A 114,888-nucleotide genomic window follows, 5' to 3' on the forward strand; every position below is an offset into this window, starting at 1 on the left:
GCCAAGCAATTTCCCAAGGTGACCTTCGAACACGCCACCGGCTACAAACAGGACAAGAACCTCGGCACCTACCTGGCCCGCACGTATGAAGGTCGCTACGTCGGCGGTTTCCTCGCGGCGAAGATGACCAAGACCAAGAAGATCGGCTACGTTGCCTCATTCCCGATCCCGGAAGTGATCCGCGACATCAACGCCATTCAACTGGCTCTGAACAAGTACAACCCGGGCACCGAGATCAAAGTGGTGTGGGTCAACTCCTGGTTCGATCCGGGCAAAGAGGCCGATGCCGCCAATGCGTTGATCGATCAGGGCGTGGACGTGGTGTTCCAGCACACCGACAGCCCGGCGCCGATCCAGGCAGCTGAACGACGCGGCGTGTATGCCGTGGGCTACGCTTCGGACATGGCGCACTTCGGGCCGAAAGCGGTGCTGACGTCCATCGTCAACGACTGGGCGCCGCACTACATTCAGGCGACCCAAAGCGTGCTCGATCACCTGTGGAAATCGCAGGATTACTGGGGCGGATTGAAGGAAGGCACGGTTGAGTTACCGATGAGCGATCTGGTGCCGGCGCCCGTGAAAGCCGAGGCGGAGCAGATCATTGCCGACATCAAGAGCGGTGCTTTCCACCCGTTCACCGGACCGATCAAGGATCAGGCCGGCGTCGAGAAGATTGCGGTGGGCGCGACGGCGAGCAATGCGGAGCTGGCATCGATGAACTACTACGTTGAAGGCATGAAGGCCGACATTCCTAAGTAGCTCCCCGCCCTGATCGTTCCCACGCTCTGCGTGGGAATGCCTCAATGGACGCTCTGCGTCCGCTTTTGGGACGCGGAGCGTCCCGGGCTGCATTCCCACGCAGAGCGTGGGAACGATCGTTATAGAGACTGCAAAATGAACCCGCTCCCGATCATCGACATCGCCCCGCTCTACAGCGATGCCCCCTCCGCCTGGCAATCAATCGCCACGCAAATCGACCACGCCTGCCGCGAGTGGGGCTTCTTCTACATCAAGGGTCACCCGATCAGCGCCGCGCGCATTAATGCCGTGCTCGACAGCGCCCAACGTTTCTTCGCCCTGCCCGCCGCCGAAAAACTCAGGATCGACATCACCCAAACCCGTCACCACCGCGGTTACGGCGCCATCGCCACCGAACAACTCGACCCGAGCAAACCCAGCGACCTGAAAGAAACCTTCGACATGGGCCTGCACTTGCCGGTCGATCACCCCGACGTGCTGGCGGAAAAACCGCTGCGCGGCCCCAACCGTCATCCGTCGATGCCCGGCTGGGAGTCGTTGATGGAGCAGCACTACGTCGACATGCAAGCCTTGGCACAAACCCTGTTACGGGCCATGACTGTGGCACTGGGTATCGAGCGCGATTTTTTCGACAGCCGCTTCGTTGAACCGGTCAGCGTGTTGCGGATGATTCATTACCCACCGCGCCACACCGCCAGCTCCGAAGCGCAACAAGGCGCTGGCGCCCACACCGATTACGGTTGTATCACCCTGCTGTATCAAGATGCCGCCGGCGGCCTGCAAGTGCGCAACGTTAACGGCGAATGGATCGATGCACCGCCGATCGACGGCACGTTTGTGGTCAACCTCGGCGACATGATGGCGCGCTGGAGCAACGACCGTTACCGGTCGACGCCGCACCGGGTGATCAGCCCGCTGGGGGTGGACCGTTACTCGATGCCATTTTTTGCCGAACCGCACCCCGACACGGTCATCGAATGCCTGCCCGGCTGTCAGGATGAACGGCACCCGACAAAGTATCCGGCCACCACCTGCGCTGAATTCCTGCTCTCGCGCTTCGCCGATACCTACGCCTATCGACGGCAACAGGAAGCGCTGTGATGAACCGGCTGGTCAGGTTTTGCTAATTGTTTCCACGAGCATCTGTAGAATGCTCGCCATCTGCACCTGATGAGAAAAGACTATGTACGACTGGCTGAACGCCCTGCCCAAGGCAGAACTGCACCTGCACCTTGAGGGTTCGCTGGAGCCTGAGTTGCTGTTCGCCCTGGCCGAACGCAACAAGATCGCCCTGCCGTGGAGCGACGTCGAAACCCTGCGCAAGGCCTATGCCTTCAACAACCTGCAAGAGTTTCTCGACCTGTATTACCAGGGTGCCGACGTGTTGCGCACGTCTCAGGATTTCTACGACCTGACCTGGGCTTACCTGTTGCGCTGCAAGGCGCAGAACGTGATTCACACCGAACCGTTCTTCGACCCGCAGACCCACACCGACCGTGGTGTGCCGTTCGAAGTGGTGCTCAATGGCATCGCCGCCGCGTTGAAGGATGGCGAACAGCAACTGGGCATCACCAGCGGTTTGATCCTGAGTTTCCTGCGCCACTTGAGCGAAGAAGAAGCCGAGAAAACCCTCGACCAGGCGCTGCCGTTCCGTGATGCGTTTGTGGCGGTCGGTCTGGACAGTTCGGAAATGGGTCACCCACCGAGCAAGTTCCAGCGCGTGTTCGATCGCGCCCGTCACGAAGGCTTCCTGACCGTTGCTCACGCCGGTGAAGAAGGTCCGCCCGAGTACATCTGGGAAGCCCTTGATCTGCTGAAAGTGCAGCGCATCGACCATGGCGTGCGCGCCATCGAAGACGAGCGTTTGATGCAGCGGATCATCGACGAGCAAATCCCGCTGACCGTGTGCCCGTTGTCGAACACCAAGCTCTGCGTGTTCGATCACATGTCACAGCACAACATTCTCGACATGCTCGAACGTGGCGTGAAAGTGACCGTGAACTCGGATGACCCGGCGTACTTCGGCGGTTATGTCACCGAGAACTTCCACGCGCTGTATACCGATCTGGGCATGACCCAGGATCAGGCCAAGCGTTTGGCGCAGAACAGCCTGGATGCCCGGTTGGTGAAACCGTAGTAATTGATCGTTCCCACGCTCTGCGTGGGAATGCCTCACCGGACGCTCTGCGTCCGCTCTTGGGACGCAGAGCGTCCCGGGCAGCATTCCCCCACGCGGAGCGTGGGAACGATCATCAAGCAACCGCCTCACTTAATTCTTCCAGTGTCTTGCCCCGGGTCTCCATCCCGAACACCCACACCACCCCTGCCGCAATCGCAAAACACATCGCCCCCAGCGCAAACACCCCGCCCTGCCCGGTCATCGGGAACACCAGCCCGGTCACCATTGGTCCGAGCAACGAACCCACGCGACCAATTGCCGACGCAAACCCCGAGCCCGTGGCCCGCGCCGATGTCGGGTACAACTCCGGTGTGTAGGTGTAAAGCACCGCCCACATGCCGAACAGGAAAAACTGCATCAGTAGCCCGGATGTGATCAACAGGCTGACGTTGCCGCCAAACACCGCGCTCTGACCATACAGAAACGCCATCACCCCGCCGCCGAGTAACGTCACCACGCACACCGGTTTACGTCCCCAACGCTCCACCAGCCAGGCGGCCATCAGGAAACCGGGAATCCCGCCAAGGGAAATCAGCACCGTGTAATACACCGACTGGGTCACGGCAAAACCTGACTGCTGCAGCAAGGCACTGAGCCAGGACGTCAGGCCATAGAACCCCAGCAAAGCGAAGAACCAGACGCTCCAGATCATCATCGTGCGCTGGCGGTACAGCGGCGACCAGATCTGCCGCAACGCGGAAAAGAAATGGCCCGGCGTACTCGCGGCTCTCGGCAGGCGGATCGGCTCAGGCAGCTGCGAACATCCCAGCGATGCCCGGACCCGATCTTCGATGCGCAGCAAAACCTTGTCCGCGACGTCATGATGCCCGGCCTGTTCCAGCCAGCGCGGTGATTCGGGAATGAAAAAGCGAATCGCCAGGACAAACACCGCCGGCACCGCCAACACCAGGAAGATGTCCCGCCAGCCAATTATCGGCAGCAGGAAGTACGACAGTACGCCGGCGGCGACGAAGCCCAGCGGCCAGAAACCGTCCATCAACGCGATGTAACGCCCACGTCGTTTGGCAGGAATCAGCTCCGAGAGCATCGACTGAGCGATGGGAAATTCCATGCCCATGCCGATCCCCAGCAGGATTCGGAACAACGTCAGCGTCTCGACGTTCTGCGCCGTGGAGCACAGGTAACTGGCGATCCCCCACAGCACGATGCTCCACTGAAACACCGGTTTGCGCCCGAAACGGTCGGCCAGCATGCCGGACAGTGACGCCCCCACGACCATGCCGAAAAAGCTCGAACTGGCCAGCAACCCGGCCTGTGCCGTGCTCAGGCCAAACTCGGTTTTGATCGAGCCGAGCAGGAAGGTCATCATCGCCAGGTCCATGGAGTCGAAGAAAAACGCCAAGGCAATGATGATGAAAATGATCCGGTGATAACCGCTGTTGGGCAGCCGTTCCAGTCGTTCTGCTGCGCTAAAGCCTTGTGTTTCCATGCCACACCCCCTCAATCCGAAAGTCCCCGGACGAGTGTGCGCGATAGCTGCTGGGGGTTACTGCTGGATGCGACCTGTTCGCAGCTCTGAGCGACGCCCGCAGCTTCGGGCGTCGATCTCGATGCGTCTACAAGGCCATTTCCAGCTCGGTTTCCTTGGCGAACCGATGGATTTCACGCTGCCCCGCGGCGGTGATCTGCAAGGCTCGCGAATCGTTGGGCAGGCTCAGCCAGCCTGACTGCATGAACAATTGCAGCAACGCAGCCCCCAGTGATCCGCCCATGTGCGGGCGTCTTTCGCTCCAGTCCGGACAAGCGCAGGCGACCCGGCTGTTGCGATGAGCCAGCGCCTGGATGAACACACCGCGCGTCGCCAATTGCGTGGCGCCTTTGTGAGTGATCATGACCCGCTGATCGAACTGTTCGATCCAGCCTGCATCCAGCAGACGCTGGTAAAGATCGGCGGCAAGGGTGCCGCCCAAATGGTCGTCGCAAAGCCTGGCGCGCAAGAGTGACGAAGGCGCTGCCTGAGGTTTGGCGATCGGTGAGGTGCGTTTGAAAACATCCGGGATTTCCCGAGGCTTGCTGGCCAGGGTGGCGCTGGCCAGAGCTTCTATTGCAGCCCCCACTTCAGGCGCGGCAAGGCGGAAGAACCGCTTGCGGCCGCGGAATTCGACTTTCAACAGACCTCCAGCGGACAAGCGCCCCAGATGCGCACTGGCCGAAGACGGTGACAGGCCAGCCAACAAGGCCAGCTCCTCGGTTTGCCGCGCCGAGCCGTCCATCAAGGCCCACATCATTGCGCTGCGCTTTGGGTCAGCCAGCAATGTGGCGATCTGGCTGATGCAAGGTGCATGTTCCATGTATTCACTCCCTGTTGAATCGTTTCGTCTACTGCTCAGAGACATCTTGACCAGTAATGTGTCGTCGGCCAAGCCGAGGAAACCGCCATAAACCGGGCAAAGCCGATCAATCGCAGAGGCCATTGCTCGCAGGTTTCGCAAAGCCGCGGCGATTGACCACGGGGCCTGGCTGACTCGGACGTGACTCGCCATTGCGAGATCGACGGTGCGTACATGAGGCGAGCGCTAGTATATGCGGGTTAACCGCCGGTTCCTGCCCTTGGGAAACCATTGGTGGTGATAGTTCCTGAGTGAAATTTCGCTATTTGCCTGCGACTAATGATCGATGCCCGACAACGTCGGAAATCGGCTACTCAAGCTGGCGCAACGACTGGCAAGCATTTCCCGTAAAAGGTTCACCGGCTTACTCAATTGTGCGCGATGGGCGCACAACAAATTCAGCGGGGCGCGCTCACAGAGCAGTTCCGGCATGAGCACTTGCAACCGACCGGCCAGCACATCGGCGGCGACATCGAGCCAGGATTTGTAGGCGATCCCGGCACCTGCCACGGCCCACAGACGCACGACATCGGCATCATCGCTGAAACGATCGCCGCTGACGGTCAGGCTGATCTCGCGTTTGCCGTCGTGGAAACTCCAATGATCGTGGACCCGGCTGCCGAGCATGAACAGCAGGCAGTTGTGCTGAGCCAGTTGCTCCAGTTGCCGTGGCTCGCCGTGCCGGGCCAGGTAACTCGGGGCGGCACAAAGGACGCGGCGGTTCTGCGGGGCGATGGGCAGCGCCACCAGGCTTGAGTCTTCCGGCTCGCCGTAACGCAGGGCAATGTCCACCGGTTGGCGGAACAGGTCGGCGATACGATCGCCCAGCAGCAAACGCACCGTAAGCTTGGGATGCTCTCGCTGGAACTCGTCCAGCCAGGGCAGCAGCAGGTTGCGGCCAAAGTCCGAAGGCGCCGACAGCTGCAAAATCCCACTGACCTGGTCCTGACCGCTGGCCAATAAGCGACGACCCTCATCCAGATTGCTCAAGGCTGCCCGAGCGTATTCGAGAAACCCCTCGCCTTCGGCGGTCAGCCGCAGGCTGCGGGTAGAACGGGCGAGCAACCGGGCGCCGAGTTGCTGTTCGATGCGTTTCAACGCCGCACTGGCTACCGCCGCCGACATGTCCATCCCGCGCGCCGCCGCTGACAGACTGCCCAGGTCCGCCGCCCGGACAAATAACTGCAAGTCATCGAAACGCAGCATTGTTCAGCCTCGATTATCAAAAAATTATTGAAAGAGACTGCTCTTTTAGCGGGTTTTATCTTGCAGAGAAATAGCTAATCATCCCACCCATCCATTCATCCCATTCCCGGAGTCGAACATGTCCCAGCCTTTTACCGCCATCGCCACCCTCATCGCCAAACCCGGCCAGCAGGACGCCCTCGAACAGCACCTGCGGGCGCTGCTGGAACCGACCCGCGCCGAGGCCGGTTGCGGTCAATACGACTTGCACCAGGACCTCGCCAATCCTCTTGCCTTCTACATGATCGAAAAATGGAGCAGTGACGAAGCCCTGCAGGCCCATGACGACAGCGCGCACATCCAGAACTTCCGCGCCAAGGCTGGCGACTTTCTCGAACACTTCGACCTCAAGCGCCTGCGCTCCATCGTCTGACCCGACTTCTTTATGACTTCTCAGGAGCCAGTATGAAAGCCATTGCCTACTACGCCTCGTTGCCCATCAGCGACTCAAACTCTCTGCAAGACATCGACCTGCCAGAACCGGTTGCCGGCCCGCGTGACCTGTTGGTGGAAGTCAAAGCCATCTCGGTGAACCCGGTGGACACCAAGGTCCGCCAGAACGTACAGCCCGAAGCGGGCGCGGCGAAAGTGCTGGGCTGGGACGTGGCCGGTGTGGTCAAGGCCGTCGGCAGTGAAGTGACGCTGTTCAAGGCCGGCGACAAAGTTTTCTACGCCGGCTCCATCGCCCGCGCGGGCGGCAACAGCGAACTGCACGTGGTCGATGAGCGGATCGTCGGCCATATGCCGAAAACCCTCGGTTTCGCCGAAGCTGCCGCGCTGCCGCTGACGGCTATCACCGCTTGGGAATTGCTCTTCGAACGCCTGCAGGTGCGTGAAGGCAAAACCGATGAAGGCCAGAGCCTTTTGATCGTCGGTGCCGCTGGCGGTGTGGGGTCGATTCTTACGCAACTGGCCAGCCAGCTGACCGGGCTGAAAGTCATCGGCACCGCTTCCCGCCCGCAAACCCAGAGTTGGGTTCGTGAGCTGGGTGCCGACCTGGTGATCGATCACAGCCAGCCGTTGAGCGAAGAGCTCAAACGCGCGGGTGTCGATCAGGTGACCCACGTCGCCAGCCTGACCCAGACCGATCACCACCTGGACCAGTTGGTCGAGGCGCTGGCGCCGCAAGGCAAACTGGCCTTGATCGATGATCCGAAGGCGCTGGATGTGACCAAACTCAAGCGCAAGAGCCTGTCCCTGCACTGGGAGTTCATGTACACCCGCTCGCTGTTTGAAACCGCGGACATGATCGAGCAGCACAAATTGCTCAACCGCGTGGCTGAGCTAATCGACGCCGGGACACTGAAAACCACGGTCGGCGAGCATTTCGGAACCATCAACGCGGCGAACCTGCGTCGCGCCCATGAGCTGCTGGAAAGCGGCAAATCCAAGGGCAAGATTGTGCTCGAAGGGTTCTGAAACAAACTGACACAGTTGTCGCCCTGATGGGCGACACCGTCAGTCAGAGAGTTGACCGTTGTCACAATTGCGATCGTATTCGGGTCTACAATCGAAACCTCTGCGGCACAATCTTTTACGTAGCGTGTTTTACGAGAGGAGAGATCAGCAATGAAGATCCTGATAAAAGAATTGGCAAAATCCCAGTGGCAAGTCCGTCTTGACCAACACACCGTGACGTTCCGCAGCGAAGCCGAAGCCCGCGCCTTCACCCGTACCCTCGAAGCGCGACTACAAGCACCTCATCAAATTATTGACCACCAGCAGCGTGCCGCTGGCTGAGTCCGCCCTCAGACCTGGGCTTGCGCCAGCGCCCGGGTATTTTGCAAACGCCGGGTGAGCATCGCCACGCTCACCACCAGAATTCCGCACAGGCTGATGACCATGGCCATCGGCACGGCACTGCCATCGTGTAAAACGCCCACCAATGCTGCCGCCCCGGCGGCGACACTGAATTGCAGGCAACCGAGCATCGCCGACGCACTGCCGGCCCTTGCGCCCTGCCCGTTCATGGCGCAGGCCGAGGCGTTGGGGAGGATGCAACCCAGGCTGGCAATGCAGACAAACAGCGGAATCAGCAACGGCCATAGCTGCGCGGTGTGCAACGAACTGACGGCCAGCAGCGCCAGCCCGGCGCCGACGTAGATCCACACGGTGCGCGCCAGCAGAAACGCCGGACCACGCTTGGCCAGTAGTCGCGCGTTAAGCTGTGCCACCAGAATGAAACCCGCCGCGTTGGTACCGAACAGCCAGCCGAAATGCTCGGCCGGTACGCCATACAGCTTGATGAAGACGAACGGTGAACCGGCAATGTAGGCAAACATCCCGGCGATGGCGATGCCACCGGTCAGGGCGTGGCCGAGGAACACCCGGTCCGACAACAGTCGACCGTACTGACGCAACGCCCCGGACAACGGTTGACGCGGCACATGGGCCGGCAGACTTTCCGGCAGCCCGAGCGCCACGGCCAACCCTGCCAGTGCACTGAAACCGCTCAGCACCAGAAAGATCGACTGCCAGCCCGTGGTATTGACCAACAGCCCGCCCAGCATCGGCGCAAGAATCGGCGCCAGGCCCATCACCAGCATCAACTGCGAAAAGACCTTCGCCGAACCCACCGCATCGCATTTATCGCTGACAACCGCCCGCGCAATCACCATCCCCGCGCAGCCGCCCAACGCCTGGATGAAACGTGCGCCCATCAACCATTCGAGGCTCGGCGCATAGGCGCAGGCCAGGGAGGCGGCGGTGAACAAGCCGACGCCGGTCAGCAAGGGAATGCGACGCCCAAATCGATCCGCTACCGGGCCGTATGCCAGTTGACCGATAGACAAACCGAGGAAATAAGCCGCCAGGGTCAGTTGAACGTGTTTTTCATCGGTGCCGAAGGCGAGCGCCATCGCCGGGAAGGCCGGCAGATAGAAATCGATCGCCAGCGGACCGAAGGCGCTCAAGGCGCCAAGAATCAAAATGGTACGGAGGTTCATCAGGCATCCAGTCAGGCATGGGTCGGCAGGCCGACAGTCTAGCCCCGAAGGGAGGCGTTGAACATTCCGTTAGGTCGCTAACTATTAAAAACCACTGAGTGAATACAATCCCCTGTGGGAGGATTGCGCTTTGTTCTCAGGCAACCTTGGCGGCGTAGCCCTCTTCGGTAATCACCGCGATCACCTGATCCGCCGACAAAGCACTCTCGACGCCGACTTCCTTCGCGGCCAGATCGACACGCACACTGGCCGCAGGATCCTTGGCTTGCAGCGCCTGGGTGATGGCTCTGACGCAGTGACCACAGGACATGCCTTGAACGTTGAACACTTGCATGGGATGACTCCTTGAGTGAGGTTGCGTGCAGTCTCGAGCTTGCCATCATGGCAAGGTCAAGTTCTGCAGTGAGCTGCCGGGCTGGCAATCAACGCTGCGCTCGGCCAAGCTGCGTCCATCAATGACTCGACATCAGGAGATTCAGCCATGCGCTGGTCAGCTCTCAGCCTGTTTGGCTTTCTCAGCCTTTTTGCCGCGACACCTTCGGTTCAAGCCGCCGGGGAGGACTATGGCGTACTGATCATTTCCCGCGAGCGCCTGGAAGTCGCGACCTCCTGCGAGATCGGCGTGTACATCCAGGATCAGTTGTCGGCGCGGCTGTTCCAGGAGCAAAGCACCTCGTTCAACCTGCCGCCGGGCAATGTGTCCTTGCGCCTGAAGCTGCTGCCGGGCCAGGCGTCGGGGTGCAACCCGGGCATGCTCGCCCCGGGTTCGCAGAACATCACGCTCAAGGCCGGCGACGTGCTGAAGTTCCGGATTGCGATGACGCAGGAAGGGATGTACCTGAAACCCACTGCCCTCGACTACTGACGCAAATCCCTGTGGGAGCGGGCTTGCTCGCGAAGGCGGTGTGTCAGTCAACGATGACATCGACTGGGATACCGCTTTCGCGAGCAAGCCCGCTCCCACATTTTCAGTCTGTGGTGAATTGTAGATTGGCGCTTGACCTTGCCAGCATGGCAAGGTTGATCCTGTGGGTATCTTCTACAGGGAGCGTGACCGATGTCCGAATCCACCACTTTCAATCTGCCGATTGCCGGCATGACCTGCGCCAGTTGCGCCGGGCGTGTCGAGCGTGCCTTGAGCAAAGTCATCGGCGCCTCTGCCGTCAGCGTCAACCTGGCCACCGAACAGGCCCGCGTCCAGGCGCCCAGCGACAGCCTGCCAGCGTTGATGGAGGCGGTGCAGCAGGCGGGTTACAGCGTGCCGCAACAGAGCCTGGAATTGAGCATCGACGGCATGACCTGCGCCTCCTGCGTCGGTCGGGTCGAGCGAGCGCTGGCCAAAGTGCCCGGAGTCAAAAGCGTCAGCGTCAACCTGGCCAATGAACGCGCCCACCTTGAACTGCTCGGCCAGATCGATCCGCAAACCCTGATCGCTGCCGTGACCAAGGCGGGCTACAGCGCCAGCGTCTGGGAAGTCGAACACCCGCAAACCGATAATCAGCAACAACGCCTGCGCCGCGAGCGTTGGGCCTTGATCATGGCGATCATCCTCGCCGCGCCGTTGGTGCTACCGATGTTGCTGCAACCGTTCGGCGTGCACTGGATGCTCCCGGCCTGGGTGCAATTCGCGTTGGCTACGCCAGTGCAATTCATCTTCGGTGCACGCTTTTACGTCGCGGCCTGGAAAGCCGTGCGCGCCGGTGCCGGCAACATGGATTTGCTGGTCGCGTTGGGCACCAGCGCCGGTTATGGCTTGAGTCTTTATGAATGGGCCACCGCCGCCGGGCGCATGCCGCACCTGTATTTCGAAGCCTCGGCGGTGGTGATTGCCCTGGTGCTGCTGGGCAAATACCTCGAAAGCCGCGCCAAGCGCCAGACCGCCAGTGCCATTCGCGCGCTCGAAGCCTTGCGTCCGGAGCGGGCGATTCAGGTGATCGATGGGCGCGAGCAGGACGTCGCGATCAGCGCCTTGCGCCTCAATGATCTGGTGATGGTCAAACCCGGCGAACGCTTCCCGGTGGACGGTGAAGTGGTCGAAGGCCAGAGCCACGCCGACGAAGCGCTGATCAGCGGCGAAAGCCTGCCAGTGCCGAAACAACCCGGCGACAAAGTCACCGGCGGCGCGATCAATGGCGAAGGCCGGTTGCTCGTTCGCACCCTGGCCTTGGGCGCGGAAACCGTACTCGCCCGCATCATCCGCCTGGTCGAAGACGCTCAAGCGGCGAAGGCTCCGATCCAGAAACTGGTGGACAAAGTCAGCCAGGTGTTCGTGCCAACGGTTCTGCTGATTGCGCTGGCAACCTTGATCGGTTGGTGGTTGTACGGCGCGCCAATGGAAACCGCGCTGATCAATGCCGTGGCGGTATTGGTGATCGCTTGCCCGTGCGCCCTGGGGTTGGCCACACCAACGGCAATCATGGCCGGGACCGGGGTGGCGGCGCGTTACGGGATTCTGATCAAGGACGCCGAAGCGTTGGAGCGTGCCCACGAAGTCAGTGCGGTGGTCTTCGACAAGACCGGCACCCTGACTTCGGGTACTCCGCGCATCGCTCATCTAAGCGCAATCAACCATGACGAAGAGGCTCTGCTGCAAATGGCCGGCGCCCTGCAACGCGGCAGTGAACACCCACTGGCCAAGGCGGTTCTGGACGCTTGCGCCGAACGCGGCTTGACGGTGGCCGATGTCAGCGACAGCCAGTCCCTGACCGGCCGTGGCATCGCGGGCACTCTGGACGGTCGTCGATTGGCGCTGGGCAATCGTCGTCTCCTCGAAGAAAGCGGCTTGAACGCCGGTGAATGGGCTGAGTCTGCTGCCGCGTGGGAAACCGAAGGCCGGACCCTGTCCTGGCTGATCGAGCAAAGTCCCGAACTTCGGGTGCTGGGCCTGTTCGCATTCGGCGATACCCTCAAACCCGGCGCGCTGCAAGCCGTGCAACAACTCAACGCACGCAACATCAGCAGCCACCTGCTGACCGGCGACAATCGCGGCAGCGCCAAAGTGGTTGCCCAGGCGCTGGGCATCACGGATGTCTACGCCGAAGTGCTGCCCGCCGACAAAGCGGCCACCGTCGCCACACTCAAGAAAAACGGCGTGGTAGCGATGGTCGGCGACGGCATCAACGACGCACCCGCCCTCGCCGCCGCCGATATCGGTATCGCCATGGGCGGCGGTACCGACGTTGCGATGCACGCGGCCGGGATCACCCTGATGCGCGGCGACCCACGGTTGGTGCCGGCGGCACTGGAGATCAGCCGCAAGACCTACGCGAAGATTCGTCAGAACCTGTTCTGGGCTTTTGTCTACAACCTGATCGGCATTCCGCTGGCGGCCTTCGGCTTCCTCAACCCGGTGCTGGCCGGTGCGGCCATGGCGTTGTCGAGCGTCAGCGTGGTGAGCAATGCGTTACTGTTAAAAACCTGGAAACCCAAGGATCTGGAGGACAACCGATGAACATCGGCCAAGCGGCCCGCCAAAGCGGCCTGAGCGCGAAGATGATCCGTTATTACGAATCCATCGGTTTGCTCAAGGCCGCCCATCGTACCGACAGCGGTTACCGGGTTTACGGCGACGACGACCTGCATACACTGGCGTTCATCAAGCGCTCCCGGGACCTGGGGTTCTCACTGGAAGAGGTCGGCAAACTGCTGACCCTCTGGCAGGACCGCCAGAGAGCCAGCTCCGATGTGAAAGCCCTGGCCCGTCAGCACATCGACGAGCTGAACCAAAAAATCCGCGAACTCGGCCAACTGCGCGACACCCTGCAGGACCTGGTCGAACACTGCCACGGCGATCACCGTCCCGACTGCCCGATCCTCAAGAGCCTGGAGTCGGGCTGTTGCGCACCACCCGCTCGCCCCTGATCGCCAGCCCCTTCATCACCAACAAGGTGGTGAGGGAAATGCCGTGGAACAACAGCACCACGGCACCCGGCGTCCACCACGAATAGAACGGCGCGGCGATCAACATGCCGACGCCGAACCCGGTCATTTGCAACAGCGTCAGGAAGCTGAAGATCGGCAGGCGCAGGCTGTCCGGTTCACGTTGCAGCCGCGACATCAGGCCGACTTCCGAGAAACCGTCGCCCAACCCCGCCGGCAACGAGAACAACAGCAAACCGTAGAGCGTTTGCTGCTGAAACATCAGGATGAAGCCGCAGGACATCAGCAACACACCAAAGAAGAATCGCCGCTCCAGGTTGACGTTCTCCGAGCCTTTCAGCCGGCTGGCGATGCGTGCACCGATGAGTTTTCCGCTGGCCCAAACGGCCAGCATCAGACCCAGCGTGGTGCTGGCCGACTCGGGCGTCAGCAGTCTGGAAATAATCGGAAAACCCACGTTGTGCGCGGCACTGCCAAGGGTGTCAGCCATCGCCACCGCGAGCATTGCCGCCACAACCGGTGTACTGCGCAGCCCCTGGAGCAGGGCCGCCCATTCACCACGTTTGTGGATCGGTTCATCGCTGGGCGCTGGGGGTGAAAAACGCAGCGGCAAGATGAACAACGCGGCCAGCAGGTAAGTGACCACGTTCAATGCAAACACTGTTTCAAAGCCGAATGCCGCCACCAATAGCCCTGACACCAGACTTCCGCCGACCATGGCGGCCGACGACGCCGAGGTGATCCAGGCGTTGGCCTTGAGCAACTGATCGGCCTCGATCAAGTGCGGCAATTGACTGTTGAGGCCGATGGCGAACATCGAATTGCCAAATCCCAGACCGAAAGCGATCACCGGCAACAACAGCATTTGCTGGGCGACAGGCAGCACCAGCAGCAGGCCCAGCAGCCCGGCGCGTAACAGGTCAAAGGCAATCAGCGGCAGGCGCCCGGCCCAGCGGCGATAAAACGTCGTGCCGATGAGGCTGGCGAATATTCCACCGGCCACGCGGCTGGCGAGAAAAATGCCGACGCTCATGGCGCTGTTGCTGAGCAGGTAAACATAGGTGGCCAGGGCGACCATGTTGAGGAAGGCGCCGAAGTCTGAGATCAGGCGGGCGGCGATGATCAGTTGGGCGTTGCGAGTGGATGCGGTGTTCACATTCAATCCTTGAGTGTGGGGAGCAGCAGGGAGAACACAAAACTCTGTTACACCAAAAATCCAATGTGGGAGCGGGCTTGCTCGCTCCCACATTGGTTCTTCAGCGTTTGGGGATGAGGTGACAGGCATCTACAAAAAACCCGGCCGAAGCCGGGTTTTTCGTTAACCGATCACTGCATCCAGGGCGGAGGCGGTTCTTCGGCTTTGCCCGGTGGTGTGTCATCTGCCGCGCGGATCGCTTGCTTGCGCTCTTCATCAAGGCGTGCGGCCTCGATTTCGCGCATGATCCCGCCAACATCGGCCAACTCTTCCGGCTCATCGAACTCGCCGGTCAAGATGCTGGCCGGGTGCAAGGTGCCGGCTTCGAACAGGGCCCACATTTCCTTGGCGTACTTGGTCTTTTTCAACTCCGGCGCAAACCGCCCGAAATAAGACGCCATGTTGCCCACATCCCGCTCCAGCATGCTGAAGGCGTGGTTGTTGCCCGCCGCATCGACCGCTTGTGGCAGGTCGATGATCACCGGACCGGTCGGGGTCAGCAGTACGTTGAACTCCGACAGGTCACCGTGCACCAGACCGGTACACAACATCAGCACGATCTGCGAAATCAGGAACGCGTGATACTCGCGCGCCTGATCCGGTTCCAGCACCACGTCGTTCAGACGCGGCGCGGCATCGCCGTACTCGTCGGCCACCAGTTCCATCAGCAGCACGCCTTCAAGGAAGTCGTACGGCTGAGGAACCCGGACGCCAGCACCGGCCAGACGGAACAACGCCGCCACTTCGGCATTCTGCCAGGCGTCTTCGGTTTCTTTCTTGCCGAACTTGGAGCCCTTGGCCATCGCTCGAGCCTGACGGCTGTTGCGCACCTTGCGGCCTTCCTGATACTCGGCCGCCTGACGGAAACTGCGTTTATTCGCCTCCTTGTAGACCTTCGCGCAACGTAACTCGTTGCCGCAGCGCACCACATAAACAGCTGCTTCTTTACCACTCATGAGTGGGCGCAGCACCTCGTCGACCAGACCGTCCTCGATCAGGGGTTCAATGCGTTTTGGAGTCTTCATCAGCTTTTATTGGGGGTCCTTTATTACCAAACACGCGAAAGTCATTCGTTATACGGCAATCCACTCATTCGGGGGAGGGGTTGCCGACCTATGAACGCTCCAATAACCGTCAACAAGCACACAACGTGCCGGATTAATCGGTCAACAACCGCCAGTCATCATCGGCCGCCACAGATCATAGCTGACCCTGCGTCACTTGTTGCTGAAGGGCCAAACGGGTATTTACGACAAAAGCTGACATCTGGATTCATACCCTTCGTAGGATTTTTCTTCACTGGCCTCAATTTCCGCCTCGGCCAGCCGAAGTCATCAGAGACAAAGTGATTTGTCCGACAATCGTTTACGGCTGCCAATAATCCGCGAGTCATCTGCACTGCGTGGGCCTACAAGAAAAATCTGGAGCGCGGATGAACATCAAACAGAAGTTGACCTGGGCGTTTGCAATCATCGCCTGCTTGCCGGTGGTGCTGGTCGCTACCCTGGTTGTGCTGAACTTGCGCAGCGATGCCAAGGACAGTTTCGTCGACGGCAGTGGCCGTGAGATTCGTCAGGTCAGCAACGCCATGCAATTGTTCTTCGACGGCATCAGCCAGAACGTGGATTACCTGGCGACCCAACCGCTGATCAAGAACTCCGATGACAGCCTCAAGACCTACATAAGCGCCAACGCCGAGAGCATTCCCCAAGGCGAGATGGACAAGAAGGTCTTCGCTCTCCTTCAGGACCTGGGTAACAGTCACCCGTCCTACGCCTATGCCATTCTCGGCACCGCGGCGGGCGGTTATGTGTCCTGGCCCGACGATGCCAAGCTGAACAATTACGACCCGCGCCAGCGCCCCTGGTACAAGGCTGCCCAGGCCAAACCGGGCAAACCATTTCGCACTGAGGCCTATTACTGGGCCCAGGACGACGCGACGTACGTCAGTACCGTGCGCACCATCGATAACAAATTGGGCACCCATGGCGGCGTGGTCAGCATCGACGTGACGCTCAAGCAGCTCACCGAAATCGTCAAACAGATCAAGCTCGGTGAAACCGGCTACCTGATGCTGCTGGAAAACACCGGCACCGTGCTGGTCGATCCGAAGCAACCGGAACACAACTTCAAAGCGCTGAGCAGCCTCGGCGACGGCTACGCGCAACTGGCCAAGGCTGGCAAAGGGCTGGTGGAAGTCGAGCTGAACGGCGAACGCTACATGGCCAACGTCTGGCCGTCGGAGCAGCTGGGCTGGACCTTTATCGGCCTGATCAAGCAGACCGACGTGATGAGTTCGGCCACCCAACTGACCTGGTTGATCGCGATCATCGCCGCCGTGCTCGCGGTGCTCTTCGCCATCGTCGGCGCCAGTTTCGCCAGTCTGATCGTGCGGCCGATCCGCAGTGTGGCCAGCGGTCTGGAAGGCATCGCCCAAGGCGAAGGCGACCTGACCAAGAACCTGCTAATCCGTGGCAGCGACGAAACCGCGCAACTGGCCAACTGGTTCAACCAGTTTTTGGCGGCGATTCGCAACTTGATCCAGAGCATTGGCGGTGCCGCGACCAAGATCCTCGCCACCTCCAAGAGTTCGACCCAGGTCTCCAGCGACATGGCCGAAGCCGCCGGGCGTCAGCGTGAAGCGGTGGACATGGTGTCCACGGCGTTCCACGAAATGGTCGCCACCGCCAACGAAGTCGCCCGCTCTTGCAGCCAGGCGGCGGAATCGGCCGACAGCGGCCAGCGCCAGGCACGTGAAGGTCAGCAACAGATTGATGCAGCCGTGACCAGTGTTGATCGCCTGAGCCAGGAAATCGAACAATCGGCCCAGTCGATGCAGCAACTTGAGCGCGACAGTAACGACATTCAGTCAATCCTGGGGACCATTCGCTCGATTGCCGAACAGACCAACCTGCTGGCACTGAACGCGGCCATTGAAGCGGCACGGGCCGGCGAACAGGGTCGTGGGTTTGCAGTGGTCGCCGATGAAGTTCGGGCGCTGGCCAAGCGCACGGCGGATTCCACGGCGGAAATCGACGGTTTACTGGGCAACCTCGCCAAACGTACCAGTCAGGTGACCCAGCAAATGCATGCGAGCCTGGAAGTGTCCCAGCAATCGGTGACGCGAATCGGTGAAGCACGCAGCAGCTTCGGGCTGATTCGGGAATCGGTCGACGTGATTCGCGACATGAACACCCAGATCGCTACCGCGGCGGAAGAACAGCATCAGGTGGCTGAAGACATCAATCGGCACATCAGCCAGATTCATGGTGATGCGCAATTGGTGGCGGAACTGGCGAACTCGGCGCGGCTGGATTCGCAGAGCCTGGCCGGGTTGTCGAATGAGCTGGATGGGTTGGTGCGCCGTTTCAGAACCTGATTCAGAATCCCGGTGGCCGCTGCGCGGCCAATCGCGAGCAGGCTCGCTTGTATGGTAGGACTTGAAGGGAGGAGGAGGGACAAGGCTCGATTCTGACTGTTGACGCAGTACAGACCGTGGGAGATTTCGCCCCTCCTCCTTTCACCCAAGCGCCGATAAAGAATGCATCTGGCTAGACCGACGATAGGAACAAGCCTGCGCCTCTGGGTGAGCCCTTCAAGTGCTTAAAACCATATCCCGGAGGAAATCCAATGGCAATGCCGGTTTCTGTCACAAAGCCGATCGTAGGTGTGGATGTCGCCAAGAATGAACTGGTGATTTATCAGTCTGATGGGGATTTGCTTGAAGAGATTCCCAACACCAAAACATCCATCAAGCAGTGGCTGAAGGCGTTGTCGGGGACGGTGGCTATTGCCATTGAGGCGACCAACATTTACCACCTGGACTTCGCTGATCTGGCCTATGAGGCCGGTTGCACGATTTACATGGTGGGAGGCTATGAACTCAAACATTATCGCGAAGGCGTGAAGATCCGCGCCAAAACCGACGCACTGGATGCCAAGCTGCTGGCTCGTTACTTGAAGAACGAAGCCGAGGAGTTGCGTCCTTGGACCCCGCCCTCACCGCTGTACCGCCAGCTCCTGAGCCTTTTCCGCCGTCGCGCAGCCTTGGTCCAGGCCAGGGTCGGCCTGGTGCAGAGCTGGTCGAATGAGCCGCTGCTCAAGGCGGCTTTTGCCGAGCAAGTGAAGTCCATGCAGCAGCTTGAGACGCTGATCGAAAAGACGATCAACGATCAGCTCAAAGAAGCCGGTTTGCTCGGTCAATTGAAGCGCTGCCTGAAAGTTGAGGGTATTGGATTTTTGACTGGGGCCCGCTTGATAACTGCATTTCAGCGAGGAGATTTTAGAAACGCGGATGCATTTATCGCCTTCCTGGGCATGGATTTACGGGTGGCGAAATCAGGACAGAAGGACGCTCGCCGCAGTTTGACCAAGCGCGGCGACCCCGAGGCCCGCCGACTTCTGCACAATGCAGCGATGTCGGCTAGCCGTACGAAAGCCTGGAAAGGGTATTACGAAGAACAAAGAACGCGGGGTTTCAGCACCACTCAGGCGCTGGTGATGCTGGCTCGCAAGCTTGCTCGGGTGGTATTCGCCTTGCTGAAAGGGCAAAGCGAATATCAGCCAAAAGCCAGTTGAGGGCTTTCCCTCAACCATAGAATCTCCCACAGGGTTTTGTTGATCGTTCCCACACTCTGCGTGGGAATGCAGCCCGGGACGCTCCGCGTCCCATTCGAAAGCTGGAACGCGGAGCGTCCCTTGAGGCATTCCCACGCGGAGCATGGGAACGATCATCACTGCCGAAACAACTCTCCGGGGGTAAACCCGAACAGGCTTTTGAACGCCGCAATAAACGCCGACGTCGAGTCATACCCGCAAGACAGCGCGGCATTCGTCACGCTGTCCCCCTCCTCCAGCAAACTCAACGACGACAGCAGCCGCATCCGCTGGCGCCACCCTCGAAAGCTCAACCCGGTTTCACGCTGAAAGAGCCGCATCAAGGTCTTCTCCGACGTCCCCAACCGCTCGGCCCACGCCTGCAAGGTCACATTGCGCTCAGGGCTTTCGATCAGCTCGTTGCACAGCCCCAGCAACCGTTCATGACGCGGTAACGGTAGCGAGAAGCCAACCTCCGGCAGATGCGCCAACTGGTCCAGCAGCACACTCACCAGCCGCGCGTCCTGACTGTCGCCCTGTGGATATTCAACCGGCAGCAAACAAAAACTCTTGATCAGCTCCCGGGCCAACGGCGTCACTTCCAGCACCCGGCAACGCTCCTCCGCCCATTCACAATCCTCGCGGCGCACATAGAGGCTGCGCATCTCGGCGCGCATTGAAGTCACCACCTGGTGTTCGAGATCCGCCGGAATCCAGATACCCCACTGCGGCGGCGCAAAGAAACTGCCTTCGGCAGTGAGCACGCCGAGAACGCCGCTGATTGCGTAGGAAAACTGCACCCAATCGTGTCGATGGGGCGAGGTCCATGAACCGGCGGTGAGACTTTCCGCTCGGGCATACAGCGCACGCGGCAATGCCGTCAGCGTCGGAATCGTCCGTTCAAGGGAAAGTTGTCCGTTAGTCGGCATTGATTGGCCTTATGTCGCAAGACGGCTGTTGGAGCCGACGTTAGGCTAAGTCACCAATTCTTACAAATGTATTCGGTGCCTGTTATGCATGCCTTCAAACACCTCAAACGCGTGGTCACCGACTGGTTCTTGTGTGGCATGTTGATCGCCACGCTGCTGGCGTATTTCTTCCCGACCTTCGGCGCCACCGGCGGCGGCATGCACGCTGAATACGTGATCAACATCGGCGTGTTCCTGGTGTTCTTCCTGCACGGAGTCAACCTGTCTAGCGAGCAGATCACTCACGGCCTGAAAAACTGGAAGCTGCACGTGATGGTCCAGGGTTTCACCTTCGCAGTGTTTCCGCTGATCTGGCTGCTGAGCGACAAGCTGTTGGGTTCGCACATTCCGTCGTTATTGATGCTGGGCTTTTTGTACCTCTGTGCCCTGCCCTCGACCATCTCCTCATCTGTGGCCCTGACCGGCAGCGCGGGCGGCAACGTACCGGCGGCGATTCTCAACGCGAGCCTGTCCAGCGTGCTGGGGATTTTCCTGACGCCGTTGCTGGTGAGTTTTGTGGTCGGCAGCGGCGCTGGCGGCATCGATCTGGGCTCAACCCTGCTCGACCTCTGCGCCATGTTGCTGTTGCCACTGGTGCTCGGCCAATTGTTGCGGCCGTTCCTCGGCAAGTTCTTCGCCCGCCACAAGCGCTACACCAACATCGCCGACAAACTGGTGATTCTGTTGCTGGTCTACGCGGCGTTCTGCAATTCGATGGTCTCGGGGATGTGGCAAAAGCAGGGCAACAGCGTGATCCTCACGGCACTGATCGGCAGTGCGATCCTCCTGGCGATCATCCTGTGGATGACCACCCGCACCGCTCGCGCATTGCAATTCAGCCCCGCCGATGAAATCGCCGCGGTGTTCTGCGCCAGCAAGAAATCCCTGGCCGCCGGAGCGCCGATGGCAGCGCTGATCTTCGGCGCCAACCCGGGGCTTGGGCTGATCCTGCTGCCGATCATGATCTACCACCCGCTGCAGCTGATCGTCTGCTCGGTGATGGCCGAGGGTTACGCCAACCGCAATCGGCAGCTGGCGCAACAGCAAAACGCCCTAACCCTCAGCGCTCGATAATCGCCGTAACCCCCTGACCACCGGCGGCGCAGATCGAGATCAACCCTCGACCCTTGCCCGCCGCATCCAGCAACTTCGCGAGGTTGGCAACGATGCGCGCCCCGGTGGCGGCAAAGGGATGCCCCGCCGCCAGTGAACTGCCTTTGACGTTGAGACGGCTGCGGTCGATGGAGCCCAGTGGCGCATCGAGACCGAGGCGGGTTTTGCAATACTCCGGATCTTCCCAGGCCTTCAATGTGCAGAGCACCTGCGCGGCGAAGGCTTCGTGGATTTCGTAGTAATCGAAGTCCTGCAAGGTCAGGCCGTTGCGCGCCAGCAAACGCGGCACCGCGTACACCGGCGCCATCAACAATCCTTCCGCTCCGTTGACAAAATCCACCGCCGCCGTCTCGCCGTCACGCCAATAGGCAAGGATCGGCAAGCCGCGCTCTTTCGCCCATTCCTCACTGCCCAGCAACACCACCGATGCACCATCGGTGAGCGGCGTCGAATTGCCCGCAGTCAGGGTGCCCTTGGCGCTTTTCTCGAAGGCCGGTTTCAGTGAGGCGAGTTTTTCCAGGGTCAGATCCGGGCGCAGGTTGTTGTCCCGGGTCAGGCCGAGGAACGGTGTGATCAAATCGTTGTGCCAGCCTTCGGCGTAGGACGCGGCCAGTTTCTGATGACTTTCCTGGGTCAGCTGATCCTGCTCGTCACGCGGGATGCTCCAGGTCTGGGCCATCATTTCACAGTGTTCGCCCATCGTCCGGCCGGTGCGCGGCTCGCCGATGCTTGGAAAGTAGGGCATCAAATGACGGGGACGCAGTTGCAGGAAGGTTTTCAGTTTGTCGGCGGTGCTGCGGGCGCGGTTGGCCTGCAGGAGGATCTTGCGCAAGCTTTCGTTAACACCGATCGGCACGTCCGAAGCTGTGTCGACGCCACCGGCAATGCCGCATTCGATCTGACCCAAGGCGATTTTGTTCGCCACCAGCAATGTCGCCTCCAGCCCCGTGCCGCAGGCTTGCTGGATGTCGTAGGCCGGCGTCATCGGCGACAACCGCGAGCCCAGCACGCATTCGCGGGTCAGGCCGGAATCGCGCAAATACTTGACCAGCGCACCCGCAGCCACTTCGCCCATGCGCACACCGTGAAGGTTATAGCGCTCGATCAGGCCTTCCAGCGCTGCGGTGAACATCGCCTGGTTACTGGCAGTGGCGTACGGCCCGTTGGACCGGGCAAAGGGGATACGGTTACCACCAATAATCGCAACGCGGCGCAGTTGAGTCATGAAAAGCTCCTGATGAAATTTCCAAATTGAAAACCAACCCCCTGTAGGAGCCAAGCTAGCTCCTACAATAGCCAAGCGTAGGCCTAATCTCGTGGATCGAACGACTGATCGCCATTCATGGTCCACACTTTCAATCCCAGCCGCTGGAGCGCGTTCCATGTCCGACCGTTATATCGACTTCGCTAATTCGTCCATCGGCCATCGTTTGGTCGGGGCCCTGGGTCTGCCGTCGCCGGTTCGGCTGGAGCGCTGGCAAGCCGGCCGGCTGCGGCCTGTCGAAGGGGCGCTGTTGATCGGCGGTGGCCCGTTGACGGAGAAAATCGGCACCTTTGCCAACCGCCTGACTGACGCGATTTACAGCTACGGCACCGAGCCTTCGCTGGCCACCGCGTGGATTCCCGGCCACGGCCCAAAACTCAAAGCCGTGGTGTTCGACGCCAGTGACCTGGTGCAGACCGATCAACTCAAACAGCTGCGCGAGTTCTTCCAGCCGTTGATCAAAAACCTCGATCACAGCGCGCATCTGGTGATTCTGGGGCGCGATCCGGAGAACTTGAGCGATCCCTTCGCCGCCAGTGCCCAGCGAGCGCTGGAAGGCTTCAGCCGTTCACTGGCCAAGGAATTGCGCAGCGGTGGCACCTTGCAGCTGATTTATGTCGGCGAAGGGGCTGAGGATCAACTGGAAGGCCCACTGAGGTTTTTCCTCTCACCCAAAAGTGCGTTCGTTTCCGGGCAAGTGATTCGCTTGAATGCCTGCGACGCGCAGGTGACGGACTGGACTCGCCCATTGGCCGGCCGCAAGGCGCTGGTCACAGGCGCGGCACGCGGCATCGGCGCCTCCATCGCCGAAACCCTGGCCCGCGACGGGGCCGACGTGATCCTGCTCGACGTAGCACCGGCCAAGACCGACCTCGAAGCCCTCGCCGCACGCCTCGGCGGGCGCAGCATTACCCTGGATATTTGCGCCGACGACGCCGCCGCGCAGTTGGTCGAGCAACTGCCCGACGGCATCGACATCGTGGTGCACAACGCGGGCATCACCCGGGATAAAACCCTGGCCAACATGACCCCGGAGTTCTGGGACGCGGTGCTGGCGGTCAACCTCAACGCGCCGCAAGTGCTGACCAAGGCACTGCTCGACAGTGGCACCCTGCACGACAACGGGCGGGTGATCCTGCTGGCGTCCATCAGCGGCATCGCCGGCAATCGCGGGCAAACCAACTACGCCACGAGCAAGGCCGGGCTGATTGGCCTGGCCCAAGCCTGGGCGCCCTTGTTGAATGAACGCGGCATCAGCATCAATGCGGTAGCCCCCGGTTTCATCGAAACCCAGATGACCGCGCACTTGCCGTTCGCCGTGCGTGAGGCCGGGCGGCGCATGAGTTCGCTGGGCCAGGGCGGCCTGCCGCAAGACGTCGCCGAAGCGGTGGCCTGGCTGGCACAACCGGGTACCGGCGCGTTCACCGGGCAGGCGCTGCGGGTGTGCGGGCAAAGTGTATTGGGGGCTTAGGCATGAGCATCGATTGGCACACACTCAACTGCGAACCCAGCCTGACGGGATTGTATGTGCGGGCTGCGACGCGACGCAGAATCACCGGCACCACCCTGCCCGATTCGGGTTTGCGCTGCTGGATCAATGTCGATCCGACGCGCCTGGCGGACTATCGCAAGGTCTGCGGTTTTGCCGAGAACGGTTTGTTGCCGCCAACCTACCCCCACATCCTCGGCTTCGCTTTGCAGATGCAATTGTTGACGGCCAGGGAGTTTCCATTCCCGTTGCTGGGGTTGATTCACCTGAGCAACCGCATTCGTGTCTTTCGCCCAATGGGCGGCGTGAATCGTGTGCGGGTCAGCGTTCAGGTGCAAAACCTTCAACCCCATGAAAAAGGCGCGACGTTCGACCTGGTGACGACGCTCGACGATCAGTTGGGGGCGTTGTGGGAAGCTGAAAGCCAGATGTTGTGCCGTGGGGTCAAACTGGCAGGCGAGCCCGTCGAGAAAGTGTTGGCTTCGACGCTGGAAATGCCGGAAGTGGCCCGCTGGAAAGCGCCCGCGGACATTGGGCGGCAGTACGCCAAAGTGTCCGGTGACTACAACCCGATTCACCTGAGTGCCGTCAGCGCCAAACTCTTCGGTTTCCCGACGGCCATCGCCCATGGGTTGTGGAACAAGGCCCGAACGCTAGCGGCGCTTGCCGATCATTTGCCGGCGGCGAATGTCGAGATTGCGGTGCAGTTCAGGAAACCGGTGCGGTTGCCCAGTGAGGTGACATTGCTGGCCAGCGCGGCGGGGTCGAGCGGGGAGTTGCTGTTGGTGGGTGCGGGGGATTTGGAGCATATGGCGGGGCATTGGCGGCCGGTTGCCTGACCTGATCGTGCCTGTGCTCTGCGTTCCGCTCTTTGGGACGCGGAGCGTCCCTGGCTGCATTCCCACGCAGAGCGTGGGAACGATCAATCACTGACTCACTAAATCCATGCGAGGCTGCGGAAACAAGTTATTCAAAGTCTCCAACAATCGCACGTGATAAATCGGCTTGCGAAACAGGTCGAGCACCTGCAACCGCAACATGTCGCTGACATCCTCCATGTCGGCATGCCCCGACGTCACGATCACCGGCAAATGCTGGCGGGACGTATGTTCGCGCAACCGTTTGATCAACGACATGCCGCTCTCCTCCGGCATCCGCAGGTCCGTGATCACCAACGCAATATCAGGGTGGCGTGTCAGGTGGTTCAGCGCGAGCTTGACCGAGGTGGCGGTAAAGCAATTGAAGCCCTCGCCCTCCAGCAACTCCGCCAATTCGAGCAACGCATCCTCCTCATCATCGACCAGAAGAAGCTGTTGGCGCGGAAGTGAGGGAGCGTTCATGGGCAACACCTGCAATGGACTAAGCGTTGACGTTAGAAGCCCTTTGGAGCATTAGCAAGTTGCCACTGCGTCTTCTCGCGTCAATCGATGGCGGCCTTGATGGTGCCGAACAGGGTTGTTATCGAGGTTCCCATCCCTGCACTGAGGCCGGCAATCACCACCGCGATCATGGCGGCAACAATTGCGTACTCAATACCCGAAGCACCCTCGGTATCTTTAGCCAGGCCTTTGTAAAAAGCGATTTCGGATTTGATCTTCTGAGCAATCTTGGAAAAGGACATGGCAGTTCTCCTGAAAGACGCGGGTGTTGCACGATCGCAACATGATTCCCCTTTGCCATCCTCAGCATTGTCGGCATTCCACCTACCCACAACTGTAAGAACGAATTATCACTAAAGTATTAGTTGCTTCGTTGACGCCAGAAAAGTCTTGTTTTCGCCCTAGTTGCTTACTTTCGTTAGTTAATTTCAGGTCCGTAATGGCTTTTTGCTCTAGCTGAGCTACCGTCAAATAGCGAAATAGTTCCATGTTCATAGCTGCCTGATTGCGAAGTTGTCTCGTTGGGCACGACGAGGTCTCAAGCAGCAGGAAAGGGAGAGCCGTCATGAACAGTCGTATCACTCTGGGGCTGGCCGGCTTGTTTCTGGTGGGCGCCATTATTGCCGGTTACTGGGGCCTCACGCTGAGCAGCCAAACCGCTCCCGAGCCTGTGGTGCAACCCGGAATTGTCACGCCTGCACCCACCGCCCAGACACCTGCTCCCGTGGACGACCCCACCCGCCAACCCGTGGTGGTGCTGCTGCATGATGTGCCCCCGTTCGTACCGATCAGCGCCGCCGACGTGACCCTGGAAAAACTCCGTACCGCCCCGGCCGGCAGCCTGAGCCGCCTCGATCAAGCCATTGGCCGAACGCCCTGGCGTGCCCTCAGTGCCGGCACCTGGCTCAGTGATGAAAGCTTCGAAGCCGGCGGCAGACTCGCGCGGATGATTCGTCCCGATGAACGCGCCCTCGCCGTCGCCGTGGATGAAGTAATCAGTGCCGGGGGGCAACTGACACCGGGGGACTATGTCGATGTGCTGCTGTTTCTGCGCATGGACAACAACAACCCTCAACCGTCGGCGCAACTGGTGGTGCCGGCCTTGCGGGTGCTCGGCGTAGGCGAACAGATGGGGTTGACCAACGATGGTCAACCCGCAAGCCCGGCCCGCAGTAACGAAGAAAAACTCAAGCAGGAACAATTGCGCGCCAACGCCCGCAGCGTCTTGCTTGCCGTCCCCGAACAACTACTGAGTCGGTTGATGCTCGCGGCCCAGGCCGGCGTGTTGCGCCTGGCCGTACGCAGCGCCGATGAAAAACGCCTGGCTCGTTACTGGGCCGGCGAAAGAGTTTCATCGGCCAGTCTTGCCAGCACCAACCGCGAGTTGATGCAGTTCAGCCAACTGGCCATGACGCCCCCACCCAAACCTGCCGCCCCCCACATCGGCACAGCACCGCGCAAGCCAAGCGTGGAAGTTATTCGCGGCAACGAAATTACCCAACAAACGCCCTGAATCGAGCAAGGACGCATCTAAATGCCCAGTCGTTCCATGCCGCTGTTTCAAGCACAACAAAGAACCGAACGGGTATCGCTTGTACTTCTTCGAAAACTGCAACTTCGATAAACGCGGCGGATTATCGCAATGAGCCAGAGCCAGAACCTGAGCCAGACCTTCCTCGCGATCACGCGCAACAGCACCGACCTTGAGTGGCTGCAAGGCGCCCTCGCCCCGTTGGGCCAAGTGGTCAGCGCCGGTGGTGGCAGCCTCGACGAATTGCTGGCGCTGGTGGACGTGACCTTCGCCAGCCTGGTGTTCATCGGCCTGGACCGTGAACACGTGGTGGCCCAAAGCGCACTGATCGAAGGTGCCCTGGAAGCCAAACCGATGCTGGCGATCGTCGCGCTGGGCGATGGCATGGACAACCAACTCGTGCTCAATGCCATGCGCGCCGGTGCACGGGATTTCGTGGCCTATGGTTCGCGCTCCAGTGAAGTCGCGGGGTTGGTGCGACGGCTGGGCAAACGTCTGCCGCCCGTGGCCCCGAACACCCAACTGGGCAGCCTGACGGTGCTCTACGGTGTGCAGATCAACGCCGACGGCGCACTGCTCTCCACGCACCTGGCGCAAGTGGTGCAAAAGAGCGGGCAGCAAACGCTGTTGCTGGACCTGGGCCTGCCACGCGGTGACAGCCTGGCCTTGCTCGGGCTGGAGAGTTCGTTCCACTTCGGCGATGCACTCAGGCACTTGCGGCGCCTCGACGCGACGCTGATCGACAGCGCGTTCACCACCTGCGCCGCCGGGTTGCGGATCCTCGCCTACGCCAGCCACGATATGCCGCTGGAACACACCAGCACCGCCGAGTTGTACATGCTGCTCAGCGCCCTGCGCCAACACTTCCAGCACATCGTGGTGAACATGACTGGCCAGCCGGACAGCGAAGCGCTACGCACCTTCGTCACCCATTGCGACAAGTTGCTGTGGTACACCGATCAGAACGTCCTCGACTGCCGTCGCAACCTGGCGGTACTCAGCCTTTGGCGTGAAAAAGGCATGAAGCTCGATCACGCCAGACTGCTGGTGGACCGCTACCTGCGCAACGTCGCACCGGACGCCGACACCTTGAGCAAAAGCTTCGGCATGGAGATCATCGCGACCCTCGTCTACAGCCCGGAAGTGCGGCTCAACGCCAAGAACCAAGGGGTGACGCTGTTTGAACTGGCCCCCCGCGAAAACCTGACTCAAAGCCTGCGCGCCCTCGGCGATCAGTTGGCCAAGCGCTCCGAGGGCCTGGCCAAGCCCAGGCCTGGCTGGTTCAACCGGTTGAGGGGTGCGCAATGAGCGGTGAAAAACTTTTCGGTGCACCTGAACGCACCACCAGCGGCAACACCGACCACGAAGGTCTGAAACTGGTGCTGCACCGCTACATCATCGACGCCATCGAGGAATCCGGCAAAAACCTGCTGGAGGGTTCGCGGCAGCTGCTCTCACAGTTCGTCATCGACAAGGTTGCCGAGTACATCGCCCGGCTGCACCTGGCGATTTCCCGCTATGAAATGGAGCGTCTGGCCGAAGAAATCGTCGATGAACTCACCGGTTTCGGCCCCTTGGAAGTGTTGCTGCGGGACCCGGCGGTGACGGAGATTCTGGTCAACGGCCCGCACCGGGTGTTCATTGAACGCGACGGCATCCTGCATCTAAGCGACCTGCGCTTCATCGATGCGCATCACGTCGAACGGGTCATGCAACGGATCCTCGCGCCCCTGGGCCGACGGCTCGATGAGTCCTCGCCAATGGTCGACGCACGACTGCCCGACGGTAGTCGGGTCAATGCGATCATTCCGCCGATTGCGCTCGATGGTCCCTGCCTGTCGATCCGCAAATTTCGCAAGGACATGCTCAAAAGCTCAGACCTGGTGGCGATGCAAACCATCGATCAGGCGATCTTCGACTTCATTCAGGAGGCCGTGGGCCAACGCTGCAACATCCTGATCAGCGGCGGCACCGGCACCGGCAAGACAACCCTGCTGAACATTCTCAGCCAGTTGATCAACCCTCACGAGCGAATCGTCACCATCGAAGACGTCGCCGAACTGCAACTGGGCCACCCTCATGTGGTGCGCCTGGAAACCCGACCGCCGAATGCCGAAGGCCACGGCGAAGTGAAGGCCAGCGACCTGATTCGCAACGCCCTGCGGATGCGCCCGGACCGAATCATCCTCGGCGAAATTCGTGGCGTCGAAGTGCTGGATGTACTCACCGCAATGAACACCGGCCACGACGGTTCCATGAGTACCGTGCACGCCAACAACGCCCAGGATGCGCTGTTGCGCCTGGAGACCCTGGTGGGCCTAACGGGCCGCACCATCGCCGAACGGACCTTGCGGCAAATGATCTGCGCCGCACTGGATGTCGTGATCCAGCTGACGCGCCTGCCCGACGGCCGCCGCTGCGTCAGCGAAGTGGTGGAGGTGATCGGTTTGCGTGATGACGTGTATGTCACCAACACGTTGTTCCGGTTCGACCGGCGCACCGGCTTCGGATTCATCCGTGAGGCGGTCAACCCCGCCGGCGACAAACTGCGCCGTGAGTCGGCGCTCTCTCCCTCTGTGTACTGAAGGCCACGGCATGCTCAAACCGGTGCTGCTCATCCTCCTTTGCCTGGTTTTGCTCGGACTGTCGATCCGCCTGTTTTATCGCGGTTTGCGCCAGTCCGGCACTGAGCGGGTGCTGGGGCGCCTGATCCAGGGGCAACCGCAGCCGGTGCCGACGAAAGCCTCTTGGGTGGGCCTGGACCGGGCGTTTCTGCGGGCCGGCCTCAGGCGTCCTTCCGAGCGTCTGGGCGGGTGGCTGCTGCTCTGGGCCTTTGGCATCTTGCTCGGATTTGCTACCGGTAGCTGGGTCGGCTTGCTGGTTGTGTTACTGCTGCCGCCGCTGATGCTGCGTCTGTATGTCAATTGGCGTTATCAGCGTCGGCTCCAGCGCATGATCGAACAACTGCCACAAATGCTCGATCACACCGTGCGCAGCCTGAAGTCCGGGCGCACCCTGGCCGATGCGGTGCTGGGCGCCATCGACACCGCTGAAGACCCGCTGAAAAACGCCATGGGGCGGATTCAGCGCAACGTGGTGTTGGGGGTCAGCCTGCCGGATGCCGCGGCGGACTTTGCCGAGCTGTATGAGAAAGACGAACTTCGCCTGTTCGCGCTGGGGTTGAAGGTCAATCACCGCTATGGCGGCAACGCCAGCGAATTGCTGGAAAACCTGATCAAGATGATCCGCGAGCGCGAGCAGGCTGCGCGCCAGCTCAGGGCCATGACCGGTGAAACCCGGGTGACCGCGTGGGTCCTGGGCTGTTTGCCGATTGGCCTGGCGGGTTATTTCCTCGCGACCAACCCTCAATACTTGCTTGCCATGTGGCACGACGGCTCGGGGCAAATCATGCTCGCGTCCGCGTTCGGCTTGCAGGTGATCGGCAGCCTGGCCCTCTGGCATATGTTGCGCAGCGTATGAAAGTGCCTTTGCTGATCTGCGCGTTGCTGTTGCTGGGGGCCACCTTGTTGCTGCTCAGCGGTTTGCTGGAACACCGTCGGCGGGCTCGCCAGGTGGCACAACGACTCGACGGCAAACTGGCGAGCGACAACCGGGTAAATCAGTGGCTTGAGCTGCTGGGCAGCAGCCGGATCGGTCAGCGCTCGGTCAACCTGGATAACGAAACCCAGGCCTTGCTTAACCGTCTGGGCTGGCGCAGCGCCCGGCGACGTTCACTGTTCGCGGCGTTCCAGGTAGGCGCTCCGGTGCTGGCGCTGGCCCTGGCCTTGCTGATCCAGGGCGTGTTCTTCCCTCACGCAGACAATCAATGGATGGCCCCGGTACTCGCCACCTGCATGGGCTATCTATTACCCAAACGGTTGCTGGCTGCGGCCGCGCAACGTCGGCAAAAACAACTGGCGATGGAGATTTCCACCTTCATCCCGCTGCTGCGCATCCTGTTCGAATCGGGCATGGCGGTGGAGCAATCGCTGCGAGTGTTGAGCAATGAAGGCAAACAATTATTACCGGCCCTGACCCATGAATTGCGTCTGGTATTGGCCCGGGTCGACTCCGGCCTGGAACTGGGCGAAGAACTGCACAAAGTCACCCAACTGCTGGCCGTCGACGAGTTCACCGACACCTGCGTCATCCTTGAGCAGTTGATCCATCAGGGGGGCGGTGCGATGAAATCCCTGCTGACCCTCAAGCAATTGCTCGACGACCGGCGCCTGACGCGTCTGCAGGAATACATCTCCAAGCTGTCCGCCAAAATGTCCATCGTGATGATGCTGTTTCTCTTCCCGGCGCTATTGATCGTACTGGCCGGCCCGGGCTTCACCGCCCTGTCCCGTGCCTTTGGTTCTTAGAGGGTTCGTGATGAACGCAATGACTGGCCGGCTTGTGTCGGCTGTTGTCAGGCGGTTGCGCGAGTAACGGTGTGGGCACTCGTAAAAAAGACAACAACCTAATGCGCTGTCATCCCCTGACGCAATCCATGACCGGGCGACAAAGCCAGCGCCAACTGCGTCCGGTTATGCATATGCGTCAACCGCAAAACCTGCGACACATACAGCTTCACCGTGTTCTCGGTAATGCCCAGCTCGCAGGCAATCTGATAATTGGTCTGCCCCTTCCCCACCAACCGCGCCACCTCCAACTGCCTTGGCGACAGGTGACTGAAAACCGCCGGAATCTCTACCCGATCCACAGCAATGTCAGCCTCATCGGTGGAAACCGATAACCGCGGCCCACGCCGAACCTTATCCAGATCCTGATACAGATCATCGATCGACTCGGCAAGGTACTGAAGCTTCTGATCCAGATGCTTGAGCTGCAGGCTCTTCTGCCGTTCCTGCAACACCACTGCCTGACGGGCAATCCCTTCAAGCAACTCAGCCGGATTGACCGGCTTCTGGTAGTAATCGGCAAACCCGGCCCGCAAAGCCTTGATCACATCCTGCTTGTCCGCACGCCCAGTGAGCATGATTGCTTCAAATACCCGGTGCTTGCCGGATAACCGTTGCAGCTCCTGAACCAGTTGAATCCCGTCCATACCGGGCATGTGCAAATCGCAAAGCACCAGGCCAATGGCTTCGTCTTCATTGAAACGCTCGACGGCCTGACTGCCCGTCTCGCTGCAAACGCAACGGTAACCGCTGCCTTCAAGAAGCTCACAGAGCTCTGCGGCAATCAACGGCTGGTCATCGACCACAAGGATTTTTACTGCCGAAGGAAGTTTGATCACATGCGACTCCCTGCAAGGTCAAAGTTGACCGTTCCTCTACAAACAGCCACAGACAGTACAACTGCTGAATTGAAAGTAGACGTACATTCCGACTCTGTACATACAACGGGCCCCTAGTGAAACCAGGCGAGAGTGAGCAACAGGCCGACCAGCACGAAGGGTGCGAAGGGTTGTTTCTTTGACATTCCAGGCTCCAGGTATCGAAGATGATTTCTAAGCCCTTGGCCCATATGAAGCCAGACTCTTGGCGCCAGCAGCAGCCACAAGACACTGGCCAATCCGGCACCGATGAACACGCCCAGCAGGTGCATGCCGTCAGTCGCCAGCCCCAGGCCGGTCATCAGTTTCACATCGCCTGCGCCCAGGCGTCTCAGCGCATAACCGGGCAAGGTAAAGGCCAGCGCCAGCAAAAAAGCCCAGCCGCCCTGCACTGCCTCGGCCCCCAGCCAGGTAGTGCCTGTCCACAGCAGATACGCCAGCGCCAACACCGCTGCGCCAAGGGTCAGGCCATTGGCGATGTGCCGTTCTCGAGCATCCTGTGCTGCGCAAAGCGTCAGCCAGATCAGTAATACAAAGCTCTGCATCCGGTAAAAAACGTCCGTTTTGGCTGAATGATTCTATGCTGATATCACGTGATGAATATCAGGGTAGACGCAGTCATGAAAACAGGCCTCCCCCGTAAGCAAAAAGGCGCTGTAGCGATTGAATTCGCGTTGGTATTTCTCATCTTTTTCGCCGTGTTCTATGGAATCGTCACTTACAGCTTGCCGCTGTTGCTGATGCAATCGTTCACCCAGTCGACCGCCGAAGCGGTGCGCCGAAGCGTGGCGCTGGATCCGAGCACCCCCGGCTACGACACCGCGGTAAAAACCGTTGCTACCACTGAACTGAGCCGACAATTGGCCTGGATTCCTGCCGCACTGAATTTCAATGTCGCCACCGACGCCAGCGCCACCTACGTGGGCGGGGTGTTGACAGTCAGCATCAACTACCCCACCAGCAAATTGCAGCAGGTCATCCCGTTTCTGAACGTGCCGGGAATTGGCCAAGTGCCCAATCTGCCGGCAAACCTCTCCGCCCGTTCGAGCCTGCAATTTTGAGTTCCGCAGACAAACTCTTCGGGCGCCTGCTCAACCGCCATCCGCCTGCGCCAGTGGCCGTGCCAGACACCCAGAGCATGCAAAGTGTCGGTTTGCAGATGCACCTCGATGCCGAAGGTCGAGTGATTCACCTGACCGGCCCGCTGCGGCATGTGCTGGCCCAACAGACACCCACGGCGCAAGCACCGCACCTGCTCGATTTCCTCATGCCTCACAGCGGCCTCACCGTTGAAGGCTCGCCCGCCGACTGGCTGGGACAGAGTCTGGACCTGGACTTCTACAGCCTTAACGGCCAACCCCTGCACTTGCGTGGCTGGGTCCAGCCATTGGCCGATGCCTGGCTGTTGCAGTTGCTGGACATCGGCGACTTGTTGCTCGATCGCCAGCAATCACGCAGCCGCGAGCAATGCCAATTACTCGCCGCGCAGATCGGCGAACAGTTGCGCCGCTGCAACCTGACGCGCCTGCCCGAGGTGCTGGTGGAACAGCTGCAAGGCCTGGCCCAGCGTTTCCACATGCCCTGCATTGCGGTGGCATTACTCGATGAACAGGAAGAAGGCTGGCAGATACACCAGCATTACACGGCCTTCGATGCGCCTCAGCTGTGGCAAAACGCTCAACGCCTGGGCACCGGGCTCGACAGTTTGAATGGCTCTGTGCCGCAACGCCTGACGCCCGCCGAACATCCCCGTTTGCAAAGCATCTTCGGCAATGCCGAAGGGTTCGCGGTGCCCTATCACGATGCCCAGGGGGTGGTCGCCTGGTTGCTGTGTGGCCTTTATCCAGTGCAGCAACAGGCACCTGACTTGAATGACCGCGACTGGTTACAACTGACCGCCGCGCTGGCAGGCCCGTTGCTTGAGCGCTTGCGCGAGCACCGGCACCAACTGCAACTGGAACGGCTGGAGTCGCTGCAAGCCTTGCTCGGCACCGGATGGTGGGAAGTGTTCAGCGACAGTCGCGAGGTGCAACTGGCGCCGTCGCTGGCCAGCAACCTGAACCTTACGGTCGACCGTTTGCCGCTGCACGACTGGCTGGATCGGGTACACCCCGCCGACCGCGAAGAGTTGAGCAGTCGTTTGCAAGCCTTGCAAGACGACGGCACCCCGTTGCTGCTGTGCGTGCGTTTGGCCCAAACGCCGAACTGGTATCGCCTGCAAGGACAAGTCCTGGGCATCGGTAAAAACCGACGGTTAGTGGGTTTCATGCTCGACATCAGCGACATCAAGAACCAGGAGCAAAGCGCCGCGGCGGCCCATGCCCGACTGGACAATCTGATCGCCAGTTCACCGGCGGTGATCTACGTGCAGCGCTATGACGAAGGTGCGCTGCAACCAACGTTTTTCAGTGACAGCCTGCTGCCGTTGCTCGGCTGGACACTGGCTGATTGCGCCACGGGGACCTTGGTTGAAAGGGTCCACCCGGAGGATCGCGATCGGTATTTCGAACGTACCCGACATTTGCTGCGTGAAGGTTCGGTGCGCGCCCGCTATCGGCTGCGCGACAGTCGCGGCGAATACCACTGGCTACTCGATGAAGCCAAGCTGCTGCGCGACGATCTTGGCTTGCCGGTGGAAGCCGTCGGCCTGTGGCTGGACGTCACCGAAGCAACCCTGGCCGCCGAACAGGTGAAACAGAGTGAAGAACGCTACCGGATCCTGGTGGAAGACTCTCCGGCGATGATCTGCCGCTACCGCCCGGACCTGACCCTGAGCTTCGGCAACCGCCCGCTGGCGACTTACCTGGAGTGCCAGCCCGAGCAACTGCCCGGAGTGAACCTGGGCAGCTGGATGTCGCAGGAACAGCGCGAAGCGTTTCTCCAGCGGCTCAGCCGACTCAGCCCGGAATTTCCGGTCAGCACCGCGGAAATCAACCTGCAACTGCCAGGACGGGAACACGCCTGGTGGGTATGGTCGGATCGCGGGGTGTTCGATGAACACGGCCAATTGCTGGAGATTCAGGCCGTGGGGCGCGACAACACCGAGGTCCGCCGCGCCCAGCAGCAACTCACCCAAAGCGCAAAAATGGCCACCCTCGGTGAAATGGCCACAGGGCTGGCCCATGAAATCAATCAGCCGTTGAATGTGATGCGCATGGCCATCGTCAACGTGCTCAAGCGTCTGAGCAACGGCGATGCGCAAATCGACTACCTGACCGACAAGCTCAACCGCATCGATGCCCAGGTCCAGCGCGCCGCGCGGGTGGTGGATCACATGCGGGTGTTTGGCCGCCGTTCGGAGATCGAGCAGCAGCCGTTCAATCCGGCGCAAGCCATCGAAGGCACGTTGTCGCTGCTGGCCGAAGGGATGCGTGGCAAAGGGGTCGATCTGCGGGTCAACGAGATCGGGTTTGAAGTGCAAGTGCGCGGTTACGTCGATCAGCTCGAACAGGTGTTGATCAATCTGATGGTCAACGCTCGGGATGCGTTGCTCGGCAAACGCGAGGCCGACCGCGAGTTCAAACCGTGGATTTCGGTGTACGCCGAACGTGATGCGTATTCGGTGCGGCTGTGGGTCGAGGACAACGGCGGCGGTATCGATCCGCGGTTGCTGGAGCGGATCTTCGAGCCGTTCTTCACCACCAAACCCGTCGGTGTCGGCACCGGGCTCGGGTTGTCGGTGAGTTACGGCATCGTCGAGAACATGGGCGGAAAATTGAGCGTCAGAAACTCGGTCGAGGGCGCCCGGTTTTGTATTGAACTGCCGATTATTGCTGACGATCAGATCACCAGCGTCGCTCGTCCTGAGTGACAGCTGAGGTTGGCGCCGACTTCGATTTTCCCAACCTCGATCCCCAGGGTCTTCAGAACAGTGTTGAGCAAGTTATCCAGCAGCGGACTGAGGATCGAGTTCAGCGTCGTCGTCAACAGCGTCAGTACGCCGTCGAGCAGTGTGTTCAGTAAATTGAAAGCAGGCGCTAACAGGAAACTGTGACTGAACGAGGGTCTGTGGACGGTCAACAAATTCTCATCATTGACGGTTTGTGTCATGCCGGCGATCGCGTTGGAGGCGGACAAGGTGTAAGGCGGATCCGAAGGAGCTAGCCCGACTTTCGGTGGATTGATGAATGTGGAAGTTGCGCTGATCGGCAGGACGGAACTGTCGATCCTGAGCTCGGCACCACCGCCCGAAAAGGGAACGCCCGCGTGTCGAATATCGAGCAAGGTCACGGGTGTGACGCTCATGGGCGCCGTCGATGAAGCCCAGTCCGAATTGATCCGTCCAACCCGCAACTCCGCCACAGAGGTGGTTGTGTTGGCTGTCAGGCTTTTATTGGTCTCACTGGCACAGGTGTAATCAGTGACGTAACTGTTTCCGCTACCGGCTTCCAGACTCACGTCCAGATTGGGGCTGGGTAAAACGTATAAGTCGAGCCCCAGCAATCCGGTGACAACGGACAAGATGTCCGTCACTACACTCAGCAGGTTGGTGACCAACGACAGATCCAGGGTCACCAGCACCCGGACCTGGGCGGTACGCACATAGATTCGATTGGCACCCAAAGGCGCTAGTTTTGCCAGTGCGGGGTTGCCCACCGCCGAAAACTGCGGAGGCTCGACGACCTTGATCTTCGCGGTAGCCCCGAGGCCCAGCCCCAGCAAATTCACTGGAATGGTGCCCGCCAATGCACTCTTGCTGCTACCCATCTCGATAAAGGCCTGGACTAACTGAAGAGCGTTCACATTGGCGTTCAGACTGGAGGGCGCGCTGCCCGCCTGCAGTTTCAATACGTCACCCAACTGCACTTTGATCGGGCTAACGACCGCGCTAACCAGCGCATTAAAACCGGCTTGCACGTGCGCTGTAGCCCCATTGAGCCGAGCGACCGTGGCGGCGGCCTGGAGCAACTGGCCCACGGTAGCATCGGTAGCGAGCAGCCGAGTGTAATCGCCGGCCGTGACATTCAAGTCAATGGCTAACTGGTCCATGAATTTGAGCAAGTTGATATCGGCGGCGAGCAAACCGTTCCAACTCGCGATGGACAGGTTGATAGAAGTCCCCCCTACAGCGGAAAGAAGCCCGTTCAATAAATTCACGTCAACCAACGTGCTGCGAATACTCAATTGGGCGATCGGCGGTCCCGGAAGAGCCGCCACCGCTGTGGCCGTCAGGTTGATGGTCGCCGCGCGTGGAGCGCCGCCGAACAGCGCGCCGACACCGCCGGCGACACTCTGCGGGACCGAGTGGCTGGCGATCACTCGAATGGCTTCGCTCTTGCTCGGGTCGGCACCAAATACTCGAAGGTTATCGGCATCCAGGGTCAAGGCACCGCAAGCGACCAATAGATTGCGACTGGGGTCAGGAAGGGTAAAGCCGTTACGGTTTGCGCTGGCGGTGGCATAGACGGTGGCGGTGTTGCCAGCGGCGCAATCACCATTTCGGGTGGAGGCTTCAAGTGCGGCCATGTCCGCCACACGCTGCAAGTCACGCTTTTCCAGGTACAAACGACCGCTGTCGACCACGACCAGCAAGAACACCAGGGCCAAGCCCAATGTCAGCGCCGCCATCAAACCGATCGCCCCCCGTTGCCGGGACGGCCTGCGAAACTGCAAACGCGGAGACATCGCGCACTCCTTTGCCGGTGCACAGCCGAGGGCTACCTCCATGGGTGAACAGCAGTGTAGTCAAGACTTGGCTGGACCGCTGGCAACATGCCAGCTCAGACAACAAAAAACCTGTGGGAGCGGGCTTGTCTCCGGGCGGCGTTCCGACGAATGCGGTGTGTCAGTCGACATTGATGCTGACTGATACACCGCATTCGTCGGAACGCCGCCCGGAGACAAGCCCGCTCCCACAGGGATTGGGTTGTTTATTTGGGTGGGTAGTTGGCGAGAATTCGCCCGACCGTTTCCTGGATGGCAGTGCTGCGATCCGACGGGTTCGGTGTGCGGCTAAGTATCTGCTCGTCACTGCCGCGCCATACCAGTTTGCCGTCCTTGCCGTCGAGCAGGTCGATCTGGATGATCGCCACGTTGTAACTGACGTTACGGGTTTCGGTGTACATCGGCCCGCCCCAGTAGCCGTTCCATGGATTACCCCAGGCGCCGCCGTAGTTGGTGGTCACTTGTTGCTGGCGCTGTTCGACGATCAGATAGGTCTGCACGTTCAAATCGCCCTTTTGGCCACCGGCAGCCGGACGCAGGCCACGTTGATCCAACTGATCGGCTACCGACTGGCGAATGCGTTGTTCAGTCAGGTCGCTCTTGATCCGTGGGTCATCGGGGCGATATTGCAGGGCGGGTTCTTTCCAGTTCCAGCTGCGATAGGCGGCAAAGTCGCGGCTGGCATCGAAGTCATGATTGACCTGGCTGCCGGCGCAGGCACTGAGCAGCACGGCCACAGCCAGTAAAGCGAGACGGCGGAACATGATGATTCTCCGGTTGAAGACATGAACCTGCGTAATGTTTCCTTACGGAAGCTAATTGGGAGGATACGCCGACATCGCCTTTTCTACAGCCTTGCGTATCGCATCGGCACGCTCGCTCTCGCTGCCGCGATTGCTGGTTTCGGCGCTGGCACTCCATACCGGCTGACCGCTCTGAGCGTCAAACAGATCAACCCGCACCACCACGACCTGTTCCTGATAAGTCCGCACGATCGGCACGGTGTTGTATAGGCCGTAACCGCTGCCGTAGCGGTTGTAACCGCCATAGCCGCCACCGTAATAACCATAGTCGTCGCGAACCTGACGCAGGCGGGTTTCCAGGTGCAGCTCGGCGCTGACAAACAGGTCGGCCGGGCGGTTATCCTGCAGCGGGCGCAAGCCACGTTGATCGAGCGCATTGCTGACGGCTTCGGCGACCTGCGCCGAATCCGCCCAGGCGGTGCCCGGCGGCAACTGCCCGTTGAGCCAGGCCCAGCTGCGGTAACGCCCGTAGTCACGCGGCGGTGCCGGGTAGGCGCTGCGGTCGAAGGTGTTGGCCGCCTGAGGCGGCGCGGGTGGCAAGGGGTTGGATGACGCCACATAAGGGTTGCTGCCCTGACAGGCCGCCAAGCCGAGACAGACCACCAATAACCCCGAACGACTGTTCATTTCGCGCTCCGATCAGACCGGCCGACAGATCCAGTGCAAGTAGCGCCCAAGCCCGGCAAAGCTTGGGTGACGACGGTGGGCCAGTTCCATTTCCAGCAAGTCCGCCAGTTCGACCCGGGCCTGGAATTCCACCGGCATGTAGTCGTGAAAAACCCGCACCCCGCTCTGGGTTTCGACCTGCCACATGCCCTCAAGTTGCGCCGCCAGTTCGCGCGGATCAAGCGGCTGTTGCGGGGTCAGGCTTTGCTTTTCGCCGGCCATGTCGTTCTTGCGCATCTTGCGGAAGTGGCCTTTGAGCAGGTTGCGATAGATCAACGCATCGCGGTTGTAGAAAGCCAGGGACAACCAGCCATCGGGTTTGGTCAATTGATGCAGGACCGGCAGGATCGCGTGGGGTTCGGCCAGCCATTCCAGCACGGCGTGGCACAGCACCAGGTCGTAGGGTTCGGTGAGTTGGCCGAGCAGATCCTGCCACGGCGCCTGGATGAACGTCGCTGTTTGCCCGGCATCGGCAAAGCGTTGGCGGGCGCCTTCGAGCATCGGCTCGGCGGGTTCGGCCAGCGTGACTTCATGACCGCGCTGGGCCAGCCACAATGACATGTGGCCCAGGCCGGCACCGATATCCAGTACGCGCAAAGGTCGGTCCGGCAAGGCTTCGGCCAGGTCGGCCTGAAGCACCGCCAGACGGATCGCGCCTTTGGCACCGCCGTAGATCTTTTCGGCGAAACGGGTCGCCAGTTGATCGAAATGACGGTCGCTCATCAGCTGAACCTCCGTTCGCTGTCCGCGAGTTTGCTGCGCACCACTTCATTCATATCCAATCCCAACTCGCTGCACAACAGCAGCAGATAGAGCACGATGTCACCGATTTCCTGCCCGGCATGGGCGAGCTTGTCCGCCGGCAACTGGCGCGACTGGTCTTCGGTCAGCCACTGGAAAATCTCCACCAGCTCGGACATTTCCACGCTCGCGGCCATGGACAGGTTTTTCGGGCTGTGAAATTGCCGCCAGTCATTGCGGTCACGGATGGCGTGCAGGCGTTCGGTCAGTTCAACAAGGTTCATCGGGCTCTCCTGAAGGCGTATAGCTTCGGGGGATAAGGAATGAAGGCAAGCGGCAAGCGTTGCAAAAACACTATGCTTGGAGGGAACTCGGCACCCGGCTCGACAGCCCAAGGCTCAAGTCCGGCAACCACGCCACCACTTTCATCAAGGACGCTCACGACATGCAGGTAGAAAGTTTTTTCGAATGGCTCGGCCAGGCTCTCGGTTCGGTTATCCGTTTCATCGTCGATGGCCTCAGTGGCTTGTTCAACCTGTTGAGCAACGCCGGCAGCAACTTTGTCGAAGGGCTGTCCAGCGCACTGGGCATGGATGCGTCGATCATCAGCATCATTGCGCTGATCGTGGGGTTGATGCTGTTGTGGTCGGCCATTCGGGCGTTCATGAATGCGTCGATCATCATGGGGATTATCTGGTTGCTGCTGGGGCTTTGGTTGCTGAGCTGGATAATCCATTGATCCCGATTGATCGTTCCCACGCTCTGCGTGGGAATGCAGCGCGGGACGCAGAGCGTCCCTGACTGCGTGACGCAGAGCGTCACAGGAGTCATTCCCACGCAGAGCATGGGAACGATCACCACAAACTGTCGCTACAATGCCGCTCCCCCAAGGAGCCTGCATGTCCAACCTGATCGCCGACTGGCGCGACCGCCCTACCCATCGTCGAGTCTGGGCGCTCGCCGCGCCGATGATTCTCTCGAATATTTCCGTACCGCTGGTGGCGCTGGTCGACAGCGCTGTCGTCGGTCACTTGCCCCACGCCCATCAGTTGGGCGCGGTCGCGGTCGGGGCCAGCCTGTATACCTTTCTCGCCTGGGCCATGGGTTTTCTGCGCATGGGCACCACCGGGTTCGCCGCACAGGCCGCCGGGCGGGAGGACGGCGCGGCTTTGCGGCAGATCTTGCTGCAGGGTCTGTTGCTGGCAATGGGTCTGGCCATAGTGCTGGGGGCACTGGGCGTGCCGTTGAGCGGGATCGCACTGCATTTCATGCAGCCGTCGGCGGCGCTGGATCAGTTGACCCGCGAGTTTTTCCATACACGGTTGTTCGGTCTGCCGGCGGCGCTGGCCAGTTATGCGCTGGTCGGCTGGTTCCTCGGCACGCAGAACGCCCGGGCGCCGCTGGCCATTTTGCTGAGCACCAACCTGGTGAATATCGCACTGAACCTGTGGTTCGTTCTCGGGCTGGAGTGGGGCGTGGTCGGTGCGGCCCGTGCGTCGGTGATCGCCGAATGGACTGGCGCGCTGATCGGCCTGCTGATGACGCGCAACGCCTTGCGCGCCTATCCCGGTCATATTGCCTGGGCAGCGCTGGCACTGTGGCGGAGCTGGCGGCCGCTATTGGCGGTCAACCGCGACATTTTCATCCGCAGCCTGGCGCTGCAATCGGTGTTTTTCCTGATCACCGTGCAAGGCGCGCGACTGGGTGATGCCACCGTCGCCGCCAACGCCCTGCTGCTCAACGGTTTGCTGCTGACCGCCCATGCGCTGGACGGCCTGGCCCACGCGGTGGAAGCCCTTTGCGGGCATGCCATTGGTGCTCGCGATCGAGAGTCCCTGCGCCGTTCATTGGTGGTGGCCTGCGGTTGGTCATTGCTGGCGAGCCTGGGTTTTGCCGTGCTGTTCCTGTTCGCCGGGCATTTGTTTATCGAGATGCAGACCGACATTCAGAGCGTGCGCGACACCGCATTCATTTACCTGCCCTACCTTGCCGCGCTGCCGCTGATTGCGGTCGGGAGTTACCTGCTCGACGGATTGTTTATCGGCGCCACCCGTGCCCGGGAAATGCGCAACGGCATGTTGCTGACGGTAATTCTGCTGCTGCCATTTGCCTGGGCGCTGCAAGGTTTGGGCAACCATGGACTGTGGATAACCTTTTTGCTGTTCATGGTGCTGCGCAGCCTGACCCTCGGCGCGTTTGCCTGGTACCTGCACAAAAACGACGGCTGGTTCGCAGGCAAAACACACTGACTCGGCATGGCTGGTGTGCGAGAAATGCAAGTCCTGCACCGGCACGCCAGACCACCGGTGTATTCAAGGTTGATCGCTCTGCCACCGGTTGCGCAGGCTATCGAGACGCTCCTGCTGGGTGAGTCCCGGCAACGCATGCCCAGGCAAAGCGCCGGGGTACTGCAACCGTAGCCATAACCAGTCATCAAGTACCGGGCGCTCGGTAAACCCCAGCGCCAACCCTTCCTGCAGGTGGACCCACAGCCTGTTGTAGTCAGTCCCGGTGGATCGACTCCAGTGCCAGGCATGCTGCTCCAGCAGGCAGGTTTGCAGTTTTTCCTGCTGACGCGGACTGAGGCTTTCTTCAACCGCCAAAGGGCTGACGGCAAGCCCCGGATTGACCAGTTGCTGCCAGCCCTGACTGCCGATCGCGCGGTCGGCCCACGTCCCGCCGAACCAGCGCACATGGCTGACAGGACCCAGCCAGCGACTCAGCTCCTGCGCATCGCAGGCATCGAACAAGTAACTGGCCGTTTGCGGGTTGTAGTAACTCAACAAGGCTCGGTGATGCAGACCGACTGTGACCGTGAGCATGCGGCGCAAATGCTCCAGCAACTGCGAGGACGAGACCTCGCTGGCCATCAGCAAGCCGCGCCAGACGGGCACTTCGCTGTGGCACAAACCAGCCAGCGCCGGGCATGTCCGAAGGTCGATCAAGGCCGGGCCGTGTTCACGCAATGCATGCCACTCAGTGCCTTCGAACAACCAGAACCATCGGGCATGCGCAAATTGCTGTTGCAGCGCCACCCCCGCCTGTGGCGCACCCGGCACATCCAGCAATAGCCACTGCGGGGGCGCGACGATCATGCCGCACCGCTCTGGCCAAACCGCTTCGCGGCCCGGCAGGTGCAGAGGACCTGCGTGCAATGGTTGAAACTGCCGCCACCGGGCAGCAGGCATAGCAACATCAATGGTTCGCTCGATTGCAGTAGCGCCAGCAAGCCCCCGATTTCCTCGACCTCAGATGTGTGCAGCGGGTCGTCGTTATCAACGTCGTCAACGGACGAAGGAACGTGAAGAACCCCGGTAATCAGCGGCTGATCCGGATCCCCCTCGATAAAGCTCACAACCACTTCTGCACCCTCATTCAACTGCTCGACCGCCGCGTCGCCCAGTTCAGCGGCCACCGGCAGCCAACTGTGGCTGGGCACGGCGCCCTCGCCCTGATAAAGCCAGTCAAATTGCACGGCAACCGGTCTGGACGGATCGGGGCATGACTCATCGATGTTGACCACCCAGGCCCGTTGCAGGCTGTGCATCCTGGGTTTCACTGCGCAATGAGGCGCGACAAAAGGCACCTGCCAGTGGATCGCATGGATCTGGTTGCTGTAGGACTGCGTTAAATCCTGGCTGCCCTGATGCTCCACCCGGGTCAGCAGCCAGAGATGGTTGCAGTCGGCTATCGGATGACCGGACAGCGGCATCAACTGACCGCTGCGCAGCGCCGCCAGGTCCGTTCGACCTTCGGCAATCGGCGCGGCTGGCTGCCCAGCGCGCCCCAGAAGCTTGAACTGCCGCACGGCCGATTGTTCGCTCTCGACCCGGAAGACCGCGCTCTCGCTGAAACGAAAGTGCCCCTGACCATCACCGAAAACCACGCAATGCCCGCGCGCGTCGTGTTCGAAATGGTAGTGAAGCCGTTCCTGGACACACAAACGCTGGATAAATTGCAGGTCTGATTCCCGGTACTGCGTACAGAATTCACGGGCCGGGTAATCGCCACTCAGCTCAAAGCGCCGACTCTTGCCGACGATACCGTGCTCCTTGAGCACCTGACTGAGGATTTGCGGCACCGAGCGCGCGCTGAAAATTCGCTGACTGAAGCGCAGGGAAAGGCATGCCAGCTTCGGCCCCAGACGCACGCGACAGAGCCTGACAACCAGGTCATGGTCACACTGGACGAGTTCATGCAATTGTCCGTGGAAGCCATTTCCCGCTGGCCCGACATGCAAAAAGGCCGGACGGTACAGCAGGCTTGCAAGGTCGAGTGTGGGGTCATCGATCAGCAGATCCACGTCGAACACAAAAGGCTCGCTGATGGCTTCTCTACCGGTAAAGGCCAAGACCTCAAAGGGGTCGGGCAGACCCTCTACATCCAGACGAAATGACGGCTCGTTGACTGGATCGAACATCGGCGATTCTCTACAGGAGGGGCGGCCGGGGATTCTCTCCGAGAGAGTTGGCCGAGTAGAGTGCCGAAGTACAACTTAGGAAATGACCTACGCGAAAAGAAGACCACATAACTTGGATGGCCAGGAATGTAAGTCATTTCGCGTGAAATCCGAGAAGCATCTCACCAGGTCATCTGAAATTTCCGATACGTGCGGAACATTTTCAGACAACCTGGTGAGCGCAGTGCCTTACCTCAAGAAGACAGGTAAGAAGAACGGGTCAGCCCCAGACGCAATGCGTCGAGGAACTGGGTACGCTCGGCGGCGGTGATGCGGGCGCTGGCGCATTTGTCGCGATAGTGGGTCATCAACTCTTCCGGCGACAAGTGCACGTAACGCAGCATGTCTTCGATAGTGTCGTGGGTTTCGATACCCGCGTGGTACACGCTGCCGTCAGCGTTCTGATAGATGTTCACCGAGTCGGTGTCACCGAACAGGTTGTGCATGTCGCCGAGAATTTCCTGGTAGGCGCCGACCAGGAAAATACCCAGCAGGTAGTCTTCACCTTCGTTCAAACCATGCACCGGCAAGCTGGTCTCGATGCTCTGCTCGTCGACGTATTGCTTGATCTTGCCGTCGGAGTCGCAGGTCAGGTCTTGCAGCACCGCACGGCGCAGCGGTTCTTCGTCGAGACGATGCAGCGGCAGGATCGGCAGGACCTGGCCGATGGCCCAGGTGTCCGGCAGGCTCTGGAATACCGAGAAGTTGCAGATGTACTTGTCGGCCAGCTTGTCGTTGAGTTCGTCGAGCACCTGACGGTGCGAACGCTGACGCGCCTTCAACGAGTTGTGCAAGCGACGGCACACGGCGAAGTAGCATTGCTCGGCCAGGGCTTTCTCGGCCAGAGTCAACTTGCCATCGGCGTACTGGGTCGCAACATCGCTCATGTAGTGAGTGGCGCGCCAGTAGGTTTCGGTGACCATCTCGATGTCGGTCGGGCCCAGCAGGTCAACCAGCCATTGCACGGTTTCCGGCAGTTCTTCCTTGTTGTCGATTTTCGGCACGTCGTCGTTGTGTTTCTCGACGTCGGTCACTTGCACCACCAGCATCGCGTGGTGTGCGGTCAGGGAACGGCCGCTTTCAGAGAAGATGTTCGGGTGCGGCAGGTTCTGCGCGTCGCAGAATTCCTTGAGCATCCCGACCACGACACCGGCGTAATCGTCCATGTCGTAGTTGATCGAACTGGCGTTACGCGAGTGCGTACCGTCGTAGTCCACGCCCAAACCGCCACCGACGTCGATGTGATCCACCGGCAGGCCGAGGTTGCGCAGTTCGCCGTAGTAACGAATCGCTTCCTTGAAGCCGTGCTGGTAGTCCGCCAGGTTGGCGATCTGCGAGCCCATGTGGAAGTGCAACAGGCGAATGCCCTGGTCCAGGCCAGCAGCGCGGAAACGCTCGACCACCGACAGCAATTGCGCCGCCGACAGACCGAACTTGGATTTTTCGCCACCGGTGTCAGCCCACTTGCTCGACGCCAGGGACGACAGACGCACGCGCAGGCCAACCTGAGGCTTGACCTTGAGCGAGGCGGCTTCTTCGATCACCAGACCGACTTCGGATTCTTTCTCGATCACGATGAACACGTTGTGGCCGAGCTTCTGGCCCATCAGCGCCAGACGAATGAATTCGCGATCCTTATAGCCGTTGCAGACGATGGTGCCGCCCTTCGGCGCCAGGGCCAGCACGGCCAGCAGCTCAGGCTTGGAGCCGGCTTCAAGACCAATGGACACGTCCTGGGTGGCAATGATGTTCTCGATCACCGCTTCTTGCTGGTTAACCTTGATCGGGTACAGCGCGGTGTACTTGCTCTGGTATTCCAGACGCTCGATGTTCGCGTCGAACGCGCCGGTCAACTGACGCACGCGGTCTTGCAGAATGTCAGGGAAACGCACCAGCAACGGCAAGGACAAACCGCTTTTACGCAGCTGGTCGACTTGCTCGAACAGGTCGATAGGCGAACTGGTCGGACCGTTCGGACGAACTTCGACGCGACCGGCGTCATTGATCGCGAAGTACCCGGCCCCCCAATGGCGAATCCCGTAAACACTGCGGCTGTCCGCAACTGTCCATTGGCTGCCATCGTCTTTGCGTGTGCGTCGTACGGACATTGAAGTCCCCTATAAAGAAGTCATAGAGCGTCGCCTGGGTTCAGGCCGGCGCAGTCTAAAGAATGAAAATGACGGTTCGTCAACGAGGGGATAGACCTCGCTGACCGCAGTGAGTTTAGAAACCGGTCAGAACAGGCTCTGTGAAAACCATGTAGACGACGCCAAACCTGAATCGGATCAGGACTGGATCAAGCCGAGGGTGGTTTTCACAGAGGCTGCTAGCCGCCGGACTTCTTCGCTTTGAAACCGTGTTTGATCAGCTCGGCCAAGAGTAGCTCGACATGATCGCCCTGGATTTCGATGATTCCGTCTTTCAACGCCCCACCGGTTCCGCAACGTTTTTTCAACGTCGTGGCCAGGTCCTTGAGCGCCTCTTCGGCCAACGGCACACCAGTGATGGTGGTCACCGTCTTGCCGCCACGGCCCTTGCTTTCGCGACGCACGCGGGCAATGCCGTCGCCGGCCGGGATAACGGTCTGTTTGCAGATGCAGGCATCCACCGGTTTACTGCAATCCGGGCAATGACGACCTGCGTCGGTGGAAAACACCAGCCCACCAAGGGCGGCGAAGGATGCGGCTTTTTTGGCCACCGGCAATCCTCTTGGGAGGACAAAGACTGGTCGCGGCAACCCGGGAGGGAGCCATCGACCGCGAAGCCCCACTCAGGCAGGGGCAGCGCTACTGAGCCAGCCAATGCCGGTTCAGCTTGAAAAGGTCGCGCAGTGTAACGGCAAAAAGCCGACTTGCTAAGAGCCAATCGGCGCCAATTCATGCCTCTTTTGCGACGTCCGCCCCACGGGCCTGAAGATAGCGCTTCAAGGCGGCCAGAGAGTCCGGGCAATAAGGCTTTTGCTGGATTTCCAGCAGGACTTGATCAACAGGGATGAAGCGCGCTTCAAGGACTTCTTCCGGTTGCAGGATCAACGGACCATCCCACACCGCTGAAAACGCCGAACACCAGAGCCGATTACCGGTGTCTTCGAAGTAAAAGTGATCATGGGCGGTCAGTTCCACGCCGCTCACGCCCAGCTCTTCTTCCAGCTCGCGGGCAGCTGATTCGGCGTAGGTTTCGGTCGCCAGCACCATGCCCCCCGCCGCCACGTCCCAGAAACCTGGATAAATGGCTTTGCTCAGCGTGCGTCGATGCACGCAGAGTTCACCGGCGGAATTGAACAGCATGATGTAAGTGCCGCGTCCGATCAGCCCGCGTTCACGCAGGTCGGAGCGGACCAGGGCGCCGAGCAGGTTGTCCTGCTCGTCCACCCAGGCGATCTGTTCGGCATCCGAGGCCGCGCGGTGCGCGACCTCTCTGGCGCTATCGACCATGACTCAGCCCTGATTGAGCAATTGACGCAAATCGATCACTGCGGCGTTGGCCCGGGAAATGTAGTTGGCCATCACCAGCGAGTGGTTGGCCAGCACCCCGAAGCCGCTGCCATTGAGGATCATAGGACTCCAGACCGGTTCCTGCGAGGCTTCAAGTTCACGAATGATCTGGCGCACGCTGACCGTGGCGTTCTTCTTGGCCAACACATCGGCGAAGTCGACTTCGATGGCTCGCAGCAGATGGGACAAGGCCCAGGCCTGACCGCGTGCTTCATAGAACACGTTGTCGATCTGCATCCACGGGGTTTCGACGATTTCTTCGTCAACCTGCGGCACCTGACCCGGCGCGACGACTTCGGTTTTCAGCGCGGTGTTGAGCTTGACCCGGCCAACGCTGGCCGACAGCCGTTGCGACAGCGAACCCAGGCGGGTGCCGACATCGCCCAGCCAGTTGTTCAGGTTGTCGGCGCGGGCATAGAACAGCGCGTTTTTCTGCGACGGATCGGACAGGCGTGCCTGATAACGGCTCAGGGAATTCATGCCTTCCTGGTACTCGGACTCACTGGATGGCAGTACCCAGCTTTTGTTGTCGAAGTTGAAACGCGGCTCGGCCTTGGCCAGATCGGAGTCTTCGGCAGATTGCGATTGCGAGCGGGCGAAGTCTTTACGCAAGGCTCGCGTCAGGTCGCGGACCTGGACCAGCACGCCATATTCCCAGCTCGGCGTGTTATCCATCCACAGGCCCGGCGGGAAACGGTCGTTGGAAATATAGCCACCCGGTTTAGTTAGCAAAGTACCGGCGACAGTCTTGAGGGTTTCGACCGTGGTGTAGCCGATGACCATTTGCTTGCCTTCTTTCTCGGCGGCCATCTGGGCATTCTGCTGAACCGGAAACAGCGCAGGTTCCTGGCTCCAGTACCAGCCCAGCGCAATAGCCACCAGCAAGTACAAGCCAATCAGAGTGGCCAGCGCCCGACTGAACAACAGGCCACCCAGGTAACTACGGGTGGCCGATTTCGGTTCAGCGGCACGTTCAGGCGCGCTGCCCGCGCGGTTCTTCCAGTCCAGCATGGCGATATCCTTTCAATCACTTGAGTTCATCGGTTCGACCACAACCCTATCTCATCGTGCCTCGTTTGCCGCGCATTAAATCCTGCGTCAACACTACCCGCACAATAGCCACGATCGACGGCCACTATAAATGAAGCACAGCTTCGATCCTATGCGACCAGTCGGTCATTAACTGAATCAGGTCGCTTTACAGTTAATTGACGTACGACACTCATGCGATGGAAAAGAGGTGCTAGCATAGAGCCACCAGTCAACCTCAGCATGCCCCCTAACTAGTTGTCAGGATATGACCGAGCCAGAAGACCCCAGCCGTGAGCGCCTCAAGCACCACTTTGCCCAGCGGGTAATTCATCAGGCACGTCAAATTCTTGAGATATGGCAGCGCCTGCAACGCAGCGAGTGGTCCACCACCGACCTATCGGAACTGAGCGAGGCCAACCTGCGCCTGCTGCGTTTCGCCGAGCGCTTCGAACAACCTGAACACTCCCAGCTGGCACGCCACATCGGTCAGTCGCTGGAGGCTGTCGATGCCAATCGCGGACGCCTGAGCAGCGGATTGATCACTGACCTCAATCGCTTGATGCAACGCTTGTCACGCACTGGCCTGCGCCATGGCGATCAGCTGGACCAGACCTTTCTGCCACCCCTGCGCAAGCCGGTTTACGTGATGCTGCAGGATCATGACCGTGGCGAGCGCCTGGCCAAACAACTGGAATTCTTCGGACTCAGCGCGCAAGCCCTCGACAGCGTTGCGGCGTTCCGCTCTTCGATGGTCGAGCGCTTGCCCGCGGCGATCGTCATGGACGTGGACTTCAGTGGCACCGGCATCGGTCTGAAACTGGCTGCCGAAGCCCAGGAAGGCCTCGACCATCAATTGCCGCTGTTGTTCTTCAGCCTGCACGAAACCGATACCCCTACTCGTCTCGCCGCCGTGCGGGCCGGAGGCCAGGAATTCCTGACCGGCACCCTCGAAGCCTCGAGCCTGCTGGAGAAAATCGAAGTCCTGACCTGCGTCGCCCAGTACGAACCTTATAAAGTGCTGATCATCGATGACTCCCGCGCCCAGGCCTTGCACACCGAGCGCCTGCTCAACAGCGCCGGGATCGTCACGCGAACCTTGATCGAACCGATCCAGGCCATGGCCGAGCTCGCAGACTTCCAGCCAGACCTGATCATCCTCGACATGTACATGCCAGCCTGCACCGGTACTGAACTGGCCAAAGTGATCCGGCATAACGACCGTTACGTCAGCGTGCCGATCATTTACCTGTCGGCCGAAGACGATCTGGACAAACAGCTCGACGCCATGAGCGAGGGCGGCGACGACTTCCTGACCAAACCAATCAAGCCCCGGCACCTGATCACCACCGTGCGCAACCGCGCGGCACGGGCGCGCAATCTAAAAGCGCGAATGGTCCGCGACAGCCTCACCGGGCTGTACAACCACACGCACATTCTGCAATTGCTCGAAGACTGCAGCTTCCGCGCCCGCCGCGAAAACAAGCCGCTGAGCTTTGCGATGCTCGACATCGACCACTTCAAACGAGTCAACGACAGCCACGGCCACCCCATGGGCGATCGGGTGATCAAGAGCCTGGCGCTGTTTCTCAAGCAACGCTTGCGCAAGACCGATTTCATCGGCCGTTACGGCGGTGAAGAGTTCGCGATTGTCATGCCGGACACCGATCTCGAATCGGCCCACAAAGTGCTCGACGAAATCCGTCGGCGCTTTGCCGAGATTCACTACCCGGCTCAACCGCAAGACCTCTGGTGCACGTTCAGCGCTGGCGTGGTGGAACTGTGTGAACACTCCGACAGCCTGATGATGGCCAGCCAGGCCGACGAAGCGCTGTATCGCGCAAAAGACGCCGGACGCAATCGCGTGCAGGCTGCGCGAACATCAAAGCAAAGTGCCACCTTTTCATCGGAATCGACCCATTCGGTCATAACCCTGTAATACAAACGCAATAAATTCAGGCGCTTAACATTCTGCCGTTGGTAGACCCGCGATGCGCCTGAAGCTGCTGACCAATCTCAATACCCTCCTTTTAGTCGCCGTGTGCGTGGCCCTCGGCGCCACACTGTGGTGGTCGCAAAAGGCCCTGGAGCGCCCCTATCTTTTGATGGAGCGTTACCTGGGCTTGTCCCAGCAATTTCAAAATGAAGTCGCGCGCAATATCGGCGACTACCTCGCCAGCGGCGATGCCCTGCGCCTGAGCGGTGCCAGTCAGGCCATCGACGGCGTGCAAAAGGAGCTCGGCGAGTTGCCGCCGGCCTTGGCCGACACCTTGCGCCCGAGCCTGTCGAACCTCGAAGAATTCAGCAAAACCGACCTGCTGGCCGCTGGCAAACTCGCCGGCGATCCGCAAGCGCTGCTGCTGCAGGCCGAACGCGAACTCGGTGCCAGCCTCGATCAGCTCAGCCGGTACGCCAGCGCTGACGCGGCGTATCTGACGCCGTTGCTCGCCGCCGCCCAGCACTTGGGCAAGTTGTCTCTGGCCCGGGACAAACTGGTCAGCAGCGGCCGCAGCGAATTGGCCGCCGATGTCGAGCGTGAACTCGCCAACATCCGCACTCAGGCTGAATTGTTGAGTGCTTTGCCGCTGCTGGGTGTAGCCAGCAGCAGCGAATCCGGCACCGATGATTTCGCCGCGATGATGGGCCTGGAGAACACCGAAAAAACTGTTGCCGAGGATGCTGGCGTTGGCCTCAAACGCGAACTCAACAGCCTGCTGACGCGCTATCCCGCCGAACTCTCGCGCACGCGTGATCAGATCCAGAAACGCACCGATCTCAGCGCCGCCACTCACCTGAAAATCGCCGCCGTGCAGCAGGCCATTGCCGGGCTGGAGCCGGTGGTTCGCGCCCAGCACGGACAGATCCAGGGCGAAGTGCGGCTGATGCAAGGTGTGATGATCGGCTTGATCCTGCTGATTGCTTTGTTGATCGACACCTTGCAACGGAAACTGGCCCGGACGCTCACCAACCTCGCCCCGGCCCTTTCGACCTGGGCCGAGGGCGACTTCAGCCGAGACATTCAATTGGGTAAAACCAACCGTGAGTTGCACGACATCGAAGCGTCGCTCAATCGCTTGCGCGCATACCTCGTGGACCTGGTCGGGACCATTCGCCTCAACGCCGAACAGGTCGCCGGCAGTAGCCGAACCCTGGCCGAACTGAGCAATGACCTGCACAGCGGCGCCGAACATCAGGCCGGCGACACGGCACTGATCCGTGATTCTCTCGGCGAGCTGGAAGCGACCATTCAACAGGTTGCCGGCGATGCCAGCCAGGCGGCCGACGCGAGCCGCCATGCCGGGCTGGCGGTGGAGCAAGGCCAGAAAGTCATCGGCTTGAGCCTCACCGGGCTCCACGCGCTGGTCGGCGAAGTGCAAGGCAACGCGCAAATGATAGAACACCTGGCCGAGGAGTCGGCCACCATTGGCGGCGTGCTGACGGTCATCCGTTCGATTGCCGACCAGACCAACCTGCTGGCCCTGAACGCCGCCATCGAAGCCGCCCGGGCCGGGGAAATGGGCCGAGGGTTTGCGGTGGTGGCCGAAGAAGTTCGTTCACTGGCACAACGCACCGCCGGCGCCACGGCAGAGATCCAGACATTGATCGCCGGTTTGCAAACCGCGGCGCGTCAATCGGTGGAAGGCATGCGCGCTCAGGTCGAACACGCCGAAGCTACCGCCAATCAGGCCCAGGCCGCCGACGGTGCACTGGATAAAATCGTCGGCGCGATCCAGACCATTTCCGACACCGCCGTACGCATCGCCGATGTCACCGCCCAGCAGAGCGGCGCCGTCAGCGAAATCCGCGATCACAGTGAGCGGATTCACCAATTGGGTGGGGATAACTTGCTGCGCATCGGCGAGGGACGCGTGCAGGGGGAAAATTTGTTGGTGCTGGGTGGACGCTTGCATACCGCCGTCCAGGCCTTCCGGGTCTAAAGGCTGCGGGCCCGGATCCAACTGATGATCTGCACCGTCGCCGTCTAAGCGCTCGTATGAAAATTCCTATTTCGCCATGCAGTGGTTTTTAGTCGTCGTGTTGATGCTAGGGTTTAGCGCTTCTATTAATCGTGCGCGCAACAGGAGTGCCCCGTGATAGTTCCACCTTCGCCCCCAGGCGTATCTGTGGAGGAAAACATGGCAGTTGCCTTCCATAAGAAAAAAATTTTGAAAGAGGGATCCGCATTCATTTACTCCTGGTTCTATACCCAAGTCAGAAATCGCGGCCCTTGGGATTACAAAAAACTGTCTTCTGACTATGAGGCTTTTGGTAATTTCAACTACGGCGCGGCCGGGATTGCTGCGGGATTTTCCGAAAATGTCCTGTTACGCGCAGCCGGTCTTGCCCAGACACAGGCAAAAACGACAAAAGTAGAATTTGGAAGCTGGTGGAGCGAGGCTCCTTTTGGCGATGATCCAGCGGATCAGGAATGGATCAAAAAAGGAGTCAGGTATGCCCGGTTCAGGAACTACTAAAAAAACCGCATACACAATCGTCACCTCTTGTTTGCTAGCGGCATGCCTGGTTTACATCGGCTGGACTTGGCTTATGTCTTCCAGCCCCCCGGTGCTGACCGATGTCGTACTCAAACTCCCCCTGGGCGAAAATGGCTTCATCTACGGTGTCAAGGATGATCGAGGCGGAGCAACCGTGCCGTTCAGCTATCGATACTATGCCTATCGCGAACTGACATCCGACGAACAAATAGTGTCTGAACTCAAGACTGCTGGTCCGTTTCTCGTCACCCGAGACCCAGCCATAAAGGTCGATGTCCAAGGCTCGGTCATCAATGTGTCGACCAACCATGAAGTCTACGAGTATCACAGCAGCACGCTGTTTCGGCATACCGACAACACCCACTACACCCCTGTAACTATCAACCTGTGCAACCACTCCAGCGCATTGCCGTAGGAGCGAGGCAACACGCGTCGCCGTCCGCTATCATGCCCTCACTTTCGATACGCGAGATTGTCATGCGCCGTTTGCTCTGCCTGTTGTTTTTAGTGCTCGCCCTGCCGGCCTCCGCCGCCGGTTTGCTGGACAGTCGGCCCGGTTCGACGTTGGGCTCGATCAACAACAGCGCCGACTTTCTGCCGGTGCGTGAAGCGTTTCAACTGAGCCTGATAGAAAGCACACCGCAATCGATCAAACTGCGTTTCGTCGCCACCGAGGGCTACTACCTCTACCGGCACCGCTTTCAGTTTCGCGCCGACCCGGCCGATGTTGGCCTGGGCGCCGCACAACTGCCCAAGGGCGAACAGAAGCACGATGAGTATTTCGGCGATGTCGAGGTCTACCGCGGCATTCTCGACGTCGAACTGCCGCGCAGCGATCAACGCGCCTTCACCCTGGCGGTTACGTACCAGGGGTGCGCCGACAAAGGCTTGTGCTATCCACCCGAGACCGAGCGCCTGAGTATTGATGGCACAGGCGGGCCTGCGGCCTGGAGCTGGCGCGAACTGGCGCTGTTCTTCCTCGCGGGCGTAGGCCTGACGTTCACGCCGTGTGTGCTGCCGATGCTGCCGATTCTGTCCGGCGTGGTGTTACGCGGTCAGGTGGGTGGTTTGCGCGGTTTCACTCTGTCCCTCGCTTATGTGCTGCCAATGGCCGTCTGCTTCGCCCTGCTCGGGGCGTTGATGGGGATGTTCGGCGCACAGCTCAATCTTCAGGCGCGGCTGCAATCGGCGTGGGTACTGGTGCCGTTTGCGCTGTTTTTTGCGCTGTTTGCCTTGGCGATGTTTGGCGTCTTCGAACTCAAGCTGCCTCACGCTATCAGCAGTCGGCTGGATCGGATCGCCGGTCGCACCGAAGGTGGTTCGTTGTGGGGCGCTGCCGTACTGGGCGTGGTTTCCAGCCTGTTGGTGTCGCCCTGCGTCTCGGCACCGCTGGCCGGCGCGCTGCTGTACATCAGCGCCAGCGGCGATGCAGTGGGTGGTGGTCTGAAATTGTTCATGCTCGGCCTTGGCATGGGCGCACCGCTGTTGCTGGTCGCCACCGGCGGCGCCGCCTGGCTGCCGAAAAGCGGCCCTTGGCTGATCTATGTGAAAAACGCGATCGGCGTTCTGTTGCTGGGGCTGGCGATCGGCCTGCTCAGTCGAATACTGCCGGGCCAGATCACGTTGCTGCTGATCGGCTTGCTGGCCGGCGGCGTCGGGTTATTTATGGGGGCGCTGGAATTCGTCTACAAACCGCCGAGAAAACGCCTGGGCCAGTTGCTGGGGATGTTCCTGCTGTTTTATGCGCTGGCGTGTTGGTACGGAGCGTTCAGCGGCCAGACCGATCCACTCAATCCGATTAGCCAGCCGCGCACGGTTGCCGGCAATGAGCAGCCGCAAAACACCAGCACCTGGCAAACCGTCAGCACTCCGGCCGACCTGGACCGCGCCCTCGCCGAAGCCAAATCGTCGGGCACCCCGCTGCTGCTCGACTGGTACGCCGACTGGTGCATCAGTTGCAAAGTCATCGAACATAAAGTGCTCAACGACGCCAGGGTCGTCGCGCTTCTCAAAGGCTATCGACTGATCCGCTTCGACATTACCGCGAGCAATGCGGAGCAACGCGCCCTGCTTGACCGCTACAAACTGTTCGGCCCGCCAGCGCTGATGTTTTTCGGCAAGGACGGCGTCGAACAGACCGATGTGCGAGTGATCGGCGAGATCAGCGCCACCGACTTCGCCGAACGTGTTGCGAAAGCAAATGACCGGATTTAATGAGCCGGTCACATATTTCGCGCAAACATCGGCCATCGTGCTGGCTATTGCATAGAACTGGACAGTCACAAAGGCTTTGCGGCATAGTCGCCGGGTTCTGACACTTGCACACAGATAACAAGGAACAGCAGATGGCGACGCTACTGGTTCTGCACGGACCCAACCTGAACATGCTCGGCACCCGTGAACCGGGCACCTATGGCGCTACGACACTGGCGCAGATCAACCAGGACCTGGAACGCCGTGCCCGTGAAGCCGGCCACCATTTGCTGCACCTGCAAAGCAACGCCGAGTACGAATTGATCGACCGCATCCACGCTGCCAGCAGCGAAGGTGTGGACTTCATTCTGATCAACCCAGCAGCTTTTACACACACAAGTGTCGCATTACGTGACGCGCTGCTGGCGGTGAGCATCCCATTCATCGAAGTGCATTTGTCTAACGTGCACAAACGCGAACCTTTCCGCCATCACTCTTACTTCTCCGACGTAGCGGTGGGAGTGATCTGCGGCCTTGGCGCCAGCGGTTATCGACTGGCCCTGGAGGCCGCATTAGAGCTGCTTGAAAGACAGGCAACGGCTTGAACAACAAGCGTAACGCCCCTGACCGACCCTTGGGAGTTGATGATTCATGGATATCCGTAAAGTTAAGAAACTGATCGAACTGCTGGAAGAGTCCGGCATCGACGAGCTCGAGATCAAGGAAGGCGAAGAGTCCGTACGCATCAGCCGTCACAGCAAGACCCCGGCTCAGCAGTACTACGCACCGGCTCCAATGCATGCTCCGGCGCCTGCGCCTGTTGCTGCTGCCCCGGTTGCCGCCGCCGCACCTGCTGCTCCGGCCGCGCCAGTTCTGAACGGCAACGTTGCCCGTTCGCCTATGGTCGGTACCTTCTATCGCAAATCTTCGCCATCCTCGCCGTCCTTCGTTGAAGTCGGCCAGACCGTGAAGAAAGGCGACACCCTGTGCATCGTCGAAGCCATGAAGATGATGAACCACATCGAAGCTGAATCCAGCGGTGTGATCGAATCTATCCTCGTCGAAGACGGCCAGCCGGTTGAGTACGACCAACCGCTGTTCACCATCGTTTGAACCGCGGAGAGACTTTGATGACTGCGAAGTTGGAAAAAGTTCTGATCGCCAACCGCGGTGAGATCGCCCTGCGGATTCTGCGTGCCTGCAAAGAGATGGGCATCAAGACTGTCGCCGTTTACTCCAAGGCTGACAAAGAGCTGATGCACCTGGGCCTGGCAGACGAATCCGTTTGCATCGGCCCGGCCTCGGCCGCGCACTCTTATCTGCACATCCCGGCAATCATTGCCGCGGCTGAAGTGACTGGCGCTACCGCCATTCACCCTGGCTACGGCTTCCTTGCGGAAAACGCTGATTTCGCTGAACAGGTCGAGAACTCCGGCTTCGCCTTCATTGGCCCGAAAGCCGACACCATTCGCCTGATGGGCGACAAGGTATCGGCCAAGCACGCCATGATCGCGGCTGGCGTTCCAACCGTTCCGGGTTCCGACGGCCCGTTGCCGGAAGACGAAGAAACGGCTCTGCGCATCGGTCGTGAAGTCGGTTACCCGGTGATCATCAAAGCCGCTGGCGGCGGCGGTGGTCGCGGCATGCGCGTTGTGCATAAAGAAGAAGACCTGATCTCCTCGGCGAAACTGACCCGCTCCGAAGCTGGCGCGGCGTTCGGCAACCCGATGGTCTATCTGGAAAAATTCCTGACCAACCCACGTCACGTGGAAGTCCAGGTACTTTCCGACGGCCAGGGCCACGCCATCCATCTGGGTGACCGCGATTGCTCGCTGCAACGTCGTCACCAGAAGGTCCTCGAAGAAGCGCCGGCACCGGGCATCGACGAGAAGGCTCGGGCTGAAGTCCTCGCACGCTGCGTCAAGGCTTGCATCGACATCAACTACCGTGGCGCGGGTACTTTCGAGTTCCTGTACGAGAACGGCGCGTTCTATTTCATCGAAATGAACACCCGCGTTCAGGTTGAGCACCCGGTTTCGGAAATGGTAACCGGCATCGACATCGTCAAGGAGATGCTCAGCATCGCCGCTGGCAACAAGCTGTCGTACACCCAGGAAGACGTGGTTATCCGCGGTCATGCACTGGAATGCCGAATCAACGCCGAAGACCCGAAAACCTTCATGCCGAGCCCAGGCACGGTCAAGCATTTCCACGCACCAGGCGGCAACGGCGTTCGCGTCGATTCGCACCTGTACAGTGGTTATGCCGTTCCGCCGAACTACGATTCGTTGATCGGCAAGCTGATCACCTACGGCGCAACCCGTGACGAAGCCCTGGCGCGCATGCGCAATGCGCTGGACGAAATCGTTGTCGACGGGATCAAGACCAACATCCCGCTGCACCGCGACCTGGTCCGCGATGAAGGCTTCTGCAAAGGTGGAATCAACATCCACTACCTGGAACACAAGCTGGCTGGCGACAAGCATTAAGCTGTGATCCATACCAATAAAGCCGCCTTCGGGCGGCTTTGTTGTTTCTGAAGGTTTCATCCGTCCTTGCGCGGCTAATCTGACAGGCACTGGCCCGTCCTGGCTGGCTATAATCGCCCTCTTATCAGCGCAACGCCGACGAACCAGAGCCAGCCCATGCCTGAAAAACTGCCCATCAATCTCAACGATCTCCTGCGCCAGCGGACAGTCGAGGGTGAGCGAATCGAATACAAATCGGGTTGGAATCCTGATCCGATCATTCGCACGCTCTGCGCTTTCGCCAACGACTTCGAAAACCTGGGCGGTGGTTACGTTGTGATTGGGCAGGATTGCGATGCCAATGGTCAGCCGATCTTTCCTCCACTGGGACTTTCCGATCAATTACTCGACAAGATCCAGCTCGAACTGCTAGCGGCTTGCCAATCAATTCAGCCTGCTTACTTTCCAGTGTTGAGTATGGAAGAGGTCGAAGGTCGCAAGTTGATCGTGCTATGGGCGCCCGGCGGGCAAAATCGTCCCTATAAAGCTCCGGCCGCAGTGACAGCCAAACACAGAAGCTTGCACTACTACATCCGTCGCTACAGCAGCACGGTGGAAGCCAAGGGCGAAACCGAACAAGAACTCTTGAGCCTTACTGCCAAGGTGCCTTTCGATGATCGCTTCAATTTGGGCGCTCGTGTCAGCGATCTATCCAAACCTCTAATGCAAAGCTTCCTGCAAGAAGTGGGCAGTGCCCTGGCCGAGGATGCAGCGGTTCTGTCTACCGAAGCGCTAGGGCGACAAATGAACGTCGTGGGCGGCCCGACCGAGTCGCCATGGCCCAAAAATGCAGGACTGATGTTCTTTAGCCCAGCCCCAGAGCGATTCTTCCCCGGCACACAGATTGATGTGCTGTGGTTTCCGGAGGGCGCTGGCGGTGATCGCTTTGACGAAAAGATTTTCAAGGGGCCACTGGCAACCATAACCCGCGAATCACTGGCTTATATCCAGCGCAATTACCTGCATGAAACAGTGATCAAGCATGCTGGCCGCGCCGAAGCTACACGGATCTGGAATTTCCCCTTCGCAGCAATTGAAGAGGCACTGGTCAATGCCGTTTATCACCGGTCCTATGAAGAACGCGAACCGATTGAGGTCCGCATCAGCCAGGAGGAATTGGTGATTCTGAGCTTCCCGGGGCCAGACCGCTCGATTCGAATGGAGGACCTGCGAATAGGCCGCGCCGTGAGCCGCCGCTACCGTAACCGGCGAATTGGTGAGTTCCTGAAAGAACTGAGTCTGACCGAAGGCCGCTCGACTGGCATCCCAAAAATCCTCAAGGTCATGGCGGTCAATGGCTCACCTGCGCCATTATTTGAAACCGACGATGATCGAATTTCGTATGTCATACGGCTTCCAGCGCACCCTCAGTCACAGAGAGCAGAAGCAACAACCATGGAAGTCAACATGGAAGTCAACATGGAAGTCGCTTCGGTGCTGAGGGCCATTGAAGGAAACATGAGCAGGCTGGAACTTCAGACCAGTATGGGCCTGAAAAACGCCGACCACTTCCGCAAGGCTTACATACTGCCGGCCATGGCCGCCGGGGTGCTTGAAATGACGCTGCCTGAACGCCCCAACAGCCGACTGCAACGCTATCGCCTGACAAACAAAGGCCTGCAATGGCTCACAGCCAATAATGCAGGGCATCAGCATTAATATGTGATCCAGACTAACAAAGCCGCTTCCGAGCGGCTTTGTTGTTTCTGAAGGCTTCATAATGTGCACGCGAGCAAGGCCGCCCCCACAAAACCTCCGCGCTCGCGTAAACTTGCGCGCTTCTCGCAGCCCGCTAGGCTGCAATCAATATTTTTCAAAGGTGCCCGCCATGCCTTGGCTGCAAGTCCGTCTCGCCATCAGCCCAGAACAAGCCGAAACCTACGAAGACGCTTTCCTTGAAGTGGGCGCCGTATCGGTGACCTTCATGGACGCTGAAGATCAGCCGATTTTCGAACCGGAACTCAATACCACCCCGCTGTGGTCGCACACGCACCTGCTGGCCCTGTTCGAAGGTGGCACCGAAGCCGCCACCGTACTGGCCCACCTTGAGTTGCTGACCGGCAGCCCGTTGCCCGAGCATCACAGCGAAGTCATCGAAGACCAGGACTGGGAACGCAGCTGGATGGACGGTTTCCAGCCGATGCGCTTTGGCCAGCGCCTGTGGATCGTTCCAAGCTGGCACGCCGCGCCAGAGCCTGACGCGGTAAATCTGCTGCTGGATCCGGGCCTGGCGTTCGGCACCGGAACCCACCCGACCACCGCACTGTGCCTGGAATGGCTCGACGGCCAGGACCTGAAAGACTGCAATGTTCTGGACTTCGGCTGCGGCTCCGGGATTCTGGCGATTGCCGCCCTGCTGCTGGGCGCCAAGGAAGCCGTCGGTACCGATATCGACGTGCAAGCCCTGGAGGCCTCCCGCGATAACGCCGGACGCAACAACATTGCCGAAACACTCTTCCCACTGTATCTGCCGCAAGATTTGCCGCAGGTTCAGGCCGATGTGCTGGTGGCCAACATTCTTGCCGGCCCGCTGGTTTCCCTGGCGCCGCAGTTGTCCAGCCTGGTCAAGCCTGGCGGTCGTCTGGCACTGTCGGGGATCCTTGCCGAGCAAGGTGAAGAAGTCGCCAAGGCTTACGCCGAGGACTTCGACCTGGACCCGATCGCCAATCGCGATGGCTGGGTGCGCATCACTGGCCGTCGGCGCTAGAATGAACGCCTGCATAAACCGGATTGCCGCATGACCGACAGCTTCGTCACCCAGTGCCCGCATTGTCAAACCAGCTTCCGCGTCAGCCATGCTCAGTTGAGCGTGGCCCGTGGAGTGGTTCGTTGCGGCTCGTGCTTGCAGGTGTTCAACGCCGCCAAGCAGCTGCTTGAACAACGGACCGGCAAGGACGCGATCACGCCGGCTGCCCCGGCCATCGTCGAACCGCCGGAGCCGCGTGCCATCAGCCAAAAGCAATGGTCGGCGGCCGAGCTGGATCTGGACAGCCTGGACCTGGACGAAGAGCTCGCACGCCTTGAACAACGGGAAATCCAGCCGACCACCGAATTCGGCCGACAGCGCGAAGACAACCTGAGTGCCAGCCGGGACACCGTCGAGCACGAAGAAAAACCGTGGCCCGACAGCCTGTTCAGCGAATCGGCCGCCGATCGTGCGCAGACCACTGAAACCGACTTGCCAGAGCTGGAACTCGATCCGGGCAAATACTCGCGCACCGAACCTTCGCTGTCCCTGGAACCGGTAGAGCTGGACGATGAACATGTGCCGCCACAGCTGCGCCTGCACGATCCACTCGATGTGCCACTGCATCACGAACGCCTGTCGGCGACCGACCACATCAACGACGACCTGCCCTCGATCGAGCCTGCGCGCAAAAAACGTGGGCCGGCTGCCCGCGCCGAAGCCCTGCAAGACCTGACCGATGACCCACTGCAACTGGACTGGCAAAAGCGCCGCTCGCCCTGGGGTCGACGCTTTTTCTGGCTGCTGCTGATTCTGCTCGGCGTCGCCGGCCTCGCCGGTCAATACGTCGCCTACCACTTTGACGAGCTGGCACGCCAGGACCAATACCGTCCGTGGTTCCAGCAACTGTGCCCGCACATCGGCTGCACCGTGCCTTCCAAAGTCGACATCGCCAAAATCAAAAGCAGCAACCTGGTGGTCCGCAGTCACCCGGACTTCAAGGGTGCGCTGGTAGTCGACGCGATCATCTACAATCGCGCGCCCTTCTCCCAGCCTTTCCCACTGCTGGAGCTGCGTTTTGCCGACCTCAACGGCCACCTGATCGCCAGCCGGCGCTTCAAGCCCGGCGAGTACCTCAACGGTGATCTCGAAGGGATGGCGGAAATGCCCCCGCAAACGCCGATCCACATCGCGCTGGATATCCTCGATCCAGGCTCAAAAGCGGTGAATTACAGCCTGAGCTTCCATTCGCCCGAGTGAAACGGTTCAGTGTTACGGCATTGACGGCCAGTTTGCGACTCTGACCGCTCATATCAAACCGCTGGCGATAACAGAATAGCTGTTCAGAATTTGTTCAATTCAGCCTTTATCCAGTCATCGAGAGCGGGTATCATGCCAACCCTTTTTCGAACTCTCATGATCCGACCCCACAACAGGGAAGTCCTATGTCGGCGGTACGCATCGGTCCTTACACATTGCATAACGGCTTGATTCTCGCCCCGATGGCGGGGGTCACAGACCAACCCTTTCGTCAGCTGTGCAAGCGACTGGGCGCAGGACTTGTAGTCTCGGAAATGGTCACCAGCGACATGAGCTTGTGGAACACCCGCAAATCGCGGATGCGCATGATTCACGAAGGTGATCCCGAGCCCCGCTCGGTACAGATCGCCGGTGGTGATGCACAGATGCTGGCGGATGCGGCCCGGGCCAACGTAGAGCTTGGCGCACAGATTATTGATATCAACATGGGCTGTCCGGCGAAAAAGGTCTGCAACAAGGCCGCCGGGTCCGCGCTGTTGAAGGATGAAGCACTGGTGACCGAGATCCTGCAGGCCGTAGTGGCCGCGGTTGATGTGCCGGTCACCCTGAAGATCCGCACCGGCTGGGACCGGGACAACAAGAACGGCCTGACCGTGGCGAAGATCGCCGAGCAGGCAGGCATTACGGCGTTGGCGGTTCATGGCCGCACCCGTGCCGATCTTTACACCGGCGAAGCCGAGTACGACACCATCGCCGCGATCAAGCAGGCCGTGTCGATTCCGGTGTTTGCCAATGGCGATATCGATTCGCCCGAGAAGGCCCGGTACGTGCTCGATGCGACCGGTGCCGATGGCCTGCTGGTAGGCCGGGCTGCCCAGGGGCGGCCGTGGATTTTTCGTGAGATCGATCATTTTCTGCGTACCGGGGAGAAACTCCCGGCACTGGAGCTGATCGAGGTGGAACGCATTCTGCTTGAGCATCTGGCCGCGCTGCACGTCTTCTATGGAGACGTCATGGGCGTACGCATTGCTCGAAAGCATGTGGGCTGGTATCTCGCAACCTTGCCGGGCGCCAGGGAGTTTCGCGCCCACTTCAATCGTTTGGAAGATACGGAAGCACAGTGCGCCAACGTTCAGGGCTTCTTCGCCGAACGTTACAAGAGCCTGACAGGGGACGGAGACGAGGTGGCCGCATGACGATGATGACCGAGACTTTAGTGAGTGGAACAACACCCGTGAGCGACAACGTGAATTTGAAACAGCACCTCAATACGCCGAGCGAAGAAGGTCAGACCCTTCGCGGGAGTGTCGAGAAGGCGCTGCACAATTATTTCGCCCACCTTGAGGGCGCTGCCGTCACGGATGTGTACAACCTGGTGCTTTCCGAAGTCGAGGCTCCCCTGCTCGAGTGCGTGATGAACTACGTCAAGGGCAACCAGACCAAGGCCAGTGAGCTGCTCGGACTGAACCGAGGCACGCTGCGCAAGAAACTCAAGCAGTACGATTTGCTGTAAGCATTCAATCAAACCAGAAAGGCGCCCGCGTAAAAACGGTCGCCTTTTTTGCTGACTTCCCTTGCTTTTGATGGAAATTGAAATGACCGACCAGACTACCCGCCTGCCGATCCGCCGCGCCTTGATCAGCGTTTCCGACAAGACCGGGATCCTCGAATTCGCCAAAGAGCTCGAAGCCCTGGGCGTCGAGATCCTCTCCACCGGCGGAACGTTCAAGCTGCTGCGCGACAACGGTGTTGCCGCAGTGGAAGTCGCGGATTACACCGGTTTCGCAGAAATGATGGACGGTCGGGTAAAAACCTTGCACCCGAAAATCCACGGCGGGATCCTCGGTCGTCGCGGGATCGACGACGCCATCATGAACGAACACGGCATCAAGCCGATCGATCTGGTAGCGGTCAACCTGTACCCGTTCGAAGCCACCATCAACAAACCAGGCTGCGACCTGCCGACCGCAATCGAGAACATCGACATCGGCGGCCCGACCATGGTCCGTTCGGCTGCCAAAAACCACAAAGACGTGGCCATCGTGGTGAATGCCAGCGACTACGCCAATGTCCTGGAAAGCCTCAAGGCCGGCGGCCTGACCTACGCTCAGCGTTTCGACCTGATGCTCAAGGCCTTCGAACACACTGCCGCCTACGACGGCATGATCGCCAACTACATGGGCACCGTGAACCAGGCTGCTGAAACGCTCTCGACCTCCGGTCGCAGCGAGTTCCCACGCACCTTCAACAGCCAGTTCGTCAAGGCCCAGGAAATGCGCTACGGCGAGAACCCGCACCAGAGCGCGGCGTTCTACGTTGAAGCCAAACCGGCCGAAGTCGGTATTGCCACCGCCACCCAACTGCAAGGCAAAGAGCTGTCGTACAACAACGTGGCCGACACCGATGCCGCGCTGGAATGCGTGAAGAGCTTCGTCAAACCGGCCTGCGTGATCGTCAAGCACGCCAACCCGTGCGGCGTGGCCGTGAGCCCGGATGCGGAAGGCGGTATCCGCCAGGCTTACGAACTGGCCTACGCCACCGACACCGAATCGGCGTTCGGCGGCATCATCGCCTTCAACCGCGAACTGGATGCTGAAACCGCCAAGGCCATCGTCGAGCGTCAGTTCGTCGAAGTGATCATTGCCCCGTCCGTCAGTGAAGAAGCTCGCGCCATCGTGGCGGCCAAAGCCAACGTGCGCCTGCTGGCCTGCGGCGAGTGGTCGGCTGATCGCGCGGCTGCTTGGGACTACAAACGCGTCAACGGTGGCCTGCTGGTACAGAGCCGCGACATCGGCATGATCGGGGCCGACGACCTGAAAGTCGTGACCAAACGCGCCCCGACCGAGCAAGAGATCCATGACCTGATCTTCGCCTGGAAAGTCGCCAAATACGTTAAGTCCAACGCCATCGTCTACGCCAAGAATCGCCAGACCATCGGTGTCGGCGCTGGCCAGATGAGCCGCGTGAACTCCGCGCGGATTGCTGCGATCAAGGCTGAACACGCTGGTTTGCAGGTGGCAGGTTCGGTGATGGCCTCCGACGCGTTCTTCCCATTCCGCGACGGCCTGGACAACGCAGCCAAGGTCGGTATCACAGCGGTGATCCAGCCGGGCGGCTCGATGCGTGATGCGGAAGTGATTGCCGCTGCTGATGAAGCCGGCATCGCCATGGTCTTCACCGGCATGCGCCACTTCCGTCACTAACTACACGATCAACTGTGGGAGCTGGCCTGCCAGCGATAGCATCCCCTCGGTTTAGCTGATAAACCGAGTTGTCTGCATCGCCGGCAGGCCAGCTCCCACAGAAAAGCGCCTCCGCGGCGCTCAACAGAATTAGCGTCATCCGAGGTTTTTGAAATGAATGTTTTGATCATTGGCAGCGGTGGCCGTGAACACGCCCTGGCCTGGAAAGTAGCTCAGGATCCGCGCGTGCAGAAGGTTTTTGTTGCCCCGGGCAACGCCGGCACCGCCATTGAAGCCAAGTGCGAGAACGTCGCAATCGACGTGCTGGCCCTTGAACAGCTTGCAGACTTCGCCGAGAAAAACGTTTCCCTGACCATCGTCGGTCCGGAAGTGCCGCTGGTCGCTGGTGTCGTCGATCTGTTCCGCGCCCGCGGCCTGGATTGCTTCGGTCCAACCGCTGGTGCTGCCCAGCTGGAAGGTTCGAAAGCCTTCACCAAGGATTTCCTGGCGCGCCACAAGATTCCGACCGCCGACTACCAGAACTTCACCGAGATCGAGCCTGCCCTGGCTTATCTGCGTGAAAAAGGCGCACCGATCGTGATCAAGGCCGATGGCCTGGCCGCCGGTAAAGGCGTGATCGTTGCCATGACGCTGACCGAAGCCGAAGACGCCGTACGCGACATGCTCGCGGGCAACGCATTCGGCGATGCCGGTTCGCGCGTGGTGATCGAAGAGTTCCTGGACGGCGAAGAAGCCAGCTTCATTGTCATGGTCGACGGCAAGAACGTATTGCCGATGGCCACCAGCCAGGACCACAAACGCGTCGGCGACGGTGACACAGGTCCGAACACTGGCGGCATGGGTGCCTACTCCCCCGCCCCGGTCGTGACCGCTGACGTGCACCAGCGCGTCATGGACCTGGTGATCTGGCCGACCGTGCGCGGCATGGCCGAGGAAGGCAATGTTTACACGGGCTTCCTCTACGCCGGTCTGATGATCGACAAGGCTGGTAACCCAAAAGTCATCGAATTCAACTGCCGTTTCGGCGACCCTGAGACCCAACCGGTGATGCTGCGTTTGCAGTCGAGCCTGGTGTTGCTGGTCGAAGCGGCGCTGGCACAAGCCCTGGACAAGGTCGAAGCACAATGGGATCCACGTCCGAGCGTCGGTATTGTATTGGCCGCTGGCGGTTACCCGGGTGACTACGCCAAAGGCGTTGCCATCAACGGCCTGGATGCAGCCGCGACACTGGAAGGCAAAGTCTTCCATGCCGGTACTGCGCTCAAGGACGGTCAAGTAGTGACCGCCGGTGGTCGGGTGCTATGCGCAACCGCCATGGGCACCAGCGTCGATGCAGCCCAGCAGCAGGCTTACAAACTGGCGGCTAAAATCGACTGGGAAGGCTGCTTCTACCGTAAGGACATTGGCTATCGCGCCATTGCCCGCGAGCGTGGCGAGAGTCAGGAATAAGCCATCCATCCGGCCAGGCAAGGGCTTGCGGCCCTTGCCTGACTATTCCGGCGCCGCGCATAGTTATACTTTGGCATTAACCTACGAAGGGATTTCGCCGTGCGCTGGCTCAGGATCGCCATAGGATTCACCGTCACTCTGCTGACCTTGCTCTGCATGCTCCCGGCCCAGGCCGCGCAAGGCAGTGGCTGGGCGGTATTGCTCGACGAACAGGGTGACCTGCAGCTCAGCGACATCCGTTCCGCTCGCTACACCAATCAATTCAGCCCCATTGAACTCGACCGCCTCACCGCCGCCGAGCCTGATGGTGCATTATGGCTGCGCTTCAAGCTCGCTCCCGGCAAGCATGAGCAATTGCTGCGGGTATTCGCGCCCGACCTGTCGCACCTCAATCTGTATGTGCTGGACGGCGACACGCTGATCGAGCAACAGAACACCGGCACCCGCCAGCCCCAGGCTGAACGGCCACTGCCCAGCAGCGACTTCATGTTGCCGCTGCCGCAAAACGAAAAACCTCTCGATGTTTACCTGCGACTGGTCTCCGACAATCAGTTGAGGCCTCACATCACCCTGCAGTCGGCGGTCATGACCGCAGCCAACCAGAATCAGACGCTGATCTTCGGAGTGTTGTTCGGTTGCCTCGGGATGTTGATCCTGTACAGCCTCGTCCGCTACGCCTATACCCGCTCACGCAGCAGTTTCTGGCTGGCGGGATGTGAAGCATTGTTGATGCTCAGCCTGTTGCTGTTGCTGAATCTGGCAGGGCCCTGGCTGCCGAACTGGCATGCGGTGCAAACACCCGGCGCCTACTTCGCCTTGCTGCTGACGGCGCCGTGCGGCCTGATGTTCGCCTATCGCTTCTTCGCCCCACTCGGCCCGCACCCACTGAACAAGCTGCTGATGGGGGACATTCTGTTCATCGTGGTCTGCAGCTTGCTGCTGTTATTCGTCAACACGCTGCCGCTGAACATCATGACCTACGCCCTGGTCGCCCTGGCAGGCCTGAGCATGTTGTTCGTCAGCGCCTATCACTGGCAAAAAGGTTATCGCCCGGCGCGCCTGTTCGTCGCGGCGATGGTGGTGTTCAACATTGGCACTCTGATCATGTTGCCGGCACTGCTGGGATTAACCCTGATCGCCCCGCAGGGCTTGATCATGACGCTGCTGGGGTTGATCTGCATCAGCGGCATATTGATGAGCATTGCCTTGAGCGAACGTCAGCGCAGCATTACCGAAGCCCGGTTCAGCGTCAGCCGCGACCTGGCCGCCAGCAACGCCGAGATCAACGCCAAAGCCGAATTCCTGGCAAAAATCAGCCACGAAATCCGCACCCCGATGAATGGCGTGCTGGGCATGACCGAACTGCTGTTGGGCACGCCGCTCTCGGTCAAGCAGCGCGACTATGTACAGACCATCCACAGTGCCGGCAACGAACTGCTGACACTGATCAACGAGATTCTCGACATCTCCAAGCTCGAATCCGGGCAGATCGAACTGGACGATGTGCAGTTCGACCTCAACGCGCTGATCGAAGACTGCCTGAGCATCTTTCGCGCCAAGGCCGAACAGCAGAACGTCGAGTTGATCAGTTTTATCCAGCCGCAAGTGCCACGCGTCATCAGCGGTGATCCGACGCGCCTGCGCCAGACCCTGCTGAGCCTGCTGGAAAACGCCCTGAAGAAAACCGACGAAGGCGAAATCCTGATCGTTGTCGCGCTCGATGAGCGCAGTGCCAAACCGCGCTTGCGCATTGCCGTGCAGGACAGCGGGGAGCCGATGGACGCCGAAGAGCGCGATGCATTGATGCACGCCGAACTGCACAGCAAGCACTTCCTTTCGGCCACCCGCTTGGGAGGCAACCTGGGGCTGGTGATCGCCCGTCAGCTGATTCGCTTGATGCACGGTGAGTTCGGGATCAAGAGCGGCGCCAATCAGGGCAGCACCTTGTGGCTGACCCTGCCGCTGGACCCCGACCGCCTGGAACACCCGACGTCCGACCTTGATGGCCCCTTGCAGGGTGCACGGGTGTTGGTGGTCGACGATAACGACACATGTCGCAAAGTGCTGATGCAACAGTGCACCGCCTGGGGCCTTAATGTCAGCTCCGTAGCGTCCGGCAAGGAAGCGCTGGCGCTGCTGCGGACCAAGGCTCACTTGCGTGATTACTTCGACGTGGTCCTGCTGGACCAGAACATGCCCGGCATGACCGGCATGCAACTGGCGGCCAAGATCAAGGAAGATCCGAGCCTGAACCACGACATCCTGCTGATCATGCTCACCGGCATCAGCAATGCGCCGAGCAAGATCATCGCGCGCAACTCGGGGATCAAGCGCATCCTCGCCAAACCGGTGGCCGGTTACACCCTCAAGACGACATTGGCCGACGAGCTGAACCAGCGAAACAAGGGCCTCTCCATCTCGCCGCACCTGCCCACCGGCCCAACCTTGCCGGTCAAGGTGCCAAGCGATTTCCGCATTCTGGTGGCCGAAGACAACAGCATCTCGACCAAAGTGATTCGCGGCATGCTGGGCAAGCTCAACCTGCAACCGGACACCGCCAGCAATGGCGAAGAAGCGCTGACGGCGATGAAGGCCCAGCGCTATGACCTGGTGCTGATGGACTGTGAAATGCCAATCCTCGACGGCTTCTCCGCCACCCAGCAACTGCGTGCCTGGGAAGTCGGCAATCAGCGGATTCGCACGCCGGTGGTGGCTTTGACGGCGCACATTCTTGCCGAACACAAAGAGCGCGCGCGCCAGGCCGGCATGGACGGGCACATGGCCAAACCGGTGGAGTTGTCGCAACTGCGGGAACTGATCGAGCACTGGGTGGCTCAGCGTGATCAGCAGATCCGGGCAGCGGCTCAGACGTCCTGAGCCGACAGACCCCGCAGCGCCTGATAGACTCCCCCTCGACTTCCCTCACCAGTGAGCTTGCACCATGCTCCACGTGTTGTTCAGCGTTTACCTGAAGATGCTGGTGCTCTACAGCCCGTTCTTCGTGTTGTCCTGTTTCATCAGTCTGACCCGCGGTTATTCGCGCAAGGAACAACGCCGTCTGGCCTGGAAAGTGGCGACAGCCACACTGGTCTCCAGCGTCTTGCTGTACCTGTTCGGGCGAGTGATTTTCAGTGTATTCGGCATCACCGTGGACGCGTTCCGCATCGGCGCCGGCAGTGTGTTGTTTATCTCGGCGCTGGGCATGGCCCAGGGCAAGTCGGCGGTGCAAACCGACAACGTGCAGCAGGACGTGACCATCGTCCCGCTGACCATTCCCCTGACAGTCGGCCCTGGCACCATCGGCGCCTTGCTGGTGATGGGCGTGAGTCAGCCTCATTGGGACGACAAACTCACGGCCATTCTCAGTATTGCCCTGGCCAGTTTTACGGTCGGCGTGGTGCTTTACCTGTCCAATCGCATCGAGCGCATTCTCGGTGACCAGGGGTTGCAGATCGTCAGCCGGTTGATGGGGTTGTTCGTCTGCGCATTGGCGGCGCAGATCATCTTTACCGGGGTGAAGGGCTATCTGGTTCCCTGAATCGGCTTAGGGGACGGCCTTCCAGGCCGTTCCCCTGCCACACCAGCCGGTATACGGGTCCGCACGGTGACTCAATAGATTACTTACTTCGGAGCATTTCTGCGGCGATTGAAGCGTTTCTGCAGCAGCGGCTTGTAATACTGACCCAAGTACGCTTCCAGCTCATTCTTCAGTTCAGCATAACGAATTGGGTTAAAGGTAATAAAAGAAATGCCACGAAAGATATCGAGATGCGAAGTTCTCCAATCAAAAAAGAGAGGTGTGGTTTCGTTACTACCGCCCACGCTGTCGATCGACACCAACGAAGTTACGATAATGCCATTGGTCAATTGATCACATGGCATCACCGCCAGCCTGACACCTTTACTGCCTGTAACTTCGCGATTGAACAAATTGATCGCTTCCGGTTCCTGCTTCACGGCATCCAATGTCGAGTTGGCAACTGCGCTGAGTACGGCAGCCCCCGGAATCGCAGCTTTCGCTGCATCCATACCGGCCTTGACGATGTCGGTAACGATGTTATCCATGGTCAATTGATGGGAACTCTTCTGATAAACGGTGTAGCCGGCATCCGCCACGAAACACCCCGCTTCATCCATGCATGCCAGGAAAGCGAGATACCACGCTTTAGGGTCGTCTTCTGGAACTTCGTAACTTGCCTCCAGCTTCGAAAACTTGATCAGGTTCTCAATGATCGCCATATTTTCAAGCGTAATATTTTCGCCATACCCCACCAGCGTATTGGCCAGCACGACCGCATCCAGCTCTTTGGTCGGGCTCGAAGCGTCTGCTGCCAAAAAAGACCGCATACGAATTACAGGCTGCTCAGACAGCCGCCGACTAATACGCGCCTTAACTAAAGCAGTACATTTTTCGACATTAATAGCACTTTCAATAACATCCATATCCAATATTCCATCTAATAAATTAATAAGCACCCTGATAAGGGCCAGACGAATCTAACGCACTCCATACAGACAAACAAACCACAATCAATTTCCATATATGTACAAGCACGACGCCACGCCCGAGAGAAAACTTCACACATATATAACGCCTGCACTGACACTCGCCATTGTAAGCTGCGAACATTGCACAGCCGTGCAATACCCTCATCAGGAACTATTATTTCTTTTATCAGGTATTACTTATGAGCAATACACTACCATCCGGCATGGTGACAGGCCCCAATCTGATTTCAAGAATCGGTGAACTTACTCTGCAAGACTTTGACGACTTAACCGATTGTACGCACATTGCCACACGGTCTGCCGACCTCGTCCATAATCGCTTTGCCAACTCACAATACTGGCTGGATGAATATGTTCGCACTCTCATGTTTCTCGGCTGGTCGCTCCATGAAGGTGCCATTACGACACGAATACGTTTTGATTTTTCTGGCAGCGTTGCCGATTTTCTGGTGCGCAAAGCGCAAGCCCTGAACGACTCAAAGCAAGCAAATGCCATGATTGACACCCTCGACGCCTTGCGACCAGACACTGACGCCGTGCGCTCATTGGACGACGAGAGCCTTAAAGGGCGTCGATTCCAAGTGCTTCCTGCGCGTTATGACTCAAGTAGAAATCTCCATATAGCCGTTTTCAACCTCGAGTTGGTTGCCAATGAAACAAAGAACGGCTTCTTGTTTTGGTCCTGGGAAAAGCAATCGGCGAATCTCGTTCAACAGAGTGCCTTTCTCAAATTGAACAGAGCCATACTCGACACAAAAAGACCGCTTATGGAGACCAAGCTCCGTGAACAAGTCATGAAGCGATTTGCCTTGAGGAAGGTAAATCCATAAACCGCCTCGCACACATAGAAAACCCAAAAACCGACAGCCACTGCCCCATCGAACAGGTTCAATGTGTCAGTGGCTGTCAGAACTCAACCTTCTATCGTTTCAACTATTGCGGTGGGCAAAATGTCTTTGAGTAACACACTGCTCGTGCTGCCATTCCTGACCAGGGCACTCACCAGTGCTGACACCGCGAAGGACTGATCACCGCTCATCGTCAGAAATACGTTCCGTTGCAAAACGACATCCGTCGAGAACACGTCGCGAAAGATCAAACTGTGTCCGCTGTCGGCATCCACAATCACCAAGTGCTCATCGACCCGGCTCGCCCACAACTGATCCACAACCACGATATCCCAGATCAGATTTCCCGGAACCGAGGGCGAGTGGTCGAGCGAAGGGCGGCAATCGACAATGACTGATTGAAGTTTCAACCACACGGCTCTGGTAAGCCGACAGGTCGTTGAACCTAGACCCATTTTGAGCACCAGAATGCTGACATCATCGGCAATCAGCGGCAGCAGGTCGCTGCCTGTCTTTGGCCCTTCGACCACCAGTACTTCGGCGTTGCGCTGGACATAGTCGAGCGGCCCGGCCCTGTTGTTTTGCGGATAGGTGTGCAAAAAACCATCCCTGGAGTCATGCAGCATCACGTTGGTTTGATGCTGGGTGCCGACGAGTGTGAATTGCGCAGTGACAGCGGTCTTCGGAATGCGGATCAACCGCCCGGTCCGGACCACGTACCATTGTTGGTAGTCAGGATCATCGACGGACAGAAAATCGGCGCATCGATGTTCATTCGCCAGCGCCGCCAACCCCTCGCTCAACTCACCGTCCAGCGCCGCGACCCAATGGCTGTCAACGCCCGTAATCCGTGCCGGTTCGTTGTACTGTAAATCCACCTCCACACCTTCAAGCGTCGTGGCCCTCAAACCGGCGCCTTCTACTGTTACGTCGCTAAACGTCCAGTTCGCCCATTCCTGCGTCGCGGCTGGCAATGCCGCAGGTATTAACAGTTTCGTTCCCTGGGCAAATGCTGTGCTCAAGTGCCCTGGATCGATAAAACCCTGACGGACAACCTTCCCGGTTGATAGATCGAACAGCCAGGTGGCTTGATTGTCTGGAGTAATACTCAGCAACCGGACTTCTTTGCCGTGCCCCATTTCAGCGAGCAGCAGCCGACCATCCAGGTGCCAGGCGCACAAGGCATCGCCGTTGAAACCGGTCAAACCCAGGATGGCAAAACTCGGCACCGGGTATTGCAACGCAACCGTTGCCAGCGCCAACCACCATTGGGTTTTGTCCTTGAGCCAATGCTCGGTAAGCCCGCCAAACTTCAGGTTCCCGTGCGGCGTAATGTCAAAGAACAGACCCGCGTCGGTCAGGACGAGATAGTCCCACTCAACGGCGACAACATTTTTCAGCCCAGGGGGGGAGATGTTGCTGGACGACCATTGTGCACGACCATCCACCATCAACCTTCGCTGGCACATGAGGCGTTGGTGAAGCTTGTCGTAGGTAACGAACACTTCGCCCTCGGCACCGGCGGGAGCAATAAGCACAAGATCACTCAAGGCCTTGATCGAGTCTGCCCATCCTCGCGCACGGTGACGCCTGGCAGGTGCACGAATAATCAAACCATCACCGCTGCGCACCCAGACCAGGTCCCGCAACTCGGCATCAATCTGCCAACAAATCGAAACCAGTGCAGCGGGACGCCAGTTCACCGTATTGGTGGACTCCAGCGGCAAGTGATAGTCGCCCAGTACGTGCTTCCAGTCCGTCAGCGTGTCAGCCTCTAAAAGCGACTGAAGTGCAGGATCCTGACCGCGGGTGATCGAACTGAGCAACACGCTCCGGTCATGGATCACATAGGTCAGTTCATCGTGCAGGTCGTCCTTTCCCGCGAGCTGCTGCACGATCTGAATGCCGCCATTGGTCACGGCCTCAAAGCGGACAATCGCCACGCCAGTTCTGTAAAGCAATCGATAGCGCTGAACCAGCGTCCCGGTGATCGCATTGACCTGCCAGACATAGAAATCATCGGGATGATAGAAGTAAGCCGAACCCTCCAACACTGCACCCAATACCACCTCATCGGACATCAGCACCTGCGGATCGCGGATGTACAGAAAACGATCCTGAGCCGAGTCGTAATACGCGACTACTGTCCTGGGTTCGTCCGGTTTTTCATAGGGCACCACAAAGTTGTGAACCGGGGTATATGGCATGGCCAGGCGATGTTCACTGGCCAATGACTTGAAGTGATCCAGCAACGCTTGCTCACCAAGCGCCGGATCGGCCACTTCTTCGACCACCTCCAGCCGCAGGGCGGCAAGATCCACGCGCAGGATTTTGTTATCCGCAAGCTTGAGCAATACATGGTGAACGCCACTGCCACTGAAGGTCACATCCAATGTCCCCGAGACAAGGCGGCCCCCGGCCTCTATCCGGATATCTGCCTCCACCAGCCATGGCGTCAGCAGCACCCATTGCATCGCAATCTGACCGGGTGCGGCGAGTTCAAGGCGAACCCCGGGATTAAGCAGCACGGAACATTGAGCCCCTGCGCCTTCTACCCGGTAGGACACCAGCCCGTGCCACATTTTCGGTAGCGCAGGTACTGCCAGTGAACGCTCGACATTATCGAGACGAACATTGAATACCGTTGGCTTGTAGACCGGATTCAACCGGTTGACCACGTATTCACCGGGAAACGAATAGAACGAAAACAGAAACTGCCATTGCCCCTGTTCGTTCCTCTTTTCCAGTCGACGCGCGGTGTCGTAACCGCCGGCATGACGAAACGTGACAAACGGCAGCAGCTTGTATTCGTAGGCATACCAGGTCTTGGGGGTGCAGGGCAGAACGATTGTCTGTCCTGCCTGTGGGAAGAAACGCGCCGAGCCCGGCAACCCAAGCCCCTGGGGGATATCAGTGGCGCGCTCGTAATCCGCTTCGAAATCCGGAACCCCGAAATGGTCCCGAAGCGGGAACAGTTTCGGGCTGTCGAAATGGACGGTGGATGTGCGCAAATCCAGACCGGCAAACACCAGCAAGGGATGCGCTATCCAGGCATTCGAGGCCTTGTCCAGGTGATAGCCGCCTTGCAAGTACGCCTTTTCCAGCCCATCAAAAAACAGCGCGACCTCCTTGGCTTCCTCGGCAATGGTGGCAAAACCTTCGGCCAGCGCCGTAATGCCTACCGCCAGCCCGCCAAGAATCACCCCGCCCCCTCCCAGCACCGCAGCCACCGTACCCGCGCCAGCCAGTGCCGCACCCAGACCGGCTACACCTACCACCGCACTTGCGGAATCAAAGGCCAACTGCGTGCCGAACTGCGCCCTCTCAATGTCATTGGTGGCGTGGCTTAACTGATAAATATCAAACCCGACATTCACCAGCCCCAGCACAGTCCCGACGCCTTCATTGGCGATATGCCCCAAGGCCTTTTGCACCAACGGTGCGCTGGTGCGGGCGATCAGCTTTTCATCGTTCAGGGCCTGACGCACCAGCGTCACCACGCCGAGTACATCCACGATGTTGCCATGGGCCAGCTGGGCATAGTTGACGTAGGCATGCAGGCGAATGGCGGTGGTCAGGGCCTTGTCACTACCGTTGGCCGCGCCCTCGTGATGTCGCAGCGCATTCATCAGGGCTTGTACGGTGAACCCGGCATTGAGCGTATGAACGCTGCCGGCGTCCGTCGGATCAAGCGGGCTGACCGACGCACGCGGGCGTGCGGCCAATGAGTGGAAGGTTTCGGAGAGGAATTCTTTAATTCTCAGGAACCGGTGATCGCTGGTGGTGACACGCTCGGTGTGCCCGGAATCGGTGTTGACCAGACTGATTGCGTACTCCCCTGTCGGGGTTATCTCCAGTGTCTCGAACAGCGCAACAGAATCCGACGCCAGCCCGTGTTGCTCCTGCAACTGCCGTGTCGCCTGCGCGATCTGCCCACCCCACCAGTGCGCGTCCAGTTCCAGCAATGAACTGCCCAGCGCCGCATTGTTGACCAGCGACCGTCCCCGGGCACTGGCCAGCCGTTGTCTTACACGTGGCACCGTTTGCTCAGGCAGCGCACCTGACTCCGACAGGCTTGAAACCTCAATACCGGAGGCAAGTACCATCTTGTTCAGTTTTTCACCATCGAGCTCGATCAGATCAAAGGTCGGCCGTTGCGCATCGCCAAAGGCTGCGTAATGCATGGCCATTTCCTTGCGCAGGAAAAAGTCCGTCAATGCGCCCCTGAACGCCAACGACGTACCAATCTCGTAGGTCCCTAAATTCGGGTCGTAGAACAGGTAATTGCTGCGTTCGCCTTCAAAGATTTTCGCCACTAGCATCGAGTGGTTGTCCGAATTGAGCATCAGGGTCGTGCTGGCTGTTTTTTCTTCCAGTATCGCTACGACCTGAGCGAGATCTGAGCGCATCAGTGGTTTGCCTATGTCATTGACAGGAGAGTCACGCAACTCCTCGATCATGCTCACAAATGCCTTTGAATCCGCGTCCTCAGAATTGATGACGGTCAGAAAAAAGCGCGCCCTCAAGGTATTTGCCGCCGTGTTGCTTTTGTGGAGCGCCGCCGCCATAGCCAGCGCCAGTGGGTAACAGCGCCCGGCAACCCGGTCGCCTGCACCTTTGAGCAACAAATCCTGTGGCGCAATTTTGAAGGTGTTGTCCTTGAAGCTCCCCAGCACTTCACCGGTTCGTTCGATGACCCGGTCGCGGTACTCGAGTTTCGCCACATGCTGAATTCTGGCGACCGAGCGTCCCCACTCCAGCAGGGTCAGTGGGCGTGCGAGCGCCTGCTTCTTGAGATCAACACTGGTTTCCGACAGGGCCACGGACGGATTGGAAGCCTCCTTCAACCCGGCAAGGAAAGCCGGATGACTTTGCTTGAACAGCTCCCGTTCAATGGCTCCGTAACGGTGGATGATCCCCAAGTCCGACATCGAGTTGGCAAGGTTTTCAAGCGTTGCACTGGCGGCAGAAAAATGCTCGTAATTCAGAGCATCGACTCCCAATAATCCACCGAGCAACAGACGTTGCAGCGGGTTTAGTGTCAAGAGGAGAACCGGGTCTTTGGGGACCTGGCTCAGCAGTTCATCCACCGACAGGTTTTGTGTCGCCGCGTCCGGGATGGGAGCCGGGGGAGGCTGTTGCCATCCTGAGCAATGATTGCTTGCCGGTCATCGAAACTCAGGGACAACGGCTTTTCGAACGTCACGCGCCCTGTGTGGTACTCACTCATTGCCTTGCGAAATGGCTCACCGAGATCATCGGCCAGTTGCTGCAACAGATCAGTGATCAACACATGACGACCTTCGATCACCGGCCAGCCTTCATCGAAATCGATGCTCTGGTACTTGAGCAGTTGTGCGACATCGCCGGCATAGCGGGTTTTGAACTTCCCGGCCTGCCAATGCTGCTTTTCTCTATTCAGCCATTGAGCCAAGTCACTCTCGTTCTCCTTCCAGGAGTGATCCAGCTCTTCCTCGGTCGCCCGGTTGACGGTGGCGATAGCGGGTATGGCGACCTCAGCTCTCGAAGCTTCAGCGCCCCGTGGGGTGAAATGCATCTTCTCGTAATCCGTCAGACCAATGCGCATCGCCGCAGGCCCGGTCAGTTGAATCGTCACTTCACTCAGTGGCCGGATCCCGTCGCTGTAGTAATCAGAGGCAGCTCTGACCAACCCCCCGACCGCTGACCGCTCCTCCGGTGATAATTCAAACAAGGACCCGAACCTTTTCTCGACCACTTCATTGGCAACGTCATGGATAGTCTCAAAGTCGTTAAGCGCAATCTTTCTTTCAGTGACTAACCGAGTGGTGGCATCCACCACCTCATAGTTCAGCCTGAAACGGTCAAGTATGGCCTTGAGCATCGCTGACCCGGAATGAGCCATCATGAACGCGTTACTCAACGCGCCTTGGTCGACGACGGCACGCAGTCCATCCGGTCGCACCTGACGTTCAACCGGGCGCCGGAAAACACTGGCGAGATCGGGCTTGCTCTTGGCAAAACGCTCCAGCGCCTCACGGTGCTCCTGGGGAATTCGCTCGAAGTAGTTTTTGTACTTGCTGCGTATAGACTGCCGCCCCGGCATCCACTCAGGACTGTGGTCAAGTATCAACTGCAAAACACCCAGGCGTGCATCCAGCTCAAACCGACTGATGTCCACCCCGCCCAACGTTTCCAACAGTGGAGGCAGGTTGTCGACATCGGCATAACTGCCACCGTCGGCGAACAGTGCCTCGGCGCGGACAATATCGGACGCGGCAGCAAAGTTGCCACGCAAGCTGATTTCTCGCGCGTAGATGTCCTGCAAGTACAACGATGTCGCCTCGGTGGCGAGATCGCGAAGGACAATACCGCCCTCTTTCAACGACAACAGACTCTGGCGATTTGTTTCCCTGAGTGCTTTCAACCGTCCTTCATCTTGGCTATAGGCTCTCACCAACAGATCGATCCTGGCGTTGTCGGCGCCCCCACCGCTCTCTACCGCTTTATTAATGTACGCAAACATTTGCTGCTTGAGAGCGATGACCCGCTCTTCATACTTATCGCCTAGTTCAAAAGCGTTGCTACTGGCCTGCCCGCCATTAAGCATGGCGTCAGCCTTGGCCGCCTCGACAATAATCCGATTGGTTTCGTACGCCAGCAATGCATCGCTGTCATACCAGAGTTTGAGGGTGTAACCCTGCCCTGCCAGGGTCTGTTTCCAGATATTGATGTAGTCGCGCTGGATATCGCCCAAACCGCCGCCGAGCCAGACAAAGTGCAGATTGTCAGGAACGTTGGTTTTGGGCATTCGCAACTGCTGCGCACCGTTCGACAAACGAGCCTCGAAACCTTCGAGCCGTTCGAAGATGTCTGCCACATCGGGGGCAGGGCTCTGGGGAGGAAGCAATTCAGTCGTTCGTCGTTGTCGCCCCTCAGGCCCGACCAAAGATGCCAAAGCCTGCTTCAACAGGCCCAGCGGCTCCAGCATCCTGGGCGAATCGAGTAAATCGATGCAGCCAGAGTAATACCTGAGGATGGCGTCATACTCCTCGGTACCTTTGTGCGAAATCAACGCCTGCTCAAGATCTTCAAGATTAAAAAGTTTGGCAAACTTTACATATTCACCGACATACGCAACATCCAAATGACTATTAGACAAGACACTCTCCAACTTCAATCCATGCAGTTAAGTTCTGAAAGCCAGCCGCGCAAATGCCGCTCGACGACAACGTCAGCTCTTTCGTATTTTTGAACGAGAACAGATCAATACGTGAAGCAACTAATTCACATGAGATAAAGCTAAATCGTAAAAACGGACACTTCAAACCCGAAGAAATTCAATTAATTTCAATACAATCAAATTTGAAAAAAATAAATCCTTATATTACCGACTTAAATAATCGCGCCTGGACAAGCAAAATAACTGAAACCATCAGCAAACAGGCTATGCCTGTGACTTTTGCGCACGCCGAAGTTTTTGACTGCAAAAAAACACTGAAAAAAGAATGAATGCAGCGACAGGAAACAGTATTAATTCTTCGTGTCGAGAGTCATGAATCCCACAACGACTGGTGAAATAAACGACGCATCAACGCCAAAGGGAAAGTGCCGACCAGCAGACGGGAATGTATGAAGTGAGAAGCGGCCCACACGGGGCCGCTGTGTTCAGGAGGCAGGCTTGATGCCGTACCAACGCGGCGTATACACCCACTCACCACCCTCGGCACGCGGGAACACGCAAGTGGTAGACGAACCGATCAGCACCATGGTGCGCATGTCGACCTGATCGGGGGTCAGTTCGCCGAGGGTGGTAACCCGCAACGTCTGGCCAGGACGACCAATGTCGCGCCCCAGCACCACCACCGTTTCCGGTGTGCGATGCCGGCCGACGATTTCCAGTGCCTGGCCCAGTTGCCACGGTCGCGCACGGGAGATCGGGTTGTAGAACGCCAGCGCCAGATCGGCTTCGGCGGCCAGGTCCAGGCGCTTTTCGATGATCGCCCAAGGCTTGAGGTTGTCCGACAGCGACATCACGCAGAAGTCATGGCCCAACGGCGCACCGGCCTGCGCAGCGGTCGCCAGCGAAGCGGAGACACCCGGCAGGATTTCCAGGTCGACGCTGTGCCAGCTCGGCTCGCTCGACTCATGCAACGCTTCAAGCACTGCCGCCGCCATGGCGAACACGCCGGGGTCACCGGATGAAACCACAATCACCGAACGGCCTTGCGCCGCCAGCTCGAAGGCGTGGCGGGCACGCTGCATCTCTTCGCGGTTGTCAGTGCAATGCAGCACCTGGTCTTCGCGGAACGGCCCGGCCATGCGCACGTAGGTTTCGTAGCCGAGGACATCGGTGGCCCTGGCCAGTTCAGCCTTGACCGCTGGCACCATCAGTTCGGCGGCGCCAGGGCCCAGACCGATGACTGCCAAACGACCGCGTGCCCGGCCGATCTGCGTAGCGTCCAGCGGCTCAGTGGCCACCGCGATGGCAATGCCGGTATCCGCGGACACGATGGTCGCGTTCGGCACGGTTTGACGGGACAACTCGCTAACGCCACCGCTGACCGACGCAAACCGCAGCGGCACACCCAGTTCCAGTGCCGCTTCGCGCAGCGTCGGATTGGCCATGTGCAGATCGCTGGCCAACAGGCACGCCACCGATTGCACGGCGATTTTCGCTTGATGCAAGGCTGAGCGAATCGCGCCTGACAGATCCGCGACCTCGTCGCTCACTGCCACCAACACATTGCGCGGATAAATCATCAACTCATTGGCTGCCGGTGCCCGTTCGGAATGGCCGACATGGATCGACAACTGCGCATGAGGATCTTGCGGCAGCTGCGCCTGCACCAGCCACGGCGCAGCCCCTTCGACGCGTACGCTTTGGCCAGCGAGCAAATCCGAGACGAAGCGCTTGCCCAGTTCCAGATCGCCGAGGGCGTAACCGCTGGGAGGATTGAGCAGGCAGGTGCCGAAGCGCAATTCACCGCTGGTGGTGATCGCCGCAGCGACCTCGAGACCGGCAGCAATCTCGCGCGCCATGACGTTCACGCCACCAAGACCACCGAGCAGCGGCACCACGGCGCTGCCGTCTTCGGCCACGGCCAGCACTGGCGGCTCGGCGCCCTTTTCCAGCAGTAACGGCGCCAGGGTGCGAATCACAATGCCGGCCGCACACAAGGCGATAATCGGCGTGTCTTGCTGATAGAGCTCACGCAAGGTGGCGCCGAACTCTTGATAGACGCGGTCCGCGCCTTCCACCCGTTCGGCCAGACCATGGATCAATGCGCCAGGGTAAAGCTGCGCAATCTTGCGCGCAGTCGCGAGGCTGCCATTGCCCAGAATGACAATCGCCGGAACTGGACGGGCCATCAGCCTTGCCACCGTTCGCCGGGCACAATGATCAGCGAGAAGTACGGCGAGGACATCGGCTCGACCTGATCCAGCGGGACGATTTTCTGGTTGGCCATGGTCGCGCGTTCGACGTACAGCGCACGCTCCGCCAGTCCGAGTTCTTCGAGCACCTGACGGACCTTGGGAAAGTTGCGCCCCAGCTTCATGATCACCGCGGCATCGGCATCGGCCAGACGACGCTTGAGATCTTCGGCAGGCAACACACCCGACAGCACCGACAAACTCTGATTGCGATACACCAGCGGCGCACCCAGTACCGAGGCACCGCCGAGCATCGAGCAAACGCCCGGCACGACTTCCGCTTCGTAACGCTCGGCCAGTCGATCGTGCAGGTACATGTAGGAGCCGTAGAAGAACGGATCGCCTTCGCAGATCACCGCCACGTCACGGCCAGCGTCCAGGTGCGCGGCCAGTTCTTCGCCGGCCGCATCGTAGAAATCGCTGATGACTTGTTCGTACGACAGCGGCGCCGGCAATGCTTCGGTAGTCACCGGGTACACCAGCGGCAGCAACGTTTGCGCGTCCTGCAAATGCGCCTCGATGATGCCGAAGGCGTTGCCCTTCTTGCCCTTGGCGACGAAGTACGCCACCACCGGCGACTCACGCAGCAGGCGCAGGGCTTTAACGGTAATCAGCTCTGGATCACCGGGGCCAACGCCCAGGCCGATCAAACGTCCAGGTTGCTGCATCATTCGATCTCCGTGGCGAGGGCATTGACGGCGGCGGCGGCCATGGCGCTACCGCCCAGCCGGCCTTGCATGATGACGAAAGGCACGCCACGGCTGTCTGCCGCGAGCGCTGCCTTGGATTCGGCGGCGCCGACGAAGCCCACCGGGAAGCCGAGGATCAGCGCCGGTTTCGGTGCGCCGGCGTCGAGCATTTCCAACAGATAAAACAGCGCGGTCGGCGCGTTGCCGATTACCACCACACTGCCTTCCAGGTGCGGGCGCCATAGCTCCAGCGCGGCGGCGGAGCGGGTGTTACCCAACTCACGGGCAAGCTCTGGCACGCTTTCATCACGCAGGGTGCAGATGACTTGGTTGTTCGCAGGCAAACGCGTGCGGGTCACGCCTTCGCTGACCATCCGCGCATCGCACAGAATCGGCGCACCGGCGGCCAGCGCATCACGCCCGGCCTTGCCCGCGCCTTCGGAAAATTGCAGCCCGTCGATGGCGTCGACCATGCCGCAGGCGTGGATCACACGGACCGCGAGTTTTTCCAGGTCGGCCGGAATGCGCTCGAGGTTGGCCTCGGCACGAATGATCGCGAAGGAGTTGCGATAGATCTCCTGACCGTCGCGGATGTAATCAAGCATCAAGGGGGCTCCGTGAGCGGTCGTCGAGCAAGGCTGCGACCGCTTCAATAGTAAGGTTGCGTGCGTGCAGCGCGCCGAAACCCGGCTGCGCTGCATTGCGAAAATAGAGGTCGTAGTGATGGGGGGAAACCGCCAGCATCGTGACCGGCGCGATGTGCGCGGCCGCACAGGAACGCTGACAACCGGACAGGTGCACGTTCAGTGCTTGGCCGTGACGTTGCAGCAGCGCCGCCAGTTGTCGGGCATCGCCCTTGGTGTCGGCCAGGCCTTTGCCGCAGCCAGCGGAACCCGTGCAGGCAATCAACCGTGACAACGGCTGATCGGCATCACACAGCAGGCCCAGTTGTTCCAGACGCCGAATGACTTCGGGCGCGTGTTCTTTTCGAACATTGGGCAGCAACAGGCTTTGCCATGGGGTCAAACGCAGGCTCGCGTCGCCGAACTCGTGCGCCAATTGCGCCGCACCTCTGAGCATGACGGGATCGAGCCGCCCCAAAGGCGGTACGGCACCGATGTAGACATGCTCCGCTTCACGTTGCAGATGAGTGCCAATGTGCAGAGCATCCGGGCTCAACGAACGCCGCCAATCGGTGATCGACTTCAAGGGCACTCGTTCGGCCAAGCGAGCAAGGAACTCTGCTAACGGGTAGTCGGCCAGCAAATGACGCATCCGCGTTTGATCAGGACGCGCCAGTTCAAGAAACAACTCCAGCACCGCCACGACCAGTGCATGCCCCTGCTCAAGTGGCACCGAGCCTGCGGGCCTGTCCGTGGGGCAACCCGCGAAACCGAACACCAGCAACCACTCGCCCTCTCGCTCAACCGCAGACAACCACAGATCATGCGGGTGTTCGAGCATCGCCAACGCCTCGCCGCCATCGAGTTGCACGGCAAACTTGGCGCTGAGCTCGTGGAAACGTTCGTGGCTTTGCAGGGTGACAAGGATCTGTTCCGCCAGCGGACGCGTGTCGAACAGCATCTGCTGATCGATCCCGGCGCTCGGGCTGAGCATCAGATTGCGTACATCGTCGCCCGCCGCGGTACGCGGCCCCAATCCAGCGGCGAGCAGGCTGTCGATCAGTGCTGTCTGTTCGCTACCGATCCCGCGAATCTGCAGGTTGGCCCGATTGGTCGCCTCGATCACGCCCCCGGCAAACCGTTCAGCCGCGCTGGCCACCGCTTCAGCCTGGGCAGCGCTGATCGAGCCGCCGTTCAATTTGATCCGACAGATGCCGCCATCCAGCGCCGGGACGATACGCAGCAACCCCGGGCAAGCCGAGGGGCGCAAAGCGGTGGACATCGGGCGTTCGTTCAAGGGGGCGACCGGCTGTGTGGGAAAGGCGCTTCGCGGGCGAAGGCGCGGTATTATGCCTGCTTTGTTCGACGGCATGAAAAGCCTGCCCGTCGGAACAGTCCATTTGAGGACTATATTTGAGGGCGATAGATGTCACCGTGGCTGACAGTAGTGGGAATCGGCGAGGACGGCTTCAAGGGCCTGGGCAAAAACGCTCGGCACGCTCTGCTGCGCGCTTCGCGGATCATTGGCGGTCAGCGGCAACTGGATTTGCTGCCGGTGTGCATCCGTGGTGAGCGGCAGTTGTGGCCCAGCCCTTTCTCCCTTGATCCGGTTTTGGCGCTACGCGGCGAGCCGGTCTGCGTGCTGGCCAGCGGCGATCCGATGTTCTTTGGCGTGGGCGCAAGCCTTGCCCGGAAACTGCCCAACGATGAAATGCTGATACTGCCGGCGCCCTCCTCCTGCTCGCTGGCGGCGGCGCGAATGGGCTGGCCGTTGCAGGATGTCGTCACGCTTTCGGTGGTTGCTCGTCCCATCGCCGCACTCAATGCGCAGTTGTTCAGCGGTGTTCGCTTGCTGGTGTTGAGCAACGACAGCAAGAGCCCGGCCGCGATCGCGACGTTATTGCGTGAGCGCGGTTTCGGTGCGAGTCGCCTCACCGTGCTGGAACATCTGGGCGGTGCCGCCGAACGCCGCATCGAGGGTGTCGCCAATGACTGGAACGATCCTGTGATCGCCGATCTGAACCTGGTCGCCATCGAGTGCATTGCCGAACCCAACACGCCGCGCCTCTCCCGATTGGCCGGTCTGCCGGACTCAGCTTTCAAGCACGACGGTCAACTGACCAAGCGCGATGTCCGCGCGATCACGCTCGCACGCCTGGCCCCGGTGCCTGGTGAGTTGATGTGGGACGTCGGCGCTGGCAGCGGTTCGATCGGCATCGAATGGATGCGCGCTCATCCGAGCTGCCGGGCACTGGCTGTCGAAGCGGATGAAGGTCGGCAGTTGTTGATCGAACACAACCGCGATGCCTTGGGTGTCCCCGGTCTGCAACTGATTCGCGGCAGTGCGCCACAAGCCTTGACCGGTCTGGAACGCCCGGACGCAATTTTCATCGGCGGCGGCGTCACCCGCGAGGGCGTACTCGATACTTGCTGGGCACAACTCAAACCCGGCGGTCGACTGATCGCCAACGCCGTCACGCTACAAAGTGAAATGACATTGATGGCCTGGCGCGAGCAGCACGGCGGTGAGCTGACACGAGTCCATATCGCTCAGGCGCAACCGCTGGGCGATTTCGACACCTGGCGTCAGGCGCTGCCGATTACCTTGCTGGACGTGACGAAACCCCTCGATGCGTGACGAAACCGCCGAACAACCCGCACCGCTGCGCAGCGGCCTGACCACTGGCAGCTGCGCCACCGCCACCAGCCTTGCGGCGGCGCGCTTGCTGCTCAGTGGCGTAGAAGCAGACGCCGTCGAGATCATTCTGCCCAAAGGCAGGCGGGTGCAGATGCGCCTGGAATTCTGTCGGCTGACGGACGACGGCGCCGAAGCCGGCACGATCAAGGACGCCGGCGACGACCCCGACGTGACTCACGGCGCCCTGCTCTTTTCCCAGGTGCGCCTGCACAGCGAGCCGGGCATCCGCTTCAGTGCCGGCCGTGGCGTGGGCACCGTCACCCGGCCCGGTCTGGTGCTGAACGTCGGCGAACCGGCGATCAACCCGGTGCCGCGCAAGATGATCAGCGAGCACCTGACGCTGTTGGCCGAGGAGCTTGATTACATGGGTGGTTTCGACGTCACGGTGAATGTCGAAGGCGGTGAAGCGCTGGCCTTGAAAACCATGAACCCGCGCCTGGGGATTCTCGGCGGTTTGTCGATCCTCGGCACCAGCGGCATCGTCCGGCCCTTCTCCTGCGCGGCCTACATCGCCTCGATCCACCAAGGCATCGACGTCGCCAAAACCAACGGTTACCTGCACATCGCCGCGTGCACTGGCAATGCCAGTGAAGACACCATGCGCCGGGTCTACGATTTTCCGGAAATCGCCCTGATCGAAATGGGCGACTTCGTCGGCGCCGTGCTCAAACACCTGCGCAAAGTGCCTGTGGATAAACTCAGCCTCTGCGGCGGCTTCGGCAAGATCAGCAAACTGGCGGCCGGGCACATGGATTTGCACAGTCGACACTCCAGCATCGACCTGCCGCAACTGGCCGAGTGGGCGTCGGCGATTGGCGCCGATGAGGCGTTGCAGCAAGGGATTCGCGAAGCCAACACCAGCCAGCAAGCCTTGGCGATGGCCAGCGCTGCGGGCATCGCGCTCGGTGACGCGGTGTGTCAGCACGCGCTGGACTTTGCCCGCAGCGTGGTGCCGACGCAGGTTCAGGTCGAAGTGTTCGCCATCGATCGCCAGGGCGGGATTGTTGGCCATGCAGGAGCTTTTCAATGAAGCGCGTGTTGTTGCTCGGTGGCGTGACAGAAGCCTTGGCCATCGCCCGGACCCTCGGACCGGAACACATCTATAGCCTGGCCGGCGTGGGGCGAGTGCCGACAGATCTGACCTGCCAGGTTCGCGTTGGCGGTTATGGCGGTGCCGAAGGGCTGGCGCAGTTCATTCAGGATGAAGGGATCGAGCTGCTGCTGGACGCAACCCATCCCTACGCCGCACAAATCAGCCAGAACGCCGCCACCGCTGCACGGTTGAGCGGTATTGCCTGCTGGGCCCTGCGGCGCCCGGCCTGGCAACCACAGGCCGGCGATGACTGGCGGGATGTCAGCGACTGGGCCGGGTTGATCGAAGCACTGAAACCGTTCCGGCGACCGTTGTTCACCCTCGGCCGCGAACCCTTGCAGCATCTGCATGAAATCCCGCCAGAGCAATTCTGGACCTTGCGCGCACTGGACGTTTACCCCGGCAACGAACGCTGCGAAGTGATCGGCGCGCGTGGGCCGTTTCTGATCGAGGATGAACGTGAACTGTTTGAACGTCGGCAGATTGATGTGCTGATCAGCAAGAACAGCGGCAGCACCGCGACCGAGCCGAAGCTGGAAGTGGCACGGGAGCGTGGGGTGCCGGTGATTGTTTTGCAGCGGCCAGTGTTGCCGGGGGTTGATCGGGAGTTTGGGTCGGTGAGTGAAGCACTGAAAGCCCTATCGGTGTAAGACGATTCCTGAGACCCCCATAACCTTGCGACTTTGCCGGCAACACTCTCGGACGGAGCCGGCTATCCACTCTATGGCTTCGATCCTATAGTCCGAGCCCCCTGATCCGAACAAGCACACCGACCTTACATCCTGAGGGACGACTAAATTCGTCCCGAGGAAAGTGCGGCTTGCCAACCTGTATCCCAAGGAATACGATCAAACATGATCGACTTCGAACGATCCCGAGCATTTGCTGACTGGCTCGACTCACTGAAAGACATCATTGGCAAAGCTCGCATCATTGCCAGGCTCCGAGCTGCCGAGCATGGAAATTTTGGTGATTGCGAACCGGTGGGTGGAGCTGTTTATGAAATGCGTGTGCATTACGGTCCTGGCTACAGGATGTATTTCACCCGCCGAGGTGAAGTGGTTTATCTGCTGTTGGTGGGCGGTGACAAGTCGACTCAAAAACGAGACATCAAACGCGCCATTCAAATGGCGCAAAACATCGGTAATGAGGAGTAAATCATGGCCGAACAATTCACCCGTTTCGATGCCGCCGAATTTCTAAAAACACCAGAAGAAATGGCGGCTTACCTGGACGCCTGTTTTGAAGAAGATGCTGGCGACGGAGTGCTCATACGTGCAGCCCTTAACGACATAGCCCGAGCAAAGGGCATGACACAGATTGCCCGTGACGCGGGGCTGGGTCGTGAAAGTCTGTACAAAGCATTGGGCAGCACTGGCAACCCGGAATTCGCGACTATCATGAAAGTGATGAAAGCATTAGGTCTGCGCCTGCATGCCAGCGCTCTCTGATTGCACTGCGACACCACACCGCACGCCGCTTTTTTACTTATCGGCCCTGATCAGGCTAAATAGCCGCGCCTGATCCCCCCACCCAACCGGATTTGTCCCATGTCCCGACAACGGCTCGCATTTGCCTGGATCGCCTGCTTCGCAGTGCTGTTCAACATGCTCGCCATGCCGATGACGGGAGCGATGGCGCAGACGGCGAAATCGCCTGCCGAGCAGTTGTTGTGGGGCAGTTTCTGTTCGTCCAGCGGCACGAAGTTGGTGGCGATTTCCCTGGGCGATATCGAACAGAAAGCCCCGCAGAGTGACGATCACTCCAACATGCAGCATTGCTGGTGCTGTTCAGGTTCCGCGCCGTTGGTGGCGTTGCCCGGGCACACACCGCAACTGTACTTCGCGCGTTTCGACGCCAATCGAAGCCTGCCTGATGCCTCTCTCGATACACCGACACCGCGCCAGCAATGGCCGAGCCTCAACCCCCGCGCTTCCCCTCTGGTGTGATTCCTTCTCGCAATTGACCTGCGTTTCGAATCGTTCTGGAGAACTGCCATGTTGAACAAACTCATCGTCCTGGCTGTATTGCTGCTGCCTGCCTGTTTTGCCAATGCTCACGAATACAAGGCTGGCGAACTTGAGATCGCCCATCCGTGGTCGCAGGAGTTGCCACCCAACGCGCCAACGGTGGCGGCGTATTTCGTGATTCACAACAGCGGTAAAACCGCCGACCGACTGCTTAGCGTCGTCTCGCCGATTGCAGGCGAAGCCCAGTTGCACGAGCACGTCATGCAAAACGACCTGATGAAAATGCAGCAGGTGCCGAGCGTCGACATTCCTGCCGGTGGCAACGTCTCTTTTGCGCCGATGGCCTACCACGTGATGCTGGTAAACCTGAAAGACCGCAGCCTGCTGAGCGACGGCAAACGCTTCCCGCTGACGATGCATTTCGAGAAGTCCGGCGACGTAACGGTCGACGTCTCGGTGCAGAAGAAGCCGCCGGAAAGCATGCAGACGCACGCCCACGCCCAATAAGCGACTGAGCAAAAACCCCCATGCGCCCGCTTAGCGCCAGGTCATCCGCACACCGTCGTCAGCCGTTAAGCCTGACGAGCGGCAGCTGGATCAGCCTGTTCGCCATGTTGATGATCTTTATCGGCCCGCTGATTTCTCAGTCGATGCCGATGGATCAACGCGCCTCGATGTCGATGTCGATGGACATGTCGGCAATGGAGCACGCCGACCACGGCGCGCAAGCCGCGGCCGAGCACTGTCCACCAAAAGCCGACCACCATGCACTCTGGGAAAAATGCGGCTATTGCAGCCTGCTGTTCAATTGCCCGGCGCTGACTGGCGGCCAGTCCTTCGTCGCATTCGACACGCCCAAAGCCACCACCTTCACCACTCCCTCCCCTCGCCTGGGCCACGCCCGGCAAACCTTTTTCCCCGGCGCCCGCACCCGCGCTCCGCCCATCGCCGCGTAAACACCCACCTCCGATCTCACACGGTTTCGAAGACAGCCACAGCAACCTGTGGGAGCGAGCCTGCTCGCGAAGAGGGAGTGTCAGTCAACATTCATGTCGTCTGACACACCGCTTTCGCGAGCAGGCTCGCTCCCACAAGTAATGCGCAGGCTGCCGGCCGTGTCGTTTACGACTGTTCGATGGAAAATGTCATGTCCAGGTTTTCTGCTGACACACGCTTGAGCACTGCCCAGGCTTCTTTTGCCCTGAACGAATCTCGCGTTCGCTTCAGGCACGCCACCGCCCTCCTTTGCGGGGCACTGCTGACTCCCATGGTGCTGGCCGATGAACACACCGGTCACAGTGAAGAACTGAGCCCGACGGTAATCACCGCCATCGCCCCGAGTTCACCACTGACCATCGTCACCAACCCCAAGGACCCGCGCCAACCGGTGCCGGCCAGCGACGGTGGCGATTACCTGAAAACCATTCCCGGCTTCGCCCTGGTGCGCAACGGCGGAACCAACGGTGACCCGGTGCTGCGCGGCATGTTCGGCTCGCGGTTGAACATCCTCACCAATGGCGGCCAGTTGCTCGGCGCCTGCCCCGGCCGAATGGACGCACCGACTTCGTACATCTCGCCGGAAACTTACGACAAGCTGACCGTGATCAAAGGCCCGCAAACCGTGCTCTGGGGACCGGGCGCATCGGCCGGGACCATCCTCTTCGACCGTGAACCGGAAAGCTTCGGCGAACTCGGCACGCGGGTGAACGCCAGCGTGCTGGCGGGCTCCAACGGCCGTTTCGACAAAGTGGTGGATGCTGCTGCCGGCGGGTCATTGGGTTACGTGCGAGTAATCGGCAACACCGCGCATGCCGACGATTACCGGGATGGCAACAACGACACCGTGCCGTCGCGCTACGACAAGTGGAATGGCGACGTTGCGGTGGGCTGGACCCCGGACGCCGACACCCTGCTGGAACTCACCGCCGGCAAGGGCGATGGCGAAGCGCGTTACGCCGGTCGCGGCATGGACGGTTCGCAGTTCTTGCGCGAAAGCCTGGGCTTGCGTTTCGAGCAGTCGAACATCGGCGATGTGCTGGACAAGGTCGAGGCGCAGGTTTACTACAACTACGCCGACCACGTGATGGACAACTACACCCTGCGCACGCCGTCCGGCACCGGGATGATGGCCGGCCCCATGGCTTCCAATGTCGACCGTCGAACCCTCGGCGCACGGATCAAGGCCACGTGGCGCTGGGCCGATGTGCAGTTGATCAGCGGCATCGATGCGCAGACCAGCAAACATCGCCAGCGCAGCGCCATGGGCGTCGACGCCTACAAGGATGTGCCGCGCAACAAGGATGCCGACTTCCACAACTATGGCGTATTCAGCGAATTGACCTGGTACGCCGCCGACCGTGACCGGTTGATTACCGGCGCACGCCTGGACCGTGCTTCGGCCAAGGATTTCCGGCAGACCAAGGGCTCCGGGATGATGGCGCGCCCTAATCCGACCGCCGACGACACCCGTGCCGACACACTGCCAAGCGGCTTCGTCCGTTACGAGCATGACCTGGCCGACAGCCCGACCACGCTGTATGCCGGCCTCGGCCACACCCAGCGTTTCCCGGATTACTGGGAGCTGTTTTCACCCAAATCCGGCCCCGCTGGCTCGGTGAATGCCTTCGATTCGATCAAGCCTGAAAAAACCACCCAGCTCGATTTCGGCCTGCAATACAAGACCGAAGACCTCGAAGCCTGGGCCTCGGGTTACGTCGGGCAGGTGCGCGACTACATCCTGTTCAACTACACGCCAACCATGATGGGCACGACCTCGCAAGCACAGAACATCGACGCACGAATCATGGGCGGCGAATTGGGTGCGGCCTACAAGCTGACCAGTCACTGGAAAGCCGATGCGACCCTGGCCTACGCCTGGGGCAAGAACAGCAGCGACGGCAACGCACTGCCGCAAATGCCGCCGCTGGACGCCCGTTTCGGCCTGACCTACAGCGAAGACAACTGGAGCGCCGGGGCGTTGTGGCGAGTGGTTGCGGCGCAAAACCGCATCGACCAGAACAAGGGCAACGTGGTCGGCAAGGACTTCGACAAGACCTCGGGCTTTGGCGTGTTCTCGCTCAATGGCGCGTACCGGATCAACCAAAACTGGAAGGTCAGCACCGGCGTCGACAACCTGTTCGGCAAAGCGTACGCCGAGCACTTGAACCTGGCCGGCAACGCCGGTTTCGGCTACCCGGCCAATGACCCGCAAGCTATTAAAGAACCGGGGCGCACGCTCTGGACCAAAGTGGACATGAGCTTCTAAACGCATCGTCGGAACGCCGCCCGGAGCAAGCTCGCTCCCACATGGACCGTGTTGAACCTGTGGGAGCGAGCCTGCTCGCGATCGGTTGCGCAGCAACCGCAAACAAACAACTAAAAGACCCAAGCCTAGCGGAGCACACGTGATGAAACAGCCCAAACCGAATTTCTACAACCTGGCCTGGCGCTGGCACTTCTATGCCGGTCTGTTCGTCGCGCCTTTCATGGTGATGCTGGCCCTGACCGGCATCATTTACCTGTTCAAGCCGCAACTCGACCCATTGATGTACGGCAGCTTGCTGAACGTTCCGGCCGGGCATCACAGCGTCCCGGCCGATGACCTGCTCAAGCGGGTGAAAGAGGCTTACCCACAAGCCACGATCAAGCAGTATTTGCCACCGATCAACGCCGAACGCAGCGCGCAATTTGTCGTGCTCAATGCTGGTACCGAGCTCAACGTTTTCGTCGATCCCTACCACGGCGACATCCTCGGCGAGCAAGACGCGAAAAAGAATCTGCAAGCCGTCGCGCGAGCGATTCATGGCGAATTGATGATCGGCACCGTCGGCGACCGACTGATCGAGCTGGCCGCCGGCTGGGGCGTGGTGTTGGTGGTCTCCGGGGTCTTTCTGTGGTGGCCGCGCGGCCAGGCAGCCGGCATCTTGTGGCCGCGCTTGAACAGTCGCGGTCGAGTGCTCTGGCGTGACCTGCACGCGGTGACCGGGTTCTGGGGCGCGTCGCTGCTGCTGGTGATGCTGCTCAGCGGCATGACCTGGACCGGGTTCTGGGGCAAGCAATACGCGCAAGTGTGGAACGTCTTTCCGGCCGCGATGTGGGACAACGTGCCCCAGTCCGATGTCGAGGCCCGCAGCCTCAACACCGCCACCCGCCAGACCGTGCCGTGGGCGATGGAAAACACACCGATGCCAATGTCTGGCGACCACGCCGAACATATGGCCCACAGCGGCACGCAAGCGGGTCCCGCCGCACCGACCATCAGCCTGCAAGACGTGCAGGACATCGCCGTGCAACGCAAAGTCGAACCGGGCTACAGCATCACTTTCCCGACCACCGCGACTGGCGTGTTCACCATCGCCGTGTTCGCCGACGACCCGCGCAACGACGCCACCTTGCATATCGATCAGTACACCGGCAATGTCCTCGCCGACGTGCGCTTCGAGCAGTACGGCACCGTCGCCCGTGCAACAGAAATCGGCGTGATGCTGCACGAAGGCAAGATGTTCGGCCCGCTCAACCAGATCATCATCCTGCTGATCTGCCTGATGATCCTGCTCAGCGCCGTCAGCGGTGTGGTGATCTGGTGGAAGCGCCGTCCACAAGGAAAATTCGGAGTTCCGCCGCTGCGCCACGACCTGCCGAAATGGAAAACCGGCGTGGCGATCATGCTGACGCTGGCGGTGATTTTTCCGCTGGTGGGGGCTTCGTTGATTGTGGTGTGGGGGCTGGATCGGCTGCTGTTGTCGCGGCGGGTCGCCAGCAACGCTTCAGCCTGACTAAGGGTAGACGGACAGCCCAGCGCGGCATCAAGCATGACCCGCGCTGTGCGCCATCATTCGCTAAGGCTAATTGCAAGCGTAGCCACGTACGATTCCGTAGCAATTGTTCAGCGTAGGGACATCCGCCAGATTCACCGTAATGTCCGTCGGATTGGAGTTATCTGCGACATCGGTCGAACAAAAGGTCTGGATTCGACACTGTCCATTGCCCAAATCCGTAATAGTGATGCCGTTGTTAACTTTATCTTTATTGGGGCAAGTTTCACTGGCGGAACTAGCGTTCCACGCGTCCGTGCACGCATCCGCATAAGCCATTTGCTGAAGCCCCAGCAGCATGGCTGACAAAGCAAGTCCGTTTAAAACGATTGAGCGCTTCATGGGTATGTCCCTCGTAAGAAGTAGGCCATTCCATGCTATGAGCTGTTCACTGGCGCGGTAACTGTCATTAATGACAGTTTTTTCGACCAACTTGGACTTACATCGATTTTTTTCAGAGCCACAGGAAATATCGCCAACAACCTGAATCCGCCTCACCTTCATCATGAGTCAGCCGAGATGCGCGTATTAGAGCGATCTGTAGACTTCGCGCGCTTACCCCGGTCTTTTTTAGTGTTACTGCATAACGTAAATGGACCGCCTGCCCGCCACAGGAATGTTGCGGGTTTTCTTTGCATAAGTGGTTCACCGCCCCGATGAACAAGTACCTCTTGTCCGGCCTCTGCCTGCTCGCCATGAACCACAGCGCCGACGCGCAACCGTTGACGCTGCCCACCGGCACCATTACCGCCGAGGTCAATGACGACGAAACCGTCAGCCTGAACACCCCGACCACTGCCGGTTCGCGCCTGAACCTCACTGCAATGGAAACCCCTGCCAGCGTCGAAAGCCTGACCGGCGAACAGATCCGCGCGCGGGGTGATCGCAGTGTGCAAGACGCCGTGTCGCGCAGCACCGGGATCAGCCGCACCGGCACGCCGGGCGATGGCGGCACGTCGTTGTCGGCACGAGGTTTTACCGGGCAGGGTTCGGTGATGCAGCTGTATGACGGCAACCGCATGTACACCGGCATGGGCACCGTGACCTTCCCGGTCGACACGTGGTCGGTGGAGCGCGTTGATGTGCTGCGCGGCCCGGCATCGGTGCTGTACGGCGAAGGCGCGACCGGCGCGGTGGTCAATGTGATCCCGACAAAACCGTTTGAAGGCGAGATCGAAAACCATGTTCGTCTCGGCTACGGTTCCTATGACGGTCAGCAACAGGCCTTCGACAGCGGCGGCTCATTGAGTGACACCTTGAGCTACCGCTTGAACCTCAATCGCCTGCGCAGCAACGGCTGGGTTGATCGCGGCGATTCGTCCAGCGACTTCATCAGCGCCGCCCTGCGCTGGCAAGCGACCGACGATCTGGCGTTTACCCTAGCCCACGATTACGGCGATCAAAAGCCGATGAACACCTTCGGCACGCCGCTGATCAACGGGCGCTTTCACGAAGGCCTGCGGGACAAGAACTACAACGTCAGCAACGACAAGCAGCACTACAACGATCAATGGACGCGGCTGACCAGCGACTGGCAACTCCCCGAGAGCGTCAATTCGACTAACGAGCTGTATTACCTCAAGGCCCAACGCCGCTGGCAGAACGCCGAGAACTACAACTTCGACCGCGACACTCAACAGCTCAGCCGCAGCGGGTATTTCGGCATCGGCCACAAGCAGGAGCAGATCGGTGATCGCCAGACCTTCACCTTCAAACACACCCTGTTCGGCCTCGAAAGCCAGACCGTGACGGGTGTCGATTACAACCGGATTCGCTTCCAGCTCGACAGCAACTCGCCGTTCAATGACGCGTTACCGAATGGCCAACCGATCGATTTTCATCACCCACAGCGCGGTAGTTTTGAAAGCGCCGACCCGTACCGTGATCAGTTCCAGTCGACGACAAAACAGCTGTCGGCCTTCGCCGAAAACCGCACGCAGTTGAGCGAACGCTGGTCGCTGGTGACCGGCGTGCGCCGCGATTACGTGCACGTCGACCGCGACAATCTGGTGGATGGCAGCCAAAGCGACAAGACCCTGACCGGTAATAACTGGAAGGCTGGACTGGTGTTTGCCGTGACGCCTGACACCTCGTTCTACGGTCAGTACGCCACCAGCACCGACGGTGTCGGCGGGTTGATTTCCCTGAGCCCGAGCCAGCAGCAATATGACTTGTCCACCGCGAAGCAGGCCGAGATCGGCGTGAAGCAATTGTTCTGGGATCAGCGCGGCGAGTGGACGCTGGCGGCGTATCGCATCGTCAAAAAGAAACTGCTGACTGACGACCCGGGCAATCCGACGCTCAAACAGCAGGTCGGCCAGCAATCGACCAACGGCCTCGAAGCCAGCCTCGACCTGCAACTGCCGCACGCCTGGCAACTGCAGGCCAATGCGGCCATCGTCAAAGCCAGGTTCGACGATTTCGAAGAAGTGGTGAGTGGTATACCGGTGTCGCGCAACGGCAATCGTCCGGTGGACGTGCCACGGCGCACGGCGAATCTGTGGCTGAGCAAAGCGATCAATGATGACTTGAAGGCCGGCGCCGGCGTGCGTTATGTGGATGCGCGTTTTGCGGACATGGCCAACCAGAATGAGCTGCCGAGCTACACCGTGGTGGACGCCACGCTGTCCTGGAAGGCGCTGCGGAATACGACGCTGGGGTTGCAGGTGAACAATCTGTTTGACCGGCAGTATGCGCAAAGCCAATACAATGAGGGGCAGCAGTGGATCCTCGGCGAACCCCGATCGTTTTTTGTCACGGCTGATTACACCTTTTGATTCAAGGGCCCCTTCGCGAGCAAGCCCGCTCCCACATTAGATCGCATTCCAATGTGGGAGCGGGCTTGCTCGCGAAGGCGTCATCAGCAACACCGAAAATTTCAGAGTAGATGCATGACCTCGCTGAACCTCACAAACCTCGCCTGGACACCCTTGGGCCACGGCCATTGCCATCACCAGTTCCAACTGCGTGAGGCGACCTTGCGCGTGCTCCCGGGTGAGTTCGTCGGCCTGATCGGCCCCAACGGCAGCGGCAAAACCAGCTTGCTGCGCTGTGCCTGGCGCTTCAGCAAACCCGAGCGCGGCGAGGTCAAGCTCGACCATCACAACGTCTGGAAGCAATCCTCGCGCTGGTGCGCGCAACGCATCGCCGTGGTCCTGCAGGAATTCCCCGACGCCTTCGGCCTCACCGTCGATGAAGTCGTCGCCATGGGCCGCACACCGCACAAAGGCTTGTTCGACGGCGACACTCTGGAGGACAGAAAACTCGCTACCCAGGCCCTCGAATCAGTCGGTCTGAAAGGCTTCGAAGACCATGACTTCGCCACCCTCTCCGGCGGTGAAAAACAACGCGTGATCCTCGCCCGCGCCCTGGCTCAGCAACCACAAATGCTGATCCTCGACGAGCCGACCAATCATCTCGACCCGCGGTATCAGCTCGAACTGCTGCAGCTGGTCAAACGCCTGAAGATCGGCACCTTGGCGAGCATCCACGACCTCAATCTGGCGGCTGCTTTCTGTGATCGGCTGTATGTGATCAATCACGGCCGCATCGTCGCCAGTGGCACGCCCGAAGAAGTCTTGACCGCCCCACTGCTGCGCGATGTGTTCGGCGTCGAAGCGCTGATCGATCAACATCCCTTGCACGGCTACCCACGAATTACCTGGATCACCCAACCATGATTTTGCGTTCCCTGCTTTGCGCCGCTCTGTTGCTGGGCAATGCCCAAGCATTTGCCGAGGCCACCCACTACCCGTTGACCGTGCAGAGCTGCAATCGCGAAGTGACCTTCAAGCAAGCGCCGAAACACGCGGTCAGCCACGACATCAACATGACCCAGATGCTGCTGGCCCTCGGTCTGAAACCCAGCATGGCCGGGTATAGCGGTGTGACCGGCTGGAAGTCGGTCACGCCGCAGATGCAAACCATCCTCGAGGGCTTGCCGGAGTTGGCGGCCAAGTACCCGTCGGTGGAAACCCTGCTCAACGCCAACGTTGATTTCTTCTTCGCCGGTTGGGATTACGGCATGCGCGTCGGCGGTGATCTCACACCGCAAACGTTGCAGCCGCTGGGCATCGATGTCTACGAGCTGACGGAGTCCTGCGCGTTCGTGATGAAGCGTCCGCCGGCCAGTCTGGAAGACACCTACAACGACCTGCGCAACCTCGGCAAAATCTTCGACGTGCAGGATCGCGCCAACGCCTTGATCGCCCGGATGCAATCGCAGGTCGCCGAAGTGCGCAAGGATCTGCCGACGGACAAACCTCGCGTCTTCCTCTATGACAGCGGTGAAGACCGCGCCATGACGTCCGGCCGCCTCGGTATGCCGCAAGCGCTGATCGACGCTGCCGGCGGGCGCAATATTCTCGATGATGTCGAGGCGAGCTGGACCCGGGTCAATTGGGAAAACGTGGTCGAGCGCAATCCGCAGGTGATCGTGATCGTTGATTACGGCGAAGTCACCGCCGAGCAGAAGCAAGAGTTCCTGCTCAACAACCAGGCGCTGCAATCGGTGGACGCGATCAAGAACCAGCGCTTCATCGTGATTCCGTATGTGCAAGCCACGCCTGGGATCGACAACGTGCTGGCAGTCGAAACCCTGGCCAAGGGTTTCCACCGCGAATGATCAATCGTCGCTACGCGTTGTTGCTGATGGCCCTCGGCGCGTTGTTGCTGGTGTCGTGCGTGGTGTCGCTGGGCTTCGGTCCGGCGCGGGTGCCGGTGGACGTGGTGTGGCGGATTCTGTTGCACAAGATTTTCGGTGTCGGCGTGCCGGACTGGGCCGCCGGGCAGCAACACATCGTCTGGCTGATTCGCGTGCCGCGCATGTTATTGGGTGCGTTGGTGGGCGCCGGGCTCGCGCTGATCGGTGCGGTGCTGCAAGCGGTGACGCGCAATCCGCTGGCCGACCCGCATTTGCTCGGGGTCACCTCCGGCGCGACCCTCGGCGCGGTGATCGTGGTGCTGCATGTCGGTGAAATCGTTGGCCTGCTGACCTTGCCGATCGCGGCGTTTATCGGCGCGTTGCTGAGCATGTTGATCGTGCTGATGATCGCCAACCGCAACGGACGGCTCGACAGTGATCGGCTGCTGTTGTGCGGCGTCGCGGTGTCCTTCGTGATGATGGCGATCGCCAATCTGCTGCTGTTTCTTGGCGACCATCGCGCGAGTTCGGCGGTGATGTTCTGGATGCTCGGTGGGCTCGGGTTGGCGCGTTGGGAGTTGCTCGCGGTACCGGCAGCCAGCGTGTTGCTCGGTCTGGTGTTGCTGCTGGGCATGGCTCGACCGTTGAATGCGTTGATGACCGGCGAACAGACTGCCGTCACCCTCGGCCTGAATGCTCGCAACGTGCGCTTGCGGGTGTTTTTGATTGCGTCGCTGATGACCGGGGTGCTGGTGTCGATCAGCGGGTCTATCGGGTTTGTCGGGCTGATGGTGCCGCACATTGCGCGGCGTCTGGTCGGGGCGGAGCATCGGCGGTTGCTGCCGGTGTGCGTGTTGTCGGGAAGCATCTTTCTGGTCTGGGTCGACGTCGCCGCCCGCACCCTGATCGCCCCCGAGGATTTGCCGATCGGCATAGCCACGGCGGCGATTGGCGGGTTGTTTTTCATCGGTCTGATGCGCAGGCGCTGAAGCCAACGGCTGTGACCGCTACCCCGCCCCCTTACAACTCATCCCGCGTGGGGTGGGGGAAGATATCCTGAATCTGTTGGCGTCGGAGGCCCCAGTCAGAGCCCAGGCGCCTGGCCTGATTCCAGAAATACGCAGGCTTGAGCACCTGCAAATTGCCGATGTCCGCCAGACGGGTAATAAACACATCGGTCGACAGCACGGTGGCCCACTTTCCTTCGACGAGCTGAACTGGCTGGGTCAGCAGCAATGTTCGCTCCGAGGCCGAATAGGTTGGTGTGTATTTAAGCAATGCTCCATAACGCGTCGAATAGTAGTAGGCGTTGATATCGAACCCTTTGGCTTTCAAGGCATGGGTGTGCGCATGCACCTGGGCCGGAGAGGCGAAGTTTGCGTCAGTTGCATCGGAGCGTTCGGCCAGTGTCGAGCCTGCGACCTGGAAAAGCTGATGGCCGGCCACCAATGTGTAGCCGTCGGGAAAACGTGGCGGTTTATTGCGCGGGGAGGTCAAGGGATCACTCGCAATACGGAAAACCCGCTTGATGGCTTCATTGGGATACCCAGGGTCTGCAATGGGCTCCAGTGCAACAAAGGAATTAGTGCCGGGGCTGCTCAAAATCCCGCTGGCGTGCACTGTCGTTTGACTCTCGTGACTGCCCAGCCGCGACTGCGCATAAAGGGCCGCGTCGTCAGGATGATGGAATATCGGTCCCAAGGCTGGCGCAGGGCTGTTTGCCCACTGCTCATCCACGGAAACAGAAGGCATGCGGGGCCGCCAGTTCTGGCTCACTTTGCCTTTTCGGGACCAATAGGCGCTGGTCACCAGGACCTCCAGTTCTCCGGATTTGGCCATTCGCTGGATGTAACTACTCAGCCTGAACCTGCCCTCGCCGATGTCCTTCCAGTCACGCTGCGCGTGCTCGAGCGCGGCAAACGGATTGTCCTTGAATTCGTACTGGCCGAATTTGTCTCGCGAAAGGTCCGGGTCGAAGGGGCTGAGCAACAATCGCAACAAGGCACCATCGGCGCAGGAGAAATAAATCGGCCTGAAGCCATGGGGCGTTCGCGCAGCGTCACGGGCCAGACTCACGTCCATGGGGGAAAGGAAATGCCGGTAATCATCGTCCGACAGCTTTTGCGGCGCTTGCCCCGCGCACAGGTGAATCGCGCTGCTGACGTGGGAAGAAGGGAGTACACCGGGAAAGATTCGCTCATACGCCAACCATGTGCCTTGCACGTCAATGGGCAGGGTCGCAATGAAGACGCCGGTACGGGCATTTTTCAGAACGAATCCAAACCCCGTCGCTGAACGATTGCGTGCCCGTTCATGAGCGAAACAGGCCGCGTCCTGTTCTCGAAGGTACATCGGGCTACAGGCCGGCTCGGCAACCGCTCGTGCATAGCCGGAAGTTACTGCGGCGGCCGGGGGATAGGCTTCGAATTCTGTCACGGTACGAGCCGGGCCCCATAGCGGGCTCCCTGAAACCACTTGCAGGTAACCGGACTTTGCCAGGCTTTTTACCCAGTTTGTCGGAGACAGCAGCCCCCGATAGATTTGTTCCTTGATCGATGCGGCATCCAGCTCTCGCCCTGGCTTGCCCGAAGTGCCCAGGGCAATGGCCAGGTCGGCTTTGAATCGTGCCCATAACCCGGCCCGATAGCGAATGGTCGCGCCGTCCGGCGCCAGAAAGTATTCATCGAGCGTTTGCCCTTCGCGGGTGAATGCGGTGTACGCGACATCGGCGGAGAGCATGTTGAGATACACCTCCTTGTCGACTTTCGACAGCAGTACCGGCAACTCGCGAGGCACTCGGGAGCGATAGCGCGCCACCACCGAACACCCCGCCGGAAACTGGCCAAGCGTCACGGCTTCGTCCGGGAAGACCCAAGGGATATCAAAGTCTTCTCGCAGGATAGCGATCGGATCGGTGGCCACAAAAAAACCATCGGCTCGTTTCAGGATCACACCGCCAAACGCCTTGGCGCTACCGCTCGGTATTTGCGAACGCGCATGCAGAGCCGCATCATCAGCCGTCAGAAATACCGGGCCGAGGGTGCGCCGTTGCAGGTTCATGCTTGACTGCCAGTGCTTGTCGACCAGCCCTTTACTGTCCCAGCAGACATTGGTGCGCGTCACCTGCAATACACCGCTGTTGGCGACCACTCTGACAAAACCCGTCGGGGTCAGCACACCACTGGCCAGGTTTTTCTGGATATCCTCCAGCCCCATGCCGGGGGTGTCGTTGTCGAACAGCTTGGTGCCCTTGCGCGGGACGTATTTGAGCAGGGCTCCGTCCTGAGTCGAGACGTAGAGAGGAATGACCCTGTCCGGGTCCAGCACCGGACGTTTGTTGGAGTCATAAACCACCACAAACAGATCCCTGGGCACAATGAAGTGGTGCGCCAGCCAGCGCCTGGCCGGGTCGCGGGCATGCTTGACCCGTTGGCGCGAATAGTAAAAGGCGTGGAGCTTGAATGACTCGGGATAGTCATAGTCCCCGGCCTTTCGGGCAACGCCAAACAGGCTGCGCAACGAGTAAAGTTTGTCTCTCCCATCGCTGACCGGGACCAGTTCAGTGGCGATGTACTCTTCCTTGCCTTGTTGTTTGAGGATGAATCCGAACCAGGTCCGTTCTTCGTCATGCCGCTCGGTGTCTTTGGCGTAGCGCTCGAGTGCCGCCTCATCGGCCGACCGGGAAACCGCGCCGAACGACACCCGGTCCGGCACGCTACGTTCCCAAGGACCGGCGACGACAGGTCCGGTTATTCTTTCCCGGGGCCGCCAGCGACCGTTGCTGACAAGGACTTGCAAATCACCGGCCGCTGCTGCCTCCTCGACGAATTGCTCCGGTTTGATGGCTCCCGTCTTCATTCCCAGGGCAAACACGCCAGGGGCGGCCTCGGTGCCCAGTTGCGCCAGCAGGCTCGACGTACGAAGCCTGTCGGGAGTGAAACCGATCAGGCTGTTTTCGGCCCCTGAAAGATAAGCCGGCAGACCGCTCTGCAGGCTGTCGCGCAGTTCGTCAACGCTGAACATCAACAGGCTGGTCGCGGCGTCTTCGACAGTCCATTTCAGCTGCGTAACCTTGGCGACGTCGAGCGTCGAAAGCGCGGGATGCGAATAGAAACGACTGTGCAAGACATGCTTGTCGGGGATCACCTTGTGATGGGAAGTCATGCTGACCGGATGCCCGGTCAGGTCGGTGAGCACAAACCGCTGATCGTTTCGCTGAAGGATATAGCCGTAATACCCGCGGTTACGGTGGCGGCCGATTCGCTCATGGGCATAACGAGCGGCATCGTCCGCCGAAAGAAACGCCCTTTCCAATATGTTCAGTGCCGAGTCCGACCGGGTCGGCGCGAGTTGTTGGGGTTGTTCGTCCATGCAGTGGAGCTCCATTGAGTCATTCAAGGGTGATCCCCACTCTCGCACCGCAAAGCATTGCCCAGGCGGTACATAGTTACTACTTCGTGCGCTCGGCACCACTTGGACGCATCGCCGTGCACGCAAGCGTTTTTATGCCCGTTCACGGTGCAACAAGTAGCTGCGCCGAACGTTTTCACCCCCGCGCAAAAGCACTTCCGGTGTTAGGCACAGCCCTTGCTAAAGACCCTTCAGTAGTCCGCATCTGCCAACCAAGAAAATTCATAAGTTCATGGAGATCGCACAATGAAGCGTCGCAGCTTGATCAAGGCTTTCACACTCTCGGCAAGCATTGCCGCGATGGGCATGACCTGGAGCCTCCAGGCCGCCGAGACCATCAAGGTCGGTATTCTGCATTCGTTGTCCGGGACCATGGCGATCTCCGAAACCTCGCTCAAAGACATGGCGCTGATGACCATCGACGAGATCAACGCCAAGGGCGGTGTGAACGGCAAGATGCTGGAACCGGTGGTCGTCGACCCGGCATCGAACTGGCCGCTGTTCGCCGAAAAGGGCCGTCAGTTGCTGACCCAGGACAAAGTCGCCGTGGTGTTCGGCTGCTGGACGTCGGTGTCGCGTAAATCGGTGTTGCCGGTGTTTGAGGAGCTCAACGGCCTGCTGTTCTACCCGGTGCAGTACGAAGGTGAAGAGATGTCGCCGAACGTGTTCTACACCGGCGCCGCGCCGAACCAGCAAGCGATCCCGGCGGTGGAATACCTGATGAGCGAAGAAGGCGGCAGCGCCAAGCGCTACTTCCTGTTGGGCACCGACTATGTCTACCCGCGCACCACCAACAAAATCCTGCGCTCGTTCCTGCACTCCAAAGGTGTGGCCGACAAGGACATCGAAGAGGTCTACACCCCGTTCGGCCACAGCGACTATCAAACCATCGTGGCCAACATCAAGAAATTCTCGGCGGGCGGCAAGACTGCGGTCATCTCCACCGTCAACGGCGACTCCAACGTGCCGTTCTATAAAGAGCTGGCCAACCAGGGCTTGAAAGCCACCGACGTTCCGGTCGTGGCGTTCTCGGTCGGCGAAGAAGAACTGCGCGGCATCGATACCAAACCGCTGGTGGGCAACCTCGCGGCCTGGAACTACTTTGAATCGGTCGAGAACCCGACGAACAAGAAATTCGTCGCCGACTGGAAAGCCTACGCCAAGAAACACAACCTGCCGGGCGCCGACAAAGCGGTGACCAACGACCCGATGGAAGCCACCTACGTGGGCATCCACATGTGGGCGCAAGCGGCCGAGAAAGCCAAGTCCACCGACGTCAACAAAGTCCGCGAAGCCCTCGCTGGCCAGACCTTTGCCGCGCCGTCGGGTTACACGCTGACCATGGACAAGACCAACCACCACCTGCACAAACCGGTGATGATCGGCGAGATTCAGGCCGACGGTCAATTCAACGTGGTGTGGCAGACCGAAGGGCCGATCCGTGCTCAACCGTGGAGCCCGTTCATCCAGGGTAACGACAAGAAGCCCGATTATGCGGTGAAGAGCAACTAAGCCACCCCGCACAGCCTGATCGCTCCCACGCTCTGCGTGGGAATGCAGCCAGGGACGCTCCGCGTCCCAAAAGCGGACGCGGAGCGTCCGGTGAGGCATTCCCACGCGGAGCGTGGGAACGATCAATACGCAAGGCCAATGACATGCCCACTGCCCTTTACCGTTTCATCCTCGCCATCGCGCTGTTACTGCCGATGGCCGCGCATTCTGGCGACGCCGAAGACTTCGTCGTCGCCAATCCCATGCAGCAAGCCAGGCTTCTGGAAGCCTGGGCCGCGCAGCCCGATGCCGCCCGCATCGAATTGATCAACGCCCTGCAACAAGGCGAGTTGACGGTCGATGGCCAACCAAAAACCCTGCGCCTGAACAATCGCCTGCGGGGTCTGATCGACACCGCACTGGCAAGCCACCAGTTGCTCGCCGCCGACGCCAAAATCCGTCTGGCCGCCGCGCAGCAATTGCAGAAAAGCGCCAAACCGGCGCAGTTGAAATTCCTCGACCAGCAACTGGCAGGCGAAAAAAATGAAAGTGTTCACGCCGCTTTGAGCCTGGCCCTGGCCAATCTGCAACTGGTGGACACCGACCCGGCCGTACGCCTCGCCGCGGTGCGTCTGCTGGGTGAAACCGGCGATCCGCTGGCTCGCACCCGCCTCGAAGGCTTGCTCCAGCCCGGTGTCGAAGCCGATGCCAATGTGCGCACCGCTGCCGAAACCAGCCTGGCCCAGGTCAAACGCAAACTGCTGATCGGCGAGATGCTTGGGCAGGCCTTCAGTGGCATGTCCCTGGGTTCGATTCTGCTGCTGGCGGCGTTAGGTCTTGCAATCACCTTCGGCCTGCTCGGCGTGATCAACATGGCCCACGGCGAGATGTTGATGCTCGGCGCGTACTCGACGTATGTGGTGCAGCTGATGTTTCAGCGCTTCGCCCCGCAAGCCATCGAGTTCTACCCGCTGATCGCGTTGCCGGTGGCGTTTTTCGTCACCGCCGCCATCGGTATGGCGCTGGAGCGCACGGTGATTCGTCACCTCTACGGCCGCCCATTGGAAACTTTGCTGGCCACCTGGGGCATCAGCCTGATGCTGATTCAGCTGGTGCGACTGCTGTTCGGCGCGCAGAACGTTGAAGTAGCAAACCCGGCCTGGTTGTCAGGCGGGATTCAGGTGTTGCCGAATCTGGTGCTGCCGTACAACCGCATCGTGATCATCGCCTTCGCGCTGTTTGTGGTGGTGCTGACCTGGCTGCTGCTGAACAAGACGCGCCTGGGCTTGAACGTGCGCGCCGTCACCCAGAACCGCAACATGGCGGCCTGCTGTGGCGTGCCGACCGGGCGCGTCGACATGCTCGCCTTCGGCCTCGGTTCGGGCATCGCCGGCCTTGGTGGCGTAGCCCTCAGCCAGATCGGCAACGTCGGCCCGGACCTCGGCCAGAGCTACATCATCGACTCGTTCCTGGTGGTGGTGCTCGGTGGCGTCGGTCAATTGGCCGGTAGCGTGCTGGCGGCGTTCGGCCTCGGTATCGCCAACAAGATTCTCGAACCACAGATCGGTGCCGTGCTCGGCAAGATCCTGATCCTCGCGCTGATCATTCTGTTCATCCAGAAACGTCCGCAAGGCCTCTTCGCACTGAAAGGACGGGTGATCGACTGATGAATCAGCCCCTGCTCGTTACCGCAACACAAAAAGCCGGCCCCAAAGTCACGATCGCCGTTGGCGCGCTGATCCTCGCTCTGTTGCTGGCGTTGCCGCTGCTGTCGTTGTTGTCGCCGGACAGCACGTTTCACGTCTCGGCCTACACGCTGACGCTGGTGGGCAAGATTCTGTGCTACGCCATCGTCGCCCTCGCGCTGGATCTGGTCTGGGGTTACGCCGGCCTGTTGTCCCTCGGTCACGGTTTGTTCTTTGCCCTAGGCGGTTATGCGATGGGCATGTACCTGATGCGCCAGGCCTCGGGCGATGGCTTGCCAGCGTTCATGACCTTTCTGTCGTGGACTGAATTGCCGTGGTACTGGACCGGCACCAGCAGCTTCCTCTGGTCGATGTGCCTGGTGGTGCTGGCGCCGGGGTTGCTGGCGCTGGTGTTCGGTTTCTTCGCCTTCCGTTCGCGGATCAAGGGCGTGTATTTCTCGATCATGACCCAGGCCCTGACCTTCGCCGGGATGCTCCTGTTCTTCCGCAACGAAACCGGGTTTGGCGGCAACAACGGCTTTACCAACTTCCGCACCATTCTGGGCTTCGGCATCACGGAACCGGGGACTCGCGCGGTGCTGTTTTTCGCCACCGTGGTGTTGCTGGTGGCGAGCCTGTTCATCGGCTGGCGTCTGGCGCAGAGCAAGTTCGGCCGGGTGTTGACCGCCCTGCGCGATGCAGAAAACCGCTTGATGTTCTGCGGCTACGATCCACGCGGTTTCAAGTTGTTTGTCTGGGTGTTGAGCGCGGTGTTGTGCGGCCTGGCCGGCGCGCTGTATGTGCCGCAAGTCGGGATCATCAACCCGAGTGAAATGTCGCCGACCAACTCCATCGAGGCCGCCGTGTGGGTGGCGCTGGGCGGTCGCGGCACGCTGATCGGCCCGCTGCTCGGCGCCGGGGTGGTCAACGGGATGAAGAGCTGGTTCACCGTGGCGTTTCCGGAGTACTGGCTGTTCTTCCTCGGCGCGCTGTTCATCGTCGTGACCCTGTACCTGCCCAAAGGCGTGATCGGTCTGCTGAAAAAAAGGGGTGAACAATGAGAGTCACTGCAACGGCTGAATTCATGCTCGAACCGGCGTTTTTTCCACCGCTGGAACCCAACCGGGACGCCGGCAGCAGCCGTGACGCCATCGGCCTCGGCCAGCGCGCCGGCCCCGGCCTGAACACGCGCCACGGCACGATCCTGACCCTGGAAGACATCAGCGTCAGCTTCGATGGCTTCAAAGCGCTGAACGATCTGAACCTGTACATCGGCGTCGGCGAATTGCGCTGCATCATCGGCCCCAACGGCGCGGGCAAGACCACGCTGATGGACGTGATCACCGGCAAGACCCGGCCCAGTCACGGCAAGGCCTGGTTCGGCGAAACCCTCGACCTGACGCAGATGAGCGAAGTGCAAATCGCCCAGGCCGGCATCGGTCGCAAGTTCCAGAAACCGACCGTGTTCGAAGCCTTGAGCGTTTTTGAAAACCTGGAACTGGCGCAGAAAACCGACAAATCGGTGTGGGCCAGCCTGCGGGCGCGCCTGAGTGGCGAACAGAAAGATCGCATCAGCGAAGTGCTGGACACGATTCGCCTGAGCAGTTCGGTCAATCGCCCGGCGGGCTTGTTGTCCCACGGTCAGAAGCAGTTTCTGGAAATCGGCATGTTGCTGATGCAGGACCCGCAACTGTTGCTGCTCGACGAGCCGGTGGCAGGCATGACCGACGCCGAAACCGAATTCACCGCCGAACTGTTCAAGAGCCTCGCGGGCAAGCATTCGCTGATGGTGGTGGAACACGACATGGGCTTCGTCGGCTCCATCGCCGATTACGTCACCGTGTTGCACCAGGGCAGCGTGCTGGCCGAAGGGTCGCTGGAGCAGGTGCAGGACAACGAACGCGTGATCGAGGTGTACCTCGGCCGCTAGAACTGCGAACACATACCAATGTGGGAGCGGGCTTGCTCGCGAAGGCGTCGGCACATTCAACATAAAAGTTGCCTGACACACCGCCTTCGCGAGCAAGCCCGCTCCCACAGGGGATCTGAGGAGATCTGGAACATGCTGCAAGTCGACAAGCTGCACCAGTTTTACGGCGGTAGCCACATCCTGCGGGGCCTGACGTTTGAGGTGAAGGTCGGTGAAGTCACCTGCCTGCTCGGGCGCAACGGTGTGGGCAAGACCACCCTGCTCAAGTGCCTGATGGGGTTGTTGCCGGCCAAAGAAGGCGCGGTGAACTGGGAAGGCAAAGCGATCACCGCGTTCAAGCCACACCAGCGGGTTCACGCCGGGATCGCTTACGTACCTCAGGGTCGGGAAATTTTCGGCCGGCTGACCGTGGAAGAAAACCTGTTGATGGGCCTGTCGCGATTTCCCGGTGCTGAAGCCAAGGAAGTCCCGGCGTTCATCTACGAGCTGTTTCCGGTGCTGCTGCAGATGAAACAGCGTCGCGGCGGTGACTTGTCCGGTGGCCAGCAGCAGCAATTGGCGATCGGCCGAGCGTTGGCCAGTCGTCCACGTTTGCTGATTCTCGACGAGCCCACCGAAGGCATCCAGCCCTCGGTGATCAAGGAAATCGGCGCGGTGATCAAGAAGCTCGCAGCCCGTGGCGACATGGCAATTTTGCTGGTGGAGCAGTTCTACGATTTCGCCGCCGAACTCGCCGATCAATACCTGGTGATGTCCCGGGGTGAGATCGTGCAGCAAGGTCGCGGCGAAAACATGGAAGCCGAAGGTGTGCGTGGCCTGGTTACGATCTAATCTGAAGCGTCCTGACGATAAATAGAAACTATGAATTCACCGCTCCCCACTGCCCTGTTCACCCCCAGCTGGCACGCTGAGCTGCAACTCGGCTATGCCCGATTCGGCGACAGCACGCGCCCGGTTCAGCGCCGGCACAAAGGCCCGCTGCGGGTGCAGAAACATCTGTATGCCGAAGGGCCCGAGGTTTGCCAGCACATCATCGTGCACCCGCCGGGCGGGATTGCCGGCGGCGATCGGCTGGACATCTCGGCCAGTGTCGGCCTCGATGCCTGGGCGCAAATCACCAGCCCCGGCGCGGCCAAGTGGTATCGCGCGGCGGGGCCCGCTTATCAGAAGCTCGACTTGAAAGTAGCCGCTGGCGCGACACTGGAGTGGCTGCCCCAGGAAACCATTATCTTCAGCGCCGCCCAGGCTGAACTCAGCACTTCGATTGAACTGGAAGGCGATGCGCGGTTGTTTTACTGGGACGTCGTGGCGTTGGGCCGGCCGGCCAGCGGCGAACGTTTCGACCTCGGGCATTTTCAGGCGCAACTGGACATCCGCCGCGACGGTCAGTTGCTCTGGCATGAGCGCCAGCGCATTGTCGGGGCTGATGGTTTGCTTGATTCGCCGATTGGCCTGGATGGACAACCGGTGTTTGCGACCCTGTTGGTAACTGGCGACATCGATAGCGATTTGCTGGAGAAATGCCGCTCGCTGCCCCATGACGTGCGCGGAGACCTGACCCAGTTGCCCGGACTTTTAGTCGCCCGTTGCCTGGCCAGTGAAGCGTTGTTGGCGAGGGGTTGGCTGATCGATTTGTGGCGATTGCTCAGGCCTGCATTGCTCGGCCGCGAAGCCGTCCCCCCAAGAATATGGAGCACCTGAAACACGATCCAAATGTGGGAGCGGGCTTGCTCGCGAAAGCGGTGTATCAGACACCGAAAATGTTGAATGTAAGTCCGCTTTCGCGAGCAAGCCCGCTCCCACAGGGGTTTTGTGTTTACAGATCCGAATACCTTTTTTATCTGCCCAGATGGATTCCAAACGATGGACCTGACCCCACGCGAAAAAGACAAGCTGTTGATCTTCACCGCCGGCCTCGTGGCCGAGCGGCGTTTGGCGCGCGGCGTGAAACTCAACTACCCGGAAGCCATGGCCTACATTTCCGCTGCGCTGCTCGAAGGCGCGCGCGACGGCCGGACCGTGGCCGAACTGATGCACTTCGGCACCACCTTGCTCAGCCGTGAACAAGTGATGGAAGGCATCCCGGAAATGATCCCGGAGATCCAGGTCGAAGCGACCTTTCCCGACGGCACCAAACTGGTCACCGTCCACCAACCGATCGCCTGAGGCCGCGCCATGACCTTCCACATCCGCGATGCAGCGCACGCCGACTTGCCGGCGATCCGCGACATCTACAACGACGCCGTGCTCAACACCACGGCGATCTGGAACGAACAGGCCGTGGATTTGGCTAACCGCCAGGCCTGGTTCAGCGCCCGCCAATCCCAGGGCTACCCGATTCTGGTGATTGTCGACGGCGACAACACCGTGCTGGGCTACGCTTCATTCGGTGACTGGCGGCCGTTCGACGGGTTCCGTCACACCGTCGAGCATTCGGTTTACGTGCGCAACGACCAGCGTGGCAATGGTCTGGGCCCGCAATTGATGACCGCGTTGATCGAACGCGCCAAAGGCTGCGACAAACATGTGATGGTCGCCGCCATCGAAAGCGGTAACGCCGCCTCTATTCGCCTGCATGAACGAGCCGGTTTCGTGACGACCGGCCAGATGCCGCAGGTGGGCACCAAGTTCGGTCGCTGGCTGGACCTGACTTTTATGCAACTGACCCTCAATCCTGGCGCGGAGCCGCCGACTGCCAACAAGGAGTAATTTGCCATGAACGCCGCCCAACTGCGCCGCGTCAATGTTGAAAGCTTTGCGCACTACCGTCAGGGTTTGATTGATCTGCTGCTCGACGCCGTCGGCTATGGCGCCAGCGTCGGGTTCATGGCCGATCTGGACGCGACCCAGGCTCGTGCCTGGTTCGATGAGGTCCAGGAGAACCTGAACAAGGGCAACGTGCTGCTGTGGGTGGTGGTCAAGGACGAACAGGTACAGGCCAGCGTGCAGCTGACCCTGTGCCAGAAAGCCAACGGCCTGAACCGCGCTGAAGTGCAAAAACTGTTGGTACGTGAACACGCGCGTCGCCGCGGTCTGGGCCAACAGTTGATGAGTGCTTTGGAACAAGCTGCCCTTCAGCACAAGCGCGGCATGCTCTACCTCGACACCGAGGCCGGCTCCCCCGCCGAAGACTTCTACAAAGCCCTGGGTTACACCAAGGCCGGTCAAATCCCCGACTATGCCTGCGACCCGAGCGGCCAGTACAAACCGACCGCCCTCTACTACAAGATTCTCCAGGGAGCCCATTGATGATTCCCGGTGAATACCAGATCCAGCCCGGCGACATCGAACTCAACGTTGGCCGCCGCACCCTCAGCCTGAAGGTGGCCAACAGTGGTGACCGGCCGATCCAGGTCGGCTCGCATTACCACTTCTTCGAAACCAACGATGCGCTGACGTTCGACCGCGCCGCCAGCCGCGGCATGCGCCTGAACATCCCCGCCGGCACCGCCGTGCGCTTCGAGCCGGGGCAGAGCCGGGAAGTCGAGTTGGTAGACCTGACCGGGCATCGCCGGGTGTTCGGGTTTGCCGGCAGGATCATGGGTGATCTCGACTGACTGATCGTTCCCACGCTCCGCGTGGGAATGCATCCCGTGACGCTCCGCGTCACATAACGGCGGACGCAGAGCGTCCATGGCGGCATTCCCACGCAGAGCGTGGGAACGATCAATGAAGGAACTGCAATGAAGATTTCCCGTCAGGCCTACGCCGACATGTTCGGCCCCACCGTCGGCGACAAGGTCCGTCTGGCCGATACCGAGCTGTGGATCGAAGTCGAGAAAGACTTCACCACCTACGGTGAAGAAGTGAAGTTCGGCGGCGGCAAAGTCATCCGCGACGGCCAGGGCCAAAGCCAATTACTCGCCGCCGAAGTGGTCGACACGTTGATCACCAACGCACTGATCATCGACCACTGGGGCATCGTCAAAGCCGACGTCGGCCTCAAGGACGGGCGCATCGCTGCCATCGGCAAGGCCGGCAACCCGGACATCCAGCCGAACGTGACCATCGCGGTCGGCGCCAGCACCGAAGTCATCGCCGGTGAAGGCATGATCCTTACCGCAGGCGGCATCGACACGCACATCCATTTCATCTGCCCGCAGCAGATCGAAGAAGCCTTGATGAGCGGCGTCACCACCATGATCGGCGGCGGTACCGGGCCGGCCACCGGCACCAATGCAACCACCTGCACGTCCGGCCCGTGGCACTTGGCGCGCATGCTCCAGGCCGCCGATGCGTTCCCGATGAACATCGGTTTCACCGGCAAGGGCAACGCCAGTCTGCCGGAGCCGTTGATCGAGCAGGTCAAGGCCGGTGCCATCGGCCTGAAGCTGCACGAAGACTGGGGCACCACGCCGGCGAGCATCGACAACTGCCTGAACGTCGCCGACCAGTACGATGTACAAGTGGCGATCCACACCGACACCCTCAACGAGTCCGGTTTCGTCGAAACCACCCTCGCCGCTTTCAAGGGCCGCACCATCCACACCTATCACACCGAAGGTGCGGGCGGCGGTCATGCCCCGGACATCATCAAGGCCTGCGGCTTTGCCAACGTGCTGCCGAGTTCCACCAACCCGACCCGGCCGTTCACCCGCAACACCATCGACGAACACCTCGACATGTTGATGGTCTGTCACCACCTGGACCCGAGCATTGCCGAAGACGTGGCCTTCGCCGAAAGCCGCATCCGCCGCGAAACCATCGCCGCCGAAGATATCCTCCACGACCTCGGTGCGTTCTCGATGATCAGCTCCGACAGCCAGGCCATGGGCCGCGTTGGCGAAGTGATCACCCGCACCTGGCAGACCGCCGACAAGATGAAAAAACAGCGCGGCCCGTTGCCCGGTGATGGCGAAGGCAACGACAACTTCCGCGCCAAACGCTACATCGCCAAGTACACGATCAACCCGGCAATCACCCACGGCATCAGCCATGAAGTGGGCTCGGTGGAAGTGGGCAAATGGGCCGATCTGGTGCTCTGGCGTCCGGCGTTTTTCGGCGTCAAACCGACGCTGATCCTCAAGGGTGGCGCCATCGCCGCCAGCCTGATGGGCGATGCGAACGCGTCGATCCCCACACCGCAACCGGTGCACTACCGCCCGATGTTCGCCAGCTACGGCGGCTCCTTGCATGCCACCAGCCTGACCTTCATCAGCCAGGCGGCACAGGACGCCGGATTGCCCGAGGCGCTGGGATTGAAGAAGAAAATCGCCGTGGTCAAAGGCTGTCGCGAGGTGCAGAAAACCGACCTGATCCACAACGATTACCTGCCGAACATCGACGTCGATCCACAGACTTATCAGGTCAAGGCCGACGGGGTTCTGCTGTGGTGTGAACCGGCGGATGTGCTGCCCATGGCGCAGCGCTATTTCCTGTTCTGAAGGTTCAAGGCACAAGAAAAAACCCTGAGTGCACAAACACACACTCAGGGTTTTTCTATTTGTATCACCCGTTTCTTGAAGCGGGGTTTCAGCCAGCAGCTGGTCAGCTATTGGTGTCCACCGTAAAGAGCGGTGGCTCAACCCGTTGCAGCTTTGCCCGGTCCATGGCTTGCTGAGTCAGTTGTTTGAGAAGGGTTTCACGCTCCTCCTTGATCAGGTCAAGCTCGGCGGCAAACGCTTCATCGGTCACGACTTGCCCCGGAGCAAAGGCACTTTCAGGTTTACCGAGTTCGGCGGCCAGCACCCTTGTTTCTTCCTTCAGTTTCTCTCGCTCTTCCAGTGTCAGGTCAGTGCGGGAGGCTCGTTCATCAAGAGCAACCTTGAACTCGGTCGTGGCTACCGTCTTACGATCAAACGCCCTGAAACGTGCGCGATTCGAACGCTGCACATAGCTGCGCCAAAATGGCTGCTCGGCAATCGAATCACGCAACAGCTCGCCCTCCTCCAACCCCAAGACCCGCTGGTAGGCGTTCTCGATCATTTCGCTGGTAACGCCCGCAATCTGGCGAAACTGCATTCCACGCGCCTGCCAGGGCAGGTCAAGCCGTTCTGCCAGGTCCGTCATGAACGCGAGGTGAACCTCGACCTCGTCAATGGTCCCGCTGACATTGCCTTGGGCGTCGACGCGTCGAAAACGTTCACCCGCGGCCTCGCGGTCGATGATATGGCGACGGGCGATTCGCTCGATTTCATCCAGGCGTGTCTTACCCCTGGCCAATTCGATCAACTGCGCTTCGATCAAGCTGGCGTTGCCCAGTTCGAGGGCTTCCTCGACCAGCACTTCAACCCCCAGAACGTTGAACAGCTGGGTCGCCGCATCCACGCATTGGGTGCGCATCGAAGCTTCGGTGAAAAACTTCGTACGCAGCTCGGCGTCCCTGGCCATGGTCTCGATCATCCGCCACATCTTGGCCGTCAGATCCGTTCGATACGCGCCCCCGGCGGTGAAGTCCGCCGATTGGGTCAGGCGCCTGATCTCATCGAAGAAACCGGTCGAGTTGTATTCATCTTCAAGCGCATCCCAGAGCTTTTGTTTCTCTACCCACTCGTCAAAGGTAATACCTTGTTGCCAGTTCAGCGTGTCACGCACGCCTCGGGGTGGATACGGGCGGTCAGGATCCAGCCCCGCTGACCTGATGTAATCCTTGAGCAGCTCCAGGTTTTCCGGTGACATAAAGGGCGGTTGGCGGCTGAGCAGCGTACGTGCCAGCAACTCCGCATCGGTCGAACCTGGCGTGACTTCGGGTATGTGTGTGAGCAGGTTGCGCTGCAGGTCCAGGTGGATATGCCGGGGGCGCGGAAGGTCGAACAGCCCCGGTGGCCAGGTGGTCGCTCCGGTGTCGTACAGAAGCAGTGTGTGCAGGTCGGGCATGCGACCGATGTTCGGCAGCAGACTCAACGGATTGCCGGCCAGCCCCAGGGTTTGCAGCTTCGTGCAGCGGCCGAGCATTTCGACATCGGCGGGCCTCAGCACAATCCGGTTCGCCGAGAGTTCGAGGAAATTGAGGTGCGGCATGTCGGCGATGTGTCGCGGCAAAGTGGTCAGTTCATTGCGACCAAGGTCCAGGGCACGCACCTTGCGAAACGGTTTTAGAAAGGACTGTTCCGCATCGGTAATACCGGCGTTATATAGTTTCAGGTACGTGACATGGTCGAAATTGCCCTCCAGCGCCGGCATTTTTTTGAAATGCAGGTTCAGCGGAAAGTTGCTCAGGTCGAGCTTCTGCCCAACCACATTGCCGAACGAGTCAAACTGCTTTGGCCCGGTACGCTGCCAGCA

100 protein-coding genes and 2 pseudogenes (2 of these 102 only partly in view) are annotated in these 114,888 nt (G+C 59.9%); 68 read left to right on the forward strand and 34 right to left on the reverse strand.

Features of this window, described 5'->3' with window-relative positions; all coding sequences use genetic code 11:
* From PFAS1_RS07765 to PFAS1_RS07775, 3 genes are all read left to right on the forward strand, one after another.
* Window positions 1–759, forward strand: the 3' portion of a protein-coding gene (locus PFAS1_RS07765; protein WP_076028751.1) for a BMP family ABC transporter substrate-binding protein. Its footprint begins 324 nt before the window's first position; 759 of the gene's 1,083 nt are visible here — the last part of the coding sequence; its start codon lies beyond the left edge, outside the window; the stop codon is at window positions 757–759.
* A 135-nt stretch (window positions 760–894) separates the two neighbouring features.
* A complete protein-coding gene (locus tag PFAS1_RS07770) occupies window positions 895–1,860 on the forward strand; it encodes a 2-oxoglutarate and iron-dependent oxygenase domain-containing protein (RefSeq protein ID WP_076028752.1) in 966 nt (321 codons plus the stop codon).
* Between the two features lie 82 nt (window positions 1,861–1,942).
* A complete protein-coding gene (locus PFAS1_RS07775; RefSeq protein ID WP_076028753.1) occupies window positions 1,943–2,896 on the forward strand; it encodes an adenosine deaminase in 954 nt (317 codons plus the stop codon).
* A 115-nt stretch (window positions 2,897–3,011) separates the two neighbouring features.
* Here PFAS1_RS07775 and PFAS1_RS07780 read toward each other — a convergent pair whose 3' ends face one another.
* From PFAS1_RS07780 to PFAS1_RS07790, 3 genes are all read right to left on the reverse strand, one after another.
* A complete protein-coding gene (locus PFAS1_RS07780; RefSeq protein ID WP_076028754.1) occupies window positions 3,012–4,388 on the reverse strand; it encodes an MFS transporter in 1,377 nt (458 codons plus the stop codon).
* A gap of 127 nt (window positions 4,389–4,515) precedes the next feature.
* Window positions 4,516–5,250 (reverse strand): ArsR/SmtB family transcription factor, encoded by a 735-nt coding sequence (locus PFAS1_RS07785; RefSeq protein ID WP_074873522.1) that lies wholly within the window; start codon window positions 5,248–5,250, stop codon window positions 4,516–4,518.
* A gap of 315 nt (window positions 5,251–5,565) precedes the next feature.
* Window positions 5,566–6,495, reverse strand: coding sequence for a LysR family transcriptional regulator (locus PFAS1_RS07790; protein WP_074873520.1), 930 nt, complete (start codon window positions 6,493–6,495; stop codon window positions 5,566–5,568).
* Window positions 6,496–6,613: 118 nt separating this feature from the next.
* Between PFAS1_RS07790 and PFAS1_RS07795 the strand changes: the two genes are divergently transcribed.
* The 3 genes from PFAS1_RS07795 (at window position 6,614) to PFAS1_RS29730 (ending at window position 8,274) form a co-directional block, all read left to right on the forward strand.
* Window positions 6,614–6,907 (forward strand): putative quinol monooxygenase, encoded by a 294-nt coding sequence (locus PFAS1_RS07795; RefSeq protein WP_076028755.1) that lies wholly within the window; start codon window positions 6,614–6,616, stop codon window positions 6,905–6,907.
* A 32-nt stretch (window positions 6,908–6,939) separates the two neighbouring features.
* Window positions 6,940–7,953 (forward strand): zinc-binding alcohol dehydrogenase family protein, encoded by a 1,014-nt coding sequence (locus tag PFAS1_RS07800; RefSeq protein WP_076028756.1) that lies wholly within the window; start codon window positions 6,940–6,942, stop codon window positions 7,951–7,953.
* A gap of 150 nt (window positions 7,954–8,103) precedes the next feature.
* Window positions 8,104–8,274, forward strand: a complete 171-nt coding sequence (locus PFAS1_RS29730; protein WP_162842849.1) for a hypothetical protein — start codon at window positions 8,104–8,106, stop codon at window positions 8,272–8,274.
* A gap of 8 nt (window positions 8,275–8,282) precedes the next feature.
* On the opposite strand, the gene PFAS1_RS07805 is transcribed toward PFAS1_RS29730, so the two are convergent.
* Window positions 8,283–9,479 carry a multidrug effflux MFS transporter gene (locus tag PFAS1_RS07805; RefSeq protein ID WP_076028757.1) on the reverse strand — a complete coding sequence of 399 codons (1,197 nt, stop codon included), beginning with the start codon at window positions 9,477–9,479 and terminating at the stop codon, window positions 8,283–8,285.
* A 136-nt stretch (window positions 9,480–9,615) separates the two neighbouring features.
* Window positions 9,616–9,813, reverse strand: a complete 198-nt coding sequence (locus PFAS1_RS07810) for a heavy-metal-associated domain-containing protein (RefSeq protein ID WP_076028758.1) — start codon at window positions 9,811–9,813, stop codon at window positions 9,616–9,618.
* Window positions 9,814–9,960: 147 nt separating this feature from the next.
* On the opposite strand from PFAS1_RS07810, the gene PFAS1_RS07815 reads away from it, so the two are divergent.
* From PFAS1_RS07815 to cueR, 3 genes are all read left to right on the forward strand, one after another.
* On the forward strand, window positions 9,961–10,344 hold the full coding sequence (locus PFAS1_RS07815) for a hypothetical protein (RefSeq protein ID WP_076028759.1): 384 nt from the start codon (window positions 9,961–9,963) through the stop codon (window positions 10,342–10,344).
* 192 nt (window positions 10,345–10,536) lie between these two features.
* The gene (locus PFAS1_RS07820) at window positions 10,537–12,930 is read left to right on the forward strand and encodes a heavy metal translocating P-type ATPase (RefSeq protein WP_076028760.1); all 2,394 of its coding nucleotides are present in this window, start codon (window positions 10,537–10,539) and stop codon (window positions 12,928–12,930) included.
* Window positions 12,927–13,340 carry a Cu(I)-responsive transcriptional regulator gene (cueR, locus tag PFAS1_RS07825; RefSeq protein WP_076028761.1) on the forward strand — a complete coding sequence of 138 codons (414 nt, stop codon included), beginning with the start codon at window positions 12,927–12,929 and terminating at the stop codon, window positions 13,338–13,340. The genes PFAS1_RS07820 and cueR overlap by 4 nt, the downstream gene beginning before the upstream one ends.
* Here cueR and PFAS1_RS07830 read toward each other — a convergent pair.
* Both PFAS1_RS07830 and PFAS1_RS07835 read right to left on the reverse strand, forming a co-directional pair.
* Window positions 13,294–14,514 (reverse strand): MFS transporter, encoded by a 1,221-nt coding sequence (locus PFAS1_RS07830; RefSeq protein WP_076028762.1) that lies wholly within the window; start codon window positions 14,512–14,514, stop codon window positions 13,294–13,296. The genes cueR and PFAS1_RS07830 overlap by 47 nt on opposite strands.
* A 170-nt stretch (window positions 14,515–14,684) precedes the next feature.
* Window positions 14,685–15,578 (reverse strand): PA4780 family RIO1-like protein kinase, encoded by an 894-nt coding sequence (locus PFAS1_RS07835; RefSeq protein ID WP_076028763.1) that lies wholly within the window; start codon window positions 15,576–15,578, stop codon window positions 14,685–14,687.
* A gap of 563 nt (window positions 15,579–16,141) precedes the next feature.
* Between PFAS1_RS07835 and PFAS1_RS30350 the strand changes: the two are divergent.
* The 3 genes and pseudogenes from PFAS1_RS30350 to PFAS1_RS07845 all read left to right on the forward strand — a co-directional run.
* Window positions 16,142–17,026 (forward strand): annotated as a pseudogene (locus tag PFAS1_RS30350) (cache domain-containing protein); the annotation flags it as partial.
* A gap of 201 nt (window positions 17,027–17,227) precedes the next feature.
* A complete protein-coding gene (locus PFAS1_RS30355; protein ID WP_415760826.1) occupies window positions 17,228–17,932 on the forward strand; it encodes a methyl-accepting chemotaxis protein in 705 nt (234 codons plus the stop codon).
* A 251-nt stretch (window positions 17,933–18,183) separates the two neighbouring features.
* Window positions 18,184–19,131 carry an IS110 family RNA-guided transposase gene (locus PFAS1_RS07845; RefSeq protein ID WP_074871984.1) on the forward strand — a complete coding sequence of 316 codons (948 nt, stop codon included), beginning with the start codon at window positions 18,184–18,186 and terminating at the stop codon, window positions 19,129–19,131.
* A gap of 155 nt (window positions 19,132–19,286) precedes the next feature.
* Here PFAS1_RS07845 and PFAS1_RS07855 read toward each other — a convergent pair whose 3' ends face one another.
* Window positions 19,287–20,078, reverse strand: coding sequence for an AraC family transcriptional regulator (locus tag PFAS1_RS07855; protein WP_076028766.1), 792 nt, complete (start codon window positions 20,076–20,078; stop codon window positions 19,287–19,289).
* Between the two features lie 84 nt (window positions 20,079–20,162).
* Here PFAS1_RS07855 and PFAS1_RS07860 point away from each other — a divergent pair, with 84 nt between their 5' ends.
* A complete protein-coding gene (locus tag PFAS1_RS07860; protein WP_076031505.1) occupies window positions 20,163–21,191 on the forward strand; it encodes a bile acid:sodium symporter family protein in 1,029 nt (342 codons plus the stop codon).
* On the opposite strand, the gene PFAS1_RS07865 is transcribed toward PFAS1_RS07860, so the two are convergent.
* A complete protein-coding gene (locus PFAS1_RS07865; protein WP_076028767.1) occupies window positions 21,178–22,455 on the reverse strand; it encodes an acetyl-CoA C-acetyltransferase in 1,278 nt (425 codons plus the stop codon). The two genes, PFAS1_RS07860 and PFAS1_RS07865, sit on opposite strands and share 14 nt — an antisense overlap.
* Before the next feature lie 157 nt (window positions 22,456–22,612).
* Here PFAS1_RS07865 and PFAS1_RS07870 point away from each other — a divergent pair, with 157 nt between their 5' ends.
* Window positions 22,613–23,965, forward strand: coding sequence for a 3-oxoacyl-ACP reductase (locus PFAS1_RS07870; RefSeq protein WP_074873496.1), 1,353 nt, complete (start codon window positions 22,613–22,615; stop codon window positions 23,963–23,965).
* A 2-nt stretch (window positions 23,966–23,967) separates the two neighbouring features.
* Window positions 23,968–24,822, forward strand: coding sequence for a MaoC family dehydratase (locus PFAS1_RS07875; RefSeq protein WP_076028768.1), 855 nt, complete (start codon window positions 23,968–23,970; stop codon window positions 24,820–24,822).
* A gap of 87 nt (window positions 24,823–24,909) precedes the next feature.
* Here the strand turns inward: PFAS1_RS07875 and PFAS1_RS07880 are convergent, their stop codons facing one another.
* The gene (locus PFAS1_RS07880; protein WP_076028769.1) at window positions 24,910–25,323 is read right to left on the reverse strand and encodes a response regulator; all 414 of its coding nucleotides are present in this window, start codon (window positions 25,321–25,323) and stop codon (window positions 24,910–24,912) included.
* A gap of 80 nt (window positions 25,324–25,403) precedes the next feature.
* Entirely contained in the window at window positions 25,404–25,604 is a 201-nt protein-coding gene (locus tag PFAS1_RS07885) for a Flp family type IVb pilin (protein ID WP_076028770.1), read from the reverse strand.
* Between the two features lie 323 nt (window positions 25,605–25,927).
* On the opposite strand from PFAS1_RS07885, the gene cpaB reads away from it, so the two are divergent.
* From cpaB to PFAS1_RS07910, 5 genes are all read left to right on the forward strand, one after another.
* Window positions 25,928–26,875, forward strand: coding sequence for a Flp pilus assembly protein CpaB (gene cpaB / locus PFAS1_RS07890; protein ID WP_076028771.1), 948 nt, complete (start codon window positions 25,928–25,930; stop codon window positions 26,873–26,875).
* A gap of 129 nt (window positions 26,876–27,004) precedes the next feature.
* Entirely contained in the window at window positions 27,005–28,201 is a 1,197-nt protein-coding gene (locus PFAS1_RS07895; protein WP_076028772.1) for a CpaE/TadZ family protein, read from the forward strand.
* Entirely contained in the window at window positions 28,198–29,478 is a 1,281-nt protein-coding gene (locus PFAS1_RS07900; RefSeq protein WP_076028773.1) for a CpaF family protein, read from the forward strand. Before PFAS1_RS07895 ends, PFAS1_RS07900 begins: the two co-directional genes overlap by 4 nt.
* A gap of 10 nt (window positions 29,479–29,488) precedes the next feature.
* A complete protein-coding gene (locus tag PFAS1_RS07905; protein WP_076028774.1) occupies window positions 29,489–30,373 on the forward strand; it encodes a type II secretion system F family protein in 885 nt (294 codons plus the stop codon).
* A complete protein-coding gene (locus tag PFAS1_RS07910) occupies window positions 30,370–31,260 on the forward strand; it encodes a type II secretion system F family protein (protein ID WP_076028775.1) in 891 nt (296 codons plus the stop codon). The genes PFAS1_RS07905 and PFAS1_RS07910 overlap by 4 nt, the downstream gene beginning before the upstream one ends.
* 98 nt (window positions 31,261–31,358) lie before the next feature.
* Here the strand turns inward: PFAS1_RS07910 and PFAS1_RS07915 are convergent, their stop codons facing one another.
* Together PFAS1_RS07915 and PFAS1_RS07920 are read right to left on the reverse strand one after the other, a co-directional pair.
* On the reverse strand, window positions 31,359–32,138 hold the full coding sequence (locus tag PFAS1_RS07915) for a response regulator transcription factor (protein WP_076028776.1): 780 nt from the start codon (window positions 32,136–32,138) through the stop codon (window positions 31,359–31,361).
* Window positions 32,139–32,251: 113 nt separating this feature from the next.
* A complete protein-coding gene (locus PFAS1_RS07920) occupies window positions 32,252–32,722 on the reverse strand; it encodes a prepilin peptidase (protein ID WP_074873476.1) in 471 nt (156 codons plus the stop codon).
* Window positions 32,723–32,797: 75 nt separating this feature from the next.
* Here PFAS1_RS07920 and PFAS1_RS07925 point away from each other — a divergent pair, with 75 nt between their 5' ends.
* Both PFAS1_RS07925 and PFAS1_RS07930 read left to right on the forward strand, forming a co-directional pair.
* Window positions 32,798–33,238: a TadE/TadG family type IV pilus assembly protein gene (locus tag PFAS1_RS07925; RefSeq protein ID WP_076028777.1), complete on the forward strand. Its 441-nt coding sequence runs from the start codon at window positions 32,798–32,800 to the stop codon at window positions 33,236–33,238.
* Complete coding sequence (locus tag PFAS1_RS07930; protein WP_076028778.1) at window positions 33,235–35,988, forward strand: PAS domain-containing sensor histidine kinase; 2,754 nt, start codon at window positions 33,235–33,237, stop codon at window positions 35,986–35,988. Before PFAS1_RS07925 ends, PFAS1_RS07930 begins: the two co-directional genes overlap by 4 nt.
* Here the strand turns inward: PFAS1_RS07930 and PFAS1_RS07935 are convergent.
* From PFAS1_RS07935 to PFAS1_RS07955, 5 genes are all read right to left on the reverse strand, one after another.
* Window positions 35,958–37,802 carry a pilus assembly protein TadG-related protein gene (locus PFAS1_RS07935; protein ID WP_076028779.1) on the reverse strand — a complete coding sequence of 615 codons (1,845 nt, stop codon included), beginning with the start codon at window positions 37,800–37,802 and terminating at the stop codon, window positions 35,958–35,960. The genes PFAS1_RS07930 and PFAS1_RS07935 overlap by 31 nt on opposite strands.
* A gap of 245 nt (window positions 37,803–38,047) precedes the next feature.
* Complete coding sequence (locus PFAS1_RS07940; protein WP_076028780.1) at window positions 38,048–38,605, reverse strand: DUF4136 domain-containing protein; 558 nt, start codon at window positions 38,603–38,605, stop codon at window positions 38,048–38,050.
* A gap of 51 nt (window positions 38,606–38,656) precedes the next feature.
* The gene (locus PFAS1_RS07945) at window positions 38,657–39,271 is read right to left on the reverse strand and encodes a DUF4136 domain-containing protein (RefSeq protein ID WP_074873466.1); all 615 of its coding nucleotides are present in this window, start codon (window positions 39,269–39,271) and stop codon (window positions 38,657–38,659) included.
* Between the two features lie 12 nt (window positions 39,272–39,283).
* On the reverse strand, window positions 39,284–40,033 hold the full coding sequence (locus tag PFAS1_RS07950; RefSeq protein WP_076028781.1) for a methyltransferase: 750 nt from the start codon (window positions 40,031–40,033) through the stop codon (window positions 39,284–39,286).
* Entirely contained in the window at window positions 40,033–40,335 is a 303-nt protein-coding gene (locus PFAS1_RS07955) for a MazG-like family protein (protein ID WP_076028782.1), read from the reverse strand. Before PFAS1_RS07955 ends, PFAS1_RS07950 begins: the two co-directional genes overlap by 1 nt.
* Window positions 40,336–40,496: 161 nt before the next feature.
* Between PFAS1_RS07955 and PFAS1_RS07960 the strand changes: the two genes are divergently transcribed.
* Entirely contained in the window at window positions 40,497–40,790 is a 294-nt protein-coding gene (locus PFAS1_RS07960; protein WP_074880469.1) for a hypothetical protein, read from the forward strand.
* 160 nt (window positions 40,791–40,950) lie between these two features.
* Window positions 40,951–42,300: an MATE family efflux transporter gene (locus PFAS1_RS07965; RefSeq protein ID WP_076028783.1), complete on the forward strand. Its 1,350-nt coding sequence runs from the start codon at window positions 40,951–40,953 to the stop codon at window positions 42,298–42,300.
* Window positions 42,301–42,363: 63 nt separating this feature from the next.
* On the opposite strand, the gene PFAS1_RS07970 is transcribed toward PFAS1_RS07965, so the two are convergent.
* From PFAS1_RS07970 to PFAS1_RS07995, 6 genes are all read right to left on the reverse strand, one after another.
* Window positions 42,364–43,146 (reverse strand): DUF4123 domain-containing protein, encoded by a 783-nt coding sequence (locus PFAS1_RS07970; RefSeq protein ID WP_076028784.1) that lies wholly within the window; start codon window positions 43,144–43,146, stop codon window positions 42,364–42,366.
* A complete protein-coding gene (locus PFAS1_RS07975) occupies window positions 43,143–44,471 on the reverse strand; it encodes a type VI secretion system Vgr family protein (protein WP_076028785.1) in 1,329 nt (442 codons plus the stop codon). The genes PFAS1_RS07970 and PFAS1_RS07975 overlap by 4 nt, the downstream gene beginning before the upstream one ends.
* Before the next feature lie 233 nt (window positions 44,472–44,704).
* Complete coding sequence (speA, locus tag PFAS1_RS07980; protein ID WP_076028786.1) at window positions 44,705–46,618, reverse strand: arginine decarboxylase; 1,914 nt, start codon at window positions 46,616–46,618, stop codon at window positions 44,705–44,707.
* 218 nt (window positions 46,619–46,836) lie between these two features.
* Window positions 46,837–47,208 (reverse strand): translation initiation factor Sui1, encoded by a 372-nt coding sequence (locus PFAS1_RS07985; protein ID WP_074873454.1) that lies wholly within the window; start codon window positions 47,206–47,208, stop codon window positions 46,837–46,839.
* 178 nt (window positions 47,209–47,386) lie between these two features.
* The gene (locus PFAS1_RS07990) at window positions 47,387–47,944 is read right to left on the reverse strand and encodes an NUDIX hydrolase (RefSeq protein WP_074873452.1); all 558 of its coding nucleotides are present in this window, start codon (window positions 47,942–47,944) and stop codon (window positions 47,387–47,389) included.
* A 3-nt stretch (window positions 47,945–47,947) separates the two neighbouring features.
* Window positions 47,948–49,015, reverse strand: coding sequence for a DUF2333 family protein (locus PFAS1_RS07995; protein WP_074873450.1), 1,068 nt, complete (start codon window positions 49,013–49,015; stop codon window positions 47,948–47,950).
* Window positions 49,016–49,301: 286 nt separating this feature from the next.
* On the opposite strand from PFAS1_RS07995, the gene gcbA reads away from it, so the two are divergent.
* The 17 genes and pseudogenes from gcbA (at window position 49,302) to PFAS1_RS08080 (ending at window position 70,386) form a co-directional block, all read left to right on the forward strand.
* Entirely contained in the window at window positions 49,302–50,972 is a 1,671-nt protein-coding gene (gene gcbA / locus PFAS1_RS08000) for a diguanylate cyclase GcbA (RefSeq protein ID WP_076028787.1), read from the forward strand.
* Between the two features lie 1,492 nt (window positions 50,973–52,464).
* Window positions 52,465–52,971, forward strand: a pseudogene (locus PFAS1_RS30360) (methyl-accepting chemotaxis protein); the annotation flags it as partial.
* A gap of 198 nt (window positions 52,972–53,169) precedes the next feature.
* On the forward strand, window positions 53,170–53,508 hold the full coding sequence (locus tag PFAS1_RS08010; RefSeq protein WP_076028789.1) for a polymorphic toxin type 44 domain-containing protein: 339 nt from the start codon (window positions 53,170–53,172) through the stop codon (window positions 53,506–53,508).
* Window positions 53,509–53,581: 73 nt separating this feature from the next.
* Window positions 53,582–53,944 (forward strand): hypothetical protein, encoded by a 363-nt coding sequence (locus tag PFAS1_RS08015; protein ID WP_232252215.1) that lies wholly within the window; start codon window positions 53,582–53,584, stop codon window positions 53,942–53,944.
* Window positions 53,945–54,006: 62 nt separating this feature from the next.
* Window positions 54,007–55,743 (forward strand): protein-disulfide reductase DsbD, encoded by a 1,737-nt coding sequence (locus PFAS1_RS08020; protein WP_076028791.1) that lies wholly within the window; start codon window positions 54,007–54,009, stop codon window positions 55,741–55,743.
* A 131-nt stretch (window positions 55,744–55,874) separates the two neighbouring features.
* A complete protein-coding gene (aroQ, locus tag PFAS1_RS08025) occupies window positions 55,875–56,327 on the forward strand; it encodes a type II 3-dehydroquinate dehydratase (protein WP_076028792.1) in 453 nt (150 codons plus the stop codon).
* A 46-nt stretch (window positions 56,328–56,373) separates the two neighbouring features.
* Window positions 56,374–56,835 (forward strand): acetyl-CoA carboxylase biotin carboxyl carrier protein, encoded by a 462-nt coding sequence (gene accB / locus PFAS1_RS08030; RefSeq protein ID WP_008153753.1) that lies wholly within the window; start codon window positions 56,374–56,376, stop codon window positions 56,833–56,835.
* Between the two features lie 17 nt (window positions 56,836–56,852).
* Complete coding sequence (gene accC / locus PFAS1_RS08035) at window positions 56,853–58,211, forward strand: acetyl-CoA carboxylase biotin carboxylase subunit (protein ID WP_017336341.1); 1,359 nt, start codon at window positions 56,853–56,855, stop codon at window positions 58,209–58,211.
* Window positions 58,212–58,367: 156 nt separating this feature from the next.
* Window positions 58,368–59,909, forward strand: coding sequence for a Fic family protein (locus PFAS1_RS08040; protein ID WP_076028793.1), 1,542 nt, complete (start codon window positions 58,368–58,370; stop codon window positions 59,907–59,909).
* A 169-nt stretch (window positions 59,910–60,078) separates the two neighbouring features.
* A complete protein-coding gene (prmA, locus tag PFAS1_RS08045; protein ID WP_076028794.1) occupies window positions 60,079–60,957 on the forward strand; it encodes a 50S ribosomal protein L11 methyltransferase in 879 nt (292 codons plus the stop codon).
* 30 nt (window positions 60,958–60,987) lie between these two features.
* Window positions 60,988–62,196 (forward strand): DUF3426 domain-containing protein, encoded by a 1,209-nt coding sequence (locus PFAS1_RS08050; protein ID WP_076028795.1) that lies wholly within the window; start codon window positions 60,988–60,990, stop codon window positions 62,194–62,196.
* A gap of 185 nt (window positions 62,197–62,381) precedes the next feature.
* Entirely contained in the window at window positions 62,382–63,392 is a 1,011-nt protein-coding gene (dusB, locus tag PFAS1_RS08055; RefSeq protein WP_008153758.1) for a tRNA dihydrouridine synthase DusB, read from the forward strand.
* Complete coding sequence (gene fis, locus PFAS1_RS08060; protein ID WP_007907419.1) at window positions 63,389–63,709, forward strand: DNA-binding transcriptional regulator Fis; 321 nt, start codon at window positions 63,389–63,391, stop codon at window positions 63,707–63,709. The genes dusB and fis overlap by 4 nt, the downstream gene beginning before the upstream one ends.
* A gap of 82 nt (window positions 63,710–63,791) precedes the next feature.
* Complete coding sequence (gene purH / locus PFAS1_RS08065; RefSeq protein ID WP_076028796.1) at window positions 63,792–65,399, forward strand: bifunctional phosphoribosylaminoimidazolecarboxamide formyltransferase/IMP cyclohydrolase; 1,608 nt, start codon at window positions 63,792–63,794, stop codon at window positions 65,397–65,399.
* A gap of 153 nt (window positions 65,400–65,552) precedes the next feature.
* The gene (gene purD / locus PFAS1_RS08070; RefSeq protein WP_076028797.1) at window positions 65,553–66,848 is read left to right on the forward strand and encodes a phosphoribosylamine--glycine ligase; all 1,296 of its coding nucleotides are present in this window, start codon (window positions 65,553–65,555) and stop codon (window positions 66,846–66,848) included.
* A 99-nt stretch (window positions 66,849–66,947) separates the two neighbouring features.
* Window positions 66,948–69,725: a hybrid sensor histidine kinase/response regulator gene (locus PFAS1_RS08075; RefSeq protein ID WP_076028798.1), complete on the forward strand. Its 2,778-nt coding sequence runs from the start codon at window positions 66,948–66,950 to the stop codon at window positions 69,723–69,725.
* 64 nt (window positions 69,726–69,789) lie between these two features.
* On the forward strand, window positions 69,790–70,386 hold the full coding sequence (locus PFAS1_RS08080) for a MarC family protein (RefSeq protein ID WP_007937197.1): 597 nt from the start codon (window positions 69,790–69,792) through the stop codon (window positions 70,384–70,386).
* 83 nt (window positions 70,387–70,469) lie between these two features.
* Here the strand turns inward: PFAS1_RS08080 and PFAS1_RS08085 are convergent, their stop codons facing one another.
* Window positions 70,470–71,291, reverse strand: a complete 822-nt coding sequence (locus PFAS1_RS08085) for a hypothetical protein (protein ID WP_076028799.1) — start codon at window positions 71,289–71,291, stop codon at window positions 70,470–70,472.
* 245 nt (window positions 71,292–71,536) lie between these two features.
* Here PFAS1_RS08085 and PFAS1_RS08090 point away from each other — a divergent pair, with 245 nt between their 5' ends.
* Window positions 71,537–72,187: a hypothetical protein gene (locus PFAS1_RS08090; protein WP_076028800.1), complete on the forward strand. Its 651-nt coding sequence runs from the start codon at window positions 71,537–71,539 to the stop codon at window positions 72,185–72,187.
* An 83-nt stretch (window positions 72,188–72,270) separates the two neighbouring features.
* On the opposite strand, the gene PFAS1_RS08095 is transcribed toward PFAS1_RS08090, so the two are convergent.
* Window positions 72,271–77,295 carry a TcdA/TcdB pore-forming domain-containing protein gene (locus PFAS1_RS08095; protein ID WP_232252216.1) on the reverse strand — a complete coding sequence of 1,675 codons (5,025 nt, stop codon included), beginning with the start codon at window positions 77,293–77,295 and terminating at the stop codon, window positions 72,271–72,273.
* Window positions 77,280–79,346 carry a TcdA/TcdB catalytic glycosyltransferase domain-containing protein gene (locus tag PFAS1_RS29880; protein WP_232252217.1) on the reverse strand — a complete coding sequence of 689 codons (2,067 nt, stop codon included), beginning with the start codon at window positions 79,344–79,346 and terminating at the stop codon, window positions 77,280–77,282. The genes PFAS1_RS08095 and PFAS1_RS29880 overlap by 16 nt, the downstream gene beginning before the upstream one ends.
* Before the next feature lie 53 nt (window positions 79,347–79,399).
* Between PFAS1_RS29880 and PFAS1_RS29435 the strand changes: the two genes are divergently transcribed.
* Window positions 79,400–79,696: a hypothetical protein gene (locus PFAS1_RS29435; RefSeq protein ID WP_156886704.1), complete on the forward strand. Its 297-nt coding sequence runs from the start codon at window positions 79,400–79,402 to the stop codon at window positions 79,694–79,696.
* Window positions 79,697–79,852: 156 nt separating this feature from the next.
* Here the strand turns inward: PFAS1_RS29435 and cobJ are convergent, their stop codons facing one another.
* From cobJ to cobG, 4 genes are read right to left on the reverse strand one after another with little or no spacing between them, the layout of a single operon-like run.
* Window positions 79,853–81,556: a precorrin-3B C(17)-methyltransferase gene (cobJ, locus tag PFAS1_RS08100; RefSeq protein ID WP_076028801.1), complete on the reverse strand. Its 1,704-nt coding sequence runs from the start codon at window positions 81,554–81,556 to the stop codon at window positions 79,853–79,855.
* Window positions 81,556–82,287, reverse strand: coding sequence for a precorrin-2 C(20)-methyltransferase (locus PFAS1_RS08105; protein WP_074880464.1), 732 nt, complete (start codon window positions 82,285–82,287; stop codon window positions 81,556–81,558). The genes cobJ and PFAS1_RS08105 overlap by 1 nt, the downstream gene beginning before the upstream one ends.
* Window positions 82,287–82,913: a precorrin-8X methylmutase gene (locus PFAS1_RS08110; protein WP_046054534.1), complete on the reverse strand. Its 627-nt coding sequence runs from the start codon at window positions 82,911–82,913 to the stop codon at window positions 82,287–82,289. The genes PFAS1_RS08105 and PFAS1_RS08110 overlap by 1 nt, the downstream gene beginning before the upstream one ends.
* Entirely contained in the window at window positions 82,906–84,213 is a 1,308-nt protein-coding gene (cobG, locus tag PFAS1_RS08115; protein WP_076028802.1) for a precorrin-3B synthase, read from the reverse strand. Before cobG ends, PFAS1_RS08110 begins: the two co-directional genes overlap by 8 nt.
* Before the next feature lie 144 nt (window positions 84,214–84,357).
* On the opposite strand from cobG, the gene cbiE reads away from it, so the two are divergent.
* The 10 genes from cbiE to PFAS1_RS08165 all read left to right on the forward strand — a co-directional run bounded on the left by cbiE (window position 84,358) and on the right by PFAS1_RS08165 (window position 93,467).
* A complete protein-coding gene (cbiE, locus tag PFAS1_RS08120) occupies window positions 84,358–85,569 on the forward strand; it encodes a precorrin-6y C5,15-methyltransferase (decarboxylating) subunit CbiE (RefSeq protein ID WP_076028803.1) in 1,212 nt (403 codons plus the stop codon).
* The gene (locus PFAS1_RS08125) at window positions 85,562–86,659 is read left to right on the forward strand and encodes a cobalt-precorrin-5B (C(1))-methyltransferase (RefSeq protein WP_076028804.1); all 1,098 of its coding nucleotides are present in this window, start codon (window positions 85,562–85,564) and stop codon (window positions 86,657–86,659) included. The genes cbiE and PFAS1_RS08125 overlap by 8 nt, the downstream gene beginning before the upstream one ends.
* Window positions 86,656–87,372: a cobalt-precorrin-6A reductase gene (locus tag PFAS1_RS08130; protein WP_076028805.1), complete on the forward strand. Its 717-nt coding sequence runs from the start codon at window positions 86,656–86,658 to the stop codon at window positions 87,370–87,372. Before PFAS1_RS08125 ends, PFAS1_RS08130 begins: the two co-directional genes overlap by 4 nt.
* A gap of 204 nt (window positions 87,373–87,576) precedes the next feature.
* Entirely contained in the window at window positions 87,577–87,879 is a 303-nt protein-coding gene (locus PFAS1_RS08135; protein WP_074873405.1) for a type II toxin-antitoxin system RelE/ParE family toxin, read from the forward strand.
* 3 nt (window positions 87,880–87,882) lie between these two features.
* Complete coding sequence (locus tag PFAS1_RS08140) at window positions 87,883–88,173, forward strand: addiction module antidote protein (RefSeq protein ID WP_074873403.1); 291 nt, start codon at window positions 87,883–87,885, stop codon at window positions 88,171–88,173.
* 99 nt (window positions 88,174–88,272) lie between these two features.
* Window positions 88,273–88,671 carry a DUF2946 domain-containing protein gene (locus tag PFAS1_RS08145; protein WP_076028806.1) on the forward strand — a complete coding sequence of 133 codons (399 nt, stop codon included), beginning with the start codon at window positions 88,273–88,275 and terminating at the stop codon, window positions 88,669–88,671.
* Between the two features lie 48 nt (window positions 88,672–88,719).
* The gene (locus PFAS1_RS08150; protein WP_076028807.1) at window positions 88,720–89,199 is read left to right on the forward strand and encodes a copper chaperone PCu(A)C; all 480 of its coding nucleotides are present in this window, start codon (window positions 88,720–88,722) and stop codon (window positions 89,197–89,199) included.
* 20 nt (window positions 89,200–89,219) lie between these two features.
* The gene (locus PFAS1_RS08155; protein WP_076028808.1) at window positions 89,220–89,648 is read left to right on the forward strand and encodes a DUF2946 domain-containing protein; all 429 of its coding nucleotides are present in this window, start codon (window positions 89,220–89,222) and stop codon (window positions 89,646–89,648) included.
* A 191-nt stretch (window positions 89,649–89,839) separates the two neighbouring features.
* The gene (locus PFAS1_RS08160; RefSeq protein ID WP_076028809.1) at window positions 89,840–91,957 is read left to right on the forward strand and encodes a TonB-dependent copper receptor; all 2,118 of its coding nucleotides are present in this window, start codon (window positions 89,840–89,842) and stop codon (window positions 91,955–91,957) included.
* Between the two features lie 142 nt (window positions 91,958–92,099).
* Window positions 92,100–93,467, forward strand: a complete 1,368-nt coding sequence (locus PFAS1_RS08165; protein WP_076028810.1) for a PepSY-associated TM helix domain-containing protein — start codon at window positions 92,100–92,102, stop codon at window positions 93,465–93,467.
* A gap of 69 nt (window positions 93,468–93,536) precedes the next feature.
* Here the strand turns inward: PFAS1_RS08165 and PFAS1_RS08170 are convergent, their stop codons facing one another.
* The gene (locus PFAS1_RS08170; RefSeq protein WP_156886705.1) at window positions 93,537–93,848 is read right to left on the reverse strand and encodes a hypothetical protein; all 312 of its coding nucleotides are present in this window, start codon (window positions 93,846–93,848) and stop codon (window positions 93,537–93,539) included.
* 314 nt (window positions 93,849–94,162) lie between these two features.
* Between PFAS1_RS08170 and PFAS1_RS08175 the strand changes: the two genes are divergently transcribed.
* The 4 genes from PFAS1_RS08175 (at window position 94,163) to PFAS1_RS08190 (ending at window position 99,137) form a co-directional block, all read left to right on the forward strand.
* Window positions 94,163–96,283, forward strand: a complete 2,121-nt coding sequence (locus PFAS1_RS08175; protein WP_076031506.1) for a TonB-dependent receptor — start codon at window positions 94,163–94,165, stop codon at window positions 96,281–96,283.
* A gap of 114 nt (window positions 96,284–96,397) precedes the next feature.
* Window positions 96,398–97,186: an ABC transporter ATP-binding protein gene (locus tag PFAS1_RS08180; RefSeq protein WP_076028812.1), complete on the forward strand. Its 789-nt coding sequence runs from the start codon at window positions 96,398–96,400 to the stop codon at window positions 97,184–97,186.
* On the forward strand, window positions 97,183–98,130 hold the full coding sequence (locus PFAS1_RS08185) for an ABC transporter substrate-binding protein (protein ID WP_076028813.1): 948 nt from the start codon (window positions 97,183–97,185) through the stop codon (window positions 98,128–98,130). Before PFAS1_RS08180 ends, PFAS1_RS08185 begins: the two co-directional genes overlap by 4 nt.
* Window positions 98,127–99,137: a FecCD family ABC transporter permease gene (locus PFAS1_RS08190; protein WP_076028814.1), complete on the forward strand. Its 1,011-nt coding sequence runs from the start codon at window positions 98,127–98,129 to the stop codon at window positions 99,135–99,137. Before PFAS1_RS08185 ends, PFAS1_RS08190 begins: the two co-directional genes overlap by 4 nt.
* Window positions 99,138–99,168: 31 nt before the next feature.
* Here PFAS1_RS08190 and PFAS1_RS08195 read toward each other — a convergent pair whose 3' ends face one another.
* Window positions 99,169–102,519, reverse strand: coding sequence for a hypothetical protein (locus PFAS1_RS08195; protein ID WP_076028815.1), 3,351 nt, complete (start codon window positions 102,517–102,519; stop codon window positions 99,169–99,171).
* A 285-nt stretch (window positions 102,520–102,804) separates the two neighbouring features.
* Between PFAS1_RS08195 and urtA the strand changes: the two genes are divergently transcribed.
* The 11 genes from urtA to ureC all read left to right on the forward strand — a co-directional run bounded on the left by urtA (window position 102,805) and on the right by ureC (window position 113,048).
* Entirely contained in the window at window positions 102,805–104,070 is a 1,266-nt protein-coding gene (gene urtA / locus PFAS1_RS08200; protein ID WP_076028816.1) for an urea ABC transporter substrate-binding protein, read from the forward strand.
* 143 nt (window positions 104,071–104,213) lie between these two features.
* On the forward strand, window positions 104,214–105,716 hold the full coding sequence (gene urtB, locus PFAS1_RS08205) for an urea ABC transporter permease subunit UrtB (RefSeq protein ID WP_076028817.1): 1,503 nt from the start codon (window positions 104,214–104,216) through the stop codon (window positions 105,714–105,716).
* Entirely contained in the window at window positions 105,716–106,795 is a 1,080-nt protein-coding gene (gene urtC, locus PFAS1_RS08210; RefSeq protein ID WP_076028818.1) for an urea ABC transporter permease subunit UrtC, read from the forward strand. The genes urtB and urtC overlap by 1 nt, the downstream gene beginning before the upstream one ends.
* Complete coding sequence (gene urtD / locus PFAS1_RS08215; RefSeq protein WP_076028819.1) at window positions 106,792–107,664, forward strand: urea ABC transporter ATP-binding protein UrtD; 873 nt, start codon at window positions 106,792–106,794, stop codon at window positions 107,662–107,664. Before urtC ends, urtD begins: the two co-directional genes overlap by 4 nt.
* A gap of 132 nt (window positions 107,665–107,796) precedes the next feature.
* Window positions 107,797–108,495, forward strand: a complete 699-nt coding sequence (urtE, locus tag PFAS1_RS08220) for an urea ABC transporter ATP-binding subunit UrtE (RefSeq protein WP_076028820.1) — start codon at window positions 107,797–107,799, stop codon at window positions 108,493–108,495.
* A 30-nt stretch (window positions 108,496–108,525) separates the two neighbouring features.
* Window positions 108,526–109,365, forward strand: coding sequence for an urease accessory protein UreD (locus PFAS1_RS08225; protein ID WP_076028821.1), 840 nt, complete (start codon window positions 108,526–108,528; stop codon window positions 109,363–109,365).
* A 162-nt stretch (window positions 109,366–109,527) separates the two neighbouring features.
* Complete coding sequence (gene ureA, locus PFAS1_RS08230; protein WP_033055605.1) at window positions 109,528–109,830, forward strand: urease subunit gamma; 303 nt, start codon at window positions 109,528–109,530, stop codon at window positions 109,828–109,830.
* A 9-nt stretch (window positions 109,831–109,839) separates the two neighbouring features.
* The gene (locus PFAS1_RS08235; RefSeq protein WP_076028822.1) at window positions 109,840–110,373 is read left to right on the forward strand and encodes a GNAT family N-acetyltransferase; all 534 of its coding nucleotides are present in this window, start codon (window positions 109,840–109,842) and stop codon (window positions 110,371–110,373) included.
* 6 nt (window positions 110,374–110,379) lie between these two features.
* Window positions 110,380–110,913, forward strand: coding sequence for a GNAT family N-acetyltransferase (locus PFAS1_RS08240; RefSeq protein WP_076028823.1), 534 nt, complete (start codon window positions 110,380–110,382; stop codon window positions 110,911–110,913).
* A complete protein-coding gene (locus PFAS1_RS08245; RefSeq protein ID WP_076028824.1) occupies window positions 110,913–111,221 on the forward strand; it encodes an urease subunit beta in 309 nt (102 codons plus the stop codon). The genes PFAS1_RS08240 and PFAS1_RS08245 overlap by 1 nt, the downstream gene beginning before the upstream one ends.
* A 126-nt stretch (window positions 111,222–111,347) precedes the next feature.
* Window positions 111,348–113,048 carry an urease subunit alpha gene (gene ureC / locus PFAS1_RS08250; protein ID WP_076028825.1) on the forward strand — a complete coding sequence of 567 codons (1,701 nt, stop codon included), beginning with the start codon at window positions 111,348–111,350 and terminating at the stop codon, window positions 113,046–113,048.
* A 103-nt stretch (window positions 113,049–113,151) separates the two neighbouring features.
* On the opposite strand, the gene PFAS1_RS08255 is transcribed toward ureC, so the two are convergent.
* Window positions 113,152–114,888: the final stretch of an NEL-type E3 ubiquitin ligase domain-containing protein gene (locus PFAS1_RS08255; protein WP_076028826.1), read on the reverse strand. It continues 3,561 nt past the right edge of the window; 1,737 of the gene's 5,298 nt are visible here — the last part of the coding sequence; its start codon lies off the right edge, out of view — the gene reads right to left on this strand; its stop codon occupies window positions 113,152–113,154.

Source organism: Pseudomonas frederiksbergensis (assembly GCF_001952935.1).
GTDB classification, from domain to species: Bacteria; Pseudomonadota; Gammaproteobacteria; order Pseudomonadales; family Pseudomonadaceae; genus Aquipseudomonas; species Aquipseudomonas frederiksbergensis.

Excerpts from the sequence above, each read along its gene's own strand:
- PFAS1_RS07970 (WP_076028784.1), bottom strand. The coding sequence starts at position 43,146 with ATGATCGTCGCGCCCCCGCAGTGGCTATTGCTGGATGTGCCGGGTGCG.
- PFAS1_RS07790 (WP_074873520.1), bottom strand. The coding sequence starts at position 6,495 with ATGCTGCGTTTCGATGACTTGCAGTTATTTGTCCGGGCGGCGGACCTG.
- PFAS1_RS08110 (WP_046054534.1), bottom strand. The coding sequence starts at position 82,913 with ATGCTTGATTACATCCGCGACGGTCAGGAGATCTATCGCAACTCCTTC.
- PFAS1_RS08235 (WP_076028822.1), top strand. The coding sequence starts at position 109,840 with ATGACCTTCCACATCCGCGATGCAGCGCACGCCGACTTGCCGGCGATC.
- PFAS1_RS07795 (WP_076028755.1), top strand. The coding sequence starts at position 6,614 with ATGTCCCAGCCTTTTACCGCCATCGCCACCCTCATCGCCAAACCCGGC.
- urtC (WP_076028818.1), top strand. The coding sequence starts at position 105,716 with ATGAATCAGCCCCTGCTCGTTACCGCAACACAAAAAGCCGGCCCCAAA.
- PFAS1_RS08010 (WP_076028789.1), top strand. The coding sequence starts at position 53,170 with ATGGCAGTTGCCTTCCATAAGAAAAAAATTTTGAAAGAGGGATCCGCA.
- PFAS1_RS07910 (WP_076028775.1), top strand. The coding sequence starts at position 30,370 with ATGAAAGTGCCTTTGCTGATCTGCGCGTTGCTGTTGCTGGGGGCCACC.
- PFAS1_RS07875 (WP_076028768.1), top strand. The coding sequence starts at position 23,968 with ATGAGCATCGATTGGCACACACTCAACTGCGAACCCAGCCTGACGGGA.
- PFAS1_RS07865 (WP_076028767.1), bottom strand. The coding sequence starts at position 22,455 with ATGACTCAACTGCGCCGCGTTGCGATTATTGGTGGTAACCGTATCCCC.
- PFAS1_RS07940 (WP_076028780.1), bottom strand. The coding sequence starts at position 38,605 with ATGTTCCGCCGTCTCGCTTTACTGGCTGTGGCCGTGCTGCTCAGTGCC.
- PFAS1_RS08245 (WP_076028824.1), top strand. The coding sequence starts at position 110,913 with ATGATTCCCGGTGAATACCAGATCCAGCCCGGCGACATCGAACTCAAC.
- PFAS1_RS08105 (WP_074880464.1), bottom strand. The coding sequence starts at position 82,287 with ATGCAGCAACCTGGACGTTTGATCGGCCTGGGCGTTGGCCCCGGTGAT.
- PFAS1_RS07870 (WP_074873496.1), top strand. The coding sequence starts at position 22,613 with ATGTCCGACCGTTATATCGACTTCGCTAATTCGTCCATCGGCCATCGT.
- PFAS1_RS07880 (WP_076028769.1), bottom strand. The coding sequence starts at position 25,323 with ATGAACGCTCCCTCACTTCCGCGCCAACAGCTTCTTCTGGTCGATGAT.
- PFAS1_RS08160 (WP_076028809.1), top strand. The coding sequence starts at position 89,840 with ATGTCCAGGTTTTCTGCTGACACACGCTTGAGCACTGCCCAGGCTTCT.
- PFAS1_RS08165 (WP_076028810.1), top strand. The coding sequence starts at position 92,100 with ATGAAACAGCCCAAACCGAATTTCTACAACCTGGCCTGGCGCTGGCAC.
- PFAS1_RS08020 (WP_076028791.1), top strand. The coding sequence starts at position 54,007 with ATGCGCCGTTTGCTCTGCCTGTTGTTTTTAGTGCTCGCCCTGCCGGCC.
- PFAS1_RS29730 (WP_162842849.1), top strand. The coding sequence starts at position 8,104 with ATGAAGATCCTGATAAAAGAATTGGCAAAATCCCAGTGGCAAGTCCGT.
- PFAS1_RS08170 (WP_156886705.1), bottom strand. The coding sequence starts at position 93,848 with ATGAAGCGCTCAATCGTTTTAAACGGACTTGCTTTGTCAGCCATGCTG.
- PFAS1_RS07855 (WP_076028766.1), bottom strand. The coding sequence starts at position 20,078 with ATGCCGACTAACGGACAACTTTCCCTTGAACGGACGATTCCGACGCTG.
- cobG (WP_076028802.1), bottom strand. The coding sequence starts at position 84,213 with ATGTCCACCGCTTTGCGCCCCTCGGCTTGCCCGGGGTTGCTGCGTATC.
- PFAS1_RS07805 (WP_076028757.1), bottom strand. The coding sequence starts at position 9,479 with ATGAACCTCCGTACCATTTTGATTCTTGGCGCCTTGAGCGCCTTCGGT.
- PFAS1_RS08175 (WP_076031506.1), top strand. The coding sequence starts at position 94,163 with ATGAACAAGTACCTCTTGTCCGGCCTCTGCCTGCTCGCCATGAACCAC.
- purD (WP_076028797.1), top strand. The coding sequence starts at position 65,553 with ATGAATGTTTTGATCATTGGCAGCGGTGGCCGTGAACACGCCCTGGCC.
- cobJ (WP_076028801.1), bottom strand. The coding sequence starts at position 81,556 with ATGGCCCGTCCAGTTCCGGCGATTGTCATTCTGGGCAATGGCAGCCTC.
- PFAS1_RS07895 (WP_076028772.1), top strand. The coding sequence starts at position 27,005 with ATGAGCCAGAGCCAGAACCTGAGCCAGACCTTCCTCGCGATCACGCGC.
- PFAS1_RS07860 (WP_076031505.1), top strand. The coding sequence starts at position 20,163 with ATGCATGCCTTCAAACACCTCAAACGCGTGGTCACCGACTGGTTCTTG.
- PFAS1_RS08155 (WP_076028808.1), top strand. The coding sequence starts at position 89,220 with ATGCGCCCGCTTAGCGCCAGGTCATCCGCACACCGTCGTCAGCCGTTA.
- PFAS1_RS08150 (WP_076028807.1), top strand. The coding sequence starts at position 88,720 with ATGTTGAACAAACTCATCGTCCTGGCTGTATTGCTGCTGCCTGCCTGT.
- PFAS1_RS08140 (WP_074873403.1), top strand. The coding sequence starts at position 87,883 with ATGGCCGAACAATTCACCCGTTTCGATGCCGCCGAATTTCTAAAAACA.
- PFAS1_RS08090 (WP_076028800.1), top strand. The coding sequence starts at position 71,537 with ATGAGCAATACACTACCATCCGGCATGGTGACAGGCCCCAATCTGATT.
- fis (WP_007907419.1), top strand. The coding sequence starts at position 63,389 with ATGACGATGATGACCGAGACTTTAGTGAGTGGAACAACACCCGTGAGC.
- aroQ (WP_076028792.1), top strand. The coding sequence starts at position 55,875 with ATGGCGACGCTACTGGTTCTGCACGGACCCAACCTGAACATGCTCGGC.
- urtD (WP_076028819.1), top strand. The coding sequence starts at position 106,792 with ATGAGAGTCACTGCAACGGCTGAATTCATGCTCGAACCGGCGTTTTTT.
- PFAS1_RS07920 (WP_074873476.1), bottom strand. The coding sequence starts at position 32,722 with ATGCAGAGCTTTGTATTACTGATCTGGCTGACGCTTTGCGCAGCACAG.
- PFAS1_RS07885 (WP_076028770.1), bottom strand. The coding sequence starts at position 25,604 with ATGTCCTTTTCCAAGATTGCTCAGAAGATCAAATCCGAAATCGCTTTT.
- PFAS1_RS08040 (WP_076028793.1), top strand. The coding sequence starts at position 58,368 with ATGCCTGAAAAACTGCCCATCAATCTCAACGATCTCCTGCGCCAGCGG.
- cpaB (WP_076028771.1), top strand. The coding sequence starts at position 25,928 with ATGAACAGTCGTATCACTCTGGGGCTGGCCGGCTTGTTTCTGGTGGGC.
- urtA (WP_076028816.1), top strand. The coding sequence starts at position 102,805 with ATGAAGCGTCGCAGCTTGATCAAGGCTTTCACACTCTCGGCAAGCATT.
- PFAS1_RS07810 (WP_076028758.1), bottom strand. The coding sequence starts at position 9,813 with ATGCAAGTGTTCAACGTTCAAGGCATGTCCTGTGGTCACTGCGTCAGA.
- PFAS1_RS07800 (WP_076028756.1), top strand. The coding sequence starts at position 6,940 with ATGAAAGCCATTGCCTACTACGCCTCGTTGCCCATCAGCGACTCAAAC.
- PFAS1_RS08185 (WP_076028813.1), top strand. The coding sequence starts at position 97,183 with ATGATTTTGCGTTCCCTGCTTTGCGCCGCTCTGTTGCTGGGCAATGCC.
- PFAS1_RS07925 (WP_076028777.1), top strand. The coding sequence starts at position 32,798 with ATGAAAACAGGCCTCCCCCGTAAGCAAAAAGGCGCTGTAGCGATTGAA.
- PFAS1_RS08190 (WP_076028814.1), top strand. The coding sequence starts at position 98,127 with ATGATCAATCGTCGCTACGCGTTGTTGCTGATGGCCCTCGGCGCGTTG.
- cueR (WP_076028761.1), top strand. The coding sequence starts at position 12,927 with ATGAACATCGGCCAAGCGGCCCGCCAAAGCGGCCTGAGCGCGAAGATG.
- PFAS1_RS08225 (WP_076028821.1), top strand. The coding sequence starts at position 108,526 with ATGAATTCACCGCTCCCCACTGCCCTGTTCACCCCCAGCTGGCACGCT.
- PFAS1_RS30355 (WP_415760826.1), top strand. The coding sequence starts at position 17,228 with ATGGTCGCCACCGCCAACGAAGTCGCCCGCTCTTGCAGCCAGGCGGCG.
- PFAS1_RS07780 (WP_076028754.1), bottom strand. The coding sequence starts at position 4,388 with ATGGAAACACAAGGCTTTAGCGCAGCAGAACGACTGGAACGGCTGCCC.
- PFAS1_RS07955 (WP_076028782.1), bottom strand. The coding sequence starts at position 40,335 with ATGAACCTTGTTGAACTGACCGAACGCCTGCACGCCATCCGTGACCGC.
- accC (WP_017336341.1), top strand. The coding sequence starts at position 56,853 with ATGACTGCGAAGTTGGAAAAAGTTCTGATCGCCAACCGCGGTGAGATC.
- PFAS1_RS08240 (WP_076028823.1), top strand. The coding sequence starts at position 110,380 with ATGAACGCCGCCCAACTGCGCCGCGTCAATGTTGAAAGCTTTGCGCAC.
- PFAS1_RS08015 (WP_232252215.1), top strand. The coding sequence starts at position 53,582 with ATGTCTTCCAGCCCCCCGGTGCTGACCGATGTCGTACTCAAACTCCCC.
- speA (WP_076028786.1), bottom strand. The coding sequence starts at position 46,618 with ATGTCCGTACGACGCACACGCAAAGACGATGGCAGCCAATGGACAGTT.
- PFAS1_RS07775 (WP_076028753.1), top strand. The coding sequence starts at position 1,943 with ATGTACGACTGGCTGAACGCCCTGCCCAAGGCAGAACTGCACCTGCAC.
- accB (WP_008153753.1), top strand. The coding sequence starts at position 56,374 with ATGGATATCCGTAAAGTTAAGAAACTGATCGAACTGCTGGAAGAGTCC.
- PFAS1_RS08080 (WP_007937197.1), top strand. The coding sequence starts at position 69,790 with ATGCTCCACGTGTTGTTCAGCGTTTACCTGAAGATGCTGGTGCTCTAC.
- PFAS1_RS07945 (WP_074873466.1), bottom strand. The coding sequence starts at position 39,271 with ATGAACAGTCGTTCGGGGTTATTGGTGGTCTGTCTCGGCTTGGCGGCC.
- ureA (WP_033055605.1), top strand. The coding sequence starts at position 109,528 with ATGGACCTGACCCCACGCGAAAAAGACAAGCTGTTGATCTTCACCGCC.
- PFAS1_RS08050 (WP_076028795.1), top strand. The coding sequence starts at position 60,988 with ATGACCGACAGCTTCGTCACCCAGTGCCCGCATTGTCAAACCAGCTTC.
- PFAS1_RS07950 (WP_076028781.1), bottom strand. The coding sequence starts at position 40,033 with ATGAGCGACCGTCATTTCGATCAACTGGCGACCCGTTTCGCCGAAAAG.
- PFAS1_RS07935 (WP_076028779.1), bottom strand. The coding sequence starts at position 37,802 with ATGTCTCCGCGTTTGCAGTTTCGCAGGCCGTCCCGGCAACGGGGGGCG.
- PFAS1_RS08195 (WP_076028815.1), bottom strand. The coding sequence starts at position 102,519 with ATGGACGAACAACCCCAACAACTCGCGCCGACCCGGTCGGACTCGGCA.
- PFAS1_RS07770 (WP_076028752.1), top strand. The coding sequence starts at position 895 with ATGAACCCGCTCCCGATCATCGACATCGCCCCGCTCTACAGCGATGCC.
- PFAS1_RS07965 (WP_076028783.1), top strand. The coding sequence starts at position 40,951 with ATGTCCAACCTGATCGCCGACTGGCGCGACCGCCCTACCCATCGTCGA.
- PFAS1_RS07845 (WP_074871984.1), top strand. The coding sequence starts at position 18,184 with ATGGCAATGCCGGTTTCTGTCACAAAGCCGATCGTAGGTGTGGATGTC.
- PFAS1_RS08085 (WP_076028799.1), bottom strand. The coding sequence starts at position 71,291 with ATGGATGTTATTGAAAGTGCTATTAATGTCGAAAAATGTACTGCTTTA.
- PFAS1_RS29435 (WP_156886704.1), top strand. The coding sequence starts at position 79,400 with ATGCCGCTCGACGACAACGTCAGCTCTTTCGTATTTTTGAACGAGAAC.
- PFAS1_RS07905 (WP_076028774.1), top strand. The coding sequence starts at position 29,489 with ATGCTCAAACCGGTGCTGCTCATCCTCCTTTGCCTGGTTTTGCTCGGA.
- PFAS1_RS07785 (WP_074873522.1), bottom strand. The coding sequence starts at position 5,250 with ATGGAACATGCACCTTGCATCAGCCAGATCGCCACATTGCTGGCTGAC.
- purH (WP_076028796.1), top strand. The coding sequence starts at position 63,792 with ATGACCGACCAGACTACCCGCCTGCCGATCCGCCGCGCCTTGATCAGC.
- urtB (WP_076028817.1), top strand. The coding sequence starts at position 104,214 with ATGCCCACTGCCCTTTACCGTTTCATCCTCGCCATCGCGCTGTTACTG.
- dusB (WP_008153758.1), top strand. The coding sequence starts at position 62,382 with ATGTCGGCGGTACGCATCGGTCCTTACACATTGCATAACGGCTTGATT.
- PFAS1_RS07960 (WP_074880469.1), top strand. The coding sequence starts at position 40,497 with ATGCAGGTAGAAAGTTTTTTCGAATGGCTCGGCCAGGCTCTCGGTTCG.
- prmA (WP_076028794.1), top strand. The coding sequence starts at position 60,079 with ATGCCTTGGCTGCAAGTCCGTCTCGCCATCAGCCCAGAACAAGCCGAA.
- cbiE (WP_076028803.1), top strand. The coding sequence starts at position 84,358 with ATGTCACCGTGGCTGACAGTAGTGGGAATCGGCGAGGACGGCTTCAAG.
- PFAS1_RS07820 (WP_076028760.1), top strand. The coding sequence starts at position 10,537 with ATGTCCGAATCCACCACTTTCAATCTGCCGATTGCCGGCATGACCTGC.
- PFAS1_RS07835 (WP_076028763.1), bottom strand. The coding sequence starts at position 15,578 with ATGAAGACTCCAAAACGCATTGAACCCCTGATCGAGGACGGTCTGGTC.
- PFAS1_RS08145 (WP_076028806.1), top strand. The coding sequence starts at position 88,273 with ATGTCCCGACAACGGCTCGCATTTGCCTGGATCGCCTGCTTCGCAGTG.
- PFAS1_RS08130 (WP_076028805.1), top strand. The coding sequence starts at position 86,656 with ATGAAGCGCGTGTTGTTGCTCGGTGGCGTGACAGAAGCCTTGGCCATC.
- ureC (WP_076028825.1), top strand. The coding sequence starts at position 111,348 with ATGAAGATTTCCCGTCAGGCCTACGCCGACATGTTCGGCCCCACCGTC.
- PFAS1_RS07975 (WP_076028785.1), bottom strand. The coding sequence starts at position 44,471 with ATGTTCGATCCAGTCAACGAGCCGTCATTTCGTCTGGATGTAGAGGGT.
- PFAS1_RS08125 (WP_076028804.1), top strand. The coding sequence starts at position 85,562 with ATGCGTGACGAAACCGCCGAACAACCCGCACCGCTGCGCAGCGGCCTG.
- PFAS1_RS08180 (WP_076028812.1), top strand. The coding sequence starts at position 96,398 with ATGACCTCGCTGAACCTCACAAACCTCGCCTGGACACCCTTGGGCCAC.
- PFAS1_RS08135 (WP_074873405.1), top strand. The coding sequence starts at position 87,577 with ATGATCGACTTCGAACGATCCCGAGCATTTGCTGACTGGCTCGACTCA.
- gcbA (WP_076028787.1), top strand. The coding sequence starts at position 49,302 with ATGACCGAGCCAGAAGACCCCAGCCGTGAGCGCCTCAAGCACCACTTT.
- PFAS1_RS07900 (WP_076028773.1), top strand. The coding sequence starts at position 28,198 with ATGAGCGGTGAAAAACTTTTCGGTGCACCTGAACGCACCACCAGCGGC.
- PFAS1_RS07990 (WP_074873452.1), bottom strand. The coding sequence starts at position 47,944 with ATGGTCGATAGCGCCAGAGAGGTCGCGCACCGCGCGGCCTCGGATGCC.
- PFAS1_RS07995 (WP_074873450.1), bottom strand. The coding sequence starts at position 49,015 with ATGCTGGACTGGAAGAACCGCGCGGGCAGCGCGCCTGAACGTGCCGCT.
- urtE (WP_076028820.1), top strand. The coding sequence starts at position 107,797 with ATGCTGCAAGTCGACAAGCTGCACCAGTTTTACGGCGGTAGCCACATC.
- PFAS1_RS07815 (WP_076028759.1), top strand. The coding sequence starts at position 9,961 with ATGCGCTGGTCAGCTCTCAGCCTGTTTGGCTTTCTCAGCCTTTTTGCC.